Raw genomic sequence first — 115,343 nt, 5'->3', positions numbered from 1 at the left:
TTTGGATTTTAGACTTCAGAATTAATCCAAAATCTAAAATCTAAAATACCTTTAACCTCCAAAGGCAAAAGGAAAGGCTAGTTTCAGCGCTGCGGTCAATAGTAAGTTTACCAAACCAACTGGCAGCAAAAACTTCCATCCTAAATCTAACAATTGGTCGATGCGAACGCGGGGTACTGTCCAACGTAATAGAATTGCTAGAAATACGAGGAAATAGGCTTTGAGGATGGTCATCGTGATTCCTAACGAGGCGTCGACGATCTGCAACACCGGATTAGCTTCACTAACACCCAACCAGCCAGCTATTAGGCTAATAGGAATAGGAAAATCCCAACCACCTAAGTATAGAACTGATACCAACAAGGCAGAAAGTACCAAGTTGACGTAAGAACCAAGGTAGAACAGACCAAATTTCATGCCAGCGTACTCAGTCTGATAACCAGCCACTAGTTCTTCTTCTGCTTCTGGTAAGTCAAATGGTAATCGTTCACATTCAGCAAGCGCTGCTATCCAAAAGATGATGAAACCAACTGGTTGTCGCCAAACGTTCCAACCCAAAATTCCATAGCCAGATTGCTGATTGACAATGTCAACGGTGCTGAGGCTGTTAGACATCATCGCGATCGCCAATACTGCTAGCGCTAACGGAATTTCGTAACTAATTGACTGCGCAGCAGCCCGCAAACCACCCAACAAAGAATATTTGTTATTGGATGCGTAGCCTGCCATCAACAAGCCTATAGGTTGAACGCTCGACAAAGAAATCCACAGGAATACTCCCATACCAACATCTGTAATCACCAGATTCTGTCCAAACGGCACAATCAAAAAGGACAGAAACACTGGAATTACAACAATGATTGGACCTAGGGTAAACAGCAAGGAATCGGATTTGGCTGGTACCACATCTTCTTTAAAAACAAGCTTGAGACCATCCGCTACAGGAGCAAGCAACCCAGCAGGACCAATGTATTCGGGACCAATCCTCTGCTGTGCTGCTGCTGAAATTTTCCTTTCTAACCAAGTGCAAACTAACACCCCTACAGTGGCACCAATAATCATTAATATCATTGGTACTGGCATCCAAATTGCTTTGGCTGTGCCAGATGGTAGCCCTAAATCCATCAGGGATTTAATAAAAGTTCCTTGCAGATCAATTCCTTGATTCATGTTTTCGCTTTCAAAGGCATTAATACAAGAGAATTCAGGAGTTAGCAGCCAGGAGTCAGAATAGGGTCATGAATTATCTCTTACTGCTAGATGAATGAAGGGTTTAAATTCCTACCGTCCTCACGGGGTCTTAAACCTCGCCCTTGGATTTACACCAATAGCGAAATTAATTCTGATTCCTGACTCCTGACTTCTGACTCCTTGTTTAGTATATCGTTTAGGATTACTTGAAATTCATTAATAAAATTCTTAGAAAGTGACGGAGGGAGGGGAGTTTCGACTGAACCATAGTTAAAAACTATTTTGCCAATTTTTAATTTTGATTGTTCTCTCCTCCCTCCTGTTCTAACGCTGCTCAATCGGTTTATACGGAAGGTTGTGGTGACCGTTATAAACCTGAGTAGGACGGAAAATCCGGTTTTCTGCTAGTTGTTCTTTCCAATGTGCTAGCCAACCGGCAACACGGGCGATCGCAAATACTGGTGTAAACAAGTCTGTGGGAATTCCCAACTTTCTATACACCAAACCAGAATAAAAGTCAACATTAGGATAAATCCCTTTGCCACCTAATTTTTCCTCTACGACCCGTTCAATTTCTTGAGCGATGTCATAGTATTTGTCGTGCCCAAATTTTGCAAATAGCTGTTCCGCTAAGTTTTGTAGGATCGTAGCGCGTGGATCTTTCACTTTGTACACACGATGCCCAAAGCCCATAATTTTTGCTTTACGTTGGAGACAATCCTCAATGTAAGGAACCACATTTTTTACTGAGCCGATTTCTTCCAACATCTGAATAACTTCTTCATTGGCTCCACCATGTAACGGTCCTCCCAAAGTTCCTACTGCGCTTGCAACCACTGCATAAGGGTCAGTAAGAGTAGAAGCCGTTACCCTAGCGCTAAAGGTAGAAGCATTCATTGTGTGTTCTGCATGAAGTATCAAGCATACATCAAAAATTCGCGCCGCCAGCGGGTCTGGTTGTTTCTCATTGAGCATGTAGAGAAAGTTTCCAGAGTAATCTAGCTCGTCATGAGGGGGTACTGGGTCGTTACCTTTACGCATCAACTGAAATGCCGCTACCATTGTAGGTATGTTTGCTAATAAGCGAACCACAGCATCTCGAATGTAAATCGGGTTATGCAAGTCCCGGCGGGAATAAAATAAGCCCAAAGCAGCAGCAGAGGCTTGCAAAGCATCCATTGGGTGACCGCTTTCTGGAAAGCATTTCATCATGTCACGGATGCGATATTTAATCCGTCTGTGTTCACGAACTTCTTGCTCAAAGGACGTTAACTGGTCGGCTGTAGGCAATGCACCCCAAATTAGAAGATAAGCAGTTTCCAGAAATGTGCTGTTTTCTGCTAGTTCTTCAATCCGAATGCCACGATATTCTAATATTCCCTTATGCCCATCGACATCGCTAATACTGGATTGGGCTGCGGGAATGTCCTCCAAACCAGGTCTGAACTCGCACACTATCATGGCAACACCATCTGTTTGTAGAAAGATTTGTTGAAGCTAAATTACCAGAAATTGTTGTGGCGCATAACAGTATCCGTTCTCTCGAGAATTCATAAAGAAATATTGACAAACTGTTAGAGCAAATACTTGGGTGAGGTCAACCAGAACATTTGACTACGCCCCAAGGGAGATACTTTTTCTGGTAGTTTTATCCCAATCATACCTGCTTTTTTCAAAACTATGCCTGCGTGGGCTTGACCCCACACCAGCATCTGAGCCCAACTACTAAGATTTGGTTCATGTCCAACTAAAGCTAGTTGAGTTTCGGGTGAATACTTTCTTGGTTCTAGCCACTGTGCGATCCAACTGTGAATATCACCATCAGGAGCAAGGTGGAGGCATTCCTCTAAATGAGAACTTAGTCCAGTCTCTATGAGAATTTCCGCTGTTTGATAAGCACGCACTAAAGGACTACTAGCAATCAAATCAAAAGACAAATTTAACTTTTTTAGTTCCTTAGCAACTTTCTCTGTCTTTTGTCGTCCTTCTTTAGTAAGAGCCCTCTCCTCATCTTTAATTCCAGGCGCGCTCTCCTCAGCAATCCCATGACGAATTAAATAAAGCTCCATATTGCCCCATGCCCCCTACTCTTGATGTATCGGATTATCTTTAGGATTCACCAGCCGTAGTAGCTTCTGCTTGATTTGAGTATCGAAAACTTCCCATTTCATCTTCGCATAAGCAGAGTTTTCGTTACTACCAGATAAGAAACCCATAGGAATTTCAAATCCACCTGCGCTTGTTCTTCCACCACCGAAAAACCGCCCACTGCTATCTTGCCCAAAAGCTTCTTTAATAAACTCATCAGGGTCAAGAGTAAGTTTGCTTGTTCTTAGGGAACCAACGACGACTTCTAGTTCGTCATCTTCATCGTGAACAATGCCGTAAACCACCGCCGTGTGAACGTTTTCTTCTGTCACTAGAAAATCTGCCGCTTGGGGGATGGCATCTCGGTCATCGTAGCGCAAGTATCCAACACCAGCAATGGAAAAGTTATTTTGTACGGTACGGTTTTTGAGCGATCGCTCAATCACATCCATCACCCGCTTAGAACGAGTCGCTTGTAGCACAGCATTCAACAGTTGAGTGTCATAAAATCTACTCAGATACGCCGCCGCCATAAAATCTTCTTCTTGGGCTTGCATCAGCCTGTTTGTGTCTGATCGCAAACCGTGCATTAAGGCAGTTGCACATTTTACGTGTTGATTAATGCTACCATCTAAACTCAGTAAACCTGACTGCAAATATTGTGTAAAAATTGTTGCTGTTGCTCGTACAGAAGGACGTATGTCAAGAAACTCTGACTTTAAATCTCCTTGTATATTGTGATGATCAACGACCACGAGTAGTGGAACTCCTGCTTGTTGTACTATAGGTACTAGTCCAGAGGTTGTGCCTTGATTATCAATCAATACAAAACCTTGATAAGAGGATAAATCCTTACTCTTAAGAGTTTGTAGTGTCCATCGCTGAGCAGGTAAACTAGTGAGTTTTACTAATGCAATATTTTCTTGGTGACTCAAAGTCCCGGCATATACGATGTCGCATTTTATATCGTATTGTTGAGCAATTAACTGGTAAGCCCAAGCAGAAGACAAAGCATCAGGGTCAGGAAAATCTTGCAATATAACCAACTGTCGGTCATGTTTATGCGAGATAAGTGTATGACGCAGTTCTTCTGACTTCTGATTTACCCATGAATTATGACGCTGAGCAACAGAACTAGTCTCACCTGTTAACCCTACAACAGATTGCTTGGATGAAACATCAACAAGCTCATGGTCTACTTCAGCATTATCTAGATTTGGGACTGTTGTTAAAGCTAAGTTTTCAAACTGACTCACAAAATAATTCAATAGGTTAAGGCTCTCCGTGATCAAGGAAACGGAGATGATTATGTGACTTTATGGTTTTAATATCCCTATTATTTATTAAGGTTCTGGGGCTGTACTATGCGGGCTTAACAGTCGCTCTATGAGGTAATACCTTAAGAGCAGAATGCTCTCCATTTTTGCCACTAGGGCAATGCACTAGTTTTCCCACCTTACAATACTTTGGGCTTGGACTTACTCGTAGTTCCCGAGTAGGTCTTTACTTCTTCATACTGATTAATATACTATAACACGGCATCCTGACGGACGCAACAAAGATTCTGGGCATGGGGCATGGGGCATGGGGCATGGGGTATTAAGGACTGAGTCTCTACTCGCTCCCCCTGCTCCCTGCTCCCTCGAAAAATAATTGTTTGTGCTAGCGTCACTTTATGCTATAGTGACTTGGTCGGTTAAGAAATCGCATGAAAATCTAGGAGCTTATGAGATGCCAGAGCGTCGATAAGCTTCGGAGTTCACTTGCTTCTTCACTTAGTTAAATAAAATTACCTAATAATAAGGAATTTTGTTTCTCCTAAGTAGATCACAAAGAGCTAAAGACCGATAACATATTTTTGCCATTCTTGGTGCATTCCAGTTTTGAGATGTTTAGTAACCTCAAAATACAAGCTGCTGTAAGGTCTTCGGGGTGAATGACGTAACAGCATATGGGCTTCATGAGGTGTGCGGCTACCTTTGTGAACATTGCAGCGGACGCAAGCTGTAACAATGTTCTCCCAAGTATCTCCGCCACCTCGCGATCGCGGTATTACGTGGTCCAATGTCAGATCATCCCCTGTGTAGCCGCAATATTGACAAGTGTGTCCATCACGGTGCAATATATTTCGGCGAGTCAGAGGAATTTCTTTATAAGGAACACGCACATAATGGCGAAGCCGAATCACAGTTGGCAGAGGGAAGTCGGAGTAGAGTTGCTTGTTATTAAATTCTACCCGTTCAGCTTTACCCTTAATCAACAACACCACGGCTCGCCGCCAGCTCGTGATATTGAGCGGTTCGTAAGAGGCGTTTAGAACTAAAACCTTCACCATTGATCAACGCTCGAAGGTATTAATTTTACATATATTAACACGAATCGACGTGAATTCAAATATTACGATAAATTATACTTCCGCTAAAAGTCAACAAAAAGCAGGCTATTAACTGTTTAATAACTCTCGTCGATTTATGAGTAAATCTACTCTCTCTCAGTAGTGTGCGGCGCTTCATCACCGGATCAATAGCAATACCACTGAGACTGGCAGTACCCAGATGTGTCAGTTTGAATGTTGTATATGATCAATCTGCAATCTGCCCATAATATAGTCTTGATAGTTGAGACAATATTCGAAAGCGATTGCCTGCTCGTTCTCTAACCTTTTGCCGTATGGTTTCAGACAGAAAACTCATGGAGAGAAAGGAAGTCTTACGCCCCGCCTCACTGCTTCCGCTAAACTTTCTGATTTTCTTAGTTGCCCGATTTGATAAATAGACATTAAAGTTAATAGTTCATAGCGTTCTGCTACTGTCAAGCCAGTATTTTTTCCCTTAGCTTGCAGTTCTCCTAAACGTTGGTTTTGTACTGCATCCATTTTTAAATTAGCTAATTCGAGGACTTCGTTATCAGAAATATGGCCAATTTCTGAATTAATGCCCATTTCTGAGAGATTATCGAAGGTAGGCAATACTATTTCTAGAGTATCAACCAGGACGTCTGATAATTCCCGTGCTGTAGCTTCTCCAAGACGCTGGGCAGATGCAACTAAACTTTCAGGTAAGTTAATAGTTATCTGAATATTCATACAAAATAAAATATATTGTTAACATTATATCTTGTCCGCTAAGCGGTAGCCTAACGCCACAACATATAAAGCACGAGAAAACTAGCAAAATACCCTTTGCTCTGTTCAAGCTTGTGGCAAAATTTATAAAAGTCTTTCCGAACTTAATTTTCCCAGCATGAACGCAACACCGACAAACCTCCCTAGTCTTTACGAACCCTTTTCCACAGAAGCCAAGTGGCAAAAGTTTTGGGAAGAAAACCAAATCTACAAAGCTGATCCTAAAGGTGGTGGTGAACCCTACTGTATTGTAATTCCGCCGCCTAACGTTACAGGTAGTCTGCACATGGGACACGCTTTCGAGAGTGCGTTGATTGATGTTCTCGTGCGCTACCACAGGATGAAAGGACGCAATACGCTTTGGCTACCTGGAACTGACCATGCTAGCATTGCCGTTCATACAATGTTAGAAAAGCAACTCAAGTCTGAGGGTAAAACGCGCTACGAATTAGGACGTGAGAAGTTTTTGGAACGTGCTAGACAGTGGAAAGCGGAATCAGGAGGGAGTATTGTTAATCAGCTGCGACGCTTGGGTGTTTCTGTAGATTGGTCTAGAGAACGATTTACCCTAGATGAGGGTTTATCTAAAGCGGTTTTAGAAGCCTTTGTTCACCTTTACGAAGAAGGGTTAATTTATCGGGGTGAGTACTTGGTGAACTGGTGTCCAGCAACTCAGTCTGCTGTGTCTGATGTAGAGGTAGAAAATAAGGTAGTCAAGGGTAATCTTTGGCACTTCCGTTATCCACTTTCGGATCATTCTGGTTACGTAGAAGTCGCCACAACACGACCAGAAACAATGCTTGGTGATACTGCGGTAGCGGTAAATCCTAACGATGAACGCTATAAGCACTTAATTGGCAAAACTTTGACTTTGCCAATTATGAATAGAGAGATCCCGATTATTGCTGATGAGTTGGTTGATCCTACTTTTGGAACAGGTTGTGTCAAGGTAACACCTGCGCACGACAATAATGATTTTGAAATGGGTCAGCGTCACAATTTGCCGTTTATTAATATTATGAATAAAACCGGCACTCTTAATGAAAATGCTGGGCCATTTCAAGGACAAGACCGTTTTGTAGCGCGCAAGAATGTGGTTGCTCGCTTGGAAGCAGATGGTGTTCTTGTAAAAGTGGAAGATTATGAGCATAGCGTACCTTATAGCGATCGCGGTAAAGTCCCCGTAGAACCCCTACTCTCTACACAGTGGTTCGTTAAAATTCGTCCTTTAGCACAAAAGACACTCTTATTCCTCGAAGAGAAAAACTCTCCAGAGTTTGTCCCTCAACGCTGGACAAAAGTCTATCGTGATTGGTTACTGAAAATTAAAGATTGGTGTATCTCCCGTCAATTGTGGTGGGGTCACCAAATTCCTGCTTGGTACGTAAAGAGCGAAACTAATGGGAAAATAGCCGATAACACACCATTTGTTGTAGCAAAGTCAGAAGAAGAAGCCCTCGAAAAAGCAAAATCACAATTTGGAGAAAATGTCAAGATAGAAAGGGATCCAGATGTACTCGATACTTGGTTCTCCTCTGGACTTTGGCCATTTTCAACTTTAGGATGGCCAGAAAAAACTCAGGATTTAGAAACCTACTATCCAACTACTACATTGGTAACTGGTTTCGACATCATCTTTTTCTGGGTCGCTAGAATGACTATGATGGCTAGCCATTTTACCAATCAAATACCTTTTGAAACAGTTTATATCCACGGGCTGGTACTTGATGAAAATGGTAAGAAGCAGTCTAAGAGTGCTGGTAATGGGATTGATCCACTGGTTTTAATTGATAAGTATGGTACTGATGCTTTGCGCTACACCTTAGTTAAGGAAGTAGCAGGAGCAGGTCAAGATATCCGCCTAGAATACAATCGTAAGACAGACGAATCGTCATCTGTAGAAGCTTCTCGCAATTTTGCTAACAAGTTGTGGAATGCAGCCAGATTCGTGATGATGAATTTGGGAGATTCTTCCCAAGAGTATAACCCTGATATTCAATCCCTTGAGTTAAGCGATCGCTGGATTCTCTCTCGCTACCATAAAGTTGTCAAACAAACCCATAATTATATAGATAATTATGGATTAGGGGAAGCAGCAAAGGGATTATACGAATTCATTTGGGGTGACTTCTGCGATTGGTATATTGAACTGGTGAAATCTCGTCTGCAACAAAACGCTGATCCTGAATCTCAGAGAGTTGCACAACAAACCCTTGCCTATATATTAGAAGGTATTCTAAAACTACTTCATCCCTTCATGCCTCACATTACTGAGGAAATTTGGCATACTCTGACTCAGCAACCAGCAGATTCTAAACAAAGTTTATCTTTACAACCCTATCCAACTAGTGAAACAGACCTAATTGACCAAGAGTTAGAAGAACAATTTGATTTGCTGATCGAAACAATTCGAGCAATTCGCAATCTCCGACAAGAAGCAGATGTTAAGCCTGGAGCTAAAGTAACGGTGAATTTACAAACCGAAAACGAGAGAGAAAGGCAAATTATTAGCACTGGAGAGTCTTATATTAAAGATTTGGCAAAGGTTGAGACTTTAACCATAGTCAAAGATGTGCCAGAAGTCGATCCAGAAAAAGCTATTGCAGGTGTTGTCGGTACGATACAAGTGTTAATTCCTCTTGCGGGAGTGGTAGATATTAAGACATTTAGTGCTAAACTCACTAAACGTTTGAGCAAAATAGAAGCAGAAATTAATTCCCTCAATGCTAGGTTAAGCAAACCTAATTTTGTAGAACAAGCTCCACCAGAGGTTGTACAGGGAGCACGTGATACTCTAGCAGAGGCTATTAAACAAGCAGAAATCTTGCGCGATCGCCTACGTAAGTTAACATAATAGGTAATTCAAAATTAAGAATTAAAAAAAGAATTCAGGAGTCAGGAGTCAGGAGTCAGAATGAGCATGCGAAGAAAAGAGCGACTAAGTAGATGAATAAAGGGGTTTAAATTCCTAACTTCCACAGCGTGGATTCACCTTCATCAGAGTAAAATTTTTATATCATTTATTCTGACTCCTGTATTCTGGCTTCTGACTCCTTTTTTAATTTTTAATTAGAGTAAAACAACTGTCATGCTATATCTAGCCCAAGTACATAAAAACGAATTTTTAGACCAACCTCAGTTGCAGTTGTTGGCGCGTCAAGAAGCTGAAAATGTGTGGGCAATAATCCCAGAAGAAGCCTTCATTCTACTGGGCAAAAGCAACTCTTTGACTGAAAAGTTGCTAGTCTTGGTGGAGCTTTCACCCACTGGCGATATCGAAAAAATACAAGAAGCAACCAACTGGGTAGTGGATCTCGTCAAAACCTACTTATCTACTGGTATTACTCCGGAATTCTTACAACAAGAAGCAGAACGAGCAGAACAGTGGAGACAAAACTTAACCTTACAAAATCAAGACTTAGCACGTCGATCCTTAGAACTAGAAGCACGCCGAGAACAAATTCAAGCTTTAGAAGAAAGTCTTCAACGGGAGAAAAATAATCTGCAAAAAGATGAAAGTGCTGAGAGGTGCTAAACAGTGAACAGTAAACAGTTATCAGTGATCAAGGCAGATGGTGGAGTGTTTACCGTTCCGATAAACACATTATTCTTGACTGATAACTGATCACTGATAACTGATCACTGTTAAAACTGCTATTCCTAGCCAAAGTAAAAAGCAATATTTAGTTAGTTTTAAAGCTTGGTGAATTGAAGTTGAGGTGATTGGGTGCTTGGGTTCACCTAAGAGGGGTTTGTGTTTGGCTACCCCGTTATACCAATTTGTACCTCCCATTTGTACGCCTAAAATAGCAGCGTAAACGCACTCACTCCAGCCAGAGTTGGGGCTAGGATCATTAATTGCATCTTTTCGGCAAATTTCCCAAACATGCTTTGGTTGACCTGACAAAAGTGCTAAAGTTAGCACTGTTAAACGACAGGGAACCCAAGTCAAGCAATCATCGAGACGCGCACTTAGCCATCCTAAATAAGTATAAGGCGCTTCTTTGTAACCTACCATCGAATCAAGAGTACTACTGGCTTTGTATGCTAAAGCTAGAGGAGCTGGACCAATAACTGGGATAAATACACCAATAATTGCATAAAAAAGTGGGGCCATGACGCCATCAGTGGCATTTTCTGTTACAGTTTCTAGGACAGCTCGTAAAATTTCTGATTCTGGGAGATTTTCTGTGTCTCGACCAACATAATTTTTTAACACAGAACGAGCATTTACTAGCTGTCCTGCAGTTAAAGGCTCTAAGACTGTTTCGGCTGCTACCCGTAAGCTTTTTAAAGCAAAACAACTCGCTAAAAGAATAATTTCTAAAAATATTCCCAAGAGTGGATGCAGTAATTTAGCACCCTGAATTAGTAACCAGCTAAAAAGACCACTACCAAATATTAGGATTATTGAGAGTGCAATTCCAGCTATTCGTTGTGTTAGAGAATTATGACAATATAGTAAAGCAAATTTAGTAAAGCGAGAAATCACCCATCCCATAACTTGGACTGGATGAAGCCAACCTAAAGGATCGCCTATAAAGTAATCTAAACTAGCCGCAACTATTAGAATAAAAGATGATGTCATATAATAAATGACAAAGAACTAAACTATAAAACTAGCTTCTTCTCCAAGAGAAGCTTGCCAACTACGGGCATCATAATAAAGGTCTGCTAAAGTAATAGTGTGCAAAGCTTCTTTGAGCTTTTGGTCTAGCCTCTGCCAAAGGGTGAATGTTACCCAATCTTCAGCTTGTGCAGGCGTTGCTTGATGATGAGGTAAGGGTTTAATCGTTTCACCCACTGCATCTAAAATTTCTGCCAAAGATATTTTCATAGGATCTCGCGCTAATTGGTATCCGCCAATGCTACCGCGAATTGATTTTACTAATCCAGCACGACGCATTTCTATGAGTAGCTTTTCTAGATAAGGCGCTGGGATATCCTGGCGGGAGGCGATCGCTCTAGTAGATACAGGACCATATCCAGGCTGTAAGCTTAAATCTAGCAATGCTTTAACACTATAGTGTCCTCTGGTTGTTAATTTCATTTTTCCCTTTATTAATAAGTATGAGGATTTCCTGTTGTGTGTTTCCCGTTCCCTTCAGTTTTGTTTATCATTTTACAAATCTATTCTCAAATTCAGCTGGCTTGCATCCTTTTTAAGTATGCTTTAGAAAATTGATCATCAATTTCTACCAAATATACTGAGATTAAAAAAGTCACCAGATAGCACAGCCTAGGGTAAATCGATATACTATACCCTTCAGGAAGACCGTTTGGTCTACAAAATAGCTCACTAGCCTAGGATACGATTCCTTTTATTTTTGAATCAGTGACTTTGTAAGAGCGGTAGTAGTCCTTTGGAGATAGAATATCCAAAACTCTTGACTTTTCTGTTTTTACTTTTTTGAATAAAGAATAGTTTAGCCCTCTTGACAACCGCCATAAATAAATATATTGCGTTAGGGTGCTCTAAGCCTGAGGGGGGAAATATGAAGTACCCTTTAAGGAAAAATCGAGAGGTTGAAACAAGGATACTTGAGTTGAATTTTTCTGGAAGCATATATTTTGTGACTTTTCCTTGGGTTACCCTTACTTGATTGTTCATGCTTATCTTTAGTCATAGACACACTATAGTCATGACCAATCCCAGTTCTATAGAAGAAATAAATCGTAGTAGAAATATTGCTAGAACCACAAAAAATATGGTTTTGGTGTAATATAATTGGCATTAGTCGAAATAAAAACTAAAGGATTTTGATCCTATTAGCTCAACCTCAGCTAAAATAAAATCGATTCAACCACTTCTATCATTCGTTTTCGATCTAAGTTGATGGCTAAACAGAAAAAAATTGAACCCCTAGTCGGTGAAGAACTGCTCAAAAAAGTAAAAGAGCTAGAGAACCTAAGCAAAGAAGAAAAAGCTAAACAGTGCGGCTACTATACTGTGACCAAGAATGGTATAGAGCGCGTTAACATGATGAAATTCTTAAACGCGCTAATTGATGCGGAGGGTATTCAGCTAGATAGTGCTCCTAGTGCAAATGGTCGTGGCGGACGCAGTGCTAGTTATAGAATTAGTGTGCAGTCAAACGGCAACTTGCTAATAGGGTCAGCATATACAAAACAGATGAATCTCAAGCCAGGAGATGAGTTTGTAATCACTTTAGGCAAAAAGCATATTCGTCTGAGACAGGTTGATTCAGAGGAAAGAGAAGAACTTGAACTTCTCGAAGCTACAGCCTAAATTAACTAATAGCAAATAAGTCGCGCTGACCCTCCTTCTTATGATGGAGATAGTGCGCGCGATGCTTTACAACTGGCTTACGCTAGATGCTACAACTCTAGGAACCAGAGCAACGCTCTGGCTCAAGATAAATAATTACAATTGCTATACCTCTGGTATAAGCAGTTGTTTTGAGTGTGTAGAGGCGCATTGAATACGCCGTTGGATTTCCCCTGACTTTAAACATGGGGAGGTTTTCTCCAGCGCGAAGAGGGAATAGTTTAAACCAAGCGAATTCATTCGTGAAAGCAAAAAAATGGACGCCTGATAGAATCCCCTGATCTTATTCATGGGGTTTCTCTGCGTCTGGTGTATCTCCTTAAAAGTAAGGAGTCAAGAATTATGGACTTTAACGACTCATAGATACATCTGTTTTTAGAGAGATTGGCAAATAACGACGAATAGCCTTGCGTGTGACTACTACATCGCAAGTCAAAGCTATTTGCTCTCGTTCTAGAAGACCTAAAATATGATCATTGTTGTCTCGTGCTACCACTGGTAACTGATGCAAACCTTTAGTTGCCATGCGGTCTAAAGCATCAGATAAAGGTTCATCTCTATAGGTATAGAGAATCTCAGTCGTACAGATATCCATCAATATCTGATTACATAAATTTCGCTGTACTTCAATTGGTAAATTGGGGTAATCTTGCCAAAGGGAAAGAGCACGGTTGATATCTTCTAGAGAAATAATACCAACTAATTGTCCACCCTCTTGAATCACTAAGGCACTATGACAGCGATCGCTCGTCATTTCCAAAGCAGCATCCAAAACTTTCATAGTTGCTGATAGCTTCTTTGGACGAGAGTTCATAGCATCTTCTACCAGAATTTGCTCCAAAATATCCGCTTGCTCATCTTTCAACACAGAAAGACCGATTTGCTGGAGATTAGAGTTAGAGTTAGAAGTAGGCTTAAAAAACTCCATAAGCCAAAAACTTAAACCCACGGCTGCCATCAACGGTAAAACAATACGATAATCCCGCGTCAATTCAAACAGCAACAAAATTGCTGTTAACGGTGCTCTAGCACTTGCTGCTAAAACTGCTGCCATTCCTACCATCGCATAAGCAGGCGGAGCAGCCATATAATCACTCATAGCTGGGGCGAGATGTGCCAAAATTTGAGCATAAGCACTCCCTAAAGAAGCACCCAGAAACATTGCTGGTGCAAATAAACCCCCAACAAAACCACTACCAGAACTAACCGCTGTCATCACCAGCTTTACCACTAGCAACACTATTAATAGATATAGAGAAAATTCCACATCTTGCAGCATTGCTTCCACTGTTTCATACCCGATACCCAAAATTTGCGGAAACTTTAAGGCTACTGCACCAACAATCGCACCACCAATAATCGGATGAATTGGGTTAGGTATACGTCCTAACCATCGCAAATAGGGTACTTCTCCATTAAAGCAAGCTTTTGATAGGCTGATCAGCTTGGTGTAAGCAAGAGAAACCAAACTTGCCCATAAACCTAAGCCCAAATACAATGGCAACTCTAAAGGGCTGCGCACTTGATATACAGGTAAGGCGAAAGCAGGCTGGGAGCCTAAACCTATTTGAGCAATTAACGCTGCCACCACGGCAGCTAACAGCACCACACTTACAGCAGAGGTAGCAAAGGATGTTGCTCCCAGTACAACCTCTAAGGCAAAAAACACGCCTGCGATTGGTGCATTAAATCCCGCCGCTAACCCAGCAGCAGCTCCAGCACCCAAAAGCAAACGCTGTCGCTCTTGAGATACTTGTAGTACTTGAGAGAGCAACAGACCAAAACTTGCACCAATTTCTACACTTGGTCCTTCGGGACCTAAAGAAGCACCACTTCCTAAAGACACTGATGCTGCTAACATCTTAGAAACTGGTCTTATTTGTCGTTGGATCTCTCCTTGTTTAGAAGCCGCGATCAACGATGAAAGTCCAGGACCAAAGTCTCGAGAACGCCAGCGCATTAATCCGATAATTAATCCCCCAAGGGTAGGTACACAAGCTAGAGTCCAAGCACCCCAGATCCCAATAGCGCCCATTAGGTTTTCCAACATCAAATGGTGAATCAGATCAATGAGATAATGAAAAGTAACTACACCCATACCGCTACCACCACCAATGAGAATGGCTAAAAACAGCACAACAGTCTCAGGTGATGGTTGAATACGGTTAATTAGGTGAGTTAGACGAGCCGAAGGAGAAACTGCTTGTCCTTGAGTCAGCTCATTTGTTGTCGATAGGACAGTCGTGCGGGTTGGTTCTCCCATGTGTAAACGTCCAGAGAGCATCTTGCCGTAGGGTAGCAACTGCCACATAGCAAAGGCAATTGATACAATTACCTTTCTCAATTCCGTGAGAGGCACAAAATTCATTGGTAGAAGTAAATGTAATAAAAAATTTAAATTTTTATGTCTTATATTTCATTTTGAGCGATCATTTAGCAACCAGACAACAGAATGCGCTCTGTTAAATGTTATTCCTCTATAGTAATGTCGTTGATTTACAAAGCTTTGATAAAAAAATCCCCAGCGAGCAAAAATTATGTAGAGACAGTGCTTAAATGGTAGAGAATCGATAGTTGATGGTTATGGCTAATCACTATAACCATAGGTTATTCTTCAAGAATAGCCAATATCTAGTTATACACATAATTCATAGTTCATGTTATACCGTTTCTCTGTGAAGATACACACTCTTGATAGCCTCTCGCCTGTGGGCGTTCCCCCGAAATCAATCGGGTTATAGGAGCTTCAGATAGAGTGCGATCTTATAAAGAATTGGTATTAAACCCTATAGGGTAATCTACGTGTGTGTTGAGTGGGAGTTAAATAGATCTATTGTGATAGAGCGAGTCAATGGACAAGGCGGACGAGGTAGATGAATACGCACACCTTTGATAATCATTATGTTACTTGCCCAATTTGCCAGAAAAATACTAAGCCGAAGCCAATAAAAACGTGCATTGGGCTGTTTACCTGTCCTTATTGTCAGGAACGGTTAGTTGTTTCTCAAAGCGGTCATTACGTCCGCGACCCATTTACCTTTCGACAGATAATAATCTCATCGACCCTACGTCGTCAAAGCCGACCTCTAGCTAGGATTATAAGAGATTTTGCACTTTTTAAACGTCCTCTACTAGCTTTAGTTATAGGAAGTGTCATTTTCTTAAGTTTGTTTGCTGGGACTGAAAATAGTACAAGCCATGATCTACAACAACTTCCAACATCCGAGAAAATTAAGGAATAGGGGGTAGGGAGCTCTTAGCAGGGGGATCAGGGGACGCAGGGGACGCAGGAATTAGTCAAATCCCCAATGTCCAATGCCCCATGCCCCATGCCCCATGCCCTATCCCCCATGCCCCGTGCCCTTTGTAAGAAATGTCCAGCCAGAGGCTTGGTCAATGGGCTGGATATGCTTTAACTGGAGATTTTTGAGAGCAGTTTCATCAAGGAGGAAGTATAATTGCTCATTGGATGCCCAATACTTTTGTAGTTCATCAATAGAAGCAGGAATAACAACGCGATCGCTATAAAAATTTAAAGATGGACGCCGATAAGGAAAAGAGGTGTAAATTTTTCCTTGTGGTTTCGCATGTTCAATCATCGCAGCCACAGGCTTAACTGGATACGCTTCTCCTAATTCCCAAACCCAGTAGTTAGATTTTACAAATAGTAGTAACGAAATATAACTTCCCCATAAAAGAATCTTTAAGAATTGCTTATCATCTCGTTGCGCTAAAACAGTCGCTAGAACCATTGTGACTGCTAGTGATGCAGCAATCAATATTAAATCGGGTTTTGGCTGTTGAGCCCAACTAAAATAAATACCACCCCCAGATGCTACTACAGCAATAAGCGCTAAACTTACCACCCAAAAACGTGGGTAAGATGATACTGTTGGGGAAGTGTCAATTTCTGAGAGCTTGGCACCAATAGCTAAAGCTAAGCTAGGATAAATGGGGAATATGTACCAGGGAAGTTTGGTTTCCATACAGGAAACGACAACCAGGTAAACAACACTCCAAACAAGTACAAGTTTTGCCCAACTAAGATTTTTATTCTCCCAGGTTAATCGTAAACTTTCGGGTAAAAATATGAGCCAAGGCCAAGTATACTTAAGAATCTCTAATAAATAGTACCAGGGTGGGCCTTTATGACCTTCAACAGAATTCCAAACACGGCTGAGGGATTGATCCACCACCCCTATTGAAGTAGAAACTTGACCGTAATGCAACCATTGGGCATAATACCAAAAAGCTACAGGTACACTGCCGATAAGGATTGCTGACCACATATACCAACTTGTCAGCAGTCGTGGTGTATCCCAAAAAAGAAATATTAGTGCGATCGTGCCTAGCAATACACCCAATATACTTTTAGTTAGGCAAATTAACCCAAACCCAATGCCTATTCCTAAGCAATAGCGTAAATCTCGGCGCGATCGCAACACACATAGCATCATGATCATAAAAAAACATACGACCGCCCCATCTAACATTGCTAATCGTCCATGGCGAATCACTGGTAACATTGTTAGATAAACCAGCGCACTATATATTGCAGCTGAACGCCGACGAAAGATTTCTCGTGCAATGCAATACAGCAAGGGTACTGAGATGGCAGTTAACAGTGCTCCTGGTAACCGTGATGTCCACTCATTCACACCTCCCAAAGAATAAGACCAAGAGATCAGCAAGTGCATCAAGGGTGGTTTATTATGATAAGGCTCACCTTCCAGTGTTGGATAAAGCCAACGCATTGATCCAGCAGGTGCGCGCCAAATCTCCCGTGCAACTTGTGCTACAGTACCTTCATCCCAATCTCGTAAAGCTAATCCACCAAGATTGAATGTAAAAATTAACACTGCAGCGAAAAGCAGCCCCAATATCCACAATCGATCAATTCGTTTCTCGACTCGGCGGTACCGTTTCCTTAAAGGACTCCAAATAAAGCTTTCTTCTTGCATATTCTCAACTAATAATCCCGATTATAATGCAGATGACAAAGCAAACCGAATCAATACATACATTTGCAATTATCTTAATTGCTCTTTACTAACTGTCTAAAGCGCTTAGTCTTAATAAATTTTTATATTTAAGTTTCCGAAATTGCCACTGGCAAAAGTGGATCTATAAGTAATTTGATGGAGCAAGGGAATACACAACAAGAAAACCAAGTCAATACTTAATTATCTGTAAATACTTAAAATATTGTTTAGGTTAGCAGCTAGTCATATTTTGCTGGATAACAAGCATCAAAATGACTTGTAAGTAATTAAACAAAATTAAATTCATTGGTGGAGACTCTTAGCGGGAAATAAAAAAATAACTTGTATTTAACTCTATTTCAGTACTTAATAAGTAACTGGAAGTTTTTGTGTTCAAATACACACTTGTTTCAAGGTATATATATGCAGTACGTTCGTAGAAATAGCATAAATAACTTTCACTCAGGATTTTATTTGGCTGGTGGAATAATTTTATTAATTGTAGCGATTATTTTTCGACCCTTTGCTATTGTAAATGCAGGTCAAAGGGGCGTTGTCATGCGATTTGGCAAAGTTCAAAATCGCATTTTAGATGAAGGTATTCACTTTATCCTTCCGGTTGTTACAACAGTAAAAAGCCTCAATGTTCGTGTTCAACAGAACACTTTTCAAGCTGATGCTGCTTCTAAAGACCTACAAAAAGTCACTACAGAAATTGCTGTTAACTGGCATATAGACCCAAACAGAGCAAATAAGGTTTTTCAACAAGTAGGTGACGAACAGCAAATCATTACAGGAATATTAACTCCTGCAATTTCTGAAGTTTTGAAGGCAGCAACATCTAAAAAGACAGCCGAGGAAATTATCAGTCTCAGAACTGAATTAAAACAAGAAATTGACGTAAACTTAAAAAAACGTCTTGCCAGTTATGGTCTAATGGTTGACGATGTTTCTCTAGTAAATTTCTCATTTTCTCCAGAATTTAATAAAGCAATCGAAGCAAAACAAATAGCTGAACAAGAAGCTAAACAAGCAGAGTTTATTGCTAAAAAAGCAACTCAAGAAGCACAAGCAGAAATTAACCGAGCTAAAGGTCAAGCAGAAGCGCAAAAATTGCAAAGGCAAACTTTAACGCCGCAGTTGTTGCAGCAACAAGCGATCGCCAAATGGGATGGACGTTTTCCGACAGTCATTAGCGGTAACGGAACCCTGCCTTTAATTAACATTAATCCTACCAGTTTTGCTAATCAGCAAAAAGCGGAAAATCAATAGGGAAATGGGGCATGGGGCATAGGGCGCTTAGACAGTGAACAGTAAACAGTTATCAGTGTTCAAGGCTTAGATCGGGGTATTTTGCGTTGGGATAAACACATTATTCTTGACTGATAACTGATAACTGATAACTGTTTTCCTGCCCTATTATCTAAAAAATAAATCTAACCTGTAATTCCCAATCTTTATCTTTACGGAAAATTTCAATTTGCCGAATAAATTCTCGAAAATAAAATCGTCGTTCTGATTCAGACAAATCTAACCAGAATGCTGAAATAGATACTGATTTTGCCACAGAAATCAAATTTACTGGTGGAAGAGTTGCAAGTTTTGCTCGGAGTTCAGAAATTTCTGTACGAAGCTTGTATGCTCTTAATTTTGCTGTTTCTGGATCTAAAACGCCAATTTCTTGTAAAGCAGGTAATTGCTCAAGTATTTGTTGCTGATGCGCGATCGCTTCACTCACACTTTTCTTAACCGCATCCAACTGCGGAAAATTCATATCTGCTACTGCAAGAGGTAAATCTCGGCAAACTGCACTAATTGTATGTTCTAATACTTCTTGGTAAGGAATAGCGCGACACTTAGGTTGCTTAGTACAGCTAATAGGACGTAAATAAAGATACTCTTTCTCTTGCTTGCGGATAGTGACACGAGTAACCGTCATGTGTGACTGACACTCACCACAAACAACCAAGCCAGCAAGAGAACGAGGCGCACTTGCACTACGAGGTGGTAAACGACTGTTTCGACGCAAAAGCCGATCAACTTGTGCACCTTCTTCTCGCGAAATTATGGGAGCATGAGTATTAGAGATAATTTCATCATTATGATAAGCTGTATCCCCACGGTATACAGGATTAGTCAACCAACGACGACCAGTAGTAACAGAGATTTTTTTACCGTATTTTTTCGCTAAGTAACGAACTGCTCCTCGTAAGGAATTATAAAGGAGAAAATGTTCAAAAAAATCTTTGATTACTGGGGAAGTACTACGGTCAATAGTATATTTCCCTTTACCTCGACGATAACCATAGGGTGCTTTACCTGGAGGAGGTGCAGCATCAAGACGGTTACGAGCATGTCCTTGACGTATGCGGTTACTAGATTGCTGACGTTGGATTTCGCTCAGTAGTTTGAGCAAGTCAGCGCAAAGAGTAGTATTTTCTTGCGAAGAGTTATAACCTTGCTCAACAGCAATGAGCGTGATATTCATTGCTTGAAGTTGCGCGATCGCCTCGCTAACTTCCTCTACTGTATCCCCTAATTCTTGCAAACGACGGATCAGGACACAATTTGGTGATTCAATTTTACAGTCGTCGAAAAGTTGGTGGAGTTGCGATCGCTTCCCCAAATCTTGATAAACCCGATCTACTTCCTGTCCCCAATCAATAGAGCCAGGAATCTCTTCCAACAGAGGGTCAGTGTAAGTGTAAGCGAAAATTGTCATTACTCCCCCCAGAACAACAAATTTTACGGTGTTATATCTCTGGGGTGATACGCTGTTATTTCAGTGAAACGAGTAAAGTCATTAGTATTAAACGTAATAATATCAGTGACTCCATGAACACACATAGCAGCTACAAGACGTGTATCATGTACCTTAACCCCGGACACCCTGTACTCTACAATTAAACGTCTCCATTCAGGATGTTGGTATCTGCCATATAAGGCATTAGTCATGATTCCCGTATATACTTTCACGAGTAAACGCTTCTGGCGGTAAAACAGGTATTGCTAAAGCACGATTTGTCAGGAGTTTTATATCTTCTTCCCATTGTTTCGGATCAAAAAGAGGCTTTTTCTTTTGAGGGGTAAATTGTTTTTCTTCTGATCTGCCTGATGTGGAGTATGGTACGGATGAGCGATAAATATCCTGTTCAATCAAATCACGGATATAGGCGGCTCTGTCACCACCTTTGCGACGAGCCCGCTCATCAATCAGGTGTAGCAGAGGTTCGCTTATTCCCGTCACCAAGATGCTGTTGTCCATGCTATTGTTTCCCTATTCTCTATCCCCATTCTATCCCTGGCTGAGTTCAACAACATTACCATCTGGATCTTGGGTAAACAGCGCAGCGCGCCCAGAAGCACTAGTCTGGATCGGGTAGTTATAATCCAATAATTGCTGTTTAGCAGCATCTAAATCAGCAACAGCAAAAGCAAAGTGTGGGTTACGTCCCCATTTCTCCTCGTTTTGGAGTTTTGGTGTTCCTGGTGCGACAATCAAGTGAATCTGATAAGCACCAACTTGATACCATGCACCAGGGTATTTCAGAGAGCGATCAACTTTAGACAACCCTAAGACTGTTCCATAAAAATGCTCGGATTGTTCTAAATTGGTAACAAGAATAGCGGTGTGGAGACATTGAGTAATTTGCATAGCTTTTATTTATCCTTATACTCAACCCGGTACAATCAGTTATATTCGTACACCTTATTCAGAATAGAACGAACTACACCACTTTTACCCCGGCAAGCCAGAAAAAAGACATCACCTGTTAAGGTGCCATCTTTTTTTAAGTCGGATACGATTCGACTTAAATCATGTCCCATATATCCAGTAATGACAGCGACCAAATTGCAATTACTTATTTGAGCCTGTACATTACTACGATTTATATATGCCTGACTTGAAGGGGAAACCTCAACACAATTTTCTAAACCGTAGTTTTCCGATAATTCGCGGATAACCTCTCGCCGAGTTGCTTGGTGTCCACCGACTAGCGCCAGATGTACTGACGCTAAGTTCGGAGTTTTTGATACTGTTTTTTCATCTGATGTTAGTTCTATTTCTAAGCTAGTAGCTTCAGCACGTCGCTGTTCGCGATATTTAACAAGCTCATTAGCGTACTCATAGTTAAGAAAGAGTAAAGCACGTTTTAAATCTTCGAAGAAAGGTGCTTCAACTTCTCCATGACGTAACGCGTTATCTATTTCAGCGATAGCTAAGTCAAAGTAGTCGTTTTCTAAACTTTGACGTAATTTGGGTTGTAAATCTATGTAAACTTCAAGGTTTTCAAGTAATTCAAAATACTGAAGCGAACTTATTTTTCTTTGTTTAGTAGCAAAACTTCTTAAAATATCTAGTTCTTTGTGTAAAAATTACCATTTTTCTCGATTAGCAAGCCAGTCTAGCCAGTCAGCGTAAGCGTTAATAATTCCTTGCGTATTTTCAACCTTCTTCCATAGATCTAATCTGTCTTGTAATATTTCTTCTGCCTCTGGTAAATTTAGTATTTTTAACCCCGCCAAATTTACACATTCTTCATAATAATCAATCTTCTGGCTGTTAGAAATATCACCAAAACCGTCTAAATTGGCAACCCTTGCTATTAACGCTCTATCTTCCAATGTCAATTTTTCATAACCTACATCTAGCAGAATTTGATAAACCTCACCTGCCTTCACTGGATCGCCAACTGTAGCCCACAATTTTGCTAAGGGTAGCAGAATTTGAACTCTACGTTCGCCCTCCTGCCATGCCTTCTCTAAAAATTCTCTGGCTTGTGTTTTCTGACCTAAGTAATAAAGAGCGGCACCACGTAGTCCTGCTAATCCTGGCGACAACTCAGAAATAGCACTTGGTAATAATTCAATAACTTCTTGGAAACGTCGGCTAATTAACAGTAGTTCTGCGTGCCGTTGTTGAACTTCTTCTGTGTTTTCAGTAATTGACTGATATATTTGTAAAGCATATTCGGTATTATCGATTAATGCATAAGACTCAGCTAAAGCAAGTAGTACATTAGTGGCCTTTGGATATTTTGATTTAAGTTTCTCAAGTTGTAGAATACGTTCACCTGGTTCGATTTCTAATAACTGAACCAATGTTTCGTTGAGTGTAGCTCCTTCCGTTGTTGGTAGCGGTTCTTGAGAAACTAAGGACAATTGCAATAGTTTTCGTACCTCGTTTGCTTGGCGCAACCGCTCTAATTCAGGCAAAAATTCTTGTGCTAATGCTTGAACAGAACCTAATAACTCTTGTTCTTTTGTTTGTCGGTAATAGTGAAGATGAGCATTTACTAACTGCTCTACCAACCTTCCAGAAACAGGTAGGGCAAGAATACTCTTGTATTTAGCTTTACAAAGCTGGACTAATTGTTCATGCTGTTCTGTCTTGGTGTAAAGTGCAATTAATGTTCGCAGAGCATTGCTATCATTGACATCAGCTTGTCGAAGTAGGTTATCTTCAACTTCAGTAAGTCGTCCAGAGGTAATTTTTTGTTCAAGGATATTTGGGTTGATTTCTTGTACTGAAGTTATTGGGTTTACATAGTCATTATTTAATCGTTTGATAACTTTACGAAATAGAGTTTGCCATGATTTGAAGTCTTTTACACTTGGTTCTTTTTTGACAACACTAGCGTTGTTGAAAACGTCGATACTAGCTCGAATTTGTTGAATAGCCCCAGTGGCTTCATCTACAGTGGCATTCACATAAACAAAATGGGTATAGTCTTCATCAATTGAAGACATCAGACGAGATACTTTAAATCCAGCCTGTCTAAGTCCTCGATAAATTTCATCTGCTTGATTTGGACTACTACACCTTAAGCTTAGCCCTACTTGGTCACCGGTTCCCGATTTTGGATTGATTTTATATTGAAACAACATTACAGTGGCAACCCTTGTTCAAAATGCTTTGTGCAAATTTGCCGCAACTGAGCAATATTCCTTTCGTCGTGATAGTAAGTGTATAATTCGATGTTTTGATTGATTCCCCCTGCAGTCAAGTTGAGAGAACCGTCAACTGCTCCATAACGACCAACATATGCCTTGGCGTGCAGTTCTGATAATGTTCGTACCTGAATGCAATCGCTTTTGTGGCTAAGTTGCCTTAATAAAGGATGATATTCTTTATCACTACCTACTGTGATGTATACTTTACCTCCGTTGGCAGCAATTTGATGCAGAATGTCAAACAAGTGTAATGCTTCTTGCTTTGTGTCTACAATTTCCTGAAAAGAGACATAGTAGGGTTTTTCTAAACGGAAATTTGTTACCCAAGGTGAGACAACCCAAAACTCGTAATTGCCCTCTAGTTGGGATGCTAAAATCTCATTGAGCAGAAAGTTGTAAAGCATTGCTTGACCACTAGGTTGCAATTGCGTTGATTGCTTTGCCACTGGTAGAACCCCTTACTTAATAGGACGAACTGTTACTTCAATTACTGGTGCTTCGCTTGGTCTTAAGTCATTAGTGTAGATTGTTTGAATATCTGTAATCATTGGATAAACCATGCCGATATCTGTGTCAATACCTGCATCAGTTAAGTAGCTAATTGTGGTACAAAGAAATGCCAGCTTATCGCTTCTTATCCTTAAGTAGATCGTTTGACACCCATTTTCCAGCAACAGGCGCATTTGGTCACAGACACTGGTACTGGTTACGGCGTCATCTAATTCTATACTTTGATCTGCGCGAACCTGATTTAACCACTCTGCCAATAACGGACGGTTAAGAAGGTTACGGCTCAAACCTGGCGCTTCGATGTCCCCACTGCGATCATCTAAGCAACTTGAGCAGTTGCACCGGCAATTTAAAAGCATCCGACGTTCTACCCCTGCTTCAAATGCTTTACGTGCTTCATCAGGTAATGAAGCACCATATTCGACTTCGTAAATTTCAAGTAAACGTTTTAACTCTGGATACGGCTGTGGTTGTTCGTTACGCCTAGCTTTAACTATTTTCCGGTAAAGTAGCGCCGATGCTTCAGTAAAAGTAGGGTCACGTCCTAGCTGTTCAGTACATAAAGGAAGAAACTCATGATTGATTTCCCGAAAAATACGCCAGTTAACCAGAGATTCACCTTGGAGTTGCTGAGTGTAGTCGGGAATAAAAACCCTTAGTAAAGCTTTGAGTTGGGCTTGGCGCATAGGTACACTCAGTTGTAGGCGCACTTGTGCCATTAACTGCTCAATGTTCTTTTGGCGATCGCTAGATTTACCTGCTGTGATAATTTTGCTTACCCTAGTTGCACATTCTTCTAGCCAAGATGCGGGCTGCGCTAGTAAATGACGTAAAAAGGCTTCTTCTTGGGCAATGGTACAGCGAGTCATTTTGTTAGCGAGGGCTGTCCAGAATTTATCCGGTTGGTTACGTAGCAAATCGTGAGTTGCCCGCATTACACCAATACCTCCCATACCAATTTCGTACAACCAGATGCGATCAGCAGCCTTTCCCTCAAAGTCAGCGTGTAACTCAGTCCATGCTGCAACGTAGTTTAGTGCTTCAACACCTGCAACTTCTTGTGCTACAGACTTTAAAGCTTGAGTCAAACTATACTGAAAACTGTCGCGTAAGTATTGCTGATAGCGCAATCCACCGCTATGAATTTCAGCGTACAGGTTCAAAAATATTGATAAGTAATCATTCTCACTATTGATTAATTGGTAAACTGCTTGTTGATTTTTATCCGACAATTGCTGTATCCCGTTAATTACTTCTTGTAACCATCGGTCGAACTGATTGTTCCCACGGGTAAACCAATCACTTAGCCCTTCGGGTGTTCCTCCCTCTCCACCACACCATCTGTCTGCGATACTCAGCAGAACATCAACAAGATACTGAGCAGCAAAGTAGTTTGCCTGATATTCAACCGTAAGAACAGCAACAAAGGCATGGTGAATGGCATGATAACACAGATTTTTCCGTGTCGAAGCAGATAGTTGAAGCTTTGTTAATAAGTCAGGATTGAGGTCAAAACAAATTCCGTCCGTCAATATTTGATAGCCTAGAGCACAATTGCTTAGGCTGTCCTCATCTGCTGTAAAACCCAAGACTCCACGAATTTCTTCAGTTGATGAATTATGGAATTTAATAGTGTACTCACTTCCTAGAATAATTCGCCGCACGTCCAACAAATTAAGATTTGCAGTTTCGTCACTGTGAAAAACAATTCGTTGTATTAATTCTTGCCCTAATGGATCGCACATCACCGCAGAGTGACCATGCTTAAAAGTATATGCAGGTGTGGGAGTATCACGGACAGGGCGAATTTCTACCGCACCAATAGCATTAGCTGAACAAGAGTGAGCTAATGGTCGTGTATTTTGTGGTGCATTGTCAAATGTACGGCTTTCAGATAAGTCCCCTGTTTCTGGGTTACAGTGCCAAAATGATGAGTTATGATCTCGACTAAACTGCTTGGGGGTAATTGCAGTGGGACGATATAAATTCAATAAGTTAGTACTTTTTTTAGTAATGTTAACTTTTTTCAGCGCCCGTGTTGGCAAGTTAACTGTTTTAGGTCGTTCGTCAATTCGATTAAATTTATAGTACCTATTAATAGGTATTCGCGCGATTTCGCCATAAGAAATTTCTGGTGGTATCCAAGTTGAACCTTCACCACCACGAAATGTTACATTTCCTGGGATTGTTTCACTTACAGCCAAACTGATACTTTCAGAGTTAGACTTTTTATTTAGCTGGTTATTATCAGGACGGTAGTCAACTTGCACCTCTGGTAAATTGATGTCAGAGAATAAATTTTCAGGTAAATGCTTGGATAACAACTTTCTGGTTTTGACGTACTGCGTTTGTTCGTCTTCAAACTGAGCATTTACTCCTTTTATCAAGCCTTCGTAGAAGATTTGGCACAAAAATCCTTCTGATTCATCGTCAAGTACCTGTTTTATGGTATCGTCAGCTATTGCAAAAGTCTGTTTGAGATAATCTTTAAATTCCAGCAACACTCCGAAATCGACACTTTGCTCTAATAAATATTCGTATCCTGGCCGAGATAAATAATCAAGTTCTAGGTCGATTCCTGCAACACTTGCTCGATATGCTAACCAGTCGAAGAAGGCGTAAAATCCATGAATTCTTTGTAGGTAACGGTTTTGGGAATTGAGAGGTAGTTTTTGGAAAGTAGGATCTGTAAGTATATGTTCGTTACGAAACAAAAATAAATCAGTAGATTTATAGGGACTGAGTACTGTAACTACAATAGGTCGCGTTCCAACTTTCCGTCCTCCTCGACCTTTCCTCTGTACGAAGCTGGCGACGTTTGCAGGTGCAGTGTATTGAAGAACACACATTAATGCTTCGTCATCATAACCAACTTCTAATGCCGTTGTTGTAATTATTAAATCATCATCAGGCTCAATAGTAATCGAGCGATCGCTTCCTGTTTTCCGTATGATTTTTAGGGGTTGTGGACGTGCCTTATCTTTTTGGCACAGTACCCACCAGCACTCTCCTGCTTGGAAGTATGGGCAACTTAAATCTGGGTTACCAGACTTTTGGCAGTCACAGCCACAAGAAAAGTTCGAGCCAAAAAAGTTAGGAAAGAGTTCCCGATTGAATGGTGGATATCGATATATGTATAAGGGGATAAATTTAATATCCCAATCCCTAATTGGTGTATCTTGTGTTTTGTATCTTTTTCTTAAGACTTCTCGCATCTGAGTTTGCTCTGGCTTTACTTTCTCAGCATCTTCCATCTGGTATAGCCAGCGACCTGCAATGTCTAAAGACTGGACAAAGCCAAATGTTCGGTAGCGTTTTAAGCCTGAACCTATTGACGGTTGTGGCATTGTGTGAAGTACACACATTGCTGTTTGAATTAAAGTTGAAATTACAGCAGTATCTTCATTATCTTCAGCCCGAACGAATATATAGCGTTCGGCACCAATCGTTTGCATTTCATTTTCTTGAGGGTATACCCTTTTTATCCGAGTCACAGGTATACCAGATAACTCTGAAAGAAATTGAGCTGGCTCCGAAATAGTTGCACTCAGTCCTACAAATGCTAAATTACCTTGTTCCTTGCGAGCGTGGTTACCTAAACGAATCCTCGCCATCAATCGTCTTAGTAAAAGTGCTACTTGAGTCCCAGCAGTTGAAGTTTGTAGGTGAATTTCGTCTAACATCACCACAGAAGGCGCACAAAACTTATTATTACCAAATAAATATTGATATTTTGTCGATAGAAGCCGTCGATGAAGTGATTCTGTCGTGGCGATCAGCAAATCGGGCGGATGTTCTGCCATGACATCCCTAGAAAATTTTATAAAAGGATATCGTTTATTGCAGATAGGGCAAACTAAAGTTTTGGGATCTGCGGGAAGGACAAGCAGTCTTTGTTTATCATTTTTGCAAGCTTGGCCATCTGTTCCTACACAGTAAGCAAAGGGTGACAGATGACCTCCATATTCTTTGCTGGAAGCCCAGCCTCTTATTTGAGAAAGCCGTTTTTGTTGCTCCTCACTCGTGGCTTGAAACTCGTTGAGTTTGTAACTTGCTGCAGCACTTTCTACACCAATTGTCAATTGTGGAAGACTATTCTTTGCCAGGACTTGGTTGAGATAAAATAATATTTCGATAAAATCAGTAAGTTGATTTTCAGACAGCGCGACCCTTGGATAAATGCAAATAGCTTTTACCCCTTCTCGATCTCGCAAGCAGCGTTCTAGCAACATCTTAGCAAGTACGGGTAAAAAAAAGGCGTATGTTTTACCCGCTCCTGTACTGGCTGTAACTACAACGCCCTTTTCAATACCTTCTTGTGCTTTTAACTCGATTGCTTCAAGGATTGTTTCCAAAGTTCGTTGTTGGAAGCCACTCATCGTACGTAGCTTCTCTAGATGAGTATTAATAACTTCCAGTAGCAAATTTGCTGCCTGCCGTTGCTGTGCATTGCCACTAAGTAAAGGTGTCATGCATGTTTGTACTGGAATATTCCTTCTAGGTACGCGACGGGAAGCGACACTAAACTTTACGTCCGCCACTAAACGCTTGCTATTGCTGATGCGGTGGGCTACTTTGCGGTTATTGTCTTGAACAATTCTTTGGCGCAGTTTCGAGATCAACCTTACAGTCTCTGCAACTCGACTACGGAAAATCCACTCATCAGGAGACTCTACTTGGTTAAACCGGATAATTTGCAGGTCATTTGCAAGTTGGGCTAAAGCATTTCTGAGTGCTTCTGTTTTGTCTTCAGTAGCTAACTGGATGTCTTCAGAGGGTTTGAAATTGTCAATTACTTCAACACCCGCCATTGTTACATCGTAAATACCATAGGCAACTTGTTCTGCTTCACGTTGTTCAATGAACGTCAAAACTTCATCAGCCAGGCGTTTAATAGTCTCAGAGTCTAAGCTCATGGTCTTTGGGCTTTCAATAGATGAACATAGTCAGCCAGAATTGGCTAATTTTTGTACGAATTTGATAGCTACGATAATTTAGTTGTCCGCTCTTTTTGTCCGACCCATTTTTTTTCGGGCTATCCTGCGTTGTTCAAGAAGTTCATCATGTAGCAAATTTTGCTTTTGAGGATCTTGCCAATCGCTAATCAATCGCCTTAGTGCCACATTTACGATGTCTTGTACGCTTGGCGCATCGCTAATCCGGTTTGGTGCAAGCATTTGCTCGAGCGAGTGTTTAATTGTGTATAACTGGGCATAAGTGTCATCTGGAATCCTTGCTTGGTGAGGCAATGGTTTTACCGCCGCTATATATCTCACACCAGCATAAATATACACACATATTTTCTGCTACCATGTATGCTTGTATGCAAGCTAAAAAAATGAAATTCTATTTACAGGAGAACTAATGTTTGAACTGGTTATAAAAGGTGTGCCTGTACAACGTGGTCACGCGTGTGAACATATGAGTTATGTCGCTAGCATAACTTTTGGAGATGTTGCTCGTTTGTTGAATGATGGTCATCTCTATATCCCGAACATCTCGGAATTACCAGACTTTGCTCAACGTAAACTCAACACGGCACGAGTTAAGGCGATCGCTAGATATATTTTGGAGACGTACCAAGATGGAACTACGTTTTTTCCACCAATTTGTGTTAATGTTCAACCATCACCAACTTACAGAGATGGTAATATTTACCTTCCTTACCATTCGGTTAGTTTACGTCTAACTGACGGTCAGCATAGATGCTATGGTATTCGCCAAGCTTTGCAGGATATCCAGACACAAGAGTCAGAGTATGCTGTTGTTCTGTCACGACTAGAAATTGGGGTTTTGATATACGCAGCTTTGTCACTAGAAGAAGAACGCCAAGCCTTCCGTGACCAAAACCTTTTAGTACAAAGACCAAGTGTATCGCTTTCACATATGTTTGATAAGCGATCGCCTAAAGTTTTTATCGCTAAAAAACTATTACAATCAGTTCCGCATTTCCGTAACAATGTAGAGACTGTTGAAACTAGCTTAGGTAAACACAACTCTAAACTATTGACATTAGCAACTTTGGTTGCTGCAACCCAGCATATGTTTCCTCATTTGCAGTCAAAAAAAAATTTAGAATCTTTTATTGACTGGGCTACAACATTCTGGGCAGCAGTAGCAAGCGTTTTACCCCAAGAACCTTGGAGTATAAAAAGTAAAGACGAACGTGCAGCTCAGAGACAGGAATCGTTAGCTGTAAGCGCTCCCATCTTTCAAGCACTGGGTATGTTAGCTCACGATTTATATCAAGAGGGTATTCCAGCCGAGAACCTTGCCCAATGGCTAGGTAAGCTACAAGAAATAGACTGGAAGCGCAATAGTCAACTATGGCAAGAGCGAGGTGTTACACAAATAGGGGCTCAGGGAGAAGCTATTATTCCAAATACCAAAACAACTATTAGTGCTTGTCATCGGCTTTTACGGGAGTTCGTGGGTGTTACACCCGTAAGTGGTGTTATCTGAGCCAGCTGTTAATTCCAAAACTTCCTGGAAGCCATTCCTGTGACGAAATTTACTGTCATATTTCTCATTCCACCACAACCAGCCTGTAGAATCTGCTGAGACATTATGCTTCTTCAAAACTTGGGCGCGGGTTAAAGCTAATCCCCCTAAAACAAATTCTGGTCGGCTCCATGTGAGAAGTTCATCTAATTCCTTTACAGACAAACCAAATTTTAAGCCCGTAGTTCTAGTTTTATCAACTTTCAATAATCCTCCCAAGGCAATGTAATCATAACCAATATCCCGATAAGCACTAATTAGAGAAGCTAGAAAGCTTTTGGGTGATTCGTAATGAGGAGGAAAAGAATTTATATCTGGGACTTGTTTGTGTTGGCAATTATAGATTGAATATCCTACTTGAACAACACCAATCAAAGTATAATTTCTTTGCTTGACACAATACTCTTCCCGGGTCAGTCTGGCCATGTATAATGACAGTAACGGTTGCTCAAAAATATCTTGGGTAAAAACAAACTCAGGAGACAATTTGTCACAATTATCTAAATACTGTTGGACTTTCTGTCGCAAGTGTTTTTCTGAAGCCAGACGTAGCGATCGCACCCAACGGTTATTCAGATATTCCGAATAAATTTGATTGTACCAAGGACAATCTTGATGACTAAAAACACCACTATCTATAAAAATAGGTTTTCCACAATCCCGGATATTCCTTAGAAGATTCTTATCAGATGAAATAGGTGCGAGAATCCCGTAGTTACCTTCTATATTTTTTAATCTGTTTAATAAACCTAACCTGTCTACTGAAAAAACCGGTAAAAATTTATTCTTAAGTTCCATCTGCTCCATCATTATTTAACTTAAGAGTCATATTATATCTCTTCTTCTAGATTATCTACTTTTATAACTGATTGCTTTTCGCTATCTAGAAATTCTTTGAACCGCTTATAAAAAATATAAGTATTGTGAAATCCACGTCTACGGTTGCGGTCATTCCCCCTAAAAATTATGCTTTCTACCCCTACTTTTTTACATAGTTCACAGTTACATTTTTGCCAAGGTTTTGCTTCTAAAAGTTCTCTATACATCCGAGTATGTTCTTTTACACGTCTAGCTTTAGCTGTTGGGTTTACTTTTCCGTCACGGGGCAATTCTAACAACTCATCGAAAGCAATTAATTTATCGAGAGTTTCATCTATTGAGAGATTCCCTTTATCGTATTGCCTAATAGCATTTAATGCATCCTGCTCAAGCTGTTTAAGTGTAACGTGAGAGTACCCATTTTCTAATAAATGCTTGATTCTTACACTCGTCTTATCAACAAAAGGAATACGAACAGCAGCGTAAGTTTTTCCCGTTAAAGTATGATAATTTTCTACAGCATCAAACCAAGCTTTCCGTAATGGACTGGCGGAGTCAAAACTCGTTATTCCTAAATGACGGAAATAAGGAAGACCATCGATACGTCCCACACCAAATAAATGGAGCTTTGTATTAGGGGTTATGTGCTGATAACAAGATTTTAAAATTTCTAATATTTCTTTAGTTGGTGTTCTTGCCAATCCTCCTAAAGCAATATAGTCATAACCCATTTCAACTAATGCTTTTACTGCTTCAGCGTACTTTTCTGGGTGCCATCCTTGCGCTACACCAATTGGCTTGAATGTGTAACCTAGATTGCTATGTTTTGTTATAAATTCTTCTGCGTTTCGCAAAGTAAGCTCATAGCGTTGTTCTCTAACTCCCGGCTGTGCAAATTGTCCGACAATTAAGTGATCAATACTTACTCCATAGGTAAAACCGAGTTTTTCGTAATAGTCAAGAATCTCAACTGTGTTATAAGGAGGAACTTCATCTTTAATATATCCAAACGCTCCGCAATCTCCCATGATTTCTCCTTGGAATTTCAGAAAATTGCGGATACCTCCTGCTTTTTCTATATCACCTCTTTTGCTTTTTTTCTTATCAACAACTACTTTAGATACTAAAATTCCGTGATAGTTCGGCTTCTCATATATCTCATGAGCATATATATCATCAGTATATGGATTACGATTAGGACTAAACTCATCTCTTAAGAAATCGTAGCCAGCATCTACTTTATCATCCCATTCTGGGATAAAATATTGCATATCAAAATGCTTGTTAACTGCTGGTGGTAACTCCAAAAACTGAAGTAAATCTTGTTTAAGATTTGTTTTTTGTTGTTTATTCTTATCTTTTATTTTTTCTTCATTTAAGAAGGAAATACCTAAAGGAAGTTCTAATTGGTTGGATTGATTTTCTAAAAAATGTTCTAATATTTCTGGTTGATTATATAAGGTTTCTAATAAATCAGGGGTCTTTCTAATTTTAGCGGCGATTAACTTTAGTATTTGACCTTTTAACCCTACTAACGCACAGCCAAAACGCGAGGCATCTGCATTGGAAAGAGTTAAGACTTCGTGCTTTGCTTTTGAATATATGTGATTTATACTTTTATTTGAAGCTAAAAATATGAAAGTTTGGTTTGGAGCAGTCTCGATTGGTAACTTTAAAGCTCGTAGATATTTATCTCCAAGTAAGACAAATATCAAATTATATCCAATAACTGCTCGTTCAAAATTTTCATGTATTTTCAGAATATCAGCCCATGAACTAATTTCATCACTTTTCATTGAATTGAAAGTGACAGAGTAGGGAACAATAACTTCATCTTCGGATATTAGTCCATACCCAGCAGATATGATTTTTAAATCAACTGCTTTTTCTCCTAAACACCCTCGCAAGATATTTATACCTTCCATCACCCGCAAATGTTGCAATCCTGTGTACATTTGACCGGCAGGACAAGCAAATTCCGAAAGCGTTAGAGAACGTGCTTTTAACTTTTCAGGATCTTTGAAATCTTCTATTGTTAGCTGATTCGTTGGGTTAAAGCGTTTTTCTGCTGTACATGATGTAATAACTAAGACACGTAAACAGTCCCTCGCTTGCTCAGCGCAGAGTGAATGTACAATATCGTGGGAGTTTAGATTTAACACTGGTGTTCCGGTTGTTACTTCAGTCATCCTAATACTCTAACTCCCTTTTTACGTTTCTGGTTGTTTTGACACGCTATAAAAGATTATAGAGAAGGTAAATCAACACTTTGGGTTATTAGGGAAAGATAATGAGTGGAGTTTTTAATATTTTATAAAAAATTAGAACTAACCCTGGAATGTATATTGGTCGCCCTTCGGTGAGCGATCTATTTATGTTTTTGGTGGGGTATGAATGCGCGCCCGTAGTGAATTGGGTATTGAACCGATGCTCAATTACACTATATTGATAACCACATTCCCCATCGCCCGTCCACTTTCTACTATTTCATGAGCTGCAGCAATCTCTTCCAAAGTAAACTGCTGAGCAATAACATGATTTAAAACACCAGATTCTAAGCAATGTGTAATATCTTTTGCTGCTGCTTGATGAGCAGCTTTCGGCATAACGTAGACTAATACATAATGAACTTTAAGATTTTTGTAAACCAACGAATAAAATGGTATTTCCGGTTGGGTGTTAGAATCTGAGGCATAAGTAGCGATCGCTCCATTACGCTTGAGCACTGCTAAATTTGTTTCGAGATTGCTAGCAAAATCAACATCAACTACTCGATCAATACCTTCTTTACCTGTAATTTCTTTGATCCGAGAGGTTACATCTTCTGTTTTATAGTTAATTATGTAATCTGCTCCTGCTTTGCGGGCGATCTCGGCTTTCTGATCTGAACTTACTGTGGTGATTACCCTTGCACCACCCCACTTGGCTAACTGAATCGCGTAATTACCCACCGCACCAGCACCACCGGTAACGAGAACTGTTTGTCCGGTTACCGCTCCATCTGTGAAAACGCTATAGTGAGCAGTCATTGCAGGGACACCTAAACAAGCGCCAGCCGCAAATTCTGTATTATCAGGTAAGAAAACAGCATTTTCACTGGACACAACTACATATTCTGCTGCTGTACCAAACGGGCGACTTAATGTAGCTTCATAAATCCAAACTCGTTCTCCAATTCTTTCAGGAGATACCCCTTCTCCTACAGCGTCGATCACCCCAGCTCCATCATTATGAGGAATTACCCTTGGGTATCGCATTTTTAAACCACCCCAACCGCTGCGCTGCTTAACGTCTGAGGGATTGATTCCAGAAGCGTGAACTTTCACCCGCACCTCACCAGAACCAACTTCAGGTAGATCAACCTCGCCTACAGTGATAACATCTTTGGCGTTCCCAAGTTTTTCATACCAAGCTGCGCGCATTGTTTTCATATAGATTAGTTTAGGTGGTCCGTGTGTCTTCAATAACAATAATGCCAAAAAGTACTCGTAGCAGTTCCTCCAATTCTTCGGGAACGCGATAAAGTTTAAGATCTTGCAAAATTCGTTTTTCTTGACGTTGAAATATTCCAAAACGCCAGTCTTCTCCAGTTGTCACCGCTCCATATAAAAGTGTGGCATTTGATCGGGTCCATTGATCAAGTGCAATTAATTCTACAGCTAGCTGTGTAAATCCCCGACTTAAGTCAGATTGTTTGGCTTCAATTACTATTATTCCCCCATCACTGCTTATGTAATAATCAAAACTACCCTTGAGTTGTTCGCTAACGCTGACGGGATACTCAATATTTAATTGACTTTGAGTTTCCGCACAAATTTCTATGAGTGTAGGTGCAATTAGTGTTTCTCGTCTTGCTGTTTCGCTTATTGGGTTAACGTAGGTTAGGTTTCTTTCCAAATAGCGGCTTAAAAAATCCAAACTTTTAATAGTACCCTCATACCTGGGTAAATCCAGGCGCTTGCGTTCGTAAGTACAATCAAATTCTGCAAGAATGTCAGCTGGGGCGTAAGGTAATTCAAAATATTTGCTAAACGTATAGCTAGTACCAGGTTGGAGAATACGTGGGCGACTCATACAACTTAAAATAAGAATTATTGGGGATTCTTATGCGTCCTCATATAAAAATGGTATAACACTATAGAGCGCGTCGAAGGAATCCGCTCTGCAGAGGACAACCAGTGGCACAAAAATACATCTGTATTAGAGAAGCAACTTCACCGGAAGACTCTCTTATAGCGAAACACTTTTTCTACATGTGGCGAGATAATGGTGTTTCTGATGAGCTTATTGAACCTGACTGGCTGGATATTACTCTTCAATTTATAGAACAAGCTCGTCGTCATCTATCTTACAAAGCGTTTTTTGCAGAAGTTGATAGTGAAATCGTTGGTTCAGCAAGCTGTCAAATCTTTGCAGGTTTGTACCCGAATATTCTTAAAGACGAGTATCGCAAATACGGATATATCTGGGGTGTTTATGTTGAACCACATTACCGAAAACAAGGAATTGGGAAGCAACTCACCAGTGCTGCGATCGCGCATTTACAAGCTATCGGTTGCACGCGTGCGGTTCTCAACGCTTCTCCCTCAGGTAAACCTATCTACGACAGTCTGGGTTTTTCTAATGGTAACGTGATGCACTTGGATTTGATTTAATATCAAACAACCCCCCTTTATGGGAGGTTGGAAAGTCTATCAATCTAGATCAGTGACTGATTTTGTTAAGGATAAGCTAGTAAATTGCGCGCAATAACTCTTCCAAGAAACCTCAGTTCTAGTCAAGCTTGTCTTTGACGTTATCTTTTACATCTTCTACAGTGTTACGTACTTCGCTTTCAGCTTGCTTTGCTTGACCTTCAGCTTTATGTTCTGGGTCACCGGTAAAATTACCCCATGCTTCTTGGGCTTTACCTTCAACGTTTTTAGCAGCAGCTTTTGCTCTATCTTCTGTACTCATTTTACTCTCCTGTCCTGTTGCGTATGGAACTAATTTATCTGATAAATTATGCTTAAGCCTTCCACCAGTGGGCGTATTAATTGTCTATGCTTAAAGACTGGAATTTAGACTAGGCAGCAAGAAATGGCGATAAAGATAAATCTGCCAGATTGTAGACATTACGGGTCAAGAGTATCGCATCTGTTAATTCAAATGTTGCATCCGGTGCTTTGCCTAGTTGAATTCGGCAACATCCGTCGACATTTCCAGACAGGTGCGTGCAGATCGTACCCTCTCGTAGAAGTCTACATCCCAAACTAGGACAAAGGTTGTCTGTTTTTGTCCGGATTCATCCCAACCCTTACGCTACCCAAACGGCGATGGCGCAGAGCGCCCGCTTCGCGGCGCAAAACTAATTTAACCCAGAGAAACGGTGAGATGGGCTAAGATCAGGAGTATCTTTTGCAAGCTCTGAACGCCATATCATGCAGATTAGAGTTGACATTCCCGATGAGTTGGCACTTCGGCTGAGTCCACTACAAGACCAGCTGCCCCAGATTTTAGAATTGGGATTGCGAGAATGGAACGCAATTGGTCAATCTGGATTTTCTGGGTTGACAGAAGTGTTGGAATTTTTAGCAAATCTCCCCTCTTTGGAAGAAATTGTGGCATTGCAGCCGTCTGAGGCGTTACAACAGCAAATCGCCAGCCTGTTAGAAAAAAATAGGACAGTTGGATTAACAGACCAAGAAGAACGAGCTTGGCAACAATATGAATATGTTGAACATTTAGTGCGGATGGCTAAGGCGAAAGCATTGCTCAAGCTCAAGGCGTTGTAACGGATGAGCAAAACATACATCTCTGCGGCGCTCAGACGCTTAGTTTGTAATCGCGCTAATCATGCTTGTGAGTATTGCTTAATGCCTGAAATTGCGGTTCTTGTACCTCATGAAGTCGATCATGTGATTGCCCAAAAGCATGGCGGACAAACAGACGAAACTAATTTGGCACTAGCCTGTACGATTTGCAATAAGTATAAGGGCAGCGACCTGACATCAATTGATCCCAGCAATGGAGAAATTGTGAGGTTGTATCAGCCTCGTCATGATCGTTGGTGCGACCATTTTCAGTTAAAAGATGGCGAAATTCTCCCGTTGAGTGCGATTGGACGGGTGACGGTGCGATTGTTACAGATTAATCGTCCGGAACGTGTGGAAGAACGAAGGGTGCTGCTACAAGCAAATGTGCTAATTGTACCCGACTCTTAATGAGGGTAATGGCTAAAATTCTTTGCAAATAATATAAATAAGCAATCCCCAATCATGTTGTCAATTGCAAAATTGCTCGACCCTTACGTTACCCAAACGGCGCGGGCGCACTATTGGTATTTGTTAATTAGTCTGCCCAAATCTAGCAGATCATCCATAATTCGGTGATGCGTTATGCTGTTTCTAACACATCCTACAAGATTGGCGATCGCACTATCTCAACTATGGGCGATCTCCGTGATCAGTTAACGCAAACAAAAAACTGGTGTCAAGTATCGCTGTCATACAGAATTACTTGGCTTGAGATTCCAGCCATACACAGGATCAATTTCATTGCGTAGAATCTCCTCATCACGTTCTGAAATGTCGTGTTGACCAGAGTTACCTAAGCCTGCAACTGCAACTAGAAAACTAGAAGAATTATGAGGAAGTTGTGTTTGTTGCGCTGATTTATAGCGAAGATAGTCAAGAAAACTAGCAAGTTCCCACAAAGCTTCATCAGGAAGAGCGTTGACTGCTTCAAGTAGTTGTTGCCGTTCTATAGTGCTTCTATCCATTGCTAAATCTTGGGGTAAGACTTTCCCCATTTTACTTTGCATTTTTGACGCTCATGAGGAAAAATTTTTCACGCACTTTGAGAAATGCAGCGTACAGTAAAGGACGAGCAACATCCGGACAAAGCCGATCGCTATAATAAAACCAGTATCGCTGAGGAAAAATCAACAATGTCCATTACACTCGATCTGCCGCCGAAAATTGAGGCGCTACTGCGACAGCGTGCTGAAAGTACTGGACAAGATATTTTGCAAATGGCGATCGCTCCCCAAAATCAGAAAGCGATCGCTAATTCAGCAATTCGGCGATGCGTCAGGCGATCGCACTAACTCATTAACGCGGGACGTTCCACATAGGTGACGCGATGCAGAATCCGCCAGGTTTTATTGGGTGAACCAGCAGCAGTTTGACGTAAAGCACGGGCTTCTTCATCATTACTGGCTAACCATTCGGGATCAACCACATAGGCAAAGAAGTCATTAAAGTTGTTGGTGCTACCTTCGAGGTAGAAACTCATAAAGCGATAGCGATCTACTTTTTCACCAGGTAAGATAGGGCGATCTTTATAGTCGGTAATACCTTGGCGTTCGATCCCAGCCACCGACACATTCAGAGAAAATCCTTGACTTTGGGGGGAGCAATGCGATTTTGTGAGGTGGATCCAAAAATAGGCGATCGCAAATTACTGGTACTGATAAACAAAAGTATATTAAATGACTAAAATTTTCAAAGTAAGCACCAGAAAGTTTCTTCAGAAGATATCCCGTGAAGATTGCTGAACATTAGTTTAACGCTTATGCTCCTACACCCCTTAAATAGAAACTGAGTTTTTATTATTACAAATGATGTCTCAAAAAAGGGTCTTCGGTATAAAATTTACCCAACGGTTAGAGGGTTGAGGAAAGAAGTAAAGATGGAATTACAGAAATTATCCCAACTACCAGCAATCCATTGGCAACGAAGATGTAACATAATTTCAGCATTAGTTTTTAACCAAAATTTACTGTTTCCCTTCATTCTTAAATTAACGACTTGTCGAATTAAACTTTCAATCGCTCCGCTACCAATAGGTAATTTTTGTTCAGACACATAAGTATAATTCAGGCGACTTTCAACATCAGCCCGTACAAGATAATCTCTCTGTGCAATCATAGTTTTAGCTTGCTCAGGTGTAGCCTCGAAAATCAATCGATTCATTTCAACGATTAAGTTAAAGGCGAAATTTCTTCTTAAAATATTTCGGGCTTTTTTAAACCAAGCTTTTCTCTGGTGACTCTTGACTAAAAGCTGCATCTGCAAAAATTTGTAAATGCTCCATAACATGATAAAAATCTAAGAGTTGATAAGTTTCTTTTGGACATCCCACACGGGACAGCAAAGGAGGAATATGTTTCCAAATCCACTCCGCACCCTTCGGGTTCGCCAGTTCCCTACGGAGGGAAACCCTCCTGCAGGACTGGTCTCACCATCGGCAATTAATAAAACTTGCTTAGCTTGACTAATTCCTAAATTAACCAAGTGCATCTCTAGAATCTGTAAAAATGCTTGATATCCTTCATAAGTCCCATCGTTAGTAATAGGAATCTCATTGGTCTTAACTTTTTCACCCTCTTCATTCACCGTATAAATTGTCAGTAACTTTGGCTCAACCCATTCACCAGAAAAACCGTAGCGATTGGTTTTTGGATTCTTCTCACCTTCTTTATTAATCCGAATTTTAGTTCTACCGCCGTCTACCGCAATGACAACTCGCTGGTCTTTAAGAATACTACCAGTAGGTAAATTACCTAATTGATAATTCAGTATTTTTGAGAGACGTAAATTAATTCCAAGTTTACCAAATTTATATGTCAGTCTTTCTATCCGTTTGAGACTAATATGAATTCCCCAATCTATTAAGATTGTACATGCAGCTTCAAAGGACCCTGCAATGGCACCATATTGAGCAATCGTTGACCAGACCAATGGAGTTAAGCCTTCTTCCATTCCCAACCATTTCAAAAATGGGCAAAACCCTTGAAGTGAAGATTTCTTTTGCTCCTTTCTTTTTTGATTGTGAGATACGACGTATGGTAGAATTAGAGTCACTAAAACATTTCCAACTGTTAAGATTTGTCGTCTTCTATAACCATGCTTTCGTGTTTTTAATTGCCACCATCCTTGAGTTTGAGTCATGGCTGAATAAGCGCGCTTCTTGAGATTGTGAAAGATTATACAGTAAGATAGCAATACATTGACCAGCTAAAATAAGCGCCGCATCTCTAATTTGTTGTTCACGAAATTTAATAATTCGCCCATCCCATTCTTTGACATCAGTTATTTCTAAAAGTTTCGTAACATTTTCTTGAAAATCGGACAATGATTTAGTTAAATCTAGATTTGCATATATATTTTTTGCCATAAAGGTTGGAACTCCCAATCGCCAAAAATATTGTTACTTGGGAATCCTACCTTTTTTATGACAATGAAATCTAAGCGCGAAAATCAATATTTTAATGTACAGACTGTACGTTCGTTCCTGCTTGAAAGGGAGAGGAGAATTAAATTATTCTCCCAACCGTGTATTACACCGTAAGGGGGAACGCGATTATTGGTGAAGGTGAGAATGAAATCTTGGACAATTCTTAAGGGCTTGTTGACGACCAATAGCGCCCATGTATTACATGGAAACACCTGATCTAATGCACTTTACTATTTATCTCTCTATCCATGCTTAAGGGCAGACAGCCTATATGTATAGCTACTTTAATAAACAAACAACCTCCTTAAAAGGGAGGTTGTTTGTTTAGATAAATCTAGTCATTCTTGGTGACTAATTTGTTAATAAAAAACTACTAACTTATATTTGGTTTGATAGCAGCTTTTACAGGATTCTTATATTCTAGTCCAGCTTGTCTTTGATATTATCTTTAACGTCTTCTACAGTATGACGTATTTCGCTTTCAGCTTGCTTTGCTTGACCTTCAGCTTTTTGTTGTGGGTCACCGGTAACGTTTCCCCATGCTTCTTGGACTTTACCTTCAACGTTTTTAGCTGCAGCTTTTGCTCTATCTTCTATACTCATTTTACTCTCCTATGATTTATCAAATGGGTTCGAAAGTTATCAAGTAAACTTTGCAATGTGTTCTTGATCACGATTACAATATAGCCGGGAAATTTTACTCAAGTCTTCCACCAATGGATATATTAATTGTCTATGCTAAAAGAGTGAGTGTTAATAGCAATTCACTGAAACAGGATGAATGAGGTTAAGTGAAATTTCGATAGGTTCCTAATAGTTTGTGAACAAAATGGTCTGTACAAGAGTAAGATTTACAAAAAATCTATACTTTTTGGGCGAGGTGAACAGCTGAGAGATATGAGATCACGATACTTGTTCCCCAATTACCTAAAAGCTTTTCTCTCAAAGCTTCAAACAAAGAACTTCTTGTATGTGGTTCTAGCTTGATATAGGGTGATAGAGTACTCAAAAGCGCCAAATAATCATCAATGCTATAGGTAACTTCACACGCTAATTCTTCGGATACTAAGTTCTTAAACAAACCTGAATCAATGACATCTTGTCCAAACCTTTTAACAATCTCTTGCTGAGTTGCCTTTTCTTCATATCCTGGGATAGAGGGAGCTTGAGCCTGATAAATTGGCTCTAATAGTTGGTAAACTTCATACTGGGGTTGAGGTGTCATGTTCCACAGTACAATTAGAGAGCCGTTTTCTTGAAGCGCATTAGCAGTTTTTTGGTACCTAATCTCTGGTGGAATCCAATGAATTGCATTCGCCATCAAAACAGCGTTAAATTTTTCTACCTCTAACTCCCACTCTTCAAATAAGGTATTGCGAATCTCTACAGATGGGTACTGGCTACAGTTGTGTTTAGCTATGCGACAAAATTCCTGATTCGGTTCAAGACAAAGTATCGAGAAGCCGAATTCAGCAAATTCTACAGTTGCAGTTCCAGTACCACATCCAACTTCAAGAATCGCTGCTTGAGAAGGAAGTTGAGACAAATCGATCGCACGGGAAACTAGTTTCTTAGGGTAGCGTGGTCTAACCCTGTTGTACACATCTGCTATTTCACCGTACCAATTTTTTCTTTGTTCTAAGGTGAAGGTTTTTGCATACCAGAAGTTTTCTTGTTGCGAATCTTTCACAATCTATTACCGTAGGGTATGTAGTAAGAAAGCCCACTTATCTGCTGCTTCTTCAATAATTTTAGTAGTGGGTTTACCAGCACCATGTCCTGCTTTTGTCTCTATTCTAATGAGTACTGGTGCATCACCTGTGTGTGCAGCTTGCAATGCTGCGGCAAATTTGAAACTATGTGCTGGAACGACGCGATCGTCATGATCCGCTGTAGTGATCATGGTTGCTGGGTAGGCTGTACCTGGTTTAAGGTTATGCAATGGGGAATAGGCGTAAAGTGCTTTAAACTCTTCTGCGTTTTCTGAAGAGCCGTACTCAGAAGTCCAAGCCCAGCCAATGGTAAATTTATGGAAGCGCAACATATCCATGACTCCTACAGCAGGTAAAGCTGCACCAAATAGATCTGGACGTTGCGTCATACAAGCACCTACTAATAAACCTCCATTGCTTCCACCGGCGATCGCTAACTTACCAGACTTTGTATAACCATTCCCGATCAGCCATTCAGCAGCACCGATAAAGTCATCAAACACATTTTGCTTTTTCAGCTTCATTCCTGCTTGATGCCATTCTTCACCGTACTCACCACCACCGCGTAAATTAGCAACAGCATGAATCCCACCCATTTCCATCCATATCAAGTTACTTACAGAAAAGCTGGGGGTTAGAGAAATACCGAATCCACCATAACCATAAAGGTAAGTAGGGTTATTTCCATCTAACTGAATTCCCTTTTTATGAGTGATAAACATTGGTACTTGTGTACCATCTTTACTGCGATAGAAAACTTGTTTTGTCTCATAATCATTGGGGTTGAAATCTACCTCTGGCTGACGGAAAACTTCACTCTTCCCAGTTACCATGTTGTAGCGATAGATCGTTCCTGGTGTGGTAAAACTAGTGAAACTATAAAAAGTTTCGGTATCATAACGCTTGCCACCAAAACCACCAACAGAACCTATTCCTGGGAATTCAACCTCACGTACGAATGAGCCATTTAGTTCAAAAATTTTGACTTGGCTGCGAGCATCTTTAAGATAATCGGCAACAAATTGGTTATTGATTATGCCCACGCTTTCCAAAGTTTCTGCCGTTTGAGGGATAATTTCTCGCCAGTTCTCCTGCGATGGATTTCTTGTATCAATGGCAATCACTCTTCCTCTTGGCGCATCTAAATCTGTACGAAAATAGAAGACGTTATCATCATGATCTATAAAACTGTAATCTGCCTCAAATTCGCTGATGAGTTCTACTACTTCTGCATCTGGGTTAGTTAAGTCTTTGTAAAACACCAGATTCTTAGGGTTAGTTCCCTGCCAAACTGAGATGATTAAGTAACGCCCATCTTCTGTAACACCACCATTAAATCCCCACTCTTTATGGTCTGGGCGTTGGTAAATTAATATGTCTTCTGATTGCGGGTTACCTAATTTGTGGTAAAAGAGCTTTTGGTAATAATTGACATCTTCTAATTTTGTTTTTTCATTCGGCTCATCATAACGACTATAAAAAAAGCCTTGATGATCATGTGTCCAAGATGCGCCAGAAAATTTTATCCACTTTAGATGGTCTTCTAAATCTTGACCAGTTTCAATATCTCGTACTTTCCACTCTTGCCAGTCAGAACCAGAAGCGGATAGACCATATGCTAAAAGTCTACCATCCTCACTAATAGATAAACCTGAAAGAGCAACTGTGCCGTCTTCAGATAGTTTATTAGGATCAAGTAAGATTTCTGGCTCAGCATCAAGAGAGGTTAAAGTGTATAACACCGACTGGTTTTGTAAGCCATCGTTTTTGAAGTAAAAGTAGCGTTCCCCCTCTTTAAAAGGAATACTATATTTTTCATAGTCCCACAGTTTCGTCAGACGCTGCTTAATTTCTTCCCTTGCAGGTATTCCCTGAAGATAGCCAAAAGTTACTTTATTTTGCGCCTCAACCCAAGCTTTCGTTTCCTCTGAGTCAGGATCTTCTAACCAGCGGTAAGGATCAGCAACTTGAGTACCATCATAGTTATCAACTTGATCGCTCTTGCGGCTTGCTGGGTATGTTAAGCGTGTTTCTGAAGACATGGTGTGGAATAGTAACTGCCTTTGTACATGATAACAATGCAACCTTTCTTTAGTAACAAGGAACAGACAATACTATATTGTTTAAAACAGAGCCATAATCTTTCTCTAGACGCTTATTTAACGCTCTGAATAGCTCCATCTAACAGCGTGTTACGCGAATATACATAATTTAGATATCAAAAACATGTTAGAATAATTACATTTATTATTGCTCAACTTATTTTATAGTGACTAAAGAAGTAAGCCTAAGAGTATATAGGTGGTTTATAAACCGATGTATACTTTAATCTGTCTTAGGACAGAGAATTCGAGATTTTGTTTGGGAACACTAAATCTAGAAATGGATAGGATTTAGTGGTATTATGGTTAATTTACTATGTATTCCCGGATATCAAGTAAGCGAAGAACTTTACAATGGTTCCAGGACTGTAGTTTATCGAGGGTATCGAGAGGCTGACTCATTACCTGTAATCATTAAACTGTTGAAAAATTCTTATCCCAGCTTCTCGGAACTGTTGCAGTTTCGTAATCAATACACTATTACCAAAAATCTCGACTCACCTCTAATCGTCCGAACTTATAGCCTAGAACCATACCAAAATCGCTACGCTTTGGTAATGGAAGACTTTGGGGGGATTTCCCTCAAGGATTATTTGACTTTACAAGGGAAGCGATATATCCCATCCACACAAGAGTTCTTACAAATTGCGATATCTTTGTGTGACAGCTTAGATATTTTGTACCGTGAAAGAATTATTCATCAAGATATTAAACCCAGCAATATTTTAATTAACCCACAAACAAAACAAGTTAAATTAATCGACTTTAGTATTGCTTCTTTATTACCAAGGGAAACTCAAACCCTCATTAGTCGTAAGGTATTAGAAGGAACGCTTACTTATATTTCTCCAGAACAAACAGGAAGGATGAATCGCGTCGTTGATTACCGAACAGATTTTTATTCTCTCGGTGTAACTTTCTACGAAATTCTGATAGGAAAATTACCGTTTGAATCGTCTGATCCGATGGAGTTGATACACTGTCATATTGCGAAAACGTCAACTTGTGTATCTGATATTAATCCAGAAATACCTAAAGTTATTGGTGACATGATCACTAAACTGATGGCAAAAAATGCTGAAGAACGTTACCAAAGTGCTTTAGGGTTGAAGCATGATTTAGAAGAATGTTTAGCTCAAATCAAAGAAACTGGAAAAGTTACATACTTTGAAATTAGCAAAAGAGATATTTGTGACAGATTTATTATACCTGAAAAATTATATGGTAGAGAAGCAGAAGTTGAGCAACTACTAGAAGCTTTTGAGAGAGTATCCACAGGTCATAGCGAAATAATGTTAGTAGCTGGTTCATCTGGTATTGGTAAAACTGCAGTAGTTAATGAAGTTCATAAACCAATTGTTAAACAAAGAGGATATTTTGTTAAGGGAAAATTTGACCAGTTTAATCGGAATATTCCTTTTTCAGGATTTGTGCAAGCATTCCGAGATTTAATGGAGCAATTACTCGCAGAAAGTGATGCTCAAATAGAACAATGGAAAGATAAAATTATTGATGCATTAGGTGAAGAAGGACAAGTTATTATTGAAGTTGTTCCCCAATTAGAAAGAATAATTGGTCAACAACTACCTATAAGGAATTTATTTGGTACTGCTGCTCAAAATCGGTTTAATTTATTATTTCAGAAATTCCTACGAATATTTACTAGCCAAGACCATCCCTTAGTAATATTTTTAGATGATCTACAATGGGCTGATTCAGCATCATTGCAACTCATTGAATTATTATTTGCTGAGGCTAATCAAGGATATCTATTATTAATTGGTGCATATCGCGATAATGAAGTATCACCCGTACACCCTTTAATGTTAAGTTTGGATAAGATTAGTAAATCAGGGTTAGTTCTGAGTACAATTAGTCTGCAACCGCTGAGAGAACCAAAATTGAATCAGTTAGTGGTCGAAACATTAAAGTGTGCAGAAGAATTGGGACATTCTCTGTCAAAACTGATTTATCGAAAAACTCAAGGTAATCCTTTTTTTGCAACACAGTTCCTCAAATCATTGTATGAAGATAGACTAATTGAATTTAATTACCAAGATGGATGCTGGCAATGTGATATTTCACTGATTAATCAGAAAAGCCTCACCTCAAATGTTGTGGAGTTTATGGTTTTGCAATTACAAAGATTACCAGAATCTACTCAACAGATATTGAAGTTTGCTGCTTGTATTGGCAACCAGTTTGATTTAGAAAAATTGTCGACTGTTTGCCAATTATCTATGGTAGAAACGGCTGGTTCTTTGTGGAAAGCTTTGCAGTCAGGTTTGATTTTGCCGCGAAGTGAGGTTTATAAGTTCTATCAAGATAGCTGTGAACAGACTCAACTTACAATTAGCGATCGCCAAATATTAAAGTATAAATTTTTGCATGATCGCGTTCAACAAGCTGCTTATTCTTTGATTCGAGAAGACGAAAAACAAGAAACTCATTTGCAAATAGGGAAACTGTTACTTCAAAACACGTCTGAAACAGAACTAGAAGAAAAAATTTTTGATATTGTCAATCAACTAAATATTGGCTCTGCACTAATCACCGATACCAATGAAAAGAATCAACTAGCTAGATTAAATTTGAAAGCAGGTACAAAAGCGAAAAATGCAACTGCTTATGTATCAGCTTGCGAATATTTCATAACAGGTATACAACTATTACCAGATTGTAGTTGGCAAAACGATTATGAAGCCACGTTAGCACTATATCAATCCGCTACAGAAGCACTTTGTCTTTGTGGCGAGTTTGAAAAAATGGAAAATTATGCAGCAGTTGTTTTACAACAATCAAAAACTCTCCTCGAAAAAATTCCTATTCATAATGTTAAAATACAAGCCTGTATGGCACAGGGTCAACATCAAAATGCTTTACGAATTGCTTTAGCTGTCCTTAGGTTGATAGGAGTAGAATTCCCACAAGAAGTTAGTGAAACTGATATTGACCATGAACTGGAACAAACACAACTTCTCTTAACAAAAAAATCTGTTATGGACTTGCTAAAACTGCCAGAAATGACTGATGTAAATATCTTGGCAGCAATGCAAATTCTATCAAGTATTATGTCAACTGCTTATCAAGCAGCCCCCTCATTATTTAAATTGATTGTTTTGAAACAAGTTCAATTGTCAATCATTTATGGTAATGCACCAGAATCTACATACGCATATGCTAGTTATGGGCTAATACTGTGTGGTGTTTTAAAAAAAATTGATGTTGGTTACGAGTTTGGGGAGATGGCATTACAGTTACTAGAAGGTTTAAATGCATCTAAATTAAGGTCGAAAACTTTATTCGCAGTTAATTGTTTTATTAGACATTGGAAATCGCCTGTTAAAGAAACTTTAAACCCATTATTACAAGCTTACACAAGTGGCTTAGAAACTGGAGATATTGAATATGCTGCTATGTCTGCTTATGTGTTTGGCAGATATGCTTATTTGAGTGGTTATGAGTTGAAAGAATTAGCAGAATCTATGGGAAACTATGGAATGGTTATGCATCAATTCAAACAAACCACATATTTCAATTTCAATAGCATATATCACCAATCCGTTTTGAATTTATTAGGAATGGCAGAAAACCCTTGTCTTTTAATTGGTGAAATCTATGATGAAGTAAAAATGTTGCCTGTACATCGAGCTGATAATCAAATCAGTCTAATTTGCCAACTTCATTTTTGTAAACTAATTCTATGCTATCTTTTTGATGATTACAAAAAAGCATTAGATAATGCAGCAATAGTAAAGCAGTATTTAGCAAGTGTCAATGGATTGGTTGTAGTTCCCACTTTTTATTTTTATGAATCTTTAACTCATTTACGCTTATTTCAAAATTCTTCTTTGGATAATCTAAAATTGATTATTGAGCAAGTCAGAGAAAATCAAAAAAATCTCCGAAAATGGGCAGACAGCGCGCCTATGAATTATGCTCACAAATTCTGTTTAGTTGAAGCAGAATTACATCAAGTTTTGGGTGAAAAAGCTCAAGCAATAGAATTTTACGATCGCGCCATCTCAGGAGCAAAAGAAAACGGCTACATTCAAGAACAAGGCTTAGCCAATGAACTCGCAGCTAGATTTTACCTCAATTGGGGCAAAGAACAAATCGCCCAAGTCTATATGCAACAAGCATATTATTGCTATGTTCATTGGGGAGCGAAAGCTAAAACAGAAGACTTAGAAAAACGCTACCCCCATCTACTCCAACCTATCTTACAACAGCGACCACTAACCCTCAATTCTCTAGAAACTATCGCCACTGTTGTCCGCACAACGAAGTCTTCATCTACTTATACTTCTAGCACCAGTGTTTCCGATATCCTAGATTTGGCTTCCATTCTCAAAGCTGCTCAAACTATTTCTAGCAGTATTGAGTTAGATCAACTTGTCGCCAGTCTCACCAAAATTATTCTCGAAAACTCTGGTGCAAAAAAATCTGTACTCATTCTTCCTCAAGAAGATACCTGGCAGGTTCGAGCAATTACCTTTATTAACAATCAAGAGAATTCCCCAGATCAAATAAAAACTATCCTTGTTCCAAAATCGATAGATACTTGTCAAGATATCCCAATAGCAATTATCAATTATGTTAAGAACACCGGGAACACTGTCGTTATAGAAAATTGCCAAACAGATATTCCCGGACTGATTGGGGAATATATGCTGGAGCATCAACCTAAGAGTGTATTGTGTACACCAATTATTAATCAAGGACGTTTAGTGGGTATTTTCTATTTAGAAAATAATCTCACTTGCGGAGTATTTAGCAACGAACGTCTGCAAATTATTAATTTACTTTCTTGCCAAGCTGCAATATCTATAGAAAATGCAAGGCTTTATCAAAAAGTCCAACAAGCGTTACACGATTTACAACAAGCACAATTACAAATTATCCAAAGTGAAAAAACATCTGCACTGGGTAACTTAGTTGCTGGTGTCGCGCATGAGATGAATAATCCACTCGGTTTTATTGCTGCTAGTCTCCAACAAGCTAAACCTATTTTGGCGGATATTATTGAACACTTAAAGCTTTATCAAGACAGTTTAGCCGATCCAGGTAATGAAATTAAAGATCATGCTGAAGAAATTGATTTGGATTATAGTTTAGAAGACTTACCAAAAATTCTTGAATCTATGAATGTTGCCTGCACTCGCTTGACAAATCTTAGCACTAGTCTTCGCACTTTTTCCCGTGCTGACAAAGAGTATAAAGTTCCATTTAACATCCATGAAGGGATTGATAGCACGATTTTAATTTTGAAACATCGTCTCAAAGCTAATGAAGAGCGTCCTGCTATTGAAGTCGTTACTAAGTATGGCAATTTACCTTTAATCGAATGTTTTCCAGGGCAATTAAATCAGGTGTTTATGAATATTCTTGCCAATGCTATTGATGCATTAGAAGAATCGAGCAATGGACGTAGTTTTGCAGAACGTCAAGCCAATCGGCACCGAATTACAATTACCACATTAGCCCAAGTTAATCAGGTTCAAATTGTCATTTCTGATAATGGTATTGGCATGAGTGAACAAGTCAAAGAGCAAATATTTGATCATTTATTTACTACGAAAGCTGTTGGCAAAGGTACAGGGTTAGGATTAGCAATCTCCAAGTCTATTGTCATGGAAAAACATGGGGGTTCGCTGATTGTTAATTCTACACTTGGTAAGGGAAGTGAATTTGTTATTACCTTACCGATACTAGCTTAGAAGTATGCTGGTGTCTCCTAATAAAAAAATATATGTTCAAATAACTGTACCCTAGACTTTAAGTTGTATTACAATGTCAGTAGTTTGCTATCCCAATCAAAATTTATGATGTCCTATGGGGTGACTTCTCATGCTTTAACGATTCCGCCTTTAGAAAATGGCGACAAGCTGACTCGTCACGAATTTGAGCGACGCTACCATGCTATGCCTAACCTAAAGAAAGCAGAATTGATTGAAGGAGTCGTTTACTTGGCATCCCCTGTACGAGCAAAAAAACATGGCAAACCCCATGCAAGTATTATGGGTTGGTTAGTCGCTTACGCCGCTGCTACCCCAGGAGTCGAAGCACTAGATAACACTACTGTGCGTCTGGATGCTGATAACGAACCGCAACCAGATGCCATATTAAGAATAGAACAAGGTGGACAGTCGCGCATTAGCGAAGATGATTATGTCGAAGGTGCGCCAGAATTATTGGAAGCTTGTTTTAGAAGAAACGGAGACTCGCTGTATTTACTCTAATCTCGTTTTGACTACCGATAATATATCTCTCGATCATTATTTGCCTTGGTCTTTTGTTGCCCACGACTTACTTTGGAATTTAATTCCCATAATTCCATCAGTTAATTCTAGCAAATCTAATAATATTCCTTCAGTAGATAAATACTTTCATAAATTTATTGAATTGCAACATCTTGGTCTAACTGTTAGTAAAAATAAAATGACAGACCAAGAGTGGAATAAATATATCGAATCATACATAGCCGATTTAAAAATAACAGATAGAAATAATTTACTAGATTATAAAATTTTAACAATTGCTTACAGTAACACAGTTTTACCTTTAGTGTCTTTGGCTATAAATCAAGGATTTAGTGGAAATTGGTATTATTAAATTGTTCTAGAATGTCAAATTTTATCGAAAGAATCATTGTCCTAGGTCATACTCCTTGTTCTCTTTTCTGGCTACATGCAATCGATACTTTGCCTCGAGATTCCTCCAGAACTCGGCAGAAGTCCCCAAGGCTTGGGACAATTCAATAGCTGTTTCAGGTGTAATTTGCTCACTTCCTCGGATAATTCCGTTAATGGCTTGAACTGGACGACTCATGATTTGTGCTAAATCTTTCTGTGTCCAGGCACGAGCTTCTAATTCTCTATTTAAAATTTTTCCTGGTGTTGGCACTCTTGCTGGTGCTAGTTTATGGCTCATATTGCTGTCTCCTCTGCTGATGAAAGTTAGCCGATCACCCTTCAGTAAGTCCCCAAACCTCTGTCGGTCTTAAAAGTATTTGTTATCATTGATTGTCTTATCTCATAAGTATTTTAAAATCTCAAGAATTGTAAATTTTTATATCGTTTCTAAATTAAGAAGTATGAATATTCAAAGATCGACTCAATTACCTATTCCCCCCCACTTTAATCCCCAAAAAGTTGCTGAAGTCTGGCGCGTACCGTACCAACAACGCGCAGAGGAAGCACAAACATGGGTAAAAGAACACAACATTCAACCCGCATCACAAGACGTAAAACGTATTTGCCTATTATTAATAGATGTTCAAAATACTTTCTGTATTCCTGATTTTGAATTATTCGTCGGTGGAACATCTGGTAATGGGGCAGTAGACGATAACATACGCTTGTGTGAATTTATCTATCGAAACTTGGGGGCTATCACTAAAATCACGCCTACAATGGATACTCACACAGCAATACAGATTTTCCATCCTATCTTCTGGATTAACGCTAAGGGGGAACACCCAACCCCATCAGCTACTAGCATCACCCCATCCGATATTGAGCAAGGTATTTGGAAAGTTAATGAAGCTGTTGCTTTCAGTATTGGGTATAACTACGAGTTTCTAGAAAAATACGCTTACCACTATGTTCAACAACTGAGCCAAAACGGCAAATATCCTCTAACCATTTGGCCTTATCATTCCATGTTAGGAGGGATAGGTCATGCCTTAGTCTCTGCTGTCGAAGAGGCAATATTTTTTCACTGTATTGCTCGTAGTAGTCAAACCCAGTTTGAAATTAAAGGCGACAATCCATTAACGGAAAATTATTCAATTTTAAGTCCAGAGGTTTTAGAAAGTTTTGATAAACGCCCAATTGACCAAAAAAACACAAGCTTAATTAACCAACTCTTAGAATTCGATGCTGTGATTATTGCAGGGCAAGCTAAAAGTCACTGTGTTGCTTGGACAATTGATGATTTATTAACCGAAATCCAGCAAATAGACTCTTCTTTAGCTAAAAAAGTCTACCTATTAGAAGATTGCACCTCACCTGTTGTTGTTCCTGGTGTTGTAGACTATACAAAAGCCGCTAACGAAGCTTTTGAGAGATTTGCAGCCGCAGGAATGCATTTAGTTAACTCCAGTGAACCGATTAGTTGGGTTAACAATAGTTAGTTGTGAAGCTAGCGTGCAGCCAGACTGTATACGCGTCTTCTGAATGCAATTTCAGCTTCATCTGTTACTTTTGGCTCTGAACACTCTTGCTCATCAAATTTAATCAGTAACACGTAAGACTGTTCGTTTTTTTGAACGTAACTCCAAGAAGCAGTAAGTTCAAGTTGTTGGGTTAAGCAATAAATTATCTCAGCGATTTTACTATCTGCTGGGAAAAAAATAGGCGTATCTTTTATTTGGACTGATGGCTTATGTTCCAAAAGAGCATCTATCATTACATCTTGCACTTTTGAATAAAATTGTTTATATCTTTTTCTTTCTAAGAAAAAACTTTGAATAATATTTGTCAGCTTCTTGATTTGTTTATACATTTTGGCGCACCTTCAGGAAAGTAAAATACAATTGGTTAGGACGAGCTTTATAAAAATTGGATAAAGAGTAAATATGTGGATCTAGTCTCATAGAAAGCCAAAAGTGAAGCTTTCTCTACAAACTAAGGCATATAGATAGTATAGGTAGATTTAGGGGGCAGATTTAATAAAATTTTTTGAAGAATTTGCCCAATCCTTAAAAGTCTTATAAAGTAAGGAGTTGGTCAGCAAAAAATCAGTCTTTAGGAATTGTTTATTTCTGTAATTTTTCTACATAAAACTTACAACAGTAAGACATGATTTGCCCTCCGGGCAGAGGGAGCAGAGAGCAGGGAGCTCTTAGCAGGGGGATTATATGGCAAAACCCTTCATTTTTGGAGATAGCTATTGGGATCTTGAGCAACCCAACCTAAAGACGATTTAGAACGGACTTCAAAGTGGAGAGAGGGTTGATTAGAACTAGGTGTTCCAGTTGTACCTACAGTTCCCACTAGATCTCCCTTTTTGACTTGCTGACCAACAGAGACTTTGATACTGTCGAGCTGAGCGTAACGGCTTTGTAAGTCTCCAGCGTGATTGATTATCACTAACTTCCCATAAGTACCTTGTTCGCCTGCAAAAGCTACTATCCCTGAACCAATGGCTTGCACGGGCGTCCCTTTTGCGGCTAATAGTTCTACACCACTATGGAAGAAAACTTTGCCTGTATTTGGATTAACCTGCCAACCATAAGGTAATGCTTCTTTTGTTAATTCTGGTAAAGGATATCCAGCTAATTTAGCAGTGCTAGCATTAGAAGCTTGAGCGGAAATCTGGCCAAATGTTCGATTCTTGCTTGGAACAAACACGACTCTGGGATTTTTTTGACAGCCATTTAATTCAAACAGCACATCAGGACGGATTTTATATCTCGTTGCGATCGCGCGCCATGTTTGACCACGAGGTACTTCAACTACAATTCCATCGTGGGGAGGAATTTGCAGTACACTACCTACCGCAACTCTACCCCCTTGTAAACCCGGATTCATCGCAATAAGAGTTGCTGGATCAAGTTTGTAAAGCTGTGCTATACGCTCAAGAGTTTCTCCTGATTCAACTTTGTGGCGCTGAAAACTTTTAAGGGCTGATGTTGGACAACTTCCATCAGAAACCTGTGCTATTGCGAAGTGTGGGACTGTAGATACTAGCCCAAAACCGCTAACTAAGCTACAGATAAGAACTACACGATTACGAAAAGCCATTTATGGAACTTAGAACCGCTATAACTTTAGATTGTAGCTAATGGGCATAGGGCATGGGGCATAGGGCATGGGGCAACAAGGAACAGCGAGCGACATCAGTTTATGTATGTACGACAGATGTGGGTACGGTATTTTGACATTCTCCCCACAGCTTTTGGTAAAGCATGAATTGATTTTGTTTGGGGATAATCTCTTTCCTCTATAATCCTATGCCCCATGCCCCATGCCCCTATAAAAAATCTACCAACTTCCCTTTAGCTTGATTAAACTTAAAAACAGCGCATCTGCATTGCCATTGTTAAGTGTCGTGATTATGAAGTTATCTTTAAAGCAACTAGCCGTTTATCTCTCCTTATTGGTAGTTGGCGGTGCTACAGGGTTGTTAGGTAGTCGTTATCTCTCACCACAAAAGCGCTCTTTTCAAGAGTTAAGAAATGTAACAACAGAGCCTTCAGAACCTGCTGTCCCTAATTTAGGAAGAGCATCAATTGGCGGTTTAGGCGGGAATAACGTAAATTTTATCGCAGCGGCTGTGCAAAGAACTGGACCTGCAGTTGTGCGAATTAACGCTACCCGCAAAGTAGCAAATCCAATTTCCGAAGCTTTGAAAAATCCCCTCTGGCGAAAGTTTTTTGGCGAGGATGCGCAGCCAATTTCGCCAGAGAGGATTGAGCATGGTACGGGATCGGGATTTATTTTGAGCCAAGATGGGCGATTACTAACTAACGCTCACGTTGTTGAAGACACAGATACAGTACAAGTCACCCTTAAGGATGGTCGTACTTTTGAAGGGAAGGTGCTAGGAGTTGATTCTTTGACAGATATAGCGGTGGTCAAAATTCCTGGGGAAAAATTGCCTACCGTAAAATTGGGTAATTCACAAAACTTAATACCAGGAGAGTGGGCGATCGCTATTGGTAATCCTCTCGGTTTAGATAACACCGTTACAATCGGAATTATCAGCGCTACTGACCGCACCAGCGCTCAAGTTGGTGTACGAAATAAGCAAGTTAGTTTTATACAAACCGACGCAGCAATTAACCCTGGTAATTCTGGTGGACCTTTGTTAAACGCTCAAGGTGAGGTTATCGGTATCAACACAGCTATTCGTGCCGACGCTAGAGGACTCGGGTTTGCCATTCCCATTGATACAGCATCCCGCATTGCAGATGAACTGTTTACTAAAGGTCACGCAGAACACCCCTTCCTAGGGATTGACATGGTAGACCTTACTCCGATAAAGAGACAGCAGCTCAATCAAGATACTTATCTCAACATCAAGCAAAATACCGGCGTTGCAATTAAGCAAGTCCTAGAAAAATCACCAGCAAAACGGGCTGGACTCCGTCCAGGGGACATTATAGAAAAGATCAACCGTAACCCGGTCAAGACAGTCGCCCAGTTACAGAGGCTAGTTGACTCTAGTTCTGTAGGCGACACCTTGGAAATCCAAGTTAATCGCGACGGTAAAAACGAACTTTTGAAAGTGCATCTAGAAGCTTATCCCCAAAATTAGTCCAGAGTCCAGAATTAATAGATTTGGAGGCTAATGATTGTTATTCAAATGATCTAAGTGCATCCTCTGTTCCATCTGGCGAAGGAAATACCCCGTCATCATGGCTGATGCTAAAAGACCAGCAAGGTTATCTCGATCTGTTGTGATTTGCACGTTGAAGCTTTCCGCTGGTAGCATCCCCACAAGCCCTTGGACGTTCTGCGAAATGATTTGTTTAATTTCGGGGCTTACCGACTGGGCGACGCGGGCTAAGACATCAGGCGGCTGATGCTGTAGATATTTGAGCAACTGATTAGGATCTTCCTGAAAACTATCAGAAAGAAGCTGGTTGGGGTGTTCTTCGGAATTGTCATTGAGAAAGTCAGGATCAAACACCATTTGCAATTTTTTTTAGCTGAGGGCTAACTCTACTCTAAACCATAGTCAAACCATAATATAAATATGAAACCTACTTATCTTTCTGGAGTACTAAGATTCAACTAAACAATAATCACTCATTGTGTCGATGGTTCTTGTTTGAGATCTAGTTCTAATTGTCGTTGTTGTTGGGTAGAGGAGAACGGTTGTGGAAGCTGTTCTATTTGAAAATACTGATGAAATTTAGGCGTGACTTGTAGAGAATAGGACCGAGAATCGCTATCACGGGATTTTTTGACAAACCCAAGTTCGACGAGTTCGTGAACGTGCTGATATGCTCCAGAACCGCGCAGTTCAATTAAGTCAGTTTGAAGTATAGGATTATGAAGTGCGATCGCTGCCAAAGTCCGCAACACGCCTACACCTAATTCTACCGGGATCAGAGTTTGCACCAAGTCATAAAAATCTGACCGCAGTTGTAAACTGTAACCATTTGGCGTTTCTACAACTTCAAGAGCACTGTCTCGACGGGCATAGTCGTCAATTAATTCAATTATTCCCTCCTCTACGGAGGCTCGATCATATGAGGCATACTCCGCAATTTCACTAATTGATAGGGGCTTACCCTTTAAGTAGAGAATTGCTTCTATCTTCGTTGCTGCATTCATTAGGCATTGGCCATTGGTCATTAACTATTGGTAAAAAATATTTAACTTAGTAAAAGGCAAATGACTTATGACAATAGACTATATAATGAGTGTTTGGAATAATATCATAGAGGTAAAAACAAGTCAAGAGCCAGAATTCAGGAGTCAGAATTCAGGAGTCAGAAGAAAAAATACTGGCTTAAAACCTCGTCTAGTCGTTATTCTAGTCGTTATCAAATTAGGAATTGGAAAATTATCTATAAAACATCATCCCTTCATGGGTAGTTTATTCTGACTCCTGGCTCCTGACTCCTGACTACTTTATTCATTTTTTCCCTAATCTGCTAGTGAGGATAAACTCCGCGATCGCCAAATCTTGTGGAGTTGTCACCTTAAGATTCGTCTCCTCACCTTCGACAATCTTGACAGACAAACCGCACTTTTCAAACAAAGCCGCATCGTCTGTAACTTCCCAACCTTGACTAATACCTGTTTGGTGGCACTGTTTTAACAATTTGACATCAAAACCTTGGGGAGTTTGTGCAGCCCACAGTTGTCGTCGGTCGGGTGTACTCGTAATTATGCCATTTTCATCGACAACTTTGATAGTGTCTTTGACTGGTACTGCAGCTATCAAGCCAGTACAATCGTGCAGCACCTCAGCACACCTATCGAATAAATCCGCAGTGGCAAGACATCTAGCGCCATCGTGAATCAACACTCTTGTTGCATCATCAGGTAGTGCCTGCAAGCCGTTGTAGACTGATTCTTGACGGGTAGAGCCTCCTTGAATAAATTCCACTGGCTTAGTTAACTGCACTTGGGCTAGAATTTCCTTGAAGTCCTCCCAATCAATGGGTTGAGAGATGATCCCAATCCAACTGATATGGTGCGAGGCTTCGGCGGCTTTAAGAGTCCAACTAAGAATCGGTTGCGATCGCAGTGCCAATAGGAGCTTATTCCGGTGACTCCCCATTCTCCGTCCCGTTCCGGCTGCTGGAATTAATAAATGCACAGTGTTCTCACTCCTCAATAATGGTCAGTCAACACAAAGTCTTAACAACAAATAACTATTAATAATTACCAATCTTCCCCTAAAATAGGGAGCGAGTAAGCGTAAATAAATATTATGCGAGTAGTAGCCCTTGTCCCTGGCGGAATAGGCGATCAAATTCTCTTCTTTTCTACTCTAGATGACCTGAAGCGCTATTACCCAAACGCTCAGATAGATGTCGTAGTCGAACCCCAAGCAAAGGCTGCTTACCGAGTGAGCAAGTCAGTTCACGAGGTACTGCCATTTGATTTTAAAGACCGCAACAGTTTAGCAGATTGGGCAAATCTGATAGGCAGAATTCGCGAACGCGAGTATGATGTCGCTATTGCTGTGGGGCAAAGCTGGTTAGTAAATTTTTTAGTCTGGTTAACAGGAATACCGACACGCGTTGGCTTTAAAACTAAAGGAGCTGCTTTTCTTACCAACCCAGTTCCTTTAAAAGCAGAACAATATGTTGCTGCTGTGTACCATGATCTCCTTCAAGGATTAGGCATAAATACCCCCAGTCCTGAGTTAACGATCAATGTACCAAAACCAGATATTGAATGGGCGGATAAAGAACAACAACGGTTGGGAATCAAGGAAACAGGCTACATTTTGATTGACGGTGGTTATAACAGTGAATCACCCAAGCTTAAGAGCCTTGATCAAATTTACCCTGTTAACAATTGGCTTGAAATCATTCAAGACTGCCAGCATAAGCAGCCAGATATGCCAATAGTTGTGATTCAAGATCCAGAAGATCAAGAGTTTGTAAGTAGTCTCAAACAGACTATCCCAAACATTAAGATAACTTCTCCAGAAGACATTGGAAAGTTAGCGGCAATGATTGCTGGTGCGAATTTAATGTTATCTACTGATAGTGCTGCCATGCACTTAAGCGTGGCAGTACAAACTTATACAATCGCTCTATTTGGCTCAACAAAACCATCTAAATTATTGCCGTCTAACGATAAATTCCTTGCCATTAAATCCCCAACTAGCAAAATCAGCGACATTTCACCTAAAGCTGTTTTAGAGAAAATCTGGGGCGGCTAGCCCCTTTGGGGAAGTCAAAAGTCAAAAGGAGCCAGTGCGGTGGACGGGTTTCCCGGCATAAAGCACCTGGCGTTCAAAAGTCAAAAGAATTGTATTTTGGGCTTTTGCATCATATTAAAACATAGGGTAGTGCGGGCATCTTGCCCGCTAGTACCAATGAGGAGATCTCACCAGCAGGGAGCAAGATGCTCCCACTACTTTTAAAAGATTTTCCAGCGAAATATAAAGGTTAGCTATTACCAAATGCCTCAAATAGAGCGTCATCTAACTCATAACCTAGCAGTTGAGCCATCGACTTGAGGCGAGATTTACTGGGAAGCCCTTGCTGTTGTAACCAATCAGTTAAAATGAACAGTTTATGCATTAAAAAGATTTCTAAGGCTTCAGGATTATACTGAATGCCTTCATGAGGATTAAACTGGTGAGGTACGAGCATAGCAGCATAACGGACGAACTCGCCAGCCTTCCAATTGAGAAGAAATGGTAGCCAGGGATAGCGCGCATCTAGGCGAATAAACCATAACCGCACTTCTGGTATTTCTGAAAGTTCCCTTGGATCTCCTTGTTCCAAAGGATAGTTGAGTTCAAAGCTCAACTGCTGTTCGTAGGATTTTATCGTTCCCTCTTGCAAGAACTTTTCAATAACTGTGACTACAGGTGAGAGATCCAAGTTGTTAATGTTATCAGTATTAAGTGCGATCGTAATTGTCATCGGCTTAACAGTAAGATCGAGAATCCAGAGTACCAGCTTTTAGCGCTTAAAGCTAGCTACGCTAGGAACTTCGAGTAAAATCTTTGCCAGGACAGCAGCAGGGGAAAGAACTATCGGTGGCGAAAAAGCCTCACAACTTTCTCACAACTGGTTGCTAGCTTTTAAATAGAGAAAATTGTGGAGTTTTCTAACATGGATGCACCGGAAGTAATTCTAAGGTGGACACTGCCACTATATCCTAACCCCCTATATACAAGTTTTAGGGGTATTTCAACTCTGAAATAGGGATCTTCTTTTGAAAATATTAAGTATTCTTACTATTGACTTCAGTTTGATATACAACCGTAATACAATATATGATATAGTGATCCTAGCTTTATTTTTTTGTGAAAAAATAAAAATGAGGTTTGGTAAGACTTCATGAGTCCACAATTACGTAGGAGCGCTATAGCAAAATCTAGAATTCAACTAGCCGAGAAATAGCGAGTGAGAGTATGAAAATTGTAGGCATGACAACAACAGATGGAACCGCAGTCGAGATCAATCCTGATGCCATTACAGAAATAGTAAAAGTTCAAGAAGAAAAACCAGGATTTTTATTTATGCCTGGCACAGATGCAGAATATGAAATTCATATGAATGACAATAGCAGGGTGCGCGTTGATCAATCAGAACATGACAAATTAAAACAAGCAGATTAATTTTATTGAACGCGCGTAAAACCCCATCCCCTTGTGGGTGGGGCGTTTGACAGGCTATAGGCTAGACCGCATTCTCACCTCTGTATCCCCTGCGCGAGCCATGATCGTGCGAACTATTGAGCCAAAGATGCGCCATCCCACCAAGCTCAAGCTAGCAAGCCGTGTAGCCACTAGCAAGTCATCTAATCGAACTTGTACAATTCCGTCAAATACCAAAGTGTTCCCGATTATATCGGATGGATCGTTCGGGAGTGGTGGGAGATACATACGCTGGGTAGATGAGAATTTCAGTAATTCCCCAAGTAGTTGTTTGACATTTGGATCATCCTTCCTAATTGGTTGTACACGCAACAGTGTCGCGTATTGACGACGACCTGGAATGAGATCACAGGTAGAGGTAGCTACTGCAAACTTCATTTGAGTCATGCGCTCTCCTAAAAAGTAAGCGGTTTCTGTACTAACAATATCCCCCTGTAAAAGGATGAAAGGATCTTCATCGGGAGCGATTAGCCCCCGATGAAGCATGTCTTGGTAGATAATCGGCTCACGTACAATAGCCCCCTTTTCATTGAACAAACGCTGACGTTGATTTGTTTTGCCAAGGTTTTTGGCAAAATTTTGGATAATCTTAACTGCGTGATCGTCGTGAGAGAGAGCCTGTAATTGCGCTTCTAGTTCCGCTAAATTCTTAGGTAAAGTGTAGGTGCTGTCATTGTAATCAGTGGGCATCAATCTTCAAAAGAAGCGTTTTTTATATCTAGCGGACGCGTAACCAAGTCCGGGTCAACGTCTACTTCATCATCTATATCGGTATCCAAGCTTTCGGGTATCAGAGGCTCGAATCTGTCACGAGTCGGAAGCTCGGGTAGAGTACCTAGCGTCGCAACAGCCTCTATTAGCAAGTTAATGGTGTCGGTGTCGGGGTGTTTCTGCACAACTCGAACAGTACGCGATAGTACACGTAATCCCCGACGTAACCGATCCACATCACGAGCTAAGCCTAGCATCCTTTGAAAGTCTTGTTCTTCCATGATGCGATACTGCCCGGTTTTGGTATGCAGAATACCGATTGTACCATTCTTAATAGAATCAAGAGATTTCGCGCCTTCTGTGCGAAATTTCTCAAAAGATGACCATCTGGAACCCACCTTCAGATCAAAAGGTGTTGAGTCGTTAACTATAGCTGGCATAGAAATCACCTCCATCTCTCAATATTAATACTAAATACGTTGGAATTTCATTGGAAATATGTTGGTAATTCATTGGATTTTTAACGAAAACTATCGCTTGTGTAGTTCTTTGGCTAAAATCCTTAGTGGAACTTAGACAAAAAGTAGCCAGAGAAAAACTGCTGGGATGGGGAGTTAAAGCGTTTGTGAAAGTGGGGAGGATATTAAGAGCCAAGTTACTCGCCAGCAACTGCACCCAAAGCACGAAGATTTAATTTTTGGTCTTCGGTTAAGCCAATAACCCCTGTAATATTCATTCCTTGATAGGGTTTAGAAATCTTCAACGATAGAGGTTGTTCAAATTCACCTTTATCCCTGCTTCTAATTTGGATTATTCCATCACCGATACCACTAGCAATTAACTGACTATTAGAACTGAAAGCAACTGATAACACCTCATCAGCAGCTTCCTGAAAAGACTTTATAGGCTGACCGTCACGAACATTCCATAAATATACAGTTCCATCGTGACAACCACTGACAAGTATTTGACCATCAGGACTGAAAACAACTGAATGTACCCAATTCTTATGTCTTGTTAAAGTTTTAATGCACTCGCCTGTGTTCACATCCCAAATTTTGACGGTATGATCATTGCTACCACTAGCAATTAGCTTTCCATCAGGACTAAAGGTAACAGAACGGACTAAGTTCTTGTGACCTTGGAATATCTTCGGAGAAGCATCAGTCTGAAAATTCCATATCCTGAGAGTACAATCATCACTACCACTAGCAATTAACTTTCCATCAGGACTGAAAGCTACTGATCGTACCCAATTTGTGTGCCCTCGTAACACCTTCAAAGGAATACCCTGATGAACATCCCAGATCCTAACAGTGTGGTCATCACTGCCGCTAGCAAGTAGCTGCCCATCTGGGCTAAAGACAACAGATCTTACCCAATGATCATGATCTCTTAAAATGTGGAGGCATTGGTTACCCTTGTTAGGCTCAAGATCCCATATTCTAATGGTTCGATCATCGCTACCACTAGCAAGCATTCGACCATCTGGACTAAAAGCCGCTGACCAAATGCGGCTAGTATGTCCTCGTAAGGAGGCTGTGATCTTATGAGTATGGACATCCCATATCCTGACAATCTTATCTTCACCACCACTCGCAAGATATTGGCTATCTGGACTGAAAGCAACTGATAAAATCCAGTTAGAGTATCCCCCTACAGTAGTTAAACATTGACCTGTTTGAGCATCCCAAGTTTTTACAGTTTGGTCGTCACTGCCGCTAGCAATTCTCTGTCCATCTAAGCTAAAAGCCACCGACCAAACTCGATTATTATGCCCACACAATATATTCTGACATTGACCTGTTTGAGCATCCCAAATTCTCACAGTGTTGTCTTCGCCACCACTGACGATTCGCTGTCCATCTCGGCTGAAAGCTACTGAGCGCACCCAGTTCTCATGTCCTCGTAAAGTTATGCGACATTTACCTGTGCGAATATCCCAAATTTTTACAGTGTTGTCATCGCCACCACTGACCATTTGTTGTCCATCTCGGCTAAAAGCCACCGATCTAACCCAGTTTTCATGTCCTGTTAGTGTCTTTAAGCACTCACCTGTTTGAACTTTCCATATTTTGATAGTCTTATCTTCTCCACCACTAGCAACAATTCCCCCTAAGTGGATCGGGCTAAAAGTAACTGACCAAACTTTACCAACATGTCCGTTCAGTGTCTTTAAGCACTCACTAGTATCGACATTCCATATCTTTACTGTTCCATCTTCACTACCACTAGCAAGTAACTTGCCGTCATCGCTAAATGCCACTGAACGGACACAGCCACTATGCTCTTCTAGTGTGCTGAAAAACTTACCGGTTTTAGTATTCCAGATCTTTATAGTTTGGTCGTCACTTCCACTCGCAAACTTTTCACCATCGGCACTAAAGGCAATGGATCGAACCCAATGGGTATGTCCTTTACATACAGTACGTCCTTGTTCTTGATGAAATAAACAAATTTCGCCATTAGAAGAACCAATAGCCAAAGACTCTCCACTAAAGGCAACTGATAAGATACTCCCAAAGGGTTCTTTGAAAAGAGAATCATCCAAATGAGCACCTGTAAGGTTTGTGTTTTGCAGGTTTGCGTAAGTCAAGTCAGCACCTTTAATTACAGTAGTGCTTAAATCTTGACCAGCCAACGCTTCTGAGTTAATTTGCAAAAGAATTGTCACAGCATACCCAGCAAGACACCCAACTTCTTTTTCCGTTTTGCCTCGCGTCGCTTTGATAATCTTTAGTAGACGATCAGCAGCAGTTTCAGAACGATCAAGCATATGTTCAAGTAATTCAAACATTGCCTTAGTCAGATCTCTTTGTCTGTTGGTGATATCCCCTAGTCTGAAAGCATTAAATAAATTCGTTAACGATTCAGTAGAAAATTCTTGAAGTGGCGCAATTGGTATAACTTTACCTTCTTCATCTACTTGACGCTGAAAATAGGAGGACCAAGTGTATGGCTGAGCTAAGGTGTTCTTTTGTATATATGATGACTCTCTAGCTAAATCAACAAAATCTGGAGCTAATACTCCTAGTTGTGCAGCAAATTTATAAGCGATGAAAAATTCTAAGAAAGAGCGATGAGCTAACTCGTAGTCACCATCAGCGTTTCGAGTCAACATAGACTGACCCATCATATCATAGCTCCAGTGATCTACATCTTCTGGCTCTTGTACAACAGCACCAAACAATCGACGAATTCGCTCAGGAAATTTTCGATAGTTCAGTTGCATTTGGTCAGTAACAAACATTTCCCAAGAGAGTTCACACAAAAAGTACAACTTATCCGCAGGAGAAGTAAATGTCCGCTCTGCTTTGATATCCCGCGCCATTTTGTGTTTAATAGCTAACAGATAGATGTGAGATAAGTCTACTGACTGACCTGCTTCAATTTTAGGCAGTGCTTCTAAAATTAAGTCGATCATCACAGGTCGTTTTGCCAAGTCTAAAAGCTTATGATTGCTTGTGACCTGTTCTACAACAGCTTCTCTTTCTGCTAGGGTTTTATCTAGAAGACGCGATCGCAAGACTTCACGAATTTGCAAATCGCTCAGTGTCTGTAATTCCAGCACCTCAAATTGAGGACCAATCAGCTTTTTAACAGAAGTTGGCTGTTCTATATCTATGGAATTTAACACAGCCGCGTTCAGTAGAGCACGACCCTTATCCACTTTGGGAATATGTTCAGCACGACAAGTTAGTATTACCTTGGCTCCTGTCTCTACAACTTTAGCCAGTTCCCAAAAATTCTCAATCACTTTTTGGTGGTCTACTTTACCTGCCATTTCGTCAAAACCATCAAAAATGAGCAGAAGTTTGCCCATTTTATTAAGTTGTTTGAAGACTAAATTAGTCAGTGGTATATTGTGTATAGAAAAAAAGAACCATGCCAAAACATTCTCCACATCCAATGCTTTAGCATAATCGCGCAACCGTATCAGTAGAGGTAATCGAGGTCTTGGAGTTCCTTGCTTCTGAGCTTGTTGATAACGCTTTAGCGCAGTCCCAGCGTAGTGAAAAGCAAACCAGGTTTTGCCGGTACCGAATTCTCCTAAGACAGAAATGTGTTTTTTATTGGGATCATCTAGCCAACGATCAATATAACCATCAATCCAGCCATCTGCTTCACCGTAACGACTAACTATAGGCTCACCCGTGGATTGATTAACTCCTTCTTGTTTGAGGCAGGCTAAAGGAATGTATGTTTTGTCGTTAATACCCCGGTTATTGATTTGTTCCTCTAACCATTTGAAATACTGTTTAAAGTTCACTCCTTCATCTATGAGTTCATCGAAGGTATAACAAAATAGTGCTAGATCTCGCTGTTTTCTGTATTCCGCGATCGCACGACTAGCAGCAGGGCTAAATTTAAGTTCTTTATTTACGGCGTACTCTTGGATCGCTTCACGAGCAGCACGACTAATACGAAGATCCGCAACTAGCCATGCTTCATTTGGCTTGTGTTCCTTAATAGTCTGACATAACTCGTCCAAGTGATTCCAGTCTGCCTCACCTTCCACACCACGAGCCAAGATGCGATCATATCCTCCCCGCTTAGGTATATGAATAATTAAGTCAAAATAGTCTTCTTCCCTTTTCCCTCCCGGGAGCAACTCATAACCTAATGCCTCAAACCAAGCTCTCATTCTCTTTTCAAGATCCGAAGGCTCTTGAGATGCTTGGCTTTGGTTTTCTTGGTCAACAAAGGTTAAGAATTGAGATGATTGATGAACTTCACTCTTTCGTTCGGGTAGATTGTTGCCATCATCCACACCTAAGCTTAAATTTTCGACGTTCGTTGTTTCATTGTGCCTCGACGAGGCCCTTTGGAGTGCGGCGCGAAAATTTCTTTTACTAACTTCCTCTCCCAAAGCTTCTGAAAGCAATTTCCAGAACTTATGGCTCACATCTCCCTTGAGGTAGTTAGGTTTATAGAGCGATCGCTCTGCCATCTCGTCATAACTCAAACCCTCCCAAGAACCGCTCAGTACAGTCAGTTCTGGGTCAGTCAGCTTTCTACCTTTAGCTTTGTAAACTGCTGACTCTACAATCTCTAGAACGTCTTGAAAATTCATGAGATGGTAAAAGCTTACGATTAACAATACCATGATAAAGCATAAATTGGAGAGCCACTTTATCTAAGTATAAATACTTAAGCATACTGGTTCTCTCCAGCATAATCTCGACATTTTGTTCTTATTAATAAAATATAACTTTTTACCTCTATGTAATATAAATATCGTAGTATCCGTTACGTTAAAGGCGTGCTAATACTGATATTGTCGAGTAGTTATTTTATCCAAAGTAGCAAGATAAAAATTCTTAAACTTGTAAATCCATGATCCCATGTTATTATAACAAACATTTTATATCAGTTACGCACCGCAATGGAATGCTAATGGACTTGTCCTCAAACGAGCATCCTACACAGTTATATGGGTGGGGATGCGGTGAAGAAAGAGTAACTGTAGGAGAAGAAGGAACTCATTTCGGGTTTGTATTCGATGGTTTCACTAATTTGACTACTTGTTATGCAGGCTTTGAACAAGTATTTACTCTTGCAAAAGGAATGTACTTTTGTGTACCTGGTTCTGTGTCTGTTAGTGGTGGATGGGGAATTCTTATTTCAAGTCTTAAGTATCATGGGATGTTCATGATTGGAGGACCAGTAGAGGAAAAGGGTAGGTTACTTTACATGGATGGTTGCTCTGATAGCCTTTTAGTACCACCAACAATTAAAGGTGATCCTTGTCTCAATCATTTACATTTCCCTCCTCGTATTAGTCAAACACGCCATACCCATCCCTCAATTAGGATTGGGATTGTTATGAGCGGTAAGGGACGTTGCATTATCCCAGAAAATGACGATGGAACTGGATTAGATGTTGAAATTCCCTTAACTCCAGGCCAAATATTTGTGATCCCAACAAACGGTCAGCATAGCTTTTTTACCGACGATAGCACGCTAGATATCATTGCTTACCATCCCGATAGCGACACAGGACCAACTCATGACGATCATCCAATGATCAACCGCACTTTTGTTAAGGGTCAATCGGCTAGAGAAATTAAGGAAATACGAACAAAGATTATTACTTAATATCGAACATAATATTAGGAGCCAGAATGAATCCTGGCTCTTGTATGTATTCTTCTTGGATCTAGTTTAAGTACCTATTTGCGGCGAGGGTGTTCAATATCGCCAAAACCACGCAATCCCTTTCCATTAGAGGGACCAGTATAGACATCAGCCCTACGAATTTTATCAGAGAACTTCAAGCCGGTTCTGGTTTCTAGGTTAGCGATAGACACTTGGAAGTTATTGAATTCACCAACGGGTAGACGCTCGAAGGGAATATTCTTAACGAATCTCTCCTGACTAACAACGTAGGCGCTGGAATACAGTGTGCCGACTCCATCGACTACCAGAACAACCTTCCAAAAAAACTGGGGAACCTGAACACCTCGGTGAACCACATCAGTTTGTTGGAAGATAGGACCAGTGAAAACAGTTGCTAGAAGATCATCTTGATCGGTGTTGGTCAGGATGAAATTTTCCAACCCCTGCCATAGTTGCTCTGATTGGTTAAACTCAAAGTACTGAGGAGAGCAATTTGTGAAGTGGAACGTATCGCTATTGGCTATCCTAGCCTCGCTTTCATTTCCCCAAATGGGATCTTGTCTGCGAACCAGATGACCTCGATCAAAAAAGTTTCCTCCTGGTTCATTGCCGTAAAAGTCATTTCCTACTTGCAAATTCTCTGGAATGCGGGGATCAAAAAACCATTCGTCATTCTTTCGTTCAAGTCCAACCCATTGCTTACCGTTAATATTGACAGCAGTCAAGAAGGCTAAACGACGAGTTTCACACATGACGACTGAGAAATGGGTGTAGCGGAGGATATTATCTTGCGTCCCCTGTACTTGTGCGATGGAACCAAACGCGAGAGCAGCCGGTGTCAATTCTGGGAGAGGAATGTTAACTCCTAGAAAATCAGGGTCATATCCTTTGCGATCGTCATAGTAACTCACTGGACGAATACTTCCACGATTGGGTTGAGTACTAGGTTTTCTCTCAAGGCTCGGCTTATCGCTTGATAAATCAGGGGGAGTGACTGTCGAAGTGACCACACTTTCGCGCGGAGTCGTACCTGGGAATACACGGATGCTCTTGGCATCTTCAAGGAAAGCTTGAATCAACTTGGAAGAAGAACCGTCCTGTTGAGTTTGAATTTTGTTTACTTGCTCGAGAATTTTGCTTGTCCGCACACCCTCATTGGCAAGCCATTTAATTTGATTTTCACTAAGCTTTTGTGCTTCTTCTTTGGCTACCCACTCACCGTTGCTTAGTTGAATCTCTTCAACTCCATTATTGATGCGATTTTCTATTACACTCTTGTGATGAATAGCAACAACCTGCCAGTTATCGTTGAAAGCCGGGGATCCAGAAGAGCCAGGGGCTGTGTCGCTGGCATACCAAAGAAAATTGTCTGCGAGAGCATCCTGAGAATTACCGATTTTGAGAACTTTGTTTTCCCGAATAGCAATTTGCTTAGGCTGACCATCCGGATGTTGAATAATGCTGACAAATTCTAGTGGTTCTACCTTGTGGAGGTTAGGATCTAAACGCAAAAATCCATAATCTGCAAGGCTAGCTTGTCCATCGTCAGACTTTTCTGCAACAGCAACTAGGGTGAAATCAAGATCCGGATCTGTGATGAATGCTTCATTAGGAGTCAGGGCAAAAAATTTGCCTTCTCTAATTTTACCGCTAATGTCCATCTCATAGTTAAACTGGGCTGATGCTCGTGTTGCCGCATCAACAGATTCAATCACATGATGATTTGTAAGTAGCAACCTGGGAGATACCAAAAAGCCAGTTCCCCAACTTCCATTTGAGCCAAACTGGTCTCCAACCCAAATCCGGCAAACTGCTCGAGCAGCTAGCGTCCCCTTTTGAAGGAAGTTAATGGGCAGTAAATCGTTACGCCCAAGAACACGCTCCAGATCGAATGAGGATACTCCAGATCCACTCGCCGCAATGTTCTCAACTCGCCTTGCCAAAATCGTTACAGGGTCGGCTCTGCGATCGTGCTCCTTTATATCGGATAGGGGAGCTTCCCGGTTTGTCGAAACCTCTTGAGATCGCAAGTCTTTGAGCTTGTCCAGAAAATCCTTATTATAGGTTACTGTCTTCACAGGCATGTGTTTTTAAGACTCCATAATTACCTGACTACACGTAAGCAGCTTTGTAGATCGACCCGATCGTTTAGATACTACAAAGCCACTAATGGTAATTCCTGATAATAAATAGAGTTTGCGTAAACAATACGTAACAAAAAATAATTCCAGCAGTTATTTGTGGAATTAGGATAAAAATACTCAGTTTTTACAAACAAGTTACGTTCTGTAAGCAAAAGGTGACAAAAACTCCAGGATTCTCGAATATATAATTCGCTCCTTGCTTTTACATAATCGTCAAAAAACATAACATGAAAAATATTGCTTTTTCATGAACTACATTGCTATACTAAATAGCAAGCAAGTAAAGCTAATACTTTTAAACTCTAAAGAGGAAGCCATCCTATGTTGGAAGAACTTTTCGGGATTATCCAATTTGTCTATCCAAAGGAGTATTAAGGTTGTAAAGCTTGCAAGCTGCTTGTAGAATGTAGTATCATCAGAAATTGTAAGTCCCCAGAGTTTTTGGAATAGTGGGGCACTCAGAGAACAATTCTCAATTTTTGGTTCCAGAAGGCAGATTTAGACGCTTATGTAATGGGACGCGGACTGCGACTGGATTCGTTTCGTGTGGTGTTCGTGGGCAACTAAAGTAGTGCAATAGATGACTTATAAGCTGGCTTACTAAATATCCAGGTATTGGAGATGCCATGCTCATATTTCCGAAGGGTTTTTTCTTCGTAAAGTAAAATTTTCTGATCGAAAGGACTTAAAAATTTAGAATTGCACCCTTTGAAATACCAAGCAGTATATAACTGATGGTGAGCGAAAAAAAATGAATCAATTCTTCAACTGTCCAGAGAGAGTTGGATACCAACCCCAGTGACTAGTTTACGTGAGTTCCCACGCGACTAGTCTATTTTTTTCTCGAGCCTAGAGAGGAGGCTACCTTGCAATGAATTGTAAATATAAAGACCATCCTTTTCCTCCTTGTCGATTTGAGCAGCACCCCCATAATAGCAACATCTACTTTTGTCCCCATTGTCGAGAATCGTATGACGTAAGGGATATTGGTAATCAATTTCCTAAATGGCTGCTGTTCAGCATTGTAATTATCATTTCCTTACTTGTTTTTAATCATCGTCAATCTTTTCAACCTAGTACCAATAACTCACAAGCTAATACTCATACTCAAGTTAAGTAGCACCACTATGTTGGCAACTTCTTGGGTGTACGAGCGGATACGTTTCATCTACCTCAAATCATCAGGGGAAAAACAATGAAAACACATGTAAGAGAGGGAAATAGTCTGCTGTTAAAGTTTGTATTTAAGGGACTGAAGTATTTTCTACTCGCATTAGTAGGCTTTGCGATCGCGTACGTTATTTCGTCAAGTTTGGGTGTGCCAAGCATTTCTACACAAATACTATCACTATTAACAAATTGGGTTTTCCCCATCGGCGTTATCCTGTTGGGTTTGATAGGAATAGCTATCATTCTCGAGTCTCTGCGCTAGAACTCTTGCAATGTTGTCTGCTTCAAAGTCCTTGTTTAACAGTACTTACGCAGTTTATAACTAAGAATAGGCTGTTGTGTGCAGAAGTCATAAACATCAATTTTCTATACACCAATTGCATAAGTTGATGATATCTGGCACCTATAAACGAGACAGGAGAGTTAGCTTGTTACGCTTGACTGATCTTCGGTAAACAGAAATGACTTGACCCACATATGTCAATGCGTAAGTATCAGGGTAAGACAATCATGAAAATTCACGTTTTAAACATTCAGCCTTTACCTAGAAGACACTCCGTAGAAGTCTGGATGTTAATTGGTGATACAAAGTGTCATTTCAGATTTACTCGAAGAGTTAAACAACTTGCAAATCGTCAATTAGAAATTATCAGCTATGAAAATACATTTGAAGAACTGTTTAGATTTAACCCAGAAATAGTTAATCGGGTGATAGATCTAGTCCGGAAATTTGATAAAGGTAAGCAAGTTAAGCTGCCAGATGTAGTAGGGAATTTTGACAATTCTGGACAAGCATCAGTGTCCCAAAGACCATGTTCGTTTGAGATTGACATGTAATTACAGCCCGGTTGTATTTTAAAGAATTGTAACGGCTATGAATAGAAATCGTAATCCACCAATTTATTGTTTGTCTTCCAATGCTCCTGGAGCTTTCAAGGTAGCGATAGTCGCTTCTGTTAAACACTGAACTTTAGTAATACACTTACCAGTGTTACATCCCCCATCACCAAGAACCTCCGGTACGTGTGGAAGCCCGCAAGGATGTGACTGACCCAGGAAGGCACATCTGTCCTTTAGGTGCGGGAGGAAACACGACACGAGCGAATTCCCAAAGCCGTCCAGAGATTTGAAAAACTATGAACCATAAGAATAACCGTCTCTTTTGTGAATTGGTGAACAATATTTGTGGCTGATTCCTGCCACTCTTTCTTTGCGAGTTGAAATATCGAAGGTGCCTGTTGCGCGACACAAAACTCTACCAACGTAACAACCAATCTTTTTTCCTTTGGTGACAACGGCTTTAATAATGTCGCCAGTTGTAAAACCAAAATGTATTTGTTTATTGCTACGATGACGGGTAGGAAAACCGTGTTTGTCAGTACCACACATTTGACGAGTGCCGTAACCAGTAGCTTTAATTAATAGTGGTTGAACACCCTTAATATTTAGCTTGCTAGGAGTTGACTTGCCAACACAAGCCGCATCGATCCAATGGGTCTTGTCAAGGTTTTGGGTAGTTCTATTGAACTTTGTTAAACCACCACTACCTGTTTCTACTGGGAGTCCAAAAGTTTTCAATGTTGACCATATTTTAAATCTGGTTGCATTAACAGCCGCAGTATCCACTAATGGTTTCTTGGCTTGTGCTTCAATTTCAGTAAACCGTTTTGGATCCTTTTTCAAAAATTCCTTAATGTCTTGTGTCCCTTTTTTGAGGTTGCATTTTTCACAACTTAGGGTAAGATTTGAAATTCTGTTCGTTCCTCCTTTTGCTCTAGGATAAATGTGTTCTATTTGCAGTGGAACATTTTTGACCCCACAGTAAGCACATTGTCTACTCCACTTCTCTAACAGGTACTCGCGAGTTTCGTAACCTGCAAGTGTACCTTGTTGGTATTCCTTGCCCTTAACTTCAGGGTTTTGCATCAACTGAGTGTCAAACCTAACCAATTCTTGAGATATAGCAGTGATGTTGGCAAGCTTGCTCAGTCGTTTAACCCAGGTTTTAATATTATGAACACGACTCATGAGGCTAGGTGGTAGCCAGCCATTTCTGCGTTGTTTAGGGCAAGGTTGTTTATTTCCCTTCCTAAACCATTCGTGTTTTGGTGGTTTGCGGTAACGGGTTTTACGGTTTCTTCTCCCTCTACGCAGTTGACGACGAGAATTTAGAGATTCCCTAATTGCAAAGCCTCGATGCTGAAGTTCAGCCGCCCATACAACCTCTCCTGTTGAATCGTTAACCAGTGCGAACCCAGTTGTTTTACTGCCTGGATCAATCTTGATTCTTAATGGTTCAACTAGTACGTCAGAACGAGACTCTTTAAGAATTAAAGTAAAAGGGAAATGCCTATAAATAGCTGCTTTCTTGTTTCTTAATAGTTGTCGTGCTTGCGCCGGGTGGATTGGATTTAATGGTTTAAGTTGAGTGTCAATTACTAGTATTTTGGACATGATGTCCCTCCATTGCTGGGTGATGTGAGCCTTGTCAAAGTTACTGGTCGGTACTTTCCAAACAACACTGGCTTAACCCTATAAGCCTGTTTAGCTGTCTGGTTCTAGAGCTACAAACTGGCTACGCATCTGTAGGTAGGAACTTAAACACTTACCAGTAACGTAGTGCGCGAAGCACTTAAACGGGTCAGCTATCCCTAAAGGGAGGCTCGTTCGCCTCCGGCGTCTCCCCTTGGGAGAAGACCCTCGCCTTTAGGCAGGGGTGCTGACAAACAAGGATCTTGTGATGGGGAAGCAGCCACCATTGCATTGATATGAGTAAAAATTCGATCTAGCTCTCCAATCGCATCTAGCTCTGCTACCTCTTCGGGTGTAAGTTGATCTGCTTTCTTCTTTTCTAAAAGGTTCTCCATTCGCATTTGTAGAGACTCACTGAATTTGAATAAATTCCAGCGATCAACCTTTTCAATGCAAATTTCATGGATCAATGAGGATGGTCTGCCCAGAGTTGTACTCATTTTTCTTATGTTTAAAGTTCTAAACAATCTGCGTTAGACGAGTTGATTAGATTATAGCCATTCACAATAACAACCGTAATCAACCCACTTATTGTTCGTCTTCCAATGCTCCCAAAGCTTTCAGTGTAGCAATAGTCGCGTCTGTTAAACCCTGAACCCCAGTAATATTCATACCTTCGTAAGGTCTAGGCGATCGCAATGTATTCAACCACTCACCTGTTTGGATATCCCACAACATGATTGTCTCATCTTGGCTACCACTCACCAAAATCTCACCGTCAGGACTAAAAACAACAGACCATACCCAATCGGTATTACTAACATCCCATAACTTCACGGTTTTGTCTCCACTGGCACTTGCTAACAGATTACCGTCTGGGTTAAAAGTGACTGACTGCACACGATTCTTATGTCCTCGCAAGGTTAAAAGGCATTCTCCTGTTTGGACATCCCACAACTTCACTTTTTTGTCATCACTAGCACTTGCTAAGGTTCTACCTTGAGGATTAAACGCAACTGACTGTACCCAACTGGTGTGTCCCTGTAAAGTTAGCAAACGTTCACCCTTGTGAACATCCCACAAAATCACAGTTTTGTCTTCACTACTACTTGCCAACATACAACCATCTGGACTGAAAGCAACAGATCGCACCCAACTAGTATGCCCATGCAATGTTCTCAGAGACTTACCATCACTTACAGACCACAAAATCACAGTTTTGTCTTCACTGGTACTCGCCAACATACAACCATTAGGACTCAAGGCAACAGATCGCGCCCAATTAATAGGAGTAGCAATTGTTGTAGAGTCTTTCCGTTAAGAATATCCAAAGAATTCTTGTAACCAATTAAGCTAAACGGACGAAATTTCAGGATTAACAGCAGACCAGAAAATTGCTATGTTTTCTTTGCAACAAGCGATCGCTCTTCAAGGGGCTGGGATAAAGCCGAATCAGAAACTACTTTTCTAAGTACTCAGATACAATTAACTACACACTTTATTTTAACTATTCTCTCTCTTCATAAATAGAATTTTGTGCAACGACTTATTACTTTTTAAATCCTTCCGGATGCAGCGACAAAAATACTGGATATAGAGAAGTAGATGCACCCTAATTATCGCCCTCAGCTTTTAGCTGGGGGTTTTTTCATTTTTTTGGAATCCTTCCGGATACAGCCATAAACATATTGGATATAGAGGAATTAGACCCACCATAAGTGTTACCCTCAGCCTCTAGCTGAGGTTTTTTGCTATAAATTGAATAATCTTATATTTTAGATTTTGAATCCGATAAATTCAGCTACTATTGATACTAATTTTTGTATTTGGAGTTCTTTTAAAACATATTTTTAATTTTTAATACAAATTTCCACGATTCCCTTCTCCCCGTCAATCCTTACCGTCTGACCATCTTGAAAAATTGAAGTAGCATCTCGAACATCCATAACCGCAGGAATCCCATACTCACGAGCCAAGATCGCTCCATGAGAAAGCCGTCCACCTGCTTCAGCAATCAATCCTCCAGCCCTAACAAGTAGAGGAGCCCAGCCTGAGTCTGTATAAGGTACTACTAGAATTGTATCTCGGCCAATGTCTGGCACAGCTTGAAAATTACGCAATACCTTTATCTTACCTTCCGCTTGTCCTGGACTTGCCGGAATGCCTTTTAATACATTACTTTCAGGTGTTAGGGAAACTGTTTGTGAAGTCAAGGTTGGTGGATTATTGCCATAGATTAAGAGGGGTACTTGATTTAGGCGACTATCTTCTATAAATTCAAGTTGCCGAAGTTCCACCAATTGCTGTAAATTTTCAGCAAATTCTGGCTCAAAGTTCTGTATAAGACGGCGCACTTCATCAAACTCTAGAAAAAATATATCTCCAGGCTGTTTGAGTAAGCCGGAATTCAACCAAATCTTTTCTAACCCAACAAAGCACCAACGTAACTCAGCCAAAGCCCTTGAATAAATCTCTGTGACTCGCCCTTTAAGATTCACACGTCTGTTGACAATCCCTATTTTCTTTTTATTTTGGCGCTCTTGTCTTAGTAGTTCATTTCTCTGAATAAACTGTACAAATAATTGCCTTAATATTTGGGGTTCTTCCTTCCAAGTAGGAACAGCAATATCGGTTCCTACCTCACTCAAATAACCGTATTGTTGTTGCAATTTCTCCAACTTCTCTAGAATGTCTTGCCCATGTTGCGTTTGTGCTAATTTTTCAAAGATTTCTTCTGGTTCAAACTCTGGTAAATATTGTTTCGCGGTTGCAGCTAAATCTTGGAGCGATCGCAACACTGCTACCTCTGGAGTCAAACTATTATCTATGTCCCTATCCTTCACCCGAAAAATTGCCTGTCGCAACGCTGCACTTAACGGAGCCAAAATACTGTAGTAAGTTGAGCTGTAAAGCAACTCCATTATAGAGTCAATCCTACTAAGTATTTGTGCAGGTTCAAGCTCATCAACTGGTTGCTGCCCTAACTGAGAGAAAGTAGGAACGAATTTTCTGCGATTGTCTCTATTAAAGTCCTTTTCTAAACAGAATTCCCGTACAACCAACTTCATCAATCCGGGTAGATTACGCAAAGTAGTCTCTAAGGGGGGTTTGCTCATCTTGGCTCCCCTAGTTAAAAACTCTAAACTTTCAGGAGGCAAACCCATACGTAAAAAAATCTCTCCTAAGAGAGATGCATTAAAGTAGGCTTGGGAATAGTGCAAAGTTGCTGTCTGGTTAAAATCAAGCCCAGCAGCGCGTTCTCCTAGCACCAAAGAAAAAAGTTGTCCCCAAACCCCACAAGTTAACGGACGATTGATCGACCAAGTTAACGGGCGAATCAGTCCAGGAATGACTTCTGCTGCAATTTTGCGCGTCCAAATCGGTAACAATGTACTGATAGGTCTAGCTTGCAAAACCCAAAGGGTTTGACCGTCGTAACTCCACTCAATATCTTGAGGAATGCCGTGATAACGTTTTTCTAGATGCCTAGCCAAGTAAGCTACTTGCTTTATTATTACGGCGGGTACTTGTCCCTCACCCTCTAATTGTACAGAGGCAAAGTTTTCTGTTTCGACAACAAAAGCACTATATTGTTCTGGTGTGACTCTTCCAGAAACAACTTGCGCTGCGTTTCCTGCTAATGCTTCAATAATAACTGCATCCCCTTGCTTAGTCATTGGATCGCGGGTAAAAGCAACACCAGAAAACACTCCTTGGACTTGTTGTTGGATTAATACCGCCATTCCTGTTTCGTTTAACGAGCGATCTCGCCGATACTGGAGTGCAACTGGATGATTGTAGGAGGATCTAACTTGCGCGATCGCGTCTTCCAATCCCTCTTTAGTAGTGACATTCAAAATCGTTTCATACTGTCCTGCTGCTGAAGCGTATTCCGAATCTTCTCCAATCGCTGAAGAACGCACCACCAACGGAGATAAATCTGACGGCTGAAGCAATTCTATTAATGTACTAGGATCATCTAGAGGAGCCAGTACCCATCCCTTCGGTACCGAATAACCCCATCGCTTAATCTCAGATAATCTAGCCGCTTTCTGACCAAATACAGCAGCATCCAAATTGTCGTCTAGAGATAGAATAGTTTGACCACCCCGAAGAAATTGCATTGCTGCTTGCGATTCTGTTTGTGCTTCTTCAACTCTTAGATTCAAATCATCCGGAATTTGTGTATAAATCCAGCCCAGCAATACTGCTAAACCAATAGCAGCAAAAGTTTTTGATGGATCTTCTGGGTGGAGAATCGCTACAATTAGGGGAAATAAAACTAAAACTCCAAATTTTCCTAAATTTCTAGAGCGTAAAATAGTAAAGCTGGCGCTTGCAAGTAAAAATACAAATACTGTTGCTAGCGGATCATGTACCGAAAATCCCCATACAACATTTGTTGTTCCAGCACCTCTACTTGCCCAATATCGACCCAGTACTAAGGTGCTTAAAGCTACCAATTCCTCAGCAGAGCCATTCCCGAAGAAAGCACGAGCAATCAAAACCGCTGCAATACCCTTAAAAGCTTCCGAAAAAACAGCCAGAATTCCTACTAGTGTACCACCATGGTAGAAAGCCGCTGAGACACTAACATTACCAGTCCCAATGTTTGCTAAATTCCGCTTGCTCAAAGCCTGAGTCATCCACGAAATCAACGGTAGCGCTCCTAGAAGCGGGCAAACGATGACAATTACTAAGATACCCCAGAGTTTAAACATCTCGTTTAATTGGATTCTAGCAATTTTTCTATTACTTTAAGAGATCCCTCTTAATTCTGACCCAATCACGAAATACTTTCACTAACTCCAGATAGTCGGTGGTTTCAGCTTGTTGTAAAAATCCAGCAATCTCTGGAATGGGTAAGTTCACAAAAAATTGACTTGTTTGCGAGGTTATATAGGTGTCATTTTGCAATTGCTTAATGGTTAGAGATTCCCCGTTATAAATCCATACTTCTGCTACACCCAAATCTGCATAAACTTCGAGGCGATTATGAGAACTGTTCGTAATATCAATTTCCACAACTAAATCAGGTGCTGGATCTTGTGTTAAATCCAATCTTCTTTTTCGGCGAACCGCAGTAATATTGCGAATGTAGAAACATTTATCGGGTTCTACACCACTGCGTTCAGAACGTTTGAGGGTGGTAGAACCAAGAGGGTAGATTTTTATTTCCAATTCTTCAGCCAGTGTTTCCACGAAGCGACCTAAGACTTCTTTGCCAAGTTCGTGTTCTGGAGAAGGAGCCATAATTTCTAGATTGCTACGATTGTAAGTCAGCCGGAAACGGCGATCGCTCAATTCTTCCAACAGCGTTTCGTAGGTTTGCCAGCTAATCCCCGACAGGTGAATAATTTCATGCAGTGGTGTGAGCAGTTTAGCAGTCATGGGTTTAACCGAAAATCTCTTGGCTTTATTTTAGGGGATCTACATTTGGAAAGCGATCGCCTTTACTGCTGTCGCTTACCCTGCATCTACAGCTTGTCGAGTTACAATTTTACCGTGAGGTGATTCCCCTAGCTAGCGAACAAAAACGGGAGATGCTCCTATGACAGCACTTATACTAAACCTCAATTCTGTAATTAAACTGACAACAGAGCAGTTTTATCAACTTTGTGAAGAAAATCCCGATTTAAAATTAGAACGCAATGCCCAAGGAGAATTGGTTATAATGCCGCCTACAGGAGGAGAAACAGGAAAAACTAATTCTGCTATTAACGCTCAAATATGGATTTGGAACAACCAAACCAAGAGTGGCGAAGTTTTTGATTCATCAACTGGATTTACTTTACCAAATGGTGCTGACCGTTCTCCAGATGTTTCTTGGGTAGAAAAATCTCGCTGGGGTGCTTTGACTAAAGAACAGAAAGAAAAATTTATTCCTCTATCTCCTGATTTCGTCATTGAAATACTTTCACCTAACGACAGCTTGAAAAAAACTCAGAATAAAATGCAAGAATATATAGAAAATGGTTGTCGTTTAGGTTGGTTGATAAACAGAAAACTACAGGAAGTAGCAATTTATCGTCCGGGACAAGATGTGGAAGTTTTAAAATTACCTCAAACTCTTTGTGGTGAGAGTGTTTTACCTGGATTTATACTCAATTTGCAACCAGTTTGGTAACTACAATTTGTCAAGGAACAAAAAAGCGAGTAGCATACATAGCCTTTATCTTGAATAGTGGGTCGAGATGGTATAGCATTTAGTTAGCATCTTATAATGTGCTAATTATGATTGACCTCGCCAAAGACATTCACTCGCTTACCGATTTTAAGCGCAATACGACTGAGTTCGTACAACGCATGAAGGAAACTAAGCACCCTCTGGTACTCACAGTGAACGGCAAAGCTGAGCTTGTGGTACAGGATGCCGAATCCTACCAAGCTTTGCTCGAAGCTGCCGAGTTTGTAGACACCGTTAAAAGCATCCGCCGCGCCCTAGAGCAGGTAAAGCGTGGCGAAGGTCGTCCTGCTGACGAGGTAATTGCAGAACTTCGCCAAGAACTCGGTATTTCAGATGAGTGAGTTGTACCGGGTTATCATCACACCCGAAGCACGGAATGGCATTCGGCAGGCTCACGATTGGATCGCACAATACTCACCTAACTCCGCAACTCTATGGATGAACGGGCTGTTTCAAGCAATCATGTCGCTAGAAAGAATGCCACTTCGTTGTCCCCTCGCCTTTGAAAATGACCTCTTTGACGAGGAGCTACGACAACTCTTCTATGGAAAAAAGGGGAAAGTATACCGGATTCTTTTTACTGTCCACGACACTAACGTATATGTCCTCTTTGTCCGTCACAGTGCGCAAAAACCCCTCGATCTAGATGAGTGATAGTACAAATCTGATAAGTGAGCACTATGCAAGGAAGCCAAACAAGCGAACTAAAAAATATGTTGGATTACTTGCCAGAACGTATTAGGCAAGCAATAGAGGAATATTCTCAACAAAACCAAATTCCCCCAGAATTAGTGATTGAGTTAGCAATAGCTCACTTTCTAGATGTATACTCTGTAACTTTCGACGATTGTCAGATCGATTCACCAGGAATGCTGAGAGAGCAAAACAAAATTTTACAAATTCAGCTAGCTGCTGCACAATTAAACCCCGGCTCAGCAGCTTAAAACAGTGGACAGTGAACAGTTATCAGTGAGCAACACCTATGGTGGGCGTGATAACTGTTTACTAATAACCGATAACTGTTAAACTGCGTAAGCTACTCGGAGCGCCCAAATAATTAGGGCAGTAATCGCTCCTAAAATGATCACAGTAGAGATGGTGACGATTTTCGGAGAATCAGCACCCTCAAACTTCATGATTCCTCGGTTCAAGTCTGACATGGCTTTGTAATGCTCCTTAAAATATTACAGTGCTAACCTGTCCGCTTTGATTGTATTCCTTTCGTTAGCCTGCTGTGGGAAGTTTATAATAAATTTTTTAGTTAATCTTTGGAGTATGGTTTTGGGTCATCGTAGCCAATCGCATCCCAAATATTTAAATCCTAGAGCGATCGCACAGCGCCGAGGCATTTCTTGCTCCGTGATCGCGTTAATTAGCCCTTGGTACCAAACTTGAGCGCGGTCAGCTGTGGTAAACTGAGAATAACTTAAGAATGCTGCATCCGCTTCAGCTTTCGCAACGCTAGAGAAATCAATCCGGTATGTCATGCTTCAAGAGACAATCCATACTTTTGATTTTGCTCGGCAATAAAGTCCTCTAAACTCGAAAATTTTCCTTGCTCGAAATCATCAAGCCCCTGTTGGATTCCTTTTAAAGCCTCAAAAAAATCTTGATTGTCTAAACTCAGCCCTAAAGTCAAAACCGCTAGCGCCATTTGCGAAATATCTTGTCCAGTACTTTCAGCACGCTGTCGCAGTAGTGCCTCAATTTTCGGAGGAAGGTCGAGAGTAATGGACATTGCTGATTTTTCCTCAGTGATACTGGTCTTATTATAGCGATCGCACCACTTTGAAACGCCATGAACAATAGTGCGATCGCTTCTAGCTAAAATTTTAGACACTTATGCGAATTCAATACACAACACCTTATTTCTTAATTCCCCGAACCTGTTGACAAAATAACATCGTTCGTGTCATATTATGTAGGATAGGATAAAAATAAGAAAAAAATTTATCCGCCTACGGCGGAAGGGCTCAAGAAGGGTAGAGAGCAAAAGGGCAAGAGTGTAAAGGGCTAAAGAGTCCTGGCTGCACCAACCACAACCACGCGAAAACCCACAAAGTCGTTCCAGTTGCCGCGCGCGCCCCTGCCGCGATACGCCGAACGACAGACCCTCGGATTGCCGCTCCACGAACCACCACGCAGCAGCTTGATATTTAATAGATTGTCTAACCAATTTTTCTTTTGATTGGTTAACCAACAGCTTGCATCGTTTGGTGCGTCGACATAATTCTCATGCCAATCATCACCACACCATTCCCATGTATTACCATGCATGTCATATAAACCAAAGGCATTAGCAATTTGAAAGCTGCCAACAGGAGTTGTCTTTTGCCTGTAGTTATCTTCTGCACGGTAGTTTGCTAGCTCAGGAGTAATAGTGTCTCCGAAATGAAACGGGGTAGTCGTTCCGGCACGGCAAGCATATTCCCACTCAGCCTCGCTGGGCAATCGGTAATTGCGTCCGGTTGCTTTTGATAGTCTAGCACAAAATTCAACTGCATCATCCCAAGAAATACTTTCTACAGGAAGATCTTTTCGTTTAAACCTAGATGGATCGGGTTTGAGTTTTCGGTTAATTTGAGGGAGAATCGCTACAGCTTCCCACTGTCCTTGAGTTACAGGGTATTTACCCATAAAAAAGGACGGAACGGTAACTTTATGCTGAGGTCGTTCCCAGTCAAAACTCCCTTGTTCAGTTTTAGGCGCACCCATTGTGAATATACCGCCAGGAATAGCGACCATTTCTAAAGTAACGTTATTACCAAGGTCTTCGAGAAAGTATTCAGCTTCTCGGCTTTCGCGTTTAATTATTTTTCCTGTAGAATCAACAGTGACAACCTCAAAAGGAAATCGCGGTAATTCTGGGCGATTTGGGGTCTTTGATTTAACTTCTTCAACGGCTGGTTGTGATGATTGTCCAGATCGCGGTAATTCTTGGGGATTTGGAGTCTTTGATTTAACTTCTTCAACCACTGGTTGTGATGATTGTCCAGAAAGCACAAACTTTGCCAGAACTTCAAAAGCAAAAGCACTAGCATGACGTGCTGCAAGCTCTTGCCAACCTGCTTTATCTGTTCGGCCCTTATCATCAATTAAATCAGAAATTCCTCGAATAATCAGCGCAGATACTTGATGGTTTGCATGAGCTGCTTGCAGTAAACCCCTCCCCTCCATCTCCACTGCGATCGCGTCACCATAATTTGATCTGAGAAACTCCCAAATTTCCGATTGCGTTGAAGCAAGGACTTTTTCCCCTGCTGCGATCGGTGCGACAAATGCACGGGGAGGAGTATTTGTGCTAACTGTTAATCTTTGCAGCCAGTCTGGTTTCCTTGCTTCAGCCCTAGCTCGCTGTATTAAATTGTATGCAGATTGTCCGACATCTGGTCTGGGTTCAAATGTGAGTTTTGCTTTACCTGACTCATAACCGTATACCTTTGTCGCTGCTACAACATCGCCAAGAGCAACATCTTTAATACCACCTGCTACCCCAACAAAAAATATCACATCAGGGTTAAAGTGCGCGATCGCTCGTTCTGCTTCGATCCCAGCGTTATAATTTCCCGCACCAACCTCAGCAATCCCCACCTCCCAGGTTTTACCTGCAGTAAATTTTCCTCGCTCATAAATCGTTCCTTGGGGATGAATCTCCTCTTCCACTCCTGTGAGATGGATACGAACAGCCATATATTCTATGGGAATAGCGGTCAGTATAACTGCGCAAGGCAAAGCCATAGGTTAATCTTTAGAGTAAGATCCTATTTTAATATTTTAAATATTATGAGTGATAACCAGAAAATGTTTGAGGTGTATCTCAAAGAATACGAGAAACTCAAATCAGAGCAAACGCAGCGAATCGGCTTTCGTGATAATCTGCTTTACGTGACGCTAGGGTTGTTTGGTACAATCATTTCTCTTGCTATTGCTAATAAAGCTAATTACTATGCTCTTTTGGTGATTCCTTGGGTTTGTTTGATCCTTGGTTGGACTTATCTTGTCAATGATGAAAAAATCACGGCTATTGGGAGATATATTCGTCTGACTCTGGTGGAAAAAGTTAAGGAATATACTGGTGATCCAGACTTTGAATCTATTTTTGGTTGGGAAATAGCCCACAGAAGTGATAACCGTAGAAGACGACGTAAGATAGAGCAGTTAATTGTTGACGAGATTACTTTTGTTTTTTCTGGTGTGGTTGCGCTGGTAGCTTTTTGGTCGCTGGTATCAGAGGTTTCGGTAGGGGTTCGTGTTCTTGGCTGGATTGAGCTTATTCTTTTAATCGTTTTAGGTGTTGAGATTTTTATTTATGCTGATCTCGCAAAGGGGAGGTAGCACCCCTTCTCCTGAAAGTCAAAAGTGTAGGTTGGGTTGTAGCTTGCTTCCCCGTAGGGGTACGAAGTGAAACCCAACATTACCTGGTAGTCGTTGGGTTTCGCTGACGCTCTACCCAACCTACGATTGTACGATTCTCCATGTAGGGTGTGTTGTCGCGGAGCGCAACGCACCGGTTTGAATTTAGAAATTTGTAATTGAAAGGCTTGTTGTTGGAGTTGAATGCGCTAAAGCGCAACTACGAACAAAGAAAATTAGAAGGTGCAGGAAGTGTTGGTGATAATTTTTATAGTTGTGGTGGGATTGTTGGTAGTTTTAGAGGTGGGACTGCGTATATTAGGGTTTGGGAATCCGCTGATTTATGTTGCGGATGAGTATATTGGTTATTTGTTGGCTCCTAATCAGCGAACTCGTCGGTTTGGTAATCGGATCAGGATTAATGAGTACTCTATGCGGGGTGAGTCTATACAAGAAACATGCTCACCGTCTACTTTTAGAGTGCTGATTTTAGGGGATTCTATTGCTAATGGTGGTTGGTGGACTGATCAGGCTAATACTATCTCTAGTTTGATGACGCAGTTTTTAAGTGTCGCGATGAAGGGTAAATTTAACCAGGTGGAAGTGCTGAATGCTTCTGCTAACTCTTGGGGACCAAGAAATGAATTAGCTTATTTAAAACGGTTCGGTAGTTTTAACGCTCAGGTGGTAATTTTACTCATTAATACTGATGATTTGTTTGCGACTGCTCCTACTTCTTTACCAGTAGGACGCGATCGCAATTACCCCGACAAGAAACCACCTCTAGCTTTGGCGGAGTTCTTCACCCGTTATGTTGCAAAGCCAAAACCAATACCAGAAATGAAAGCGGTATCTGATGAAAAGGGCGATCGCGTTGGTTTGAATCTAGATGCAATTAGCAAAATCATAGCACTAACCCACCAAGCCAATAGTGAATTTCTCTTAGTTATGACTCCGTTACTACGAGAAATCGGCGAACCTGGATCTCGCGATTACGAAATCAAAGCACGGCAACGCCTCAGTGAATTTGCGCAGATAGAGCAAATCACTTACATAGACTTTTTACCCGTATTTCACTCAACCAAGGATGTTAAGAACTTATATCAAGATCATATACACATGAACTTGCAAGGTAATCAAGTTGTGGCTGAGGTGATTTCGCAATGTATTGTTAAAATTGAAAAATGATTTGCAGTGTATGCAACAAATTTTATTTACTATTACGCATCATCTTTTGTACTCCGACACCAGCTAGGATGCTTCCCAATAAGATCCAAGTTCCATCAAAGCCAACATTTATACGATGAGTATTCTCCCGATGGGCGATGATGAATAGTTCTCTTTGCCCGGCTCCTTGTTTTACCAGTGCGTCAAATTGTCGGTTAGCAGCTACCAAGGCAATGAAGTCGTTGATACCCCAGTAAGTGGATACAAATGTAGCAGCATAGCCAGGAAGTACTATAAGTACAAAGAGAATCATATTTTGTAATAATTTAGACATATTTCTGATAATTGGGATTATTCTCGCCGACTCCTTTAATCAACTTTAAAAGTACCAACACTAGCTTGCAATTTTTCAGAAATTTCTACTGTTTGGTGGAGAGCAGCAGAAACTTGACGAGATAAAGAGCTTGTTATTTCAGATACTTTAGCAATTTCTTTCACCAAGTAGCTAACCTCTTTAGATGTTTGAACTTGGGATACTGTAGCGGTAGAAATCGACTGTACCAATTCATCTATTTGACGACTCACGTCAAGAATTTGAATTAAACTTTGCTTGGTATTTTGTACTTGATAAGTTCCTTGAACTACGTGTGTCGTTCCTATTTCCATCGCTTTGACGACTTCATTCGTTTCAAGTTGGATATTAGCAATAATTTCTTCAATCTCTGAAGTTGCGGATGTACTTTGAGCTGCTAGTACAGCAACTTCTTCAGCAATTACCACAAAACCTTGTCCGTCTTGACCTGCACGTCCAGCTTCAATACCTGCATTAATAGCTAACAAGTTAGTTTGTAAAGCAATTTGGTTAATCAACGCTATCACACGAGAGATATGTTGCGAAGATTCTCCAAGACGCTTGACTTTTTTCGTGGTTTCCGCCATTGTGTCTCGCAACCTTATAATATTCTCCACGGTGAGATCTATCGCCTCACATCCTGCTTCGGCGCTTTGAGAAGCATTATGAGCAATCACAGCTGCTTGTTTAGCTTTGTTGGCTACCGTTGTAGTCGAATGCGTCATTTGGTCAACAGAATCAAGAGTACTGTTTATTTGCTGTGCTTGTTTGAAGGCTTCGTCGGCTACTTGATTGATGGCTCCAGAGTGATCGGAGATCGCATGACCAACTTGGGTAGAAGCTGATTTCACTTGCATAACAATTTCTCGCAAGCTTTCCACAATCACATTGAAAAAATCAGCAACGATACCAACTTCGCCAGAAGTAACTTCTGCACGCACTGTTAGATCTCCTCGCGATACTCCTTCGATGCACTCAATGACTTGTAACAGTTGTAGTTGTAGATGTTTTTCGTGTTGACTTTGCTCTTCGGAAAATCTTTCTGCTTGAGAAAGTGCTTCTTGTGTTTGTTGAAGAAGATTGGCTCGTTCTAAAGCTAGTCCAACGATTGTTGCAAATTGCTCAAATAAACTGATTTCAGACTTTAGCCATCTACGAGGTTGAGAACACTGATGGGCGATTAATAAGCCTACTACATGCTCACCAACGAGAATTGGTACCACCAAATTAGCTTTAACTTCTAATGATTCAAGTTGTTGAAGATAACACTCTGAAAGACCTACTTCGTAAATGTTGTTAATTGCGACAACGTTTCCTTTGGGATATCGTTGTACATAATTACTTAAACAAGGGTCATTGATGCTTACTTTCCTAGCCTCTGACCAATTAGGAAGAACTGATTCAGCAATTATGCTTCCTTGAGAATTTTCGTCAAATTTATAGATCACCGTCCGATCCGCTTGCAAAGTTTTTCGGATCTCTTCAACTGCTAAATTGTATACATTTTCTAAGTTAAGGCTCCCAGACAAGAAGTTTGTAAACAACTTCAATCGTTCGGCTTCAGCTGTTTGTTTTTCTAGCAATTCTTGTAGCTGGTCTGCCATCTGGTTAATATGAGAGCCTAGGGCAGCCAGTTCGTCGTCCCCTTGGATAGCAACCCTAGTTTCAAGATTCCCCTCACCCATTTTTTTCACTGCTGCCGTTGCAGCTATAATAGGCTGTACCAGGCGATTTGTAATAAGCACAGCACTCACACCTACTATCAATGCTGTTAACAGCGTTCCCATCTCTAAGACAAGTAATAATTGTCTTTGTTGTACAAACGCGTTGTTATTCTGGGTAGAGTTGCTCTGCTCTACTGTTGACTGGTTTACCAAATCATAGGCAGCGATTCCAACTCCCAATACTGGTAGAATGCTAATAGCCATTGCGAAAGCGATCGCTTTGGTGCGTAGGCTTGTTTGTTTTATAGGTAAGAGTCTCTTTTTAGGAAGAGAATTAGTATTTTTTGTTTTATTCTTAGTCACACTATCTATTGATTTTTTGAAAGTTCTTTTTTCAAGAAAATTACTACTTTTATCTATATTATTTAGTTTTGTTCCATATTTTCTAACCATACGGTATCCCTACAATTCGTATAATTAAATTATTTAAATTATATTTATTACATATATTCTACTCTAGAAATTGTCTTTTTGTTAATTTTGCTATTTAGAGTTATTTAATTATCTTCATCCTGCGACTAACTGCACAGCACGTAACAAATCTTCTCTAGTAAAAGGTTTCGTGATATAGGCTGAAGCACCTTGCTTCATACCCCACAATTGATCAATTTCTTGATTTTTTAAACTACAAATTACAATTGGAACTGTTTGGGTTTTTGGATTTTTTTTTAGAAAGCGGCATAGCTCAAACCCACTCATTCCAGGCATGACTACATCAATAATTATCAGATCCACTTTTTCTTTCAGCGCTATTTCCAACCCTTCTTTAGCATTAGTGGCTTTAATGATTCGAGAAACACTATCTCTAAGATAATGACACATTAAATCTAGTTGGCTGAGAGAATCTTCTACAATTAAAATTGTGCTTAACACAGTATACTTAACTCCCTTGAATTTTTCAAAAAATTATAGTATTCCTCAATCATTGGTACACAAAACGAATATATCTATACTTCTAATGATAAATACTGGTTTAAAACCTCATCCCTAGTGGACGAAACAAGGGTTCAAACTTTTCCTAAAACACCATCCCCTGGTCGTGTATTCAGGCGGATGTCTCAGCTGTCTCCTGACTCCTTTTTATTAACAAGAGCGCTTTTGCAGAGATCGTTCAACCCAGTTTAAAAGCTTTTGTTAGATGCGGGTAACTCAAACAGACAGTGCAATAGCGATTTTAGATTGTAAAGGGTATTTGTTAGCAAGATAAACGTGCTATTGCTCTGCTATACTCACCAATATTTCTGTTGTTAAGACCGTAAACTTGTAAAAGTTGTGAGCAAATACTCAATTTAGTCAGCAAAAGTCTATACGGACAAATAATGCTAACCAAGTTACAAAAAGCAAATTTATTCATAATTCATCAAGACCACTCCAACTTTCTTTTGTGATGAGTAGTCACCCTGGATAAGCAAGTTTTAATAAAAAACAAGAATCGATAAAGGTAGTAATCTTGTATTGCAAAAAAACAAAATGGTTAGTTACTAAGTAGGTTGTCATAACTATATTACTACAAATTTGATAAATATTACTCATACCTGTCCCATATGAATAATATTCGCAAAAAATCCATAAATCTTTATCCTTGAGTGAAGAGAATATCAAGAAAAATACTCATTCTGTTGAATATGATTTTATTCTAAAGGTTTTACAATGTTGATAACCAATTTAATAAATACTTTTTAAAACAGTTAATATCAATCATCTAATATGTTAACTACCCATCAACAATAACGAGAGAAAGAAAGCTTATGTCTTCTTGGTCAAAAGCTATTTATTCAAGAGTAAGGGAGTAGGGAGTAAAATTGGGTAGAAAAACTTCAGTTTTGGGATCGCCCACTTCAAAAAAAAGATGTTTTTCGAGACGCACAGAGCAAGAAAAACCGCGTCCTTGCTTCAATCCCACAGTTAAAAGTCTGGGTTTCCTGCTCTGTGTTATCTCTGAAGAGAATTTTTAGAACCTCAAACCAACACCACCTTGTAAAGAGAAAGCTGTTCCATCACCATTACGATAGGTATCAAAACCAATAATGGCGTTACCAAAAATAACGGTGTTGCTATTTGGTAAGACGTAATCAACTCCTGGTTGCAAGGCAAAGCCAATTTTATTACCAACAGGAGAACGTGTATCACCACCAGCCAAAACAAGACCAGCTCCCAGGTAGGCATCAGTCTGCCAGTTGATGGGGTAGTCATAGGAAACGGTCGGTACAAGGGCGGTACTTTGACCGATTAAAGCTTGGGTGCGGAAAGAAACTGGTGCTTTTAAAAGCTTGTAGCGGAACGCAATCACCCCTCCTACCTGCCCCCCGTTTGTCAAACCTGCTGTTGGACCTATACCAACGTAGCTCCCATATGCTATTTGAGCTTGTACTGGTTGGGTGAACTGGACAAAACTTAAAACTGAACTGGGTAAAACAACTGAGATCAAATGCTTAAGATGCTTCATTTCCTGATTCCTCACACCAATTTTGTTAGTTGTTGTTTTCTATGGGCAACTTGGATGAATACCTTCTTGAGTACAAATATAAGCTACTTGTTTAGGATCTAGGTTTTTAACTTGGCTAAAATCTACCCCTCGCACTATAGCTGACTGTGCACCTGCTGCAGGTTTTTGTACAAATTGATCAGTTGGATCTTGTTTAGTAGGAGAGAGCACGACTCCCTGAAAATCAGCTCCTGCTAGATTTGCTCCTCGTAGATCGGCTTGACTCAAATCGGCATTACGTAAGTTGACATTCTCCATATTTGCTGAGTGTAAAACAGCGCCCGTAAGGCGGGTAGCGCTCAGGTTCGCATTACTGAGATTAGCATGATTTAAATAAGCTCCTGATAGATCTGCTCCTTGCCAATCGGTTCTTGTTAAGTTTGCAAATGATAATTGTACTCCTACGGCCATGACACGACCTAGACGAGCAGCATACAGTTCAGCTTCATTCAAGTTCGCTTGACCTAAATCTGCTCCTGTCAAACTGGCATTTTCCAAGACTGCACCATTAAGATTTGCCTTTGTTAGCTGAGCGCTGCTGAGGTTAGCATCTATCAAACGTGCATTGGATAGGTTAGCGCCCTTTAATGTGGCACGACTAAGATCAGCACCGTTCATTAATACACGGCTAAGGTCAGCATCAGTGAAATTGGCCTGTTTCATTTGCGCTTGGCTCAAATCAGCAATCCAATCATCATCTGTATCTAACCGATTATCCTCTCCCGCTCCTCGGAAACGACTACCCTTAAAGCTTGCTTGATTAAGATTTGTAAATTTAAAATTAACTCCTGATAAATCAACTCTGTCTAGTATTAAGTTCCAGGAATAGCCTTTAGAAGAAACATTTTGACCTAATTGGGCACGGCTAAGATCAATTCCATTAGCTTGGCCACTATAGACAGTTAAAATTTTGTTAATTGCTTGGTTATTGAGATACAACCGCTTTTGCCGGAAATCTTCTGGTTGTTGTTTATCTGTAGATCCCAAATCACTAACAAGGAATTGATTCATACTTTTTAGATAAGGGATGGCCTTGGGTCCAACACTAACCAAAGCTTGCCCAATTGTATCCACTAGAGTCGGATCAGTTTCCTGAGCTAGTAAATCAACAAGAAATTGTATCGCTTGCGGATCATTAAGGGTAGCTAAGGCCAGGATTGTACCTCGGCGCTCTTGAGGTGAAGCACCAGAGTTTGAATTTAACTGTTTTACGAGTACGAGAAACTGTTGGCGATTGTGTTGTTCAATAAACTGCTGATTTTGCCGAGCTTCGATGTATATTTTAGTACTAATTAAGGCGGCTAATACACCAGCTATACTTAAGACGCCCACAAGAAGCAGCGTCAAATTTTGGTTGCGCTGCATCCATCTCCAGATGTAAAGCTGCTGGCTTGACTCTGGTGTCATTACGATTGATGCGATCGCCTCTTCCTCATCTGTTTCTGATAACTGCTGCTTGTTTTTATTGACCAGGGCGGGTATGACAGGTTTATTCGCGTCTACTGCATACGTACCCCCCACAAGATCGTGGAGTGCGCGGCGTCCTTTATGCCAAGGAACGCCGATTCCTTCTAACAAAAGTATTACCGTTACCAACCCTGTAAAAATACCCAAATTCGGAAATGCTAGGCTGTAGCGCCATATAAAATAGCCGATGGAAATTGGGATTGTCCACCGACCAATTCCTTCTCGTAGCAAAATTGCTGCCCAACCTGCGGGTTTACCATGAAAGTTCACCACTCGAACCCCAAACCAACGTTTGGGAATGGTGCTACCAATTTTTGCTAGTAAATATAGTTGCCAGCATGAGAGTGTCAAAGGTGCTAAAATAGACAGCGTCCAAACAAAATTAGTTGCCCATGCTACTTTACGCGTGCTGTAGTTTACGGGTAAGGCTAAGGGATGAGCGATCGCTCTTTCTGTTATTATTAGAACAGAATTAAGAGGTACTCGGCTCAGATCAGTTCTAGAATTAAGATATACCCCAATGCCGAAGGGTATCAATCCACTGGTGATTACCAGTGCTATTTCGCTTGCCCAAGCAGCAAGGCGTCTGGGAGCTAAAGGTAGCGATTTAGCTTTTCCTGGTTCTTGCGATCGCTTAGATTGGTTAGTACTTGTCCTCACAATTGGAGCTGCCATTAGATAATTCCCTATAACTTTTATTTCTACATCACTCTCTGGTTTTGGTTAGAAGACGGAATTAATTTCTTTGAGAGCCGCTAGACATAACAAATGTTTATCCAAGGTACATTAGTAATCGTAACAGTGCCACGCTGACCAAGGAACAAAGATGCCTTGCCTTAGTCTCTAAACTTAGAAGATCTTCATCTATATCGCTTTAAAAACAGTCGGGAGCATAAAAATATGAAGGCGGGTACGTTATTTGTAGTTGTTCCCGTGGTATTGCTTATGAGTTTGCTACTCACCAACGAGAGTTTGGCTCAAACGCATGAAGTGCGTATTAATCGAAATTTTCAGCCTGATCCTATAGTTATTAACGGCAAGTCTGGAGGAACACGCCCAACTAAATGCGGTAATATTAGTCCTGGTGCCAGTCAAGTTATTGAGGTTACAGATTCAATACCATACTTGCGATTAACAGTTGAAAGTGGTGGAAAGCCAACAATACTTATTGACGGACCAGGTGGACGCTTCTGTGTTTTACCAGACCAATACTCTCAAGACAAGCCAGAGTTTTCTGGTTTCTGGCAGGCAGGGAAATACTCTGTGTCTGTAGGTAATTTATCTGAAGGACAGTATACTTATACTATATCAATCTCGCAACAAAAGAAATAGGTTTCAAACCTGTTTATATGCCGCAATACTTTGGAAAACTACCAACAACTGACCAGCCTTGGACGACAATCGATTCAGTACAAGTTGTGGATCGTGGTGAGCAGACGATTGACTTTGAATGTGGTATTTCCCGTCTGAGCATCAGTGTGCTAGCACAAAATTTAATCCGTGTGCGTATGGCACCAAGGGGAGATTTTCAGCCACGTCGTTCTTGGGCGGTGACATTGGATGATGGAGAATGGGCGAAAGTACCTTTTGATTTTCGGGAGACTGACACAACCATAGAAATCGAAACAGAGTCTTTACGAGTGTGCGTTGAGCGGCAAACATGCCGAATAACTTGCTTCGACAAAGCGGGTCGTTCCTTTGCCCAAGATGCAGATGTGGGTATGGGTTGGCGATTAGGCGCAGTTGCTGCCTGGAAACAAATAGAAGTTGACGAACATTTCTACGGCTTTGGTGAACGCACAGGGTTTCTCGACAAGCTCAGTGAAGTTAAAACGAACTGGACGATGGATGCTTTAGATTACGGATCCCTAACCGATGAGATGTACCAAGCAATCCCGTTTTTTATAGCACTGCGTCCTGATTTGGCTTACGGTATTTTCTTCAACACGACTTTTTGGAGCCGGTTCGATATTGGTGCAGAACAACCGGGAGTTTTGAAGATGGAAACTCGGGGTTCTGAATTGGACTACTATATCATTTACGGTCCCGAACCTGCTGAAATTCTCCATACCTACACACACTTAACAGGGAGAATGTCGCTGCCGCCAAAATGGGCGTTAGGCTACCACCAATGTCGGTGGAGTTATGAATCTGAATCAATCGTGTATGAACTAGCACAAGAATTTCGCTCTCGTCAAATTCCCTGCGATGTCATTCACCTCGACATTGATTACATGCGTGGCTACCGTGTCTTTACTTGGAGTCCTAAACGCTTCCCAAACCCAGCAAAACTGATTGGTGATTTGGCAGACAATGGCTTCAAAACGGTGACCATCATTGATCCGGGTGTTAAGTACGAGCCAGAAGCTGATTATCACGTTTTTGATCAAGGGCTAGAAAACGACTATTTTGTCCGTAAGGCTGATGGACAGTTATTCCACGGCTATGTGTGGCCCGAGAAAGCAGTTTTTCCTGATTTTTTGCGATCTTCAGTCCGTCAATGGTGGGGTGATTTACACAAGAGCCTTACTGATATCGGTGTTGCCGGTATTTGGAATGATATGAATGAACCAGCTATTGACGATCGCCCTTTCGGAGATGCTGGTGAAAAAATTTGGTTTCCTCTTGATGTTATACAGGGAGAAAAAGGGGAGACAGAAAATGTCCCTGTATCTTCCTCTGCGACTCATGCAGAAGTTCACAACTTGTATGGCTTGACAATGGCACAATCTTGTGCAGAAGGTTTGCGGCGGCTGCTTGGGAATGAGAGATCGTTTGTGCTGACTCGTTCTGGTTTTGCTGGGGTACAACGGTGGTCATCGGTGTGGATGGGTGACAATCAGTCGTTGTGGGATCATCTCGAAACGTCTCTGCCAATGCTTTGCAATATGGGACTCTCTGGTGTGGCGTTTGTGGGTTGTGATATTGGCGGATTTGCCGGTAACGCTACGGCGGAATTATTTGCTCGTTGGATGCAAGTGGGAATGTTGTACCCTCTGATGCGGGGTCACTCAGCAATGTCCACAGCCCGTCACGAACCATGGGTTTTTGGCGATCGCGTTGAGAAAATCTGTCGGGAATACATTAATCTGCGCTACCAGTTACTACCTTACATTTACACTCTTTTCTGGGAAGCAGCAACAACCGGAGCGCCTATTTTACGACCGTTACTTTACCATTTTCCCAACGATCCCAAAACCTACACACTCTACGACCAAGTTTTGCTAGGTTCCTCCCTAATGGCGGCACCAATCTATCGCCCTGGAGTTGAACATCGCGTGGTGTATTTACCAGCAGGCACTTGGTATGACTGGTGGACGAACGAACGTTACACTGGTCCCATCCATATTCTTGCCCACGCACCATTGGAAAGAATGCCGCTTTATGTCCGTGCTGGTGGAATTATCCCCATGCAGCCAGTTATGCAATATGTTGATGAACGTCCGCTCGACGAACTCAAGCTACGGGTTTTTCCTGGTACTGGTGAATATACTCTTTACGAAGACGACGGGCACACTTTTGAATATCAACGCAAAGTGTTTGCGACTAACGACTACCGTGTATTTTCTAATGAAGAACAAACAGTTGTGGAGATTGCAGCACGAAAAGGAAACTGGACACCACCAACGAGAGAGATCGTTGTTGAAGTGGTTGGTGTTGGTGAGCAAAGCTTCCCAGACGATGGGACTTCACGCAGCTTAAGTTATCGCACCATTGATTAAGTCTCGACCAAACTGATAATGGCGGGTAAAGGAGGTCGAAGTCTTGTACCTTGGCTAATTTTACCCCTCTTAATGAACCGGTGTTCTAAAACTAATGATTAACTTGCAAAACAACCAAAGTCATGTCATCAGTATTCTGCTTATCTGGTCCGATAAATTGTTGCACTTGGTCAAATAGGTAATCTAAAATTTCTTGTGGTCCACTGCAATACCTGCAAGCCGCGCTAAATGTCAAAATCAGGTTTTCTTCATCAAAGCGATCGCCACTTGCTGCGGCGGCATCAGTCAAACCATCTGTATAGTAAAGAATTGTATCCCCAGGTTCTAATTTTGCCTGTGCATCTTCATACTGACTGTTAATATCCAAACCAATCAGCATCCCTATGGTGTCTAATCGTGTCAAAGTTTTTGTTGCCGCGTGCCACCACATAGGAGGATTGTGTGCTGCATTGCTATAAGATAAAATCCTGTTTTGAGAGTCATACTCTGAATAAAACAAAGTGACAAAGCGGTAGGAATTTTCTAAATCCGCATACATGACTTGGTTTAAATTCTGTAAAATTTTTGCTGGACTATGACCATGAAGCACCTCTCCTCGTAGCATTCCCCGCATCATAGTCATAATAAGCCCCGCTGGAACTCCTTTACCCATCACATCCCCAATAACCAAACCCCAGCGATGGTTGTCGGGATTACCCTTGGCATTTATCTGGGTTGGATTGTGACTGGTAGGAATAAAATCGTAGTAATCTCCACCAACACGATTCGCTGGTTTACAACGTGCAGCAAGGTTTACACCTACAATATTTGGACAAAGACGTGGAAGCAGTCGTCGTTGAATTTCTGCGCCTATTTCTAGTTCTTGATCTAATCGTTCTTTTTTCCTGAGTTCTACAGCCAGTTCATCATTTTCGATTGCTACTGCTGTTTGATCTGCTACTAAGCGAACCAATTTTTGTCTAGTTTCTGTCCAACTATATTCTGGATCACGGCTTAAAACATAAAGCCAGCCACGTTCGGTATGCTTTACGAGAATAGCTGTACCAAAAATTTGCATCTCTGGTCCTAAATAGCGATGCATATGGTCATGCAAAATGCCTGTGGCGGTTGCTATCGGAGGAGTGTTGGGCACATATGTAATTTGGCTGCTGGCTGTTTCTAAAGCTTTACGAATATTTTTTCGTTGGTTACTATCTTGCCAATGTAGTTGTTCTAACCTGATTTGCCCATTAGGTTTGTACAGAAACAGAGCGCTACCGTCTGCATCTGTTACTCTTGTTGCCATTAAAGGAATTAGCTCCAAGAACTGATTCAAGTTATTGAAGCTTCTGAGGGCAAATCCTAGAGAACTGAGGAGATCTTGAATTTTATTTTGTTCTCGGTGCAGTCGCGCGACGAGTTCTTTTAAAGCCACAATCGGAGTGACATCTGTTACGGTGCTACCATTATTATCAGTGGGTTGAGAGGGCGGTTGAGGCACAGGCAGAGCTACAGGTGTGTGATTATAATTTATATCAGCAGATTTTAGACGAACTATAACTTTTTCTGTGTTGACATTGCTAATTCAGCATGGTGCCGGATTTTTTAGTTTAGCAATACGACAAAGAGGGGTTTCGCAATACACAAGCAGCGCCTTACCAATAGAGTTCCTGTGATTAATGGATAATGAGGGTATGTAGCCGCTTTTCCTTGAGCCAACAATCTTGAGACTTGTTGTTTTGCAACCAGGTTTGATTGTCTTTTTTTCTGAGTTTAAAACAAAATCAACAAAGGTACTTAGTTTTTTTAACATAGGGTCTGCATAGAAAGTAAATGAAACTTCCTCTCCCGATATTTTGTGCTTATAGGTAAGTGTACTGACATATTTACGTACTAAATTTACACTAAATCTACAAACAGCATAAACTAAAATCCTGAATCTAGATGTTACATGCGATTTTGTAATTAAATCCTATTAGAGAATAATTATATGCGCTTTTGTATGATTAATTGTTAAATCAGTCTAGTGATGCTAGCCACTCAAAAGCGCTTCAACAAACTCATAACTTGAAAAAGGACGCAAGTCTTCTATTCCTTCCCCAGCACCAATAAAGCGAATGGGTAAACCAAGTTGCTTGACAACTGCAAGAGCAATGCCGCCTTTTGCTGTACTATCTAGCTTTGTTAAGATTACGCCACTGAGCCCGGCTGCCTCAGAAAAAACTTCAGCTTGCCGCAATCCGTTTTGGCCTAAAGTGGAATCTAGAACCAAAAGGGATTCTACTTTTGCATGAGGAGCTTTTTTGTCGATAATGCGACGAATTTTACTAAGCTCGTCCATCAAGTTTTTCTTGTTTTGCAATCGTCCCGCCGTATCTACCAGAAGTAATTCTGTTTCACGAGATAAAGCAGCAGATATTGCATCAAATACAACAGCGGCTGGATCTGTATTCTTTCCTGGATTAGCAATAACTTCCACACCGCTTCTTTGACCCCAAACTTTTACCTGTTCAACAGCAGCAGCACGGAAAGTGTCTGCGGCTCCAATCAAACTTTTGTAGCCTGATTTTTGAGCAAGGTGAGCAATTTTACCAATGGTGGTGGTTTTACCAGCACCATTTACCCCGGTTATTAACCAAATATTTAGGGTTTCTTTTTCTGGTGCAAAAATCGGCTTTTGGGATTTTTGCACAGGCGCATCCAGCATATCTTGCAGGATTTGTTTGAGGTAGGCGATCGCCGCTTCTGGTGGAAGAACGTCTTCTCGCAGCTTTTGTTGTAGGGTTTTAATGATGTAGTCTGTAGCCTCTACACCCACATCCGCTTGTAGAAGCAGTGCCTCAATTTCTTCAACTGCTGCTTGGTTTAGTGGTCCTTGACCAACAATCGCCTTTAATTGATTAAGAATATTTCGGCGTGTTTTGTCTAAGCCTTGACGCAGTTTTTTCAGCCAGGTGATTTCTTCAACTGAAACGTCTTCTGGACGCCTACCTTGCGCTGCTAAGATTTCTGTTGACCACAAAAACCCTTCATCAAAAGCTAGTTCAGGAATTTCTACTATTTCTTCTGATGTAGTAGTGCTTGCGCTAGCTACTATTGATGGAGATACCTCTGGTTGTGGTAGTTCAATCGCGCTTGCGACTAATCTTTCTTGCCTAGCTTGCCGTTCTGCGGCTGCTCGTTCTAGAAACGATAAGGTTGCTTTTGGTATTGCCTCCTCGTTTACTTCCTCAGTTGTAGAAAGCACGGTTTCATTGGGTGATTCGACCTCATTGTCCGATTCAGCAACGCTTTCACCTTCTGTTTGTTCGGTAATTGCTACCACTTCGGTAGGGTTTTCTTCCTCTAAACTTTCTGGTTCCTCAGCTTCCACAGTTAGTTCTACAGGCTGTGGTGTCTCAGTCGTTGGTTGTTCAACTTCAGCTGTTTGTTCTACAGGCTGTGGTGTCTCAGTTTCTGGCTCTTGGGCTTCAGCCGTTTGTTCTACAGGCTGTGTTGTTTCAGTTTCTGGCTCTTGAGCTTCAGCCGTTTGTTCTACAGGCTGTGTTGTTTCAGTTGAGGGTATAGTTTCCTGTTGGTCAGATTGTTGCTTTTGCTGGATATTTTTGTAAGCAGCTTTAGCAAAAGCTAATAAGTCTTGTGAAGCGACCTCTGTTGATGTTGAGGTTGCAGCTGGCTGATTAGATTCTTCCTTTGCAGCAGGAGTTTCTTCGGGTTGCTGTTGAGGCGGGGTGCTTGAGGAATCGTTATATTGACGCCGAAACCAATTGAAAGCCATTGGAGCAAATGTGAGTTAGGAGTTAGGAGCTTTAAATTATAATACAGGGCACGAAGCCCAAAACCACTGAAATTGAAACTGTTCTGAATTCAGGACAGTCTCAATGTATCAATATATTAAGCAGTCTTTTTCTGCTCAATAACTCGGCGTAAAACACCATTGATAAAGCGATGACTATCTTCATCACTGTAGCGTTTGGCTAGTACTACAGCTTCGTTAATTGCTACACTTTGTGGAACCTCAAGAAACTTCATTTCTGCGACAGCAATCCGGAGAATGTCGCGATCAATCTGAGCTAGGCGAGTTACTTGCCAATCTACTAAAGCTTCACCAATCTGCTGATCTATCTCGTTGCGGTTTTCACTCACCGCAATAATAATGTATTTAGCATACTCGCGGACTTGTTTATCTTGATTAGCTAGTTGAATCAGTTCAGGAAACTCTACTGCAGCACCCAACTGGTTAATTGCAGTTTGAGTGTATGTTATTGCTTCTTTGACCATAGTTCTAGCGGTATTAAGATCGCTAGCCCGAGTTTCACTACTTAAAAGGCGTTCATTACTACGTTGTAGCTCAGCGGCTGCATTATCTAAAGTGTCTTGCACTTCTGCTCTCAAAGTACGTACCGCTGCTAAAACTAACTTAGGTAACAATTGCTCTTGGGTTAATGTATCCAGTTTCTTAGGATTTACAGGCAATTGGCTCAGGCTTAAAAGCGCCAATTCACGGGCAATTTGACGAGGTTTACGCTCTTGCATAAATAGGGGGGTGGGGTAAAGGTTAGGTTTTGGAGATACAAATAACAACTAATACCTTGCTTAAGATGCCAAACTGCTTAGTCGTGATTGCTCAGCCTAAGCAAAGTGTTAAATTCTTCTTAAGAGTTGTAAATGATTGTTACAATTTCTTTATCGTACTATTAATGTTAACGTGCTTATTCAAAACCTGCTAAAGCCTCACCCCGTCTACTTTATCGCCTTCTTAATTCACTTAGCGCTGCTTGTAGTTCTGAGTTTGGCTCAGGTATATGCTTCATTTCCCAAACTTTAAGCAAAATAAGATATTCGTAGAATGCCTGTAATGTACACCAAGCAAACCCGGCTTGTCCATCTAGGCAACCACCCAAAAGAAAATACATATATATAAAGCGTAGTATAGGTCTTGCTGGTAAGCGCAAAGACAAATCTTTTAAAGCGCGGCGTCTTTCAACTTCGGATTTCCCAAAGAATAAATTCCACCACCTAACGTTTCCGGTTGTTAATTGAGTTAAGGTTTCTTTGGCTTCATCTGAAGAGTAACGGTTGTGCTTTTCAATCCAGCGACTCAACCCTTTGCTACATGTGTAATGGGGATAAGTTTCGTTCAAAAAGCTTGTTGCACCGTCGCAAACTTCCCGTTCAGTATGACCATAGTCTGTAAACCATACTTTGCCGTGACGAAAAAGGCGCAATTGATAACGGGGGTACTGGGTACTGCGACGTATCCAACGATTCATGAACATGACCCGCTCAGCTACGTAGTAGCCAATATAGTCTGGGCTCAGAATAGCCTTTTCACATTCGGCAAATAGTTCTGGTGTCATGCGTTCATCTGCTTCCAGAATATAAACCCATTCGTGCTTGGGTGGGATAGACTCTAGCATCCAAGTACGCTGACGACCGTGACTTTCAAACTTGTGTTGCACGACGCGAACAGGATAGTTTTGGGAAATTTCTATAGTGCGATCGCTACTGTATGAATCCACAACAATAATGTCATCAGATAGTATTGCTGATTCAATACAAGCTGCAATATCTATCTCCTCATTATAAGTCAATATATAAATTGAAAACATTTGTGACTCTAAATGTTTTTTATCGTGCTAAATTATACATCATTTTCTATTGGCTCTATCTTTTTTGCCAATAAAAGGGCAAGCGCCTCTTTGGGTAGGTCAAAATTGTGTTAGAGCAGCGTAACGCACCATTCTAAGGTTTTGGTGCGTTACTACCTCCTGTACTTATATTTCAAAAATCAAATAGTAAAGATTATGGATTAGCGTGCGGGCGCTTTGCGTCCACCACCTTGTAGAGCACCCATAGCTCTTAATCCTCTCCAGCCAATGATAATATAACCAACTGACAACAGCAAACTACTAATACCAATCCGCAATCCAGATTTACTTGCTAATTCTCTTGCTTGTTTTTCAGCTTCTTCCTTGCTTTGACGAATTTGGCTAATTTGTTGATTGGCACGAGTCTGAGGATCGGTTTGCTGTTCGATGGCTTTGTCAAGCTCTTGAGGATTTGTTTTAGCCTTCTTTAGTACATCCTTCACAGCTTGAGGAATAGTAGGACTTTCTAGTGCTTGTTTATACTTTTGCTCATCTTTGAGAATTTCAGTATACTGAGCTTTCAATTGTTGGCGCTGTTTTTCTATGGCGGCTTTGAACTGCTCAGTGTTGCTCAGTTGTTGGACTTGTAATAGCTGAGTTTTAAGTTGATTTTCTGCTTGTTCTGCTTCTTTATCAATTCGCTCCACTCTTTGATTGCTAGCTTGATGAATATTGTTAAGGTGTAGAGGAAATATCAGCAAGAACATTAAACCTAAAATACTTGACACTATTAGTGCTGGGAATCTTAAGTCTATAGCTGGGCGATTGCCATCTTCAAGAGTATCAAACCAATACCCGGCAAATAGCATACCTAAACCAACTAGTGGAACAATTCCCCGATCTACTAGTGCGGTAGCCAAGTCAATTTGCCATACCTTATTAGTTGGTTGAAAGGGAAACAGCAAAATGAGGAAGTCCACGAAAAAAGACAGAATTAAGATGACTCCAGCCACCGTGAGTACACGAGCAGCATTGGTTGCAGCAGCTAAGCGAGAATTCATAGTTTTTCGTCTCTTTGTCAATAACTAGTGATTATCCCATTTGAAATTACACAAATTACACATAAACCCCATTTCAAACAAGAGTTTTAAAGAATTTGCTATCTGCAAATACAGGATAGTGGTATAATTTTAGTCGCTATTTGTTTCAATTTACACCAAAAATTCAAAGATGAGCAGCATATTTTCTATCCCTCATGGTCGTTGAGTCAAAATTTCGAGATCTTCTGGACGATCAACATCAGCCAAAGCAGGTAAGTCAATTACAGACAAATTGAGTTTGTTGGCAATATCTACTGTCTGTTGGAAGACTCGGTTAGTTCCCCAGTCGATATTGGTAAATAACTCTGAAATGGTGCGCTGTAACCCTATTAAGTAATAGCCCCCGTCTATTGCTGGACCAAGCACTAAATCGCACTGCTGGAGTTTGTTAAAGGCTGATGCTAAAATTGCGGCATTAACACCAGGACAATCGGTACCAATAATAATTGCTTGCTCTACTCCTGATTCAAAAGCGCACAAGAGCGATCGCTCCATTCGTTTACCCAAATCCCCCTCTCCTTGAGATTGGTAAGATAGCTCACACCCCAACCAATCTTGAATCAGTTCCAAATTTCCCCCCGTAAACCGGACTTCATAAGATACGGGACAAATCCTCTGCAATTGTCTAACCTGAAATAATGTATGTTCTGTCATTTGACGCTGAAGATTAGCCGCTCCTTCAGCACCCAAAACAGGTATCAACCGCGTTTTTGTCTTACCTGGCTCTGGATAGCGGGTGAAAATAATCAAATGCTGTTTTGCCGTTTTTGACTTCAGCACCTAGATTTTAATCTCAAGTAAATTTTTGTCTATAGAATAGTAGCACATGAAAAACAACAATTTTAATCAAGGTGCGTCAAAACAATTCAAAATTCAAAATTATTTCTTCAATTTTGAATTTTGAATTCAAAAAATGGTCACCGACTTCGTTAACAGGGCACCCTACAATACCTAAATTGCTGAATTAATAGCAATACTTGTCATTTTCGTTATATCTTGTATGATTTTTACCCTTTCTCATTGCTCCTAAAAGCGTAGAAATATAGACACACCGCCTAGCTTTAACAGCATTTTTACTAGCAAGATTTATCTGTCCTAACGTTCTTAATGATGTGTGAGTACACTCATCATAAACTTCATAAACTGGACAACCTTCATGGTTAAACAGCACTCGCCATGAAGCAGATGAAGTTTGTTTTGCTATCGTTGTTTCGTATTTCCCTAAAGCATTTTTATCTATATCAAGGCGAATATTGTCTTCAAGCCTATGCCATAGACTCTTTTGCTTGTCGATGGATACAGGAAGAAATTGCCCTCCTTCTGCTTTATGAACAGACCATTCAAACATACTGTTTCGTTGGCGAATACTAAATTGCCAAGGTACTCTATTCCTTATCGCTTCACTTTGAGCTTGGCGGATTGCCAGATAAACTGTATCTTGGGCCGCATTGAGACGCAAAATATCAACAAATACTAACCAATTCGGTACTGCAATTGAAGATAATATTCCAACTAAAACAATTGAGACTAAAGTTTCAAGTAAGGTAAAGCCACTTATAGAAGAGTTTTGACTAAATTTTTTTAGCATTTTTTCAAAGACTAATATCAATTTCTAGATATTTTTCTTTTCTTGTCTCTTTTTAAAAAACCGGAATTTAAATTCAGTTTATTTTAGATTTTATCGACTTTTTATAAATCTTCTATCTGATTTATATTTGAATTACAAGAATAGGGCAAACCACTAAAAAAATCTGATTTTATTAAGTGTATTTTAGTAATAAAAAATTCCTGAATATTGCTTCTTAATGAAAATTTCGTGTAGGTACTAAGTAAGTAGGTGAGAACAATTCAATATATATTAAGGAATGTAAAGTTTACTAAGACAGTGTTAAACACTATATTGAATTTGTGAACTTAGATTGAAATTTATTATAGTAATCGTATTTAATTTATGAAAAAATCTCAGTCTTCTGTAAAAATAGCTTGAAGAAGGAGTCAGAAGCCAGAAGTCAGGAGTCAGAATCAATTAGTGAGGAATTCAGACCCGCCACTAATTGCAGACCGCTAAATTTTTAATTTAGCGGGGGACTTAAACCCACTTATTCATCCGCCAGTGGTACAGAATTCATACTGAATTCTGACTCCTGACTCCTGAATGCTTTTTTATTAAAAAATTTGTAGTTGCGTTTCAGTGAGCTAAGGCATGTAGCACCTAATACACAACTACAAATCAATGACGATTTATTTGTAATAACCTTATTGGGGCAATTTCTATTTTTTCTTGGGAGGGGGTGGATTACGTTGTAAAGAGACATCTGAATGCAGTTGTTGACGTCCATTGCGGATAATGCGCAACATATCGTTAAGGTGTTGCTCTATATTTTGCAGGACGTTATCAGCATATTGATCAGCTCCCTGTTCAATTGCTTCAGCTTGTGCGATCGCCTTAGAATGCATCTGGTCTAACTCTTGCTGACATTGCCGCCTTTTAAGGTCAATTTCCTCTAAAGTTGCTTGTAGCATAGAGTCATACTCTTGTTGAGCTTTTTGCCGAATTTCAGCGGCTTCTTGTTCTGCCTGTCTAATTATGTCGCTTTCATCTAAAATTTCCGCTCTTTTGGCTTGCGCCGCGTCAAGAATTTGTTGTCCGTATTCCTCTGCTTCTAGGAGAATCTCCTCCTTTTGCGTGATAATTTCTGCTGCTTCCTGAAACGCCGTAGGCAAAGAAAGCCTTACGTAATCAAGCTGATCCAGCAGTTTTTCTTCATCCACTAACGTACGCCGTGTGAATGGAATACGTGGACTTGCGAGAATCATTTCTTCTATACGGTTAAGCTCCTGTTGAATATCTAAGCTTTCCGATTCCTCGGTGAATTCTTCAGGAGTTAGATGACTTCCGTTTTGATTTGGTTGGACACCGGATTGTTCTGAGCGAAGCATTGGTAAATATCTAGAGCAACATGTGGGGGAACAAGATGATCAACACAGCCACCAAACCTAGCGACTTCTTTAACCACACTACTACTTAAAAAGCTATACTCATTTGATGTTGCCAAAAAAACTGTTTCTATTTGAGTAGAAAGGGTTTTATTAGTGTGAGCCATTTGAAGCTCCACTTCAAAGTCTGAAACTGCCCGTAAACCCCTTAGCAGAACTTGTGCTCCTTGCATTTGGGCATATTTAACAGTTAGACCCTCAAAGCTGTCTACGTTTACATTTGCTAAATGTTGCGTTGATAGGCGAATTTGTTCTAACCGTTGTTGCACGGTAAATAGTGGTGCTTTGTTGGGATTGCGCAGGACAGCAACAATCACCATCGTAAACAGCCTTGCGCCACGTTCGATAATATCTAAGTGTCCCAAGGTGATAGGGTCAAAGCTACCTGGATAAATAGCAATCACAAAATATATTTCTCAAACTTATTTAAGTGATTATATCTAAATACGAAAAAATACTGCAATAGATTAGGGATCTCTTAGCAGGGGAGGCAGGGGAGAAAAAAAGACAAATCTTACCCACTTTTGACTTTTGACTTTTGACTTTTGACTTCCCCGCAGGGGTGCCCCATGCCCAAGGAAGATATTTATAATACTTCCCAGTGATCCCCAGTATATGCAAGGACTTCGCCGCTTCTAATTTTGTAAACCCAAGCGTGGATGTTAAGTGTGCCACTGTCGAGTTTAGCTTGGATTGCTGGATAAGTTTGCAAATTTTCTATTTGGGTCAGGACATTCTCTTCAATGGCAGCGTTTAAAAGGTCTTCGCCTTCATACTCTTGATAGCGCTGCTGGAGACGTAAGTTGGTAGGCTGTGCGTACTTTAACCAGTCATAAAGTAGAGGCATATCTTGCGGCAAGCTATTCAAGTGTAGTAGCCCCTTAATTGCTCCACAATGAGTGTGACCGCAGACAATAATATGCTTAATTTCCAATGCTTGAACAGCATATTCTACGGTAGCGCCTTCACCACAATTGGTGGTTCCATACGGTGGAATAATGTTGCCAGCATTACGAATAATAAACAATTCTCCAGGCTGGGTTTGAGTAATTAGACTGGGGGTAATCCGAGAATCAGAGCAGGTTATGAAGAGGATTCTGGGGTGCTGACCGCCAACAGAAAGCTGCTCAAATATCTCTCTGTATGTGCTGAAATGGTTGACTTTGAAGTCTTGCACACCCTTCGTTAATTTCTCCATGTGTCTATATCGAGTAAATTTTTGTTAAGAGAGCAACAACACATTTTCTTCAAGCAACCTATTTCCCGTGCTTATAAGATTACTGCATATCTATAACGTCTGCCAATGGGGTTTTTTAAGCTTAGGTGTAGCTAAATTCAATAAAACGAAAATGTAAAATAATTTTAGTGCGGGCCAAAAAGCCCGCTTCCCATATACAAATTAAATTGGCAACAGCTTAAGAGCTAGTTTCCTCTGAGTTTTTCTGTGTAAATGGTCTGCGGTAGCGCTCCACCAATTTATCTTTCTGTACAATCACATTGCTTCCCATCTTTTGTTGTTGCTTCTCCCAGGTTGAGAAAAAGTCCAGACACGAGTGGTCAATATAACTTAACATTTCTAAGTGGATATAAATTTCTTTGCCTGGTGCAATTCCTTCCAAAGCTTTGGCAAGTTTTGGTAGCCGAATAAATGTAGCTACTCCCTCAAGATACACGTCAACCCTGCGGTTGATTTGATTGCTATCAATGCGAATGTAAAGTTGGGAAACTTTATAAATTAGCTTGATCGTCGACAGCACAAAACCAATGATGACGCCAATCAACAGATCCGTAGCGAGAATACCGCCCAAGGTTGCGAAATAGATAAAAACAGGAATACGCCCGTATTGCTGTAGCTTCCGGATATTCTCTACTTTTATGAGCTTATAGCCTGTCACCAACAAAATCGCCGCCAGGCTAGAAGTAGGAACTAGCTTCAATACAGAAGGTGCAGCAGCGACAAGAGCCAGCAGCCACACTCCGTGAAGAATTGTGGAGAGTCTGGTTTGTGCCATAGCTTCCACATTCACAGAGCTACGAGCAATCACACCCGTCATTGGCATTGCGCCAAGCGCGCCACAAATCATGTTACCGAAACCTTGAGCTGCTAATTCACGATCAAAATCTGTTCTTGGTCCATGATGCAATCGATCCACTGCCGCTGCTGAGAGCAGGCTTTCTGCACTAGCAATAAAGGCAATAACAACTGCATCCAGAAATTTCGGTCCATGAAACAGATTAATTAAGCTCTCTAGAGTAGGAAGTTGAATTGTTGCAGCAAGACTTTCTGGGACATTAACGTGTTGAATAGGCAACTTCATCAAGGTTGAGATCCCCGTTGCAACCAAGACACCAACAAGAGCACCTGGTACCAACTTCAATCTGGTTGGCTTGAACTTATCCCAGAGAAGGAGTGTAATAATGGTCATCACTCCAACAAAGCCAGCCATTAGATGGCTACCCTTGTGGATGAAGACAAGATTGTAGATCGAAGTGGGAATCGAAATTAAATTCTCAACTCCGTGAGAGTGAGGCTTCTCATCCAGCATCACGTGGAATTGCGAACCGATCAACATCACGCCAATACCTGAGAGCATCCCATATATGACTGCAGGAGATAACGCGCGGAAAAGCTGACCAAACTTGAACACTCCCGCAAGTAACTGGATCAAGCCAGCCAACAGAATAATAGGTCCAAGCATTTCAATGCCGTGTTCTTGAATCAATTCCCAAACGATAACAGCGAGTCCCGCTGCAGGACCGCTAACCTGCAACGGAGAGCCAGAAATAACGCCAACTATAATTCCTCCAACCATACCAGTTACCAACCCAAGCGCTGGAGGAACACCAGAAGCGATCGCAATCCCCAAACATAGGGGTAGAGCAACAAGAAACACCACTAACGACGCCACCAGGTCGTTAGTAATAGAATTTTTTGCTTTAAGATATTTCGTTGTCATCTTTCCTTTGGTTTATGATATTAAAACTTGCGGTCAAGCGTGCAGCAATTACTTTGACCACTCGTGTTAATTTTCATAAATTTTTCTAATATGTTCATTAAGTTTTTATGAGAGTTTTTTCATAAAAGGGGGATTGGGCACCCCCTGCGGGGAAGTCAAAAGTCAAAAGTCAAAAGTCAAAAGTCAAAACTGGGTAAGATTTGTCTTTTTTTCTCCCCTGCCTCCCCTGCCTCCCCTGCTTCCCCTGCTTCCCCCGCTTCCCCTGCTCCCTGCTCCCTGCTCCCTACTCCCTGCTCCCTGCTCCCTGCTCCCTGCTCCCTGCTCCCTGCTCCCTGCTCCCTGCTCCCTGCTCCCTGCCCCCTCTCAAGCTCGCAGCCGATACCCTATACCTCTAACAGTCTCAATGTAGTGGCGACCTAGCTTTTGGCGAAGATAACCGACGCAAACATCAACGACGTTGGAGCCGGGATCGTAGTCGTAGCCCCAAACCTGACTGAGGAGAATCTCTCGGCTCATTACTTGCCCAGGATGACGTATAAAGGTTTCAGCTAAGGTAAATTCTCGTGCTGATAACTTGACTAAATGATCGCCAACCCAAACTTGGCGTGTGCGCAAATCAAGGACAAGGTTGCCAGATTTCAGAACCATTTCTTGCTGCTGTTTGGGCAAACGCTTGTCACGTAATCGAACCCGTACCCGTGCCAGCAGTTCTTCAAACCGAAAGGGCTTGGTCACATAGTCATCAGCCCCACCTTCCAATCCAGCAACTTTATCTCTCACATCGTCACGAGCAGTGAGAATAATAATAGGGAGATCTTCACCTTGACCTCGTAACTCTTCCAACACTGCCCAACCATCTTTGCCAGGAAGACCAATGTCAAGGATTAAAAGGTCAAAAGCATAATTTTGTGCCATGACTATTGCTTCATGACCATCGTTTGCTACTGCAGTACTGAAACCCGATGCTCGTAGCCCTTTTTCTAGAAAAGCGACGATGCGTGGTTCGTCTTCAGCTATTAAAATCCGGTCAGTCAGAAACAACCTCCTGAGGTGGATCAAATGGAATCACAATAGTGAATGTAGAGCCTTCACCTGGTTGGCTTTTGAGTTCTACCCAACCACCGTGGGCAAGGGCGATCGCTTGCACAATAGATAATCCTAGCCCAGCGCCTTCAGAACGACGGCGGCTAGCATGACCACGGGCAAAGCGTTCAAAGATTCGCTGCTGATCAACAAGAGTAATACCTTCGCCTGTGTCTTGTACCCAGAAATAGGCGTTACTGTTCTTAAGATCTGAACCAAGTGCAATAACATTTCCATCTACCGTATGCTGAGTCGCATTCTGTGCTAAGTTCATTATCGCTTGAGTCAACCGATGACGGTCAGCAACAATACGTCCTGAACCTTTGTTGTCTAGACGCCAGTCCCGAGGAGCTAAAGCTTTAGCTTTGGTGTACAGTTCCTCAGTAAGCAAGCCAATATCTACAGTTTCTAGGGTTAAAAAATCGGGTTGCTCTGCCTTAGCTAATAATAATAAGTCATCAACAAAGCGACTCATGCGATCAAGCTCGTCGGTGACAAGTTCTATTGTTTCTCGTCGTTCTTGGGGATCGTCACCCAGAAGTTCTAAATGACCACGGATAATGGTGATTGGTGTTCGTAACTCATGACCAGCATCGTTGATGAACTCTCGTTGATTAGTAAAGGCAGTTTGGAGACGATCTAACATCCTATTAAACGTGATAGTGAGTTCAGCAATTTCGTCTACTCCTTGCTCAGGAGTACGTCGAATTAGGTCAGATTCGTTAATTGAGTGGGCTGTTTCGGTCAGTGAGTGCAGGGGAGCCAAGATCCTTCCAGCTACCAACCAAGCTAGTAAAGAGGCTATAGCTAAGACAAGTATTGTCACTTCCAACATGACAATAACCACCCGATTCGCTTCTTTATACTCACCGTTGATGGAATAAGCTGCTACAAATACACCCCGATTATTACCGTTTATCACCGGTTCTGCTACATAGAAAAAAGTATCAGTGGGAGTTACTTTCTTACCTGTCTCTGGCTTGGTTAACCTAGACCAGTATTTTACTAATTCCGAATCTGGGCGTAGGGGTGCTGGAAGGACTTGAGGACTGGATTGATAGAATTGCTCATTCAACAAGGTAATGAAAAATGTATCGTCGTGAGGAATGTTATGAGCAAGAAATATATTAAAAGTAGTAGCAATACCATTTCTCGGAGATAGACCTTTGGAACGTTTTGTTTCTTTGGTTAATCGCCGAAGCTCTTCTACCTCATGAACAACAGACTTTTCAACCTCTTCTTGTATGCGGACAAGTAGGACTTGACGAATTGCCATACTTGATACCAGTGTTGAAAGAATCATTAACACGATGTACCAAGCTAAAATGCGTGTGCGAACGCTAAAAAATATTCTGCCCCAAGCAGGGAGTCGCTTTTTCTTAATCACTAGATTATTTTAACCATTGCTACTGCTTGTCGCGAATACTTCTCCACCGCACCCGTCGGATGGCGCTGATATTGGCATTAAAATGAATTCAAGAGCTTCTTTATCAGAGTCAAATGGCCAGAGTTTCGGGGTGAATATTGTACTTTTCCCTTATTACTGTAGTTAAGATGTATAAATTTACACTTTTTAAATTAGTTTGTTCCGTTTTTGTCTAAAGAATACCTTTTTTCTGTTATTAGGTATTAGGTCGCGCTCATATGTTCTCAAGGTAATTTTGCATGGCACTGGATCTTTCCTCTTTGCCCCTAGCTTTTCAATTTACTTCTCCAGGACCGATTCTGGTGAAAATAGGACCATTAACAATCCGTTGGTACGGCTTGTTAATAGCGACAGCAGTGCTAATTGGCGTCACCCTTGCTCAGTATTTGGCAAAGCGCCGTAACGTGAATCCCGATTTACTAAGCGATTTGTCAATTTGGCTAGTGATTGGTGCAATTCCTGCCGCGCGACTATATTATGTTTTGTTTCAATGGTCAGAATATGCGCCACACCCAGAGAAGATCATTGCCATTTGGCAGGGAGGGATTGCAATTCATGGAGCAATTATTGGTGGCGTTTTGGCAGCGTTAATATTTGCCAAACTTAAGCAGGTTTCTTTCTGGCAATTAGCGGATTTGGTTGCCCCTTCGCTGATTTTAGGGCAAGCAATAGGACGTTGGGGAAACTTCTTCAATTCCGAAGCTTTTGGCAGACCAATAGACCCTAAGTCTAATCTACCTTGGAAGTTGTACATTCCTCCCGTTATAGATCTTGGTAACGGGGAAAAGAGATTCCCCCGTCCCCCACAGTACGCTAATTTTGATTACTTTCATCCCACCTTTCTTTACGAATCTTTATGGGATTTTATGGTTTTTGCCTTGCTAATAACGTTATTTTTTCGAGGTTTAGCTGGCAAGCCGCGTCTAAAGGTAGGTACACTAGCTATGACTTATTTATTAGCTTATAGTTTAGGGCGGTTGTGGATTGAAGGTCTAAGGACGGACAGCTTGATGTTAGGACCTCTGAGGATTGCCCAAGTAGTCAGCTTAGCTGGAATAGTCTTAGGATTAGCTGGTTTGGCATGGCTTTACTTCACTAGACGCTCATTGCCAGACATCGTTTCCACCTCTAATAAGGGACAGGGTGAAATGGATAATGGTTAGGAATTGTTGTTCATGATTGTTGATAGTTGACGGTTGACGGTTGACGGTTAACGGTTCACACAAAGCCGTCCGTCATGACGGGGTTCCCTCCCTCAGTTTTGTTAACAGTTAACTGTTAACAGTCAGCAGTCAGCAGTCAGCAGATAGATAAAAAAAATGCCCCAGAGTTTTCTCTAGGGCTTAACCAGGGTGCATCTACCAATTATCTCTACTAGAGAAAGAAGTCCTTTCCGGAAAGATACTGAGAAAAAGTCGAAAAAAATTTTTGAGGATTGGATAGTGCAAAATACGAGTATTTGTACTCTTGCATTAACAAAATGAATAATTCCAAAGTAAATGCTTTAAAGTCAGCCGTATATATAGTTGGAGCGGGACCTGGAGATCCAGAATTATTAACTATTAAGGCACAAAAACTGCTCATTGCTGCAGATGTTGTTTTGTTTGCTGATTCTTTGGTGCCTCAGCAGATTTTGCAATTATGCCGCCAAGACGCAGAAATTATTCCAACTGCCGATAAGACCTTAGAAGAGATTGTGCCCATTATGATAGAACGAGTGCGATCGCACAAATCCGTCGTTCGTCTTCATTCTGGTGATCCCAGTCTCTATAGCGCCATCCACGAACAAATTCATCTTTTGGCAGAAGCGGAAATCCCTTTTGAAGTCGTGCCAGGGATCAGTGCTTTTCAAGCTGCAGCTGCCAAACTCAAAGTAGAACTCACAGTTCCAGGTTTAGTTCAAAGTATCATTCTAACCCGTATAAGCGGAAACACAGCAGTCCCGGAAACAGAAGAATTAGCTAGACTTGCAGCCCATAAAGCTAGCCTTTGTTTGTATCTTAGCGCACGTCATGTCGAAACAGCCCAAGCTAAACTATTAGAACACTATCCAGCCAACACGCCCGTAGCAATTTGCTTTCGGCTAGGTTGGGCTGATGAAAAAATTAGAGTCGTTCCGCTTAATCAAATGGCAAATTGTACGAAACACGAAAACTTGGTTCGTACCACGCTCTATGTAATAAGCCCCGCACTGTCACAAACAACGAGTGAAGCCCGTTCCCGTTTATATAATTCCCAACACACTCATTTATTCCGCAACGATTGATCCCCCCTGCTCCCCCGCCAAGAGCTCCCCTGCTCCCTGCTCCCTCTTAAAATGAGCGCATCGAAACTGTCATAAAATCTTAAGATAGTTCAAACGGGCAGAGCTTTCAAGCTTCCCAACTTAAGGTAAAGGAAGGATAGATGTCATTCAAGCGATTGATTTTAATTCTGGCAACGTCGGTTGCGATCGCTATTTCTGGACTAGCTTTGTTCAAAAGTTGGCAGGAACCACAGTTTCAAAATCGTTTGGAACTTTACCAAACAAATATTGTGCTTCAAGCTACGACTTTGGAACCACTAGATAGCAAAGACGACAATTCCAAGCTATTTCGTGACGCAATAGTCGGTACAAAACCCCTAGAAAATGCTACCGAAGAGTATCAACAAGCTCGTGATTTGGCTCAAAATAACTTAGATAAAGCTAAAAGCCAGTTAGAAAAACTGCGTTCTGAACCGATCACTACTCCAGCAGCCCCTAAAACTCAACCAGAAATTCCTCCTGCTACCAACACCTCTCGCACCCAACAACAGCAACAGTTCCAGCAGCTAGTTAATCAGTTGCAAAAATCGATAAATAAGTTAGATCTGGACTTAGGAATTTTACAAGCACAGCAAGGGCAAACTGAGACAGCAAAAAAAACTTGGCAAAAATTACAACAAACCTCACCAAGCAATCCCCAATTCAGCAAATTAAGTGATGCTTTAACAGGGTTTTGGAGCAATCCTCCCCTTCTTTTGCCCAACTCTCAACAGTTAATTCAAGATAACTTCAAAGGTTGGTTTCGCTTTACTGCTTTGTCTAAGCTATATCAATTAGAGCAGCGTTCTGAAGCCTTGGAAAAACTCAAAGTAGAACAACAAGAAGTCGCACAGCAAGCTTTATTGAAATTAGCAATTATTGGCACTGTTCCAGTTCTAGGAGCTTTTATTGGTGTTGGATTGATAATTTTTTTAGTTGGTCAGTATTTACTAAAGAGAAAAGCATCCTTATTAGCTCAAAATGCTGATACGCGCTGGTCAACACCTTGGGATGGCGAAACCATTTTGTATGTCTTCGTCGTCGGTTTTTTCTTAATGGGTCAACTCTTTGTACCTATTATATTCTCGCTTTTGCCTATCCCACGTTCTACTGGTAATGTCCGAATTCAAGCATTTTATGTTTTGGTGAGTTACCTAATGGTAGCTCTTGGTACCGTATCGGTATTATATTTATCCATCAGACGCTTTTTCCCTCTGCCAGAGTTCTGGTTTCGCTTGAGTTTAAGGGGTGGATGGTTTTTATGGGGATTAGGTGGTTACTGCGTAGCTTTACCTGTAGTGGTTATAGTTTCATTAATTAACCAACAGCTATGGCAAGGGCAAGGCGGTAGTAATCCTCTGTTACAACTAGCCTTAGAAGGGCGAGATTCAGTGGCACTGGCGATATTTTTCTTTACAGCAGCGATCGCAGCGCCACTATTTGAAGAATTTTTGTTTCGCGGCTTTTTGCTACCTTCTCTAACACGTTATTTATCCGTGTGGGGAGCAATTCTTGTCAGTAGTTTATTGTTTGCTATTGCTCACCTCAGTTTGTCAGAAATTTTACCATTGTTTGCTTTAGGGGTTGTTTTGGCAATAGTATACACGCGATCGCGCAACCTCCTAGCTCCCATGCTTCTTCACAGCCTTTGGAATAGCGGCACCCTACTGAGCCTGTTTATTCTTGGTAGCGATAATCAGCTCTGAAGCATTTCTTGCGCATAGGGAGAATTTGCTCTGCCTCCTTATCCGCCTACTCCTCTAAACAATCAATTGGCGAGTATTTCTACTGAAGCTTCTGTTTTAGTGGTATAATGTTTTTTATTTCTTAAAAGCAATCTAAAATTTAGATTTTATACATTACTAATAAAGGAGCTTCACTGTTTATGGCAAATCTCAACCCAAGTCACGCCACTAAGCAACTTCTGGCTGGGTATTGTGGAATCATAATCGGCAGTTTGGGCATCCATAAGTTTATTTTGGGATACCCCGTAGAAGGTTCAGTCATGCTATTGATTTCTTTAGTAGGTGGTTATTTTACCTACGGCTTTACGCTGCTGATAGTGCAGCTCGTAGGTTTAATTGAAGGAATGATTTATTTAAACAAACCCCACGACGAATTTGTGGACACTTACTTTGTCAATAAGCAAGGTTGGTTTTAGGAAGAGGGAACTCTTAGCAGGAGGAGCAGGGGCTCACAAGGGTAGGTTTTTTATATCTAGGTGTTGGCTAGACTTGGAGGACAAGGAAGGAAAGCAGACAAGGATGTTTTTTTACTCTTAGTTTGTTAAAAACTAGTATATACACTTGGATGATATGTTTCTTCCTTGTCCACCTTCTCCCCCAAGTCTACAAGCGTCTCACCCGTCCTAGATGTATCTGTAAAAAACCTACACCTGTGAGATGCCCCATGCCCCATGCCCCATGCCCCATGCCCCTTATAAATTAGAGAAAAGTTATTATTTTTTGCTGTCAAGGTTGCGGATTTCGCCTACCCTCGAATTAGAAACGTTTTTATCAAACAGAATTCAGAAGTCACGAGTCAGGAGTCAGAATAAATAGTAGTCACAACCTCCTCTACTCGTTACCCGGGACAAGAGTTGAAACTTTTCTTAAAACATATCCCTTTATGGGTGGTATATTCTGACTTCTGAATTCTGTCTCCTGACTCCTTTTTAATAAGGCGTTGAAGTCTAGTAGCAAATCCAAACATTACCATGCAAATCCTCCCGAAAACTAACCTTTCTCCAGAACCAACCCTGCCTACAGAGAAAATAATCTTGGATGTCGGGGGTATGAAGTGTGCTGGTTGTGTGAGGGCTGTTGAGCGGCATCTCACACAATATTCAGGGGTCAATAGTGTTTGTGTCAACTTAGCTACAGAAGTAGCAGTTGTAGAGTCACAAGCGGGTGTAGTCAATCCAGACGACCTGGCAGAAAAATTGTCAGTAGCTGGCTTCCCAACTCAACCGAGAAAATCGGCTCTCGAAGCGATAAACAACAAACAGTCGCTGGAAGATCCTGTAGAACGGCAGCGCAAGCAAATGCAGTTAATACAAAGGCAATTGGTAATTGCTGTTGTGTTGCTGATTTTGTCAGGAATTGGGCATTTTACCGCTATTAGTAGTCCCATCATACCAGATTTGCACAATATTTGGTTTCACTTTGGATTGGCAACAGTGGCGCTACTAATTCCAGGTCGCCCAATTTTGGTGGATGGCTGGCGAGCTTTGCGGCAGAATTCACCAAATATGAACACTTTAATCGGATTGGGAACATTTACAGCTTACACAGCTAGTTTGGTTGCCCTAGTGTTTCCTCAACTTGCTTGGGAATGCTTCTTTGACGAGCCGGTTATGATGCTAGGCTTTATCCTTTTGGGCAAAACGTTAGAACAACACGCAAGACATCGTGCAGCAGCAGCATTTAGACAATTACTAGCCCTTCAGCCACAGGTAGCACGATTGATTGCTCCTAAAATTGCCCAGGAAAAGAAAGAAGAACCAAGAGCCTCTCAGTTTGTTGAAATTCCTGCCCAGCAGTTGCGT

Annotated in this window: 100 protein-coding genes and 2 pseudogenes; 35 read left to right on the top strand and 67 right to left on the bottom strand. The window is 40.8% G+C overall.

Annotated features, from left to right (window positions below; genetic code table 11):
* Positions 1-51 precede the first annotated feature (51 nt).
* From nuoH to G4P69_RS10480, 6 genes are all read right to left on the bottom strand, one after another.
* On the bottom strand, positions 52-1,170 hold the full coding sequence (gene nuoH, locus G4P69_RS10505) for an NADH-quinone oxidoreductase subunit NuoH (RefSeq protein WP_208340425.1): 1,119 nt from the start codon (positions 1,168-1,170) through the stop codon (positions 52-54).
* Between the two features lie 345 nt (positions 1,171-1,515).
* A complete protein-coding gene (locus G4P69_RS10500) occupies positions 1,516-2,652 on the bottom strand; it encodes a citrate synthase (protein WP_208340424.1) in 1,137 nt (378 codons plus the stop codon).
* A gap of 113 nt (positions 2,653-2,765) precedes the next feature.
* Positions 2,766-3,260, bottom strand: a complete 495-nt coding sequence (gene sixA, locus G4P69_RS10495; RefSeq protein WP_208340423.1) for a phosphohistidine phosphatase SixA — start codon at positions 3,258-3,260, stop codon at positions 2,766-2,768.
* Positions 3,261-3,275: 15 nt separating this feature from the next.
* Entirely contained in the window at positions 3,276-4,535 is a 1,260-nt protein-coding gene (locus tag G4P69_RS10490; RefSeq protein ID WP_310833786.1) for a DHH family phosphoesterase, read from the bottom strand.
* A 581-nt stretch (positions 4,536-5,116) separates the two neighbouring features.
* Positions 5,117-5,614 (bottom strand): HNH endonuclease, encoded by a 498-nt coding sequence (locus G4P69_RS10485; protein WP_208340421.1) that lies wholly within the window; start codon positions 5,612-5,614, stop codon positions 5,117-5,119.
* Positions 5,615-5,968: 354 nt separating this feature from the next.
* Positions 5,969-6,364 carry a hypothetical protein gene (locus tag G4P69_RS10480; RefSeq protein ID WP_208340420.1) on the bottom strand — a complete coding sequence of 132 codons (396 nt, stop codon included), beginning with the start codon at positions 6,362-6,364 and terminating at the stop codon, positions 5,969-5,971.
* A 157-nt stretch (positions 6,365-6,521) separates the two neighbouring features.
* Between G4P69_RS10480 and G4P69_RS10475 the strand changes: the two genes are divergently transcribed.
* Positions 6,522-9,257 carry a valine--tRNA ligase gene (locus G4P69_RS10475; RefSeq protein ID WP_208340419.1) on the top strand — a complete coding sequence of 912 codons (2,736 nt, stop codon included), beginning with the start codon at positions 6,522-6,524 and terminating at the stop codon, positions 9,255-9,257.
* Positions 9,258-9,491: 234 nt separating this feature from the next.
* Entirely contained in the window at positions 9,492-9,938 is a 447-nt protein-coding gene (locus G4P69_RS10470; protein WP_208340418.1) for a hypothetical protein, read from the top strand.
* 90 nt (positions 9,939-10,028) lie between these two features.
* Here G4P69_RS10470 and cbiB read toward each other — a convergent pair whose 3' ends face one another.
* Both cbiB and G4P69_RS10460 read right to left on the bottom strand, forming a co-directional pair.
* Entirely contained in the window at positions 10,029-10,991 is a 963-nt protein-coding gene (gene cbiB, locus G4P69_RS10465) for an adenosylcobinamide-phosphate synthase CbiB (RefSeq protein ID WP_208340417.1), read from the bottom strand.
* Positions 10,992-11,009: 18 nt separating this feature from the next.
* A complete protein-coding gene (locus G4P69_RS10460; protein ID WP_208340416.1) occupies positions 11,010-11,453 on the bottom strand; it encodes an Rrf2 family transcriptional regulator in 444 nt (147 codons plus the stop codon).
* A 786-nt stretch (positions 11,454-12,239) separates the two neighbouring features.
* Between G4P69_RS10460 and G4P69_RS10455 the strand changes: the two genes are divergently transcribed.
* Complete coding sequence (locus G4P69_RS10455; protein ID WP_208340415.1) at positions 12,240-12,653, top strand: AbrB family transcriptional regulator; 414 nt, start codon at positions 12,240-12,242, stop codon at positions 12,651-12,653.
* A 388-nt stretch (positions 12,654-13,041) separates the two neighbouring features.
* Here the strand turns inward: G4P69_RS10455 and G4P69_RS10450 are convergent, their stop codons facing one another.
* The gene (locus G4P69_RS10450) at positions 13,042-14,955 is read right to left on the bottom strand and encodes a chloride channel protein (protein WP_208340452.1); all 1,914 of its coding nucleotides are present in this window, start codon (positions 14,953-14,955) and stop codon (positions 13,042-13,044) included.
* A 610-nt stretch (positions 14,956-15,565) separates the two neighbouring features.
* Between G4P69_RS10450 and G4P69_RS10445 the strand changes: the two genes are divergently transcribed.
* Positions 15,566-15,934: a hypothetical protein gene (locus G4P69_RS10445; RefSeq protein ID WP_208340414.1), complete on the top strand. Its 369-nt coding sequence runs from the start codon at positions 15,566-15,568 to the stop codon at positions 15,932-15,934.
* A 99-nt stretch (positions 15,935-16,033) separates the two neighbouring features.
* Here G4P69_RS10445 and G4P69_RS10440 read toward each other — a convergent pair whose 3' ends face one another.
* A complete protein-coding gene (locus tag G4P69_RS10440; protein ID WP_208340413.1) occupies positions 16,034-17,653 on the bottom strand; it encodes an ArnT family glycosyltransferase in 1,620 nt (539 codons plus the stop codon).
* A 444-nt stretch (positions 17,654-18,097) separates the two neighbouring features.
* Between G4P69_RS10440 and G4P69_RS10435 the strand changes: the two genes are divergently transcribed.
* Complete coding sequence (locus G4P69_RS10435) at positions 18,098-18,946, top strand: prohibitin family protein (RefSeq protein ID WP_208340412.1); 849 nt, start codon at positions 18,098-18,100, stop codon at positions 18,944-18,946.
* Positions 18,947-19,097: 151 nt separating this feature from the next.
* Here the strand turns inward: G4P69_RS10435 and G4P69_RS10430 are convergent, their stop codons facing one another.
* The 8 genes from G4P69_RS10430 to G4P69_RS10395 all read right to left on the bottom strand — a co-directional run bounded on the left by G4P69_RS10430 (position 19,098) and on the right by G4P69_RS10395 (position 29,433).
* The gene (locus tag G4P69_RS10430; RefSeq protein WP_208340411.1) at positions 19,098-20,396 is read right to left on the bottom strand and encodes a recombinase family protein; all 1,299 of its coding nucleotides are present in this window, start codon (positions 20,394-20,396) and stop codon (positions 19,098-19,100) included.
* A gap of 23 nt (positions 20,397-20,419) precedes the next feature.
* Positions 20,420-20,629: a hypothetical protein gene (locus tag G4P69_RS10425; RefSeq protein WP_208340410.1), complete on the bottom strand. Its 210-nt coding sequence runs from the start codon at positions 20,627-20,629 to the stop codon at positions 20,420-20,422.
* A complete protein-coding gene (locus G4P69_RS10420) occupies positions 20,622-20,939 on the bottom strand; it encodes a hypothetical protein (protein WP_208340409.1) in 318 nt (105 codons plus the stop codon). The genes G4P69_RS10425 and G4P69_RS10420 overlap by 8 nt, the downstream gene beginning before the upstream one ends.
* Before the next feature lie 30 nt (positions 20,940-20,969).
* Positions 20,970-21,329 carry a VOC family protein gene (locus G4P69_RS10415; protein ID WP_208340408.1) on the bottom strand — a complete coding sequence of 120 codons (360 nt, stop codon included), beginning with the start codon at positions 21,327-21,329 and terminating at the stop codon, positions 20,970-20,972.
* 722 nt (positions 21,330-22,051) lie between these two features.
* Positions 22,052-23,563 (bottom strand): tetratricopeptide repeat protein, encoded by a 1,512-nt coding sequence (locus G4P69_RS10410; RefSeq protein WP_208340407.1) that lies wholly within the window; start codon positions 23,561-23,563, stop codon positions 22,052-22,054.
* On the bottom strand, positions 23,563-24,075 hold the full coding sequence (locus tag G4P69_RS10405) for a phospholipase D-like domain-containing protein (RefSeq protein ID WP_208340406.1): 513 nt from the start codon (positions 24,073-24,075) through the stop codon (positions 23,563-23,565). The genes G4P69_RS10410 and G4P69_RS10405 overlap by 1 nt, the downstream gene beginning before the upstream one ends.
* Before the next feature lie 12 nt (positions 24,076-24,087).
* The gene (locus tag G4P69_RS10400; protein ID WP_208340405.1) at positions 24,088-29,055 is read right to left on the bottom strand and encodes a DEAD/DEAH box helicase; all 4,968 of its coding nucleotides are present in this window, start codon (positions 29,053-29,055) and stop codon (positions 24,088-24,090) included.
* Positions 29,056-29,133: 78 nt separating this feature from the next.
* Entirely contained in the window at positions 29,134-29,433 is a 300-nt protein-coding gene (locus G4P69_RS10395) for a hypothetical protein (RefSeq protein ID WP_208340404.1), read from the bottom strand.
* Positions 29,434-29,503: 70 nt separating this feature from the next.
* Here G4P69_RS10395 and G4P69_RS10390 point away from each other — a divergent pair, with 70 nt between their 5' ends.
* Positions 29,504-30,601 (top strand): DNA sulfur modification protein DndB, encoded by a 1,098-nt coding sequence (locus tag G4P69_RS10390; protein WP_208340403.1) that lies wholly within the window; start codon positions 29,504-29,506, stop codon positions 30,599-30,601.
* Here the strand turns inward: G4P69_RS10390 and G4P69_RS10385 are convergent.
* The 4 genes from G4P69_RS10385 to G4P69_RS10370 form a co-directional block, all read right to left on the bottom strand.
* Entirely contained in the window at positions 30,557-31,438 is an 882-nt protein-coding gene (locus G4P69_RS10385; RefSeq protein WP_208349598.1) for a hypothetical protein, read from the bottom strand. The genes G4P69_RS10390 and G4P69_RS10385 overlap by 45 nt on opposite strands.
* Positions 31,439-31,470: 32 nt before the next feature.
* Positions 31,471-33,648 carry a tRNA-guanine transglycosylase DpdA gene (gene dpdA, locus G4P69_RS10380; protein WP_208349589.1) on the bottom strand — a complete coding sequence of 726 codons (2,178 nt, stop codon included), beginning with the start codon at positions 33,646-33,648 and terminating at the stop codon, positions 31,471-31,473.
* Between the two features lie 246 nt (positions 33,649-33,894).
* Positions 33,895-34,890 carry an NADPH:quinone reductase gene (locus G4P69_RS10375; RefSeq protein WP_243902753.1) on the bottom strand — a complete coding sequence of 332 codons (996 nt, stop codon included), beginning with the start codon at positions 34,888-34,890 and terminating at the stop codon, positions 33,895-33,897.
* A gap of 10 nt (positions 34,891-34,900) precedes the next feature.
* The gene (locus G4P69_RS10370) at positions 34,901-35,533 is read right to left on the bottom strand and encodes a hypothetical protein (protein WP_208345953.1); all 633 of its coding nucleotides are present in this window, start codon (positions 35,531-35,533) and stop codon (positions 34,901-34,903) included.
* 104 nt (positions 35,534-35,637) lie between these two features.
* Between G4P69_RS10370 and G4P69_RS10365 the strand changes: the two genes are divergently transcribed.
* Positions 35,638-36,114, top strand: coding sequence for a GNAT family N-acetyltransferase (locus G4P69_RS10365; protein WP_310833788.1), 477 nt, complete (start codon positions 35,638-35,640; stop codon positions 36,112-36,114).
* 118 nt (positions 36,115-36,232) lie between these two features.
* Here the strand turns inward: G4P69_RS10365 and G4P69_RS10360 are convergent, their stop codons facing one another.
* Positions 36,233-36,415, bottom strand: a complete 183-nt coding sequence (locus tag G4P69_RS10360) for a CsbD family protein (RefSeq protein ID WP_208341207.1) — start codon at positions 36,413-36,415, stop codon at positions 36,233-36,235.
* Positions 36,416-36,879: 464 nt separating this feature from the next.
* Between G4P69_RS10360 and G4P69_RS10355 the strand changes: the two genes are divergently transcribed.
* Entirely contained in the window at positions 36,880-37,233 is a 354-nt protein-coding gene (locus G4P69_RS10355) for a hypothetical protein (RefSeq protein WP_208341206.1), read from the top strand.
* 3 nt (positions 37,234-37,236) lie between these two features.
* Positions 37,237-37,662, top strand: a complete 426-nt coding sequence (locus G4P69_RS10350; RefSeq protein WP_208341205.1) for an HNH endonuclease — start codon at positions 37,237-37,239, stop codon at positions 37,660-37,662.
* Between the two features lie 281 nt (positions 37,663-37,943).
* Here the strand turns inward: G4P69_RS10350 and G4P69_RS10345 are convergent, their stop codons facing one another.
* On the bottom strand, positions 37,944-38,261 hold the full coding sequence (locus tag G4P69_RS10345) for a hypothetical protein (protein WP_243902323.1): 318 nt from the start codon (positions 38,259-38,261) through the stop codon (positions 37,944-37,946).
* A 42-nt stretch (positions 38,262-38,303) separates the two neighbouring features.
* Between G4P69_RS10345 and G4P69_RS10340 the strand changes: the two genes are divergently transcribed.
* Positions 38,304-38,546 (top strand): hypothetical protein, encoded by a 243-nt coding sequence (locus tag G4P69_RS10340; RefSeq protein ID WP_208341204.1) that lies wholly within the window; start codon positions 38,304-38,306, stop codon positions 38,544-38,546.
* On the opposite strand, the gene G4P69_RS10335 is transcribed toward G4P69_RS10340, so the two are convergent.
* From G4P69_RS10335 to G4P69_RS10315, 5 genes and pseudogenes are all read right to left on the bottom strand, one after another.
* The gene (locus G4P69_RS10335) at positions 38,543-38,818 is read right to left on the bottom strand and encodes a hypothetical protein (RefSeq protein ID WP_243902322.1); all 276 of its coding nucleotides are present in this window, start codon (positions 38,816-38,818) and stop codon (positions 38,543-38,545) included. The genes G4P69_RS10340 and G4P69_RS10335 overlap by 4 nt on opposite strands.
* Positions 38,819-39,093: 275 nt before the next feature.
* Positions 39,094-40,618, bottom strand: a pseudogene (locus G4P69_RS10330) (ISLre2-like element ISCst1 family transposase).
* Between the two features lie 480 nt (positions 40,619-41,098).
* The gene (locus tag G4P69_RS10325; protein ID WP_208341203.1) at positions 41,099-41,281 is read right to left on the bottom strand and encodes a CsbD family protein; all 183 of its coding nucleotides are present in this window, start codon (positions 41,279-41,281) and stop codon (positions 41,099-41,101) included.
* Positions 41,282-41,540: 259 nt separating this feature from the next.
* Positions 41,541-42,368 carry a class I SAM-dependent methyltransferase gene (locus tag G4P69_RS10320; RefSeq protein WP_208341202.1) on the bottom strand — a complete coding sequence of 276 codons (828 nt, stop codon included), beginning with the start codon at positions 42,366-42,368 and terminating at the stop codon, positions 41,541-41,543.
* A gap of 6 nt (positions 42,369-42,374) precedes the next feature.
* Complete coding sequence (locus G4P69_RS10315) at positions 42,375-44,432, bottom strand: prolyl oligopeptidase family serine peptidase (protein ID WP_208341201.1); 2,058 nt, start codon at positions 44,430-44,432, stop codon at positions 42,375-42,377.
* Positions 44,433-44,794: 362 nt separating this feature from the next.
* Between G4P69_RS10315 and G4P69_RS10310 the strand changes: the two genes are divergently transcribed.
* The 3 genes and pseudogenes from G4P69_RS10310 to G4P69_RS10300 all read left to right on the top strand — a co-directional run bounded on the left by G4P69_RS10310 (position 44,795) and on the right by G4P69_RS10300 (position 51,107).
* Positions 44,795-50,212 carry a trifunctional serine/threonine-protein kinase/ATP-binding protein/sensor histidine kinase gene (locus G4P69_RS10310; RefSeq protein WP_208341200.1) on the top strand — a complete coding sequence of 1,806 codons (5,418 nt, stop codon included), beginning with the start codon at positions 44,795-44,797 and terminating at the stop codon, positions 50,210-50,212.
* Between the two features lie 108 nt (positions 50,213-50,320).
* Positions 50,321-50,689: pseudogene (locus tag G4P69_RS10305) on the top strand (Uma2 family endonuclease); the annotation flags it as partial.
* On the top strand, positions 50,658-51,107 hold the full coding sequence (locus G4P69_RS10300) for an HNH endonuclease domain-containing protein (protein WP_313890542.1): 450 nt from the start codon (positions 50,658-50,660) through the stop codon (positions 51,105-51,107). The pseudogene G4P69_RS10305 and the gene G4P69_RS10300, both read left to right, overlap by 32 nt.
* Before the next feature lie 33 nt (positions 51,108-51,140).
* Here G4P69_RS10300 and G4P69_RS10295 read toward each other — a convergent pair whose 3' ends face one another.
* Positions 51,141-51,425, bottom strand: a complete 285-nt coding sequence (locus G4P69_RS10295; protein WP_208341199.1) for a HigA family addiction module antitoxin — start codon at positions 51,423-51,425, stop codon at positions 51,141-51,143.
* A gap of 163 nt (positions 51,426-51,588) precedes the next feature.
* Between G4P69_RS10295 and G4P69_RS10290 the strand changes: the two genes are divergently transcribed.
* Positions 51,589-52,629 carry a cysteine hydrolase family protein gene (locus G4P69_RS10290; protein ID WP_208341198.1) on the top strand — a complete coding sequence of 347 codons (1,041 nt, stop codon included), beginning with the start codon at positions 51,589-51,591 and terminating at the stop codon, positions 52,627-52,629.
* Positions 52,630-52,637: 8 nt separating this feature from the next.
* Here G4P69_RS10290 and G4P69_RS10285 read toward each other — a convergent pair whose 3' ends face one another.
* The gene (locus tag G4P69_RS10285; protein WP_208341197.1) at positions 52,638-53,000 is read right to left on the bottom strand and encodes a hypothetical protein; all 363 of its coding nucleotides are present in this window, start codon (positions 52,998-53,000) and stop codon (positions 52,638-52,640) included.
* A 368-nt stretch (positions 53,001-53,368) separates the two neighbouring features.
* On the bottom strand, positions 53,369-54,241 hold the full coding sequence (locus tag G4P69_RS10280; RefSeq protein WP_208341196.1) for a LysM peptidoglycan-binding domain-containing M23 family metallopeptidase: 873 nt from the start codon (positions 54,239-54,241) through the stop codon (positions 53,369-53,371).
* Between the two features lie 313 nt (positions 54,242-54,554).
* Between G4P69_RS10280 and G4P69_RS10275 the strand changes: the two genes are divergently transcribed.
* Complete coding sequence (locus G4P69_RS10275) at positions 54,555-55,757, top strand: HhoA/HhoB/HtrA family serine endopeptidase (RefSeq protein ID WP_208341195.1); 1,203 nt, start codon at positions 54,555-54,557, stop codon at positions 55,755-55,757.
* Between the two features lie 30 nt (positions 55,758-55,787).
* Here the strand turns inward: G4P69_RS10275 and G4P69_RS10270 are convergent, their stop codons facing one another.
* Together G4P69_RS10270 and scpB are read right to left on the bottom strand one after the other, a co-directional pair.
* A complete protein-coding gene (locus G4P69_RS10270; RefSeq protein WP_208341194.1) occupies positions 55,788-56,135 on the bottom strand; it encodes a DUF760 domain-containing protein in 348 nt (115 codons plus the stop codon).
* 116 nt (positions 56,136-56,251) lie between these two features.
* Positions 56,252-56,782: an SMC-Scp complex subunit ScpB gene (scpB, locus tag G4P69_RS10265; protein ID WP_208341211.1), complete on the bottom strand. Its 531-nt coding sequence runs from the start codon at positions 56,780-56,782 to the stop codon at positions 56,252-56,254.
* Positions 56,783-56,849: 67 nt separating this feature from the next.
* Between scpB and G4P69_RS10260 the strand changes: the two genes are divergently transcribed.
* Entirely contained in the window at positions 56,850-57,056 is a 207-nt protein-coding gene (locus G4P69_RS10260; protein WP_208341193.1) for a hypothetical protein, read from the top strand.
* A 30-nt stretch (positions 57,057-57,086) separates the two neighbouring features.
* Here the strand turns inward: G4P69_RS10260 and ispD are convergent, their stop codons facing one another.
* Positions 57,087-57,776 (bottom strand): 2-C-methyl-D-erythritol 4-phosphate cytidylyltransferase, encoded by a 690-nt coding sequence (gene ispD, locus G4P69_RS10255; protein ID WP_208341192.1) that lies wholly within the window; start codon positions 57,774-57,776, stop codon positions 57,087-57,089.
* Between the two features lie 114 nt (positions 57,777-57,890).
* On the opposite strand from ispD, the gene G4P69_RS10250 reads away from it, so the two are divergent.
* The gene (locus tag G4P69_RS10250) at positions 57,891-58,853 is read left to right on the top strand and encodes a glycosyltransferase family 9 protein (RefSeq protein ID WP_208341191.1); all 963 of its coding nucleotides are present in this window, start codon (positions 57,891-57,893) and stop codon (positions 58,851-58,853) included.
* A 229-nt stretch (positions 58,854-59,082) separates the two neighbouring features.
* Here G4P69_RS10250 and G4P69_RS10245 read toward each other — a convergent pair whose 3' ends face one another.
* Complete coding sequence (locus G4P69_RS10245; protein ID WP_208341190.1) at positions 59,083-59,565, bottom strand: CRR6 family NdhI maturation factor; 483 nt, start codon at positions 59,563-59,565, stop codon at positions 59,083-59,085.
* Positions 59,566-60,059: 494 nt separating this feature from the next.
* Here G4P69_RS10245 and G4P69_RS10240 point away from each other — a divergent pair, with 494 nt between their 5' ends.
* The gene (locus G4P69_RS10240) at positions 60,060-60,266 is read left to right on the top strand and encodes a hypothetical protein (RefSeq protein WP_208341189.1); all 207 of its coding nucleotides are present in this window, start codon (positions 60,060-60,062) and stop codon (positions 60,264-60,266) included.
* A gap of 54 nt (positions 60,267-60,320) precedes the next feature.
* On the opposite strand, the gene G4P69_RS10235 is transcribed toward G4P69_RS10240, so the two are convergent.
* The 3 genes from G4P69_RS10235 to G4P69_RS10225 form a co-directional block, all read right to left on the bottom strand.
* On the bottom strand, positions 60,321-60,995 hold the full coding sequence (locus G4P69_RS10235; RefSeq protein ID WP_208341188.1) for a hypothetical protein: 675 nt from the start codon (positions 60,993-60,995) through the stop codon (positions 60,321-60,323).
* Positions 60,995-61,456 carry a hypothetical protein gene (locus G4P69_RS10230; protein ID WP_208341187.1) on the bottom strand — a complete coding sequence of 154 codons (462 nt, stop codon included), beginning with the start codon at positions 61,454-61,456 and terminating at the stop codon, positions 60,995-60,997. Before G4P69_RS10230 ends, G4P69_RS10235 begins: the two co-directional genes overlap by 1 nt.
* 215 nt (positions 61,457-61,671) lie before the next feature.
* On the bottom strand, positions 61,672-66,090 hold the full coding sequence (locus G4P69_RS10225) for a WD40 domain-containing protein (protein ID WP_208341186.1): 4,419 nt from the start codon (positions 66,088-66,090) through the stop codon (positions 61,672-61,674).
* Between the two features lie 323 nt (positions 66,091-66,413).
* On the opposite strand from G4P69_RS10225, the gene G4P69_RS10220 reads away from it, so the two are divergent.
* Entirely contained in the window at positions 66,414-67,115 is a 702-nt protein-coding gene (locus tag G4P69_RS10220) for a cupin domain-containing protein (RefSeq protein ID WP_243902321.1), read from the top strand.
* 74 nt (positions 67,116-67,189) lie between these two features.
* On the opposite strand, the gene G4P69_RS10215 is transcribed toward G4P69_RS10220, so the two are convergent.
* Entirely contained in the window at positions 67,190-69,214 is a 2,025-nt protein-coding gene (locus G4P69_RS10215; protein WP_208341184.1) for a DNA/RNA non-specific endonuclease, read from the bottom strand.
* A gap of 937 nt (positions 69,215-70,151) precedes the next feature.
* On the opposite strand from G4P69_RS10215, the gene G4P69_RS10210 reads away from it, so the two are divergent.
* From G4P69_RS10210 to G4P69_RS10200, 3 genes are all read left to right on the top strand, one after another.
* Positions 70,152-70,400: a hypothetical protein gene (locus G4P69_RS10210; protein ID WP_208341183.1), complete on the top strand. Its 249-nt coding sequence runs from the start codon at positions 70,152-70,154 to the stop codon at positions 70,398-70,400.
* 75 nt (positions 70,401-70,475) lie between these two features.
* Positions 70,476-70,712 (top strand): hypothetical protein, encoded by a 237-nt coding sequence (locus G4P69_RS10205; RefSeq protein WP_208341182.1) that lies wholly within the window; start codon positions 70,476-70,478, stop codon positions 70,710-70,712.
* A gap of 248 nt (positions 70,713-70,960) precedes the next feature.
* On the top strand, positions 70,961-71,287 hold the full coding sequence (locus tag G4P69_RS10200; protein WP_208341181.1) for a hypothetical protein: 327 nt from the start codon (positions 70,961-70,963) through the stop codon (positions 71,285-71,287).
* A 297-nt stretch (positions 71,288-71,584) separates the two neighbouring features.
* Here the strand turns inward: G4P69_RS10200 and iscB are convergent, their stop codons facing one another.
* The 5 genes from iscB to G4P69_RS10175 form a co-directional block, all read right to left on the bottom strand.
* Positions 71,585-72,904 (bottom strand): RNA-guided endonuclease IscB, encoded by a 1,320-nt coding sequence (iscB, locus tag G4P69_RS10195; RefSeq protein ID WP_208341180.1) that lies wholly within the window; start codon positions 72,902-72,904, stop codon positions 71,585-71,587.
* Between the two features lie 197 nt (positions 72,905-73,101).
* Positions 73,102-73,422: a hypothetical protein gene (locus tag G4P69_RS10190; protein WP_243902319.1), complete on the bottom strand. Its 321-nt coding sequence runs from the start codon at positions 73,420-73,422 to the stop codon at positions 73,102-73,104.
* An 88-nt stretch (positions 73,423-73,510) separates the two neighbouring features.
* Positions 73,511-74,209, bottom strand: a complete 699-nt coding sequence (locus tag G4P69_RS40220; protein ID WP_313890541.1) for a WD40 repeat domain-containing protein — start codon at positions 74,207-74,209, stop codon at positions 73,511-73,513.
* Between the two features lie 563 nt (positions 74,210-74,772).
* Complete coding sequence (locus G4P69_RS10180; RefSeq protein WP_208341178.1) at positions 74,773-77,643, bottom strand: glycerol-3-phosphate acyltransferase; 2,871 nt, start codon at positions 77,641-77,643, stop codon at positions 74,773-74,775.
* A gap of 31 nt (positions 77,644-77,674) precedes the next feature.
* A complete protein-coding gene (locus G4P69_RS10175) occupies positions 77,675-78,313 on the bottom strand; it encodes a Uma2 family endonuclease (protein WP_208341177.1) in 639 nt (212 codons plus the stop codon).
* A gap of 160 nt (positions 78,314-78,473) precedes the next feature.
* Here G4P69_RS10175 and G4P69_RS10170 point away from each other — a divergent pair, with 160 nt between their 5' ends.
* From G4P69_RS10170 to G4P69_RS10155, 4 genes are all read left to right on the top strand, one after another.
* Positions 78,474-79,049, top strand: a complete 576-nt coding sequence (locus G4P69_RS10170; RefSeq protein WP_208341176.1) for a Uma2 family endonuclease — start codon at positions 78,474-78,476, stop codon at positions 79,047-79,049.
* Positions 79,050-79,156: 107 nt separating this feature from the next.
* Positions 79,157-79,450: a type II toxin-antitoxin system Phd/YefM family antitoxin gene (locus G4P69_RS10165; RefSeq protein WP_208341175.1), complete on the top strand. Its 294-nt coding sequence runs from the start codon at positions 79,157-79,159 to the stop codon at positions 79,448-79,450.
* Positions 79,443-79,763 carry a type II toxin-antitoxin system RelE/ParE family toxin gene (locus tag G4P69_RS10160; RefSeq protein ID WP_208341174.1) on the top strand — a complete coding sequence of 107 codons (321 nt, stop codon included), beginning with the start codon at positions 79,443-79,445 and terminating at the stop codon, positions 79,761-79,763. The genes G4P69_RS10165 and G4P69_RS10160 overlap by 8 nt, the downstream gene beginning before the upstream one ends.
* A 26-nt stretch (positions 79,764-79,789) precedes the next feature.
* On the top strand, positions 79,790-80,053 hold the full coding sequence (locus tag G4P69_RS10155) for a hypothetical protein (protein WP_208341173.1): 264 nt from the start codon (positions 79,790-79,792) through the stop codon (positions 80,051-80,053).
* 78 nt (positions 80,054-80,131) lie between these two features.
* Here the strand turns inward: G4P69_RS10155 and G4P69_RS10150 are convergent, their stop codons facing one another.
* The 4 genes from G4P69_RS10150 to G4P69_RS10135 form a co-directional block, all read right to left on the bottom strand.
* The gene (locus G4P69_RS10150) at positions 80,132-80,269 is read right to left on the bottom strand and encodes a hypothetical protein (RefSeq protein WP_208341172.1); all 138 of its coding nucleotides are present in this window, start codon (positions 80,267-80,269) and stop codon (positions 80,132-80,134) included.
* Positions 80,270-80,395: 126 nt separating this feature from the next.
* Positions 80,396-80,596, bottom strand: a complete 201-nt coding sequence (locus G4P69_RS10145) for a hypothetical protein (protein ID WP_208341171.1) — start codon at positions 80,594-80,596, stop codon at positions 80,396-80,398.
* Positions 80,593-80,949, bottom strand: coding sequence for a hypothetical protein (locus tag G4P69_RS10140; RefSeq protein WP_243902318.1), 357 nt, complete (start codon positions 80,947-80,949; stop codon positions 80,593-80,595). Before G4P69_RS10140 ends, G4P69_RS10145 begins: the two co-directional genes overlap by 4 nt.
* Positions 80,950-81,122: 173 nt before the next feature.
* Entirely contained in the window at positions 81,123-82,847 is a 1,725-nt protein-coding gene (locus G4P69_RS10135; protein ID WP_208341170.1) for an SUMF1/EgtB/PvdO family nonheme iron enzyme, read from the bottom strand.
* A 45-nt stretch (positions 82,848-82,892) separates the two neighbouring features.
* Here G4P69_RS10135 and G4P69_RS10130 point away from each other — a divergent pair, with 45 nt between their 5' ends.
* Both G4P69_RS10130 and G4P69_RS10125 read left to right on the top strand, forming a co-directional pair.
* Entirely contained in the window at positions 82,893-83,444 is a 552-nt protein-coding gene (locus G4P69_RS10130) for a hypothetical protein (protein ID WP_208341169.1), read from the top strand.
* 261 nt (positions 83,445-83,705) lie between these two features.
* Entirely contained in the window at positions 83,706-84,650 is a 945-nt protein-coding gene (locus G4P69_RS10125; RefSeq protein ID WP_208341168.1) for an SGNH/GDSL hydrolase family protein, read from the top strand.
* A 22-nt stretch (positions 84,651-84,672) separates the two neighbouring features.
* On the opposite strand, the gene G4P69_RS10120 is transcribed toward G4P69_RS10125, so the two are convergent.
* From G4P69_RS10120 to G4P69_RS10100, 5 genes are all read right to left on the bottom strand, one after another.
* Positions 84,673-84,963 carry a hypothetical protein gene (locus tag G4P69_RS10120; RefSeq protein ID WP_208341167.1) on the bottom strand — a complete coding sequence of 97 codons (291 nt, stop codon included), beginning with the start codon at positions 84,961-84,963 and terminating at the stop codon, positions 84,673-84,675.
* Between the two features lie 35 nt (positions 84,964-84,998).
* Complete coding sequence (locus G4P69_RS10115; protein WP_208349585.1) at positions 84,999-87,098, bottom strand: methyl-accepting chemotaxis protein; 2,100 nt, start codon at positions 87,096-87,098, stop codon at positions 84,999-85,001.
* 114 nt (positions 87,099-87,212) lie between these two features.
* Positions 87,213-87,578, bottom strand: coding sequence for a response regulator (locus G4P69_RS10110; RefSeq protein WP_310833790.1), 366 nt, complete (start codon positions 87,576-87,578; stop codon positions 87,213-87,215).
* A gap of 1,078 nt (positions 87,579-88,656) precedes the next feature.
* Complete coding sequence (locus tag G4P69_RS10105) at positions 88,657-89,151, bottom strand: hypothetical protein (protein ID WP_208345892.1); 495 nt, start codon at positions 89,149-89,151, stop codon at positions 88,657-88,659.
* A gap of 39 nt (positions 89,152-89,190) precedes the next feature.
* Complete coding sequence (locus G4P69_RS10100; protein ID WP_208349575.1) at positions 89,191-91,332, bottom strand: pentapeptide repeat-containing protein; 2,142 nt, start codon at positions 91,330-91,332, stop codon at positions 89,191-89,193.
* A gap of 225 nt (positions 91,333-91,557) precedes the next feature.
* Here G4P69_RS10100 and G4P69_RS10095 point away from each other — a divergent pair, with 225 nt between their 5' ends.
* On the top strand, positions 91,558-91,989 hold the full coding sequence (locus G4P69_RS10095; protein ID WP_208349562.1) for a hypothetical protein: 432 nt from the start codon (positions 91,558-91,560) through the stop codon (positions 91,987-91,989).
* A 17-nt stretch (positions 91,990-92,006) separates the two neighbouring features.
* A complete protein-coding gene (locus tag G4P69_RS10090) occupies positions 92,007-94,379 on the top strand; it encodes a glycoside hydrolase family 31 protein (protein WP_208349559.1) in 2,373 nt (790 codons plus the stop codon).
* A 91-nt stretch (positions 94,380-94,470) separates the two neighbouring features.
* Here G4P69_RS10090 and G4P69_RS10085 read toward each other — a convergent pair whose 3' ends face one another.
* The 13 genes from G4P69_RS10085 to G4P69_RS10025 all read right to left on the bottom strand — a co-directional run bounded on the left by G4P69_RS10085 (position 94,471) and on the right by G4P69_RS10025 (position 109,362).
* Entirely contained in the window at positions 94,471-95,865 is a 1,395-nt protein-coding gene (locus tag G4P69_RS10085) for a PP2C family protein-serine/threonine phosphatase (protein WP_208344865.1), read from the bottom strand.
* A gap of 525 nt (positions 95,866-96,390) precedes the next feature.
* Positions 96,391-98,136 (bottom strand): signal recognition particle-docking protein FtsY, encoded by a 1,746-nt coding sequence (gene ftsY, locus G4P69_RS10080; protein ID WP_208344860.1) that lies wholly within the window; start codon positions 98,134-98,136, stop codon positions 96,391-96,393.
* 116 nt (positions 98,137-98,252) lie between these two features.
* Positions 98,253-98,894, bottom strand: a complete 642-nt coding sequence (gene nusB, locus G4P69_RS10075) for a transcription antitermination factor NusB (RefSeq protein WP_208344861.1) — start codon at positions 98,892-98,894, stop codon at positions 98,253-98,255.
* A gap of 212 nt (positions 98,895-99,106) precedes the next feature.
* On the bottom strand, positions 99,107-99,970 hold the full coding sequence (locus tag G4P69_RS10070) for a glycosyltransferase family 2 protein (protein WP_208344862.1): 864 nt from the start codon (positions 99,968-99,970) through the stop codon (positions 99,107-99,109).
* Positions 99,971-100,170: 200 nt separating this feature from the next.
* Entirely contained in the window at positions 100,171-101,010 is an 840-nt protein-coding gene (hpsJ-B, locus tag G4P69_RS10065; RefSeq protein WP_208344863.1) for a hormogonium polysaccharide biosynthesis protein HpsJ, read from the bottom strand.
* A 192-nt stretch (positions 101,011-101,202) separates the two neighbouring features.
* Positions 101,203-101,829 carry a TIGR04282 family arsenosugar biosynthesis glycosyltransferase gene (locus G4P69_RS10060; protein WP_208344864.1) on the bottom strand — a complete coding sequence of 209 codons (627 nt, stop codon included), beginning with the start codon at positions 101,827-101,829 and terminating at the stop codon, positions 101,203-101,205.
* A 184-nt stretch (positions 101,830-102,013) separates the two neighbouring features.
* The gene (locus G4P69_RS10055) at positions 102,014-102,637 is read right to left on the bottom strand and encodes a pilus assembly FimT family protein (RefSeq protein WP_208349556.1); all 624 of its coding nucleotides are present in this window, start codon (positions 102,635-102,637) and stop codon (positions 102,014-102,016) included.
* Between the two features lie 683 nt (positions 102,638-103,320).
* The gene (locus G4P69_RS10050; RefSeq protein WP_208345317.1) at positions 103,321-103,989 is read right to left on the bottom strand and encodes an ATP synthase subunit B family protein; all 669 of its coding nucleotides are present in this window, start codon (positions 103,987-103,989) and stop codon (positions 103,321-103,323) included.
* The gene (gene coaD / locus G4P69_RS10045) at positions 103,935-104,450 is read right to left on the bottom strand and encodes a pantetheine-phosphate adenylyltransferase (protein ID WP_208345316.1); all 516 of its coding nucleotides are present in this window, start codon (positions 104,448-104,450) and stop codon (positions 103,935-103,937) included. Before coaD ends, G4P69_RS10050 begins: the two co-directional genes overlap by 55 nt.
* 182 nt (positions 104,451-104,632) lie before the next feature.
* The gene (locus G4P69_RS10040) at positions 104,633-105,244 is read right to left on the bottom strand and encodes a carbonic anhydrase (RefSeq protein WP_208345315.1); all 612 of its coding nucleotides are present in this window, start codon (positions 105,242-105,244) and stop codon (positions 104,633-104,635) included.
* A gap of 217 nt (positions 105,245-105,461) precedes the next feature.
* Entirely contained in the window at positions 105,462-107,003 is a 1,542-nt protein-coding gene (locus G4P69_RS10035; RefSeq protein WP_208345314.1) for a SulP family inorganic anion transporter, read from the bottom strand.
* Between the two features lie 363 nt (positions 107,004-107,366).
* Positions 107,367-108,044 (bottom strand): response regulator transcription factor, encoded by a 678-nt coding sequence (locus G4P69_RS10030; RefSeq protein WP_243902547.1) that lies wholly within the window; start codon positions 108,042-108,044, stop codon positions 107,367-107,369.
* Positions 108,031-109,362, bottom strand: coding sequence for a sensor histidine kinase (locus tag G4P69_RS10025; RefSeq protein WP_243902548.1), 1,332 nt, complete (start codon positions 109,360-109,362; stop codon positions 108,031-108,033). The genes G4P69_RS10030 and G4P69_RS10025 overlap by 14 nt, the downstream gene beginning before the upstream one ends.
* A 389-nt stretch (positions 109,363-109,751) precedes the next feature.
* Here G4P69_RS10025 and lgt point away from each other — a divergent pair, with 389 nt between their 5' ends.
* The 5 genes from lgt to G4P69_RS10000 all read left to right on the top strand — a co-directional run.
* On the top strand, positions 109,752-110,675 hold the full coding sequence (gene lgt / locus G4P69_RS10020) for a prolipoprotein diacylglyceryl transferase (protein ID WP_208343952.1): 924 nt from the start codon (positions 109,752-109,754) through the stop codon (positions 110,673-110,675).
* 317 nt (positions 110,676-110,992) lie between these two features.
* The gene (gene cobM / locus G4P69_RS10015; RefSeq protein WP_208343953.1) at positions 110,993-111,778 is read left to right on the top strand and encodes a precorrin-4 C(11)-methyltransferase; all 786 of its coding nucleotides are present in this window, start codon (positions 110,993-110,995) and stop codon (positions 111,776-111,778) included.
* A gap of 140 nt (positions 111,779-111,918) precedes the next feature.
* A complete protein-coding gene (locus G4P69_RS10010; protein WP_208343954.1) occupies positions 111,919-113,502 on the top strand; it encodes a CPBP family intramembrane glutamic endopeptidase in 1,584 nt (527 codons plus the stop codon).
* 179 nt (positions 113,503-113,681) lie between these two features.
* Entirely contained in the window at positions 113,682-113,957 is a 276-nt protein-coding gene (locus G4P69_RS10005) for a TM2 domain-containing protein (protein ID WP_208343955.1), read from the top strand.
* 555 nt (positions 113,958-114,512) lie between these two features.
* Positions 114,513-115,343 (top strand): cation transporter (locus tag G4P69_RS10000; RefSeq protein ID WP_208349552.1); only part of this gene is annotated, 831 nt, incomplete at its 3' end.

This window comes from Aetokthonos hydrillicola CCALA 1050 (genome assembly GCF_017591665.1).
Lineage (GTDB): Bacteria > Cyanobacteriota > Cyanobacteriia > Cyanobacteriales > Nostocaceae > Aetokthonos > Aetokthonos hydrillicola.
The sequence above is the reverse complement of the archived record's forward strand: the minus strand, read 5'-3'. Positions and strand labels throughout refer to the sequence as shown.

Excerpts from the sequence above, each read along its gene's own strand:
- G4P69_RS10500 (WP_208340424.1), bottom strand. The coding sequence starts at position 2,652 with ATGATAGTGTGCGAGTTCAGACCTGGTTTGGAGGACATTCCCGCAGCC.
- G4P69_RS10130 (WP_208341169.1), top strand. The coding sequence starts at position 82,893 with ATGAGTGATAACCAGAAAATGTTTGAGGTGTATCTCAAAGAATACGAG.
- G4P69_RS10430 (WP_208340411.1), bottom strand. The coding sequence starts at position 20,396 with ATGACAATTTTCGCTTACACTTACACTGACCCTCTGTTGGAAGAGATT.
- G4P69_RS10205 (WP_208341182.1), top strand. The coding sequence starts at position 70,476 with ATGAAAACACATGTAAGAGAGGGAAATAGTCTGCTGTTAAAGTTTGTA.
- nuoH (WP_208340425.1), bottom strand. The coding sequence starts at position 1,170 with ATGAATCAAGGAATTGATCTGCAAGGAACTTTTATTAAATCCCTGATG.
- G4P69_RS10290 (WP_208341198.1), top strand. The coding sequence starts at position 51,589 with ATGAATATTCAAAGATCGACTCAATTACCTATTCCCCCCCACTTTAAT.
- G4P69_RS10270 (WP_208341194.1), bottom strand. The coding sequence starts at position 56,135 with ATGGTGTTTGATCCTGACTTTCTCAATGACAATTCCGAAGAACACCCC.
- G4P69_RS10070 (WP_208344862.1), bottom strand. The coding sequence starts at position 99,970 with ATGTTTTCAATTTATATATTGACTTATAATGAGGAGATAGATATTGCA.
- G4P69_RS10200 (WP_208341181.1), top strand. The coding sequence starts at position 70,961 with ATGAAAATTCACGTTTTAAACATTCAGCCTTTACCTAGAAGACACTCC.
- G4P69_RS10360 (WP_208341207.1), bottom strand. The coding sequence starts at position 36,415 with ATGAGTACAGAAGATAGAGCAAAAGCTGCTGCTAAAAACGTTGAAGGT.
- G4P69_RS10175 (WP_208341177.1), bottom strand. The coding sequence starts at position 78,313 with ATGACTGCTAAACTGCTCACACCACTGCATGAAATTATTCACCTGTCG.
- G4P69_RS10055 (WP_208349556.1), bottom strand. The coding sequence starts at position 102,637 with ATGCTAAAAAAATTTAGTCAAAACTCTTCTATAAGTGGCTTTACCTTA.
- G4P69_RS10350 (WP_208341205.1), top strand. The coding sequence starts at position 37,237 with ATGAGCAAAACATACATCTCTGCGGCGCTCAGACGCTTAGTTTGTAAT.
- G4P69_RS10410 (WP_208340407.1), bottom strand. The coding sequence starts at position 23,563 with ATGTTGTTTCAATATAAAATCAATCCAAAATCGGGAACCGGTGACCAA.
- G4P69_RS10100 (WP_208349575.1), bottom strand. The coding sequence starts at position 91,332 with ATGGCAGCTCCAATTGTGAGGACAAGTACTAACCAATCTAAGCGATCG.
- G4P69_RS10475 (WP_208340419.1), top strand. The coding sequence starts at position 6,522 with ATGAACGCAACACCGACAAACCTCCCTAGTCTTTACGAACCCTTTTCC.
- G4P69_RS10470 (WP_208340418.1), top strand. The coding sequence starts at position 9,492 with ATGCTATATCTAGCCCAAGTACATAAAAACGAATTTTTAGACCAACCT.
- ftsY (WP_208344860.1), bottom strand. The coding sequence starts at position 98,136 with ATGGCTTTCAATTGGTTTCGGCGTCAATATAACGATTCCTCAAGCACC.
- G4P69_RS10315 (WP_208341201.1), bottom strand. The coding sequence starts at position 44,432 with ATGTCTTCAGAAACACGCTTAACATACCCAGCAAGCCGCAAGAGCGAT.
- G4P69_RS10135 (WP_208341170.1), bottom strand. The coding sequence starts at position 82,847 with ATGGCTTTGCCTTGCGCAGTTATACTGACCGCTATTCCCATAGAATAT.
- G4P69_RS10385 (WP_208349598.1), bottom strand. The coding sequence starts at position 31,438 with ATGGAACTTAAGAATAAATTTTTACCGGTTTTTTCAGTAGACAGGTTA.
- G4P69_RS10425 (WP_208340410.1), bottom strand. The coding sequence starts at position 20,629 with ATGACTAATGCCTTATATGGCAGATACCAACATCCTGAATGGAGACGT.
- G4P69_RS10005 (WP_208343955.1), top strand. The coding sequence starts at position 113,682 with ATGGCAAATCTCAACCCAAGTCACGCCACTAAGCAACTTCTGGCTGGG.
- G4P69_RS10190 (WP_243902319.1), bottom strand. The coding sequence starts at position 73,422 with ATGAGTACAACTCTGGGCAGACCATCCTCATTGATCCATGAAATTTGC.
- G4P69_RS10220 (WP_243902321.1), top strand. The coding sequence starts at position 66,414 with ATGGACTTGTCCTCAAACGAGCATCCTACACAGTTATATGGGTGGGGA.
- G4P69_RS10375 (WP_243902753.1), bottom strand. The coding sequence starts at position 34,890 with ATGAAAACAATGCGCGCAGCTTGGTATGAAAAACTTGGGAACGCCAAA.
- G4P69_RS10025 (WP_243902548.1), bottom strand. The coding sequence starts at position 109,362 with ATGGCAATTCGTCAAGTCCTACTTGTCCGCATACAAGAAGAGGTTGAA.
- G4P69_RS10480 (WP_208340420.1), bottom strand. The coding sequence starts at position 6,364 with ATGAATATTCAGATAACTATTAACTTACCTGAAAGTTTAGTTGCATCT.
- G4P69_RS10095 (WP_208349562.1), top strand. The coding sequence starts at position 91,558 with ATGAAGGCGGGTACGTTATTTGTAGTTGTTCCCGTGGTATTGCTTATG.
- G4P69_RS10120 (WP_208341167.1), bottom strand. The coding sequence starts at position 84,963 with ATGTCTAAATTATTACAAAATATGATTCTCTTTGTACTTATAGTACTT.
- cbiB (WP_208340417.1), bottom strand. The coding sequence starts at position 10,991 with ATGACATCATCTTTTATTCTAATAGTTGCGGCTAGTTTAGATTACTTT.
- G4P69_RS10440 (WP_208340413.1), bottom strand. The coding sequence starts at position 17,653 with ATGCAAGAAGAAAGCTTTATTTGGAGTCCTTTAAGGAAACGGTACCGC.
- G4P69_RS10295 (WP_208341199.1), bottom strand. The coding sequence starts at position 51,425 with ATGAGCCATAAACTAGCACCAGCAAGAGTGCCAACACCAGGAAAAATT.
- cobM (WP_208343953.1), top strand. The coding sequence starts at position 110,993 with ATGAATAATTCCAAAGTAAATGCTTTAAAGTCAGCCGTATATATAGTT.
- G4P69_RS10390 (WP_208340403.1), top strand. The coding sequence starts at position 29,504 with ATGTTTGAACTGGTTATAAAAGGTGTGCCTGTACAACGTGGTCACGCG.
- G4P69_RS10040 (WP_208345315.1), bottom strand. The coding sequence starts at position 105,244 with ATGGAGAAATTAACGAAGGGTGTGCAAGACTTCAAAGTCAACCATTTC.
- sixA (WP_208340423.1), bottom strand. The coding sequence starts at position 3,260 with ATGGAGCTTTATTTAATTCGTCATGGGATTGCTGAGGAGAGCGCGCCT.
- G4P69_RS10115 (WP_208349585.1), bottom strand. The coding sequence starts at position 87,098 with ATGGTTAGAAAATATGGAACAAAACTAAATAATATAGATAAAAGTAGT.
- G4P69_RS10355 (WP_208341206.1), top strand. The coding sequence starts at position 36,880 with ATGCAGATTAGAGTTGACATTCCCGATGAGTTGGCACTTCGGCTGAGT.
- G4P69_RS10325 (WP_208341203.1), bottom strand. The coding sequence starts at position 41,281 with ATGAGTATAGAAGATAGAGCAAAAGCTGCAGCTAAAAACGTTGAAGGT.
- G4P69_RS10445 (WP_208340414.1), top strand. The coding sequence starts at position 15,566 with ATGAATACGCACACCTTTGATAATCATTATGTTACTTGCCCAATTTGC.
- dpdA (WP_208349589.1), bottom strand. The coding sequence starts at position 33,648 with ATGACTGAAGTAACAACCGGAACACCAGTGTTAAATCTAAACTCCCAC.
- G4P69_RS10450 (WP_208340452.1), bottom strand. The coding sequence starts at position 14,955 with ATGGGAGAACCAACCCGCACGACTGTCCTATCGACAACAAATGAGCTG.
- G4P69_RS10485 (WP_208340421.1), bottom strand. The coding sequence starts at position 5,614 with ATGGTGAAGGTTTTAGTTCTAAACGCCTCTTACGAACCGCTCAATATC.
- G4P69_RS10230 (WP_208341187.1), bottom strand. The coding sequence starts at position 61,456 with ATGCCAGCTATAGTTAACGACTCAACACCTTTTGATCTGAAGGTGGGT.
- G4P69_RS10165 (WP_208341175.1), top strand. The coding sequence starts at position 79,157 with ATGATTGACCTCGCCAAAGACATTCACTCGCTTACCGATTTTAAGCGC.
- G4P69_RS10035 (WP_208345314.1), bottom strand. The coding sequence starts at position 107,003 with ATGACAACGAAATATCTTAAAGCAAAAAATTCTATTACTAACGACCTG.
- G4P69_RS10105 (WP_208345892.1), bottom strand. The coding sequence starts at position 89,151 with ATGAAGCATCTTAAGCATTTGATCTCAGTTGTTTTACCCAGTTCAGTT.
- G4P69_RS10285 (WP_208341197.1), bottom strand. The coding sequence starts at position 53,000 with ATGTATAAACAAATCAAGAAGCTGACAAATATTATTCAAAGTTTTTTC.
- G4P69_RS10420 (WP_208340409.1), bottom strand. The coding sequence starts at position 20,939 with ATGGACAACAGCATCTTGGTGACGGGAATAAGCGAACCTCTGCTACAC.
- G4P69_RS10235 (WP_208341188.1), bottom strand. The coding sequence starts at position 60,995 with ATGCCCACTGATTACAATGACAGCACCTACACTTTACCTAAGAATTTA.
- G4P69_RS10010 (WP_208343954.1), top strand. The coding sequence starts at position 111,919 with ATGTCATTCAAGCGATTGATTTTAATTCTGGCAACGTCGGTTGCGATC.
- G4P69_RS10455 (WP_208340415.1), top strand. The coding sequence starts at position 12,240 with ATGGCTAAACAGAAAAAAATTGAACCCCTAGTCGGTGAAGAACTGCTC.
- G4P69_RS10345 (WP_243902323.1), bottom strand. The coding sequence starts at position 38,261 with ATGCAAAGTAAAATGGGGAAAGTCTTACCCCAAGATTTAGCAATGGAT.
- G4P69_RS10150 (WP_208341172.1), bottom strand. The coding sequence starts at position 80,269 with ATGTCAGACTTGAACCGAGGAATCATGAAGTTTGAGGGTGCTGATTCT.
- G4P69_RS10340 (WP_208341204.1), top strand. The coding sequence starts at position 38,304 with ATGCAGCGTACAGTAAAGGACGAGCAACATCCGGACAAAGCCGATCGC.
- G4P69_RS10050 (WP_208345317.1), bottom strand. The coding sequence starts at position 103,989 with ATGCTTCGCTCAGAACAATCCGGTGTCCAACCAAATCAAAACGGAAGT.
- scpB (WP_208341211.1), bottom strand. The coding sequence starts at position 56,782 with ATGAATGCAGCAACGAAGATAGAAGCAATTCTCTACTTAAAGGGTAAG.
- G4P69_RS10250 (WP_208341191.1), top strand. The coding sequence starts at position 57,891 with ATGCGAGTAGTAGCCCTTGTCCCTGGCGGAATAGGCGATCAAATTCTC.
- G4P69_RS10160 (WP_208341174.1), top strand. The coding sequence starts at position 79,443 with ATGAGTGAGTTGTACCGGGTTATCATCACACCCGAAGCACGGAATGGC.
- G4P69_RS10415 (WP_208340408.1), bottom strand. The coding sequence starts at position 21,329 with ATGCAAATTACTCAATGTCTCCACACCGCTATTCTTGTTACCAATTTA.
- hpsJ-B (WP_208344863.1), bottom strand. The coding sequence starts at position 101,010 with ATGAATTCTCGCTTAGCTGCTGCAACCAATGCTGCTCGTGTACTCACG.
- G4P69_RS10225 (WP_208341186.1), bottom strand. The coding sequence starts at position 66,090 with ATGAATTTTCAAGACGTTCTAGAGATTGTAGAGTCAGCAGTTTACAAA.
- nusB (WP_208344861.1), bottom strand. The coding sequence starts at position 98,894 with ATGCAAGAGCGTAAACCTCGTCAAATTGCCCGTGAATTGGCGCTTTTA.
- G4P69_RS10180 (WP_208341178.1), bottom strand. The coding sequence starts at position 77,643 with ATGTTTAAACTCTGGGGTATCTTAGTAATTGTCATCGTTTGCCCGCTT.
- G4P69_RS10240 (WP_208341189.1), top strand. The coding sequence starts at position 60,060 with ATGAAAATTGTAGGCATGACAACAACAGATGGAACCGCAGTCGAGATC.
- lgt (WP_208343952.1), top strand. The coding sequence starts at position 109,752 with ATGGCACTGGATCTTTCCTCTTTGCCCCTAGCTTTTCAATTTACTTCT.
- G4P69_RS10210 (WP_208341183.1), top strand. The coding sequence starts at position 70,152 with ATGAATTGTAAATATAAAGACCATCCTTTTCCTCCTTGTCGATTTGAG.
- G4P69_RS10260 (WP_208341193.1), top strand. The coding sequence starts at position 56,850 with ATGACAATAGACTATATAATGAGTGTTTGGAATAATATCATAGAGGTA.
- G4P69_RS10400 (WP_208340405.1), bottom strand. The coding sequence starts at position 29,055 with ATGAGCTTAGACTCTGAGACTATTAAACGCCTGGCTGATGAAGTTTTG.
- G4P69_RS10310 (WP_208341200.1), top strand. The coding sequence starts at position 44,795 with ATGGTTAATTTACTATGTATTCCCGGATATCAAGTAAGCGAAGAACTT.
- G4P69_RS10460 (WP_208340416.1), bottom strand. The coding sequence starts at position 11,453 with ATGAAATTAACAACCAGAGGACACTATAGTGTTAAAGCATTGCTAGAT.
- G4P69_RS10245 (WP_208341190.1), bottom strand. The coding sequence starts at position 59,565 with ATGACAATTACGATCGCACTTAATACTGATAACATTAACAACTTGGAT.
- G4P69_RS10300 (WP_313890542.1), top strand. The coding sequence starts at position 50,658 with ATGATTATGTCGAAGGTGCGCCAGAATTATTGGAAGCTTGTTTTAGAA.
- G4P69_RS10090 (WP_208349559.1), top strand. The coding sequence starts at position 92,007 with ATGCCGCAATACTTTGGAAAACTACCAACAACTGACCAGCCTTGGACG.
- G4P69_RS10155 (WP_208341173.1), top strand. The coding sequence starts at position 79,790 with ATGCAAGGAAGCCAAACAAGCGAACTAAAAAATATGTTGGATTACTTG.
- G4P69_RS10370 (WP_208345953.1), bottom strand. The coding sequence starts at position 35,533 with ATGAGTCGCCCACGTATTCTCCAACCTGGTACTAGCTATACGTTTAGC.
- G4P69_RS10145 (WP_208341171.1), bottom strand. The coding sequence starts at position 80,596 with ATGACATACCGGATTGATTTCTCTAGCGTTGCGAAAGCTGAAGCGGAT.
- G4P69_RS10280 (WP_208341196.1), bottom strand. The coding sequence starts at position 54,241 with ATGGCTTTTCGTAATCGTGTAGTTCTTATCTGTAGCTTAGTTAGCGGT.
- iscB (WP_208341180.1), bottom strand. The coding sequence starts at position 72,904 with ATGTCCAAAATACTAGTAATTGACACTCAACTTAAACCATTAAATCCA.
- G4P69_RS10275 (WP_208341195.1), top strand. The coding sequence starts at position 54,555 with ATGAAGTTATCTTTAAAGCAACTAGCCGTTTATCTCTCCTTATTGGTA.
- G4P69_RS10435 (WP_208340412.1), top strand. The coding sequence starts at position 18,098 with ATGCAGTACGTTCGTAGAAATAGCATAAATAACTTTCACTCAGGATTT.
- G4P69_RS10170 (WP_208341176.1), top strand. The coding sequence starts at position 78,474 with ATGACAGCACTTATACTAAACCTCAATTCTGTAATTAAACTGACAACA.